Here is a 114,610-nt window from a genome sequence, read left to right on the forward strand (position 1 = left end):
GCCCGACTGCATCGTGACCACGTCCGCCAGGCCGAGGGCGAGGGCGAGCGAGGCGAGGAAGGTCTCGCCGCCGGAGAGCGACGCGGGCTGCCGGCGGGCGCCGGTGAAGGCGTCGAGCACCTCGATCCCGAGCCCGGAGGCCGCGCCGCGATACGCGAGCGAGTCGTCGTGCACGAGGGCGTAGCGGCCGCTGGTCATCGCGTTCAGCCGCAGGTTCGCGGCGGCGACGATCTCCTCGAGCCGGCCCGCCAGGGCGAAGGCCTCGAGGTCCATCCGGCGGGTGTTCTGCCCGCGGCCGTCGATCGTCTCGGCGAGGGCGCGCAGCTCCTCGTGCCGGCGCAGGCGCTCGGCGAGGCTGCCCAGGCGCTCCTCGGCGCGGCCGGCCAGCTCGGCGAGCCGGGCGGCGCGGTGCTCGAGCACCGAATGCCGCGAGCGGGCCTCGTCGCGGCGGGCGGAGGCGGCGCGCGCCTCCTCCTCCGCCGCGGCGAGATCGACGGGGGCCGTCGGCAGGCCGGCGAGCTCGGGGTCGGCCAGCACCGAGTCGACGGCGCTGCGGCGGCGCTCGTGCTCGGCGACGACGGCCTCGGCGCGGGCGCGCTCGCCCGAGGTGAGGGCGGCGGACTCGGCGTCGACGGTACTCGCGAAGCCGCGGTCGGCGATCACCTCAGAGAGCTGGATTTCGGCCGCCTCGGCCGCCTCGCGGCGGGTGGTCGCCGCGTCCTCGGCCTCGACGAGCACATCGGCCAGGCGGCGCTGCGCGGTGATCGCGGCGACACGCTCGGCGATGCTCGCGGCGCCGTCGCGGTGAGCGTCGATCCGCTCGCGCAGGAGGCGCAGCGCCTCGGCGGCGAGGGCCTCGTCGGAGCTGAGGCGCTGGTGCTCGGTGCGGGCGGTCTCGAGGGCGGCCGTCAGCTCGTCGCTCCGGACGCGGAGGGTGGACCGTTCGCGCCGCAGCTCCTCGAGCCGGGTCGCGGCGCTCCGAGACTCTGCGAGGTGCTGCTCGGCCTCGACGCGGACGGCCTGGAGCTCCTCGGCGGTCGTGGCGCCGGCCCGCTCCTCGAGGGCGGCCAGGGCGAGCGCTCCGGCGCTCTCGGCCTCGCGCGCCGCGTCCATCGCGGCGAGGGCGCGGTCGACGGCGGTGCGCGCCTTCTCGATCTCGCCGGTGCCGACGGGCGGCAGCTCGCCGTGCTCGGCGGGGCGCGGGTGCTCGCAGGATCCGCAGACGGGGCACGGGTCGCCGGGAGCGAGGGCGCCGGCCAGCTCGCCGGCGAAGCCCGCGAAGCGGCGGGCGACAAGCTCGGCGTGCTGGGCGGCGCGAACGCCGTGCGCCCGGGCTGCGTCGGCGTGGGCCGAGCGGAGGCGCTCCAGCGCGGTCGCGGCCGTCGCGCGCTCGGCGGCGGCGCAGATCCGGCGGTCGAGCGCGGCCAGCTCCTCGGAGCGGGCCGGCAGCGCCGACGCGTCCGGAGCGAGGGCGTCCTCCTCTGCGGAGAGCGCGTCGAGCAGGGCGGGCAGCGCCCGGAGCTCGCCGTCGAGGACGTCGAGCGCGGCCGCGGACCGCTCGCGCGCCCTCGCGGTGCGCTCGGCGGAGCGGACCGCCTCCGGCAGGGTGCGCTCGTCGGCCAGCGCCTCGGTGAGCGCGCCGAGAACGGCGGTCAGGCGCTCGCCGACACGGGCGGCGGCGGCCCGATCGGCGGGCTCGTCGAAGGCCGCGGTGAAGGCCTCCGCGGCGCCGTCGCGGGCACGGCCGGCAGCGGCGGCCTTCTCGGCGGCGGAGCGGGCGGTCTTCAGCAGCGGCAGCACGCCCTCGGCCCGGCGCGCCCGCTCGATCCGCTCGCGCTCCCGGACGACGAGCGACTCGGCGACCGCCAGCTCCTCAGTCTCGATCAGCGCGCTCCGGCGGCGGTCCTGCGCCCGCTTCACCAGCCGCGTCTCGTCCCGGGCGGTCTCGGCCGCTCGGCTCGCGGCGTCGGCCTCCGCCACGTCGTCGCGGGCGAGCGCGAGGGGAGCGTCGAGCCGGGTCACCAGGGAGCGGAACCAGGCCGTGTCGGGCGCCGCCGGTGCCGGCTCCTCGTCGCCTGCGAGGCGCACGGCCTCGTCGGCCAGCGCCGTCACGGCCGCGCGCTCCTCCTCGAGCGCCGCGCCGCTCTCCTGCCGCTGCTCGACGAGCCGCCGGCGCAGCAGGTCGTAGCGCTCCGTCGCGAAGAGGGTGCGGAGCAGCCGCTGCCGATCGTCGTTCTTCGCGAGCAGGAACTCGTGGAAGCGGTTCTGCGCCAGCAGGATGACCTGGAGGAACTGGTCCTTGGTCAGGCCGACGATCCGGCCGATGTCGGCACCCGTCTCCCGCGCGCTGGAGGACAGTCCCCGCCACTCGCCGTCGACGTGCTCGAGCAGCGCGACCTTCGCCGCCTGCCGGGTGGTGCCGCCGCCGCGCTTGGCCGGCCGCTCGTACTCGGGGGAGCGGCGGACCCGGTAGAGCCGCCCGGCCGCCTCGAAGTCGAGCTCGGCGAACGTCTCGTCCTCGGGGGCGCTGTGGTCGCTGCGCAGCCGCGAGGCCGTGCCGTCGAAGCGCGGCACGGAGCCGTAGAGCGCGAAGCTGATGGCGTCGAGGATCGTCGACTTCCCGGCGCCGGTGCGCCCGGCGATCAGGTAGATCCCCACGTCCTCCAGCCGGTCGAAGTCGATCTCCTGCTCCGCGCGGAAGGGGCCGAGACCGGCGAAGGAGAGGCGGCGGATCCTCACCGCAGCGCCTCGGCGTCGACCTGCGCCAGCGCGTCGAGGGCCAGCGCGCGCTCCGTCTCGCTCGCGCCGTGGCCGCCGCGCACGTGGGCGAGGAAGTCGTCGATCACCTCGACGTCGCTCCGGCCGCGGATCCGCTCGGCGTAGCGGCGCTCGTCGACCGCCGCGTGCGGGGGCCGGTGCTCGAGGGTCGCGCAGCCGGGGAAGCGGGACTGCAGCCGGGCCATCGCGTCGAGCGGGCGGACCTCGTCGGTCAGCACGGCCGAGACCCAGTCCGGCTCGTACTCCGCCAGGGACGGGTCGCTCAGCAGCTCGTCCAGCCGCCCTTCGACCACGCTGAGCCGGCGCGGCACGGGCAGCGCCGACCAGGTCACCTCGCCGAGCCCGTCGGCGCCGAGCTCGACCAGCCAGCCACCGCGCGGCTTCGCAGCCTCGCCGAACGAGTAGTGCAGGGGCGCGCCGGAGTACCGCACGTTCGGCAGCAGCTCCGCCCGCCCGTGGATGTGCCCCAGCGCCGCGTAGTCCGCCGCCGCGAAGTGGTCGACCGAGACGTAATCGAGCCCGCCGGCCGTGATGTCGCGCTCGACCGTGGCGGCGGGAGCGCCGACGGCGAAGCAGTGCGCCAGCACCACCCAGCGCCGCCCGGCCGCCTCGGCGTGCGCACGGATGCGCCGCATCGCGAAGGCGAGCACGTCCTCGTGCCGGCGCAGCGACTCCTCCGGGTGCCGGTGCCGGTAGAGCGCGGGCTCGAGGAACGGGATGCCGTAGACGCCGACCTCTCCGTGCGCGTCGCGGAGGACGACCGGCTCGGCGTACGCCTCGGGATCGGTGAGCACGTGCACGCCGGAGCCGCGCAGCAGCCCGGCCTGGAAGCCCAGGCGGGCCGGGGAGTCGTGGTTGCCGCTGGTCAGCACGACCTCGGCTCCGGCCGCGCGGATCGCCTCCAGGGTGCGGGTCAGCAGCGTGTAGTGCTCGGCCGCCGGCACCGCGGAGTCGAAGACGTCGCCCGCGACGAGGACGACGTCGACCGCCTCCGTCCGCACCGTCTCGACCAGCGCGTCGAGCACGACGCCGAGCGCGGCGACGCTCGAGTGGCCGTGGAAGGTGCGGCCGATGTGCCAGTCGGAGGTGTGCAGGAGCTTCACGACCGTCCTTTCGCGGGGTCTGCGGGTGTGCGGTGGCGCTCCCTGTCGTGCCCCTCCAGGCTACTGAGCGCCTCCGACACCGGACGCCGGCCGGGCCGCCGCCGCCGGACACCTGCCGTTCACCCGGGGGTGCAGAATGGGTCGTCGGTCGATCAGAGGAGGCCCCGCGTGAAGCTGCCCCGAGTCCCCTCGACCCTCCTCGGTCTCGGCTCGCGCACGCGCGCCGCCGCAGAGGACACCAGCCCGATCGAGCGGATCCGCCCCGCCGAGGAGCCCGCCCGCCGGAGCACCGTGGACAACGCGATCTACCAGGACGGCCGGCGCGTCGTCTCGCCCGGCAGCATCCCGGAGGCGCTCGCCGCGCTGCAGAAGCTCCCGGACGCGATGGCCTGGATCGGCCTCTACCGCCCCACCGAGGCCGAGCTGGCCGCCCTCGAGGACGAGTTCTCGATGCATCCGCTGGCCCTCGAGGACGCGATCAGCGCGCACCAGCGCCCGAAGCTCGAGCGCTACGGCAGCGACATGTTCGTGGTGCTGCGCGCCGCGAGCTACGCGGACCAGCGCGAGGAGGTCGACTTCGGCGAGCTGCACCTCTTCGTCGGCCCGAACTTCGTCGTCACGGTCCGCCACTCCGAGAAGCCCGACCTCTCGCTGGTCCGGCGCCGGATGGAGGCCGACCCCGAGCTGCTGCGCAAGGGCCCGGTGGCGGTCCTCTACGCGATCCTCGACGCGGTCGTCGACCAGTACGCCCCGGTCGTCGCCGGCCTCGAGAACGACATCGACGAGATCGAGGCCCAGGTCTTCGAGGGGGATCCCGCGGTGTCCCGTCGCATCTACGAGCTGTCCCAGGAGGTCCTCGACTTCCAGCGCGCGACCCGCCCGCTGACGGGGATGCTCGGCCGGCTCGTCACCGACTTCGAGGTCTTCCGCGAGGACGTCGAGCTGCGCCGCTACCTCCGCGACGTCGCCGACCACGTCGCCGTGGTCGACGAGCGCGTCGAGGGCTTCCGGACCACCCTGCGCGAGATCCTCGCGGTGAACGCGACGCTCGTCGCCCAGCGCCAGAACGAGGACATGAAGAAGCTCGCGGAGGCGGGCAACCAGCAGAACGACGAAGTCAAGCGGATCTCGGCCTGGGCCGCCATCTTCTTCGCGCCGACCATGATCTCCAGCGTCTACGGCATGAACTTCGACGCGATGCCCGAGCTGCACCTGGCCTGGGGCTACCCGGCGGCGCTGGCGGCGATGGTCGCCTCGAGCGTGGTCCTGCACCGGCTGTTCAAGCGCTGGGGCTGGCTCTGAGCCGCCGTCGGCGGCCCGGCGCCCTGTCAACACCCTGACGCGCCCGGTCCCCGCGCGTAGCGTCGGTCCGAGCCGCCGTCCGCGGCCCGAGCGCAGGGAGACCCGATGAAGCGAACCGACGTGCCGGCGACCGAGGCGACCTCGCTCTGGCGGCAGGACGCCGCGCCGATTGCGGGCGACGAGTTCGTCCCGGGTGCGCACTACGACGACGTGATCGTCGGCGCCGGCCTCTCGGGACTCGTCACGGCGCTCCTGCTCCAGCGCAGCGGCCGTCGCGTCCTCGTCCTCGAGGCCCGCGAGGTCGGCGCCGTCGCGACCGGCAGCAGCACCGCCAAGCTCAGCCTGCTGCAGGGCGCGCACCTGTCGAAGATCGCCGCGCGCAACACCCCCGCGGTCACGCAGGCCTACGTCGCCGCGAACCTCGCGGGCTTCACCTGGCTCGTCGACTACCTCCGCGAGGCCGGCGTGCCCGTGCAGCGCCGCACCGCCTACAGCTACGCGCAGACCCCCGACGGCGTCCCCGCGGTGCTGCGCGAGCACGAGACGGCCCGCCGCTTCGGCCTGGCCACCCGTCTCGTCGGCGCGCTGGACACGCCGTTCCCGAGCACCGCCGCCGTCGCGCTCGACGACCAGGCGGAGTTCGATCCGATGGCGGTGCTGACGGCGCTCGCCGCCGACTTCCGCGCGGCCGGGGGAGTCCTCGTCCAGGGCGTCCGTGCGCTCGGCATGCGCGCGTCCTCGCCCGTGCGTGTGCGGACCTGCGCCGGGGAGGTGACCGGCGAGCGGGCCTACCTGCTCACCGGCACGCCGATCCTGGACCGCGGGCTCTACTTCGCCAAGCAGGTCGCCCTGCGCTCCTACGCCGTCGCCTTCCGCGGGGCCGAGTCGATCCCGGACGGCATGTACCTCTCCGTCGACGGGCCCTCGCGCTCGATCCGCGACGTGGAGCGGGACGGGGAGCGGCTGCTGCTGATCGGCGGCAACGGCCACGGGGTCGGCCGGCGCGCGCGGACGCAGGAGAGCGTCGACGACCTGATCGCCTGGACCCGCCGCTCCTTCCCCGGCGCCGAGCCGATCGCGCAGTGGAGCGCCCAGGACTACGAGGCGTTCCACCGCGTCCCCTTCGTCGGCTGGCTGCCGCGCGGTCGGGGCCGGATCTTCTTCGCCTCCGGCTACGACAAGTGGGGGATGACCAACGCGGTGCAGGCGGCGCTGACGCTGGTCGGCGACTCCCGGGGAGAGACGCCGCCGTGGGCGAAGGTCCTGCACCGCCGGCCCACCCTGCCCCGGGTGATGGCGGAGGGCGCCGGAGCGCTCGCCGCGGTCGGCGCCTGGTACGCCCGCGGCTACTGGTCGGCCCTGCGCGCGCCGCGGTCGGTGGACGTGGTGCCGGCGGAGGGCGAGGGCCTGCTCGCGCGCGACGGCCTCCAGCCGGTCGCCGTCTCGACCGTCGGGGGCCGCCGCTGCGCGATGTCGGCGGTCTGCCCGCACCTGGGCGGCGTCGTCACCTGGAACGACGCCGAGCGCAGCTGGGACTGCCCCCTGCACGGCTCGCGCTTCGCCGCCGACGGGACGGTGCTGGAGGGCCCGGCGACCGGCCCGCTCGCGCGGCTGGACTGAGACCCCTTCCGGCGGGAGCGGCCCGGTAAGGTCGGCGCATGGGGGACCCACTGCACATCCGACGTCCGCTCGCGCCTCGAGTCGCGGCGGCCGCTCTCGGCTTGGCCGCCGGTGCCGCCGCGCTGACGGGCTGCACGCGCGGGGGAGGCGCCGAGGCGCAGACCCCGGCGCCGACCGTCACGGTGACGGTCGAGCCGACGGCGCGCGGCACCGTCCCGGGCGAGCAGGACACCAGCGCGTCCTACGCCTGCGGCCGGTACAGCTCGCTGCTCAGCCTCGGCTGGACGATGCAGTGGTACCACGACCGCGGCGACGTCTCCGACGAGGCGTACCAGGTGTTCCTCGAGCGGCAGGCCTTCCAGCTCCAGACGGTGCGGATGCAGAACCCGGAGCCGGACCAGACCGGCGTCTCCGCCGCGTCCTCCGGCATCCGGACCTACCTGCAGGACGCCCAGGCGGCCGCCGGCCGATGGACCTACGACCCGTCGTCACCGGAGTGGAGCACCCTGCAGTCCGACCTCGGGGTCGGCTGCGCCGCCGCAGGCTCGACCCTCGCCTCCTACGCCGAGCCCGAGATGGGCGGCTGAGCCGCCCTCGCAGCTCACCTGCTGGTCGAGCAGCCCGCGATGCGGGCCGCCCAAGCTGATCGAGTAGCTCGCGGAGCGGGCGTATCGCGATCCGCCATCGCCGGGAGTCCGGGTGATGGTCGGTCCCGATACGCCCCTGCGGGGCTACTCGACCAGCATGCCTTCCGGGCTACTCGTCCTCGGAGGGCTCGGCGACCTCGCGGCCGTCGGCGCCCGAGGCGTCGCCGGCCACGTGCAGGTCGGTGTCGCCGGGGATGCTGAAGTCGCTCAGCGGGTCGAGCGGCCCGTCCTCGCGGGTGTCGGAGTCGGGGGTGTCGCTGGTCTCGTCGCGTGCGGTCATACCTGCACCCTACGAGCGTCCGACGAGGCGCTGCACCGCGGTCACCGGGATCGACAGCCACTCGGGGCGGTTGCGCGCCTCGTAGATGGCCTCGTAGATCGCCTTGTCGAGCTCGAAGGCGTCCAGGACGGCGCGGTGCGCGGTGACCGCGTCGCCCGCCTCCTCGGTGTAGCCCTCGAGGAAGGCGCGGCGGCTCGCCAGCGCCCACGCGGCCCGGGAGCTGCCCGGAGACGCCTGCTCGTGCGCTCCGGCCGCGTAGTCGAAGGAGCGGAGCATCCCCGCCACGTCGCGCAGCGCGATGTCCGGCAGCAGGCGCTCGTGCATCGGCCGCAGCGGCTCGCCCTCGAAGTCGAGGAGCACCCAGCCGCGGCCGGGCACGGACAGCACCTGGCCGAGGTGGTAGTCGCCGTGGATCCGCTGCAGCCGCGGCCACGGGGCCTGCTCGGCCGCCTGGAAGACCGCGTCGATCGCGTCGGCGTCCTCGGCGATGACGGGCACCTCGGAGGAGGCGATCCGCAGCCGGCGCCGCATGGTCGCGATCATCCTCTGCACGACCTCGGGGGTCGCGTCCTCCGTCGGCATCACCTCGGCGAGGGTGGAGTGCACCTGCGCGGTCGCCAGGCCCAGTGCGCGGGCCGGACCGGTGAAGTCGCTGTCGCCGGCGACGGCCTCGAGTGCCACGCGCCAGGCGTCCTCGACGCCCGGCAGGAACTCCTGTGCGAAGGCGAGGTGGCCGAAGGCGCGCCCCGACGGCTCGCCGCGGTCGTCCCACTCGCCGGTGACGTTGCCGATCACGGGCGGCACGAGGGTGCTGCCCGCCGCGTTCAGTGCCGACTGCACGGTGACGTCCGGGTTCTCGCCGTGGTGCAGCGCGCGGAAGACCTTGACGATCACGGGGGTGCCGGCCGAGCCGTCCTCCGCGGTGGTCTGCACGATGATCGAGGTGTTCGACTGCTCGCCGCTGAGGATCCGCGACGAGGCGAACGCGCCGATGACGGCGCCGGGCTGGCGGTGGCCCTCGGCGCGCGCGCCGCCCAGGGCGCCCTCCGCGTCGGAGGAGCCGCCGTCGGCGATCAGCTCGAAGAGCGCCCGCGCGAAGAGCGGGTCGCGGGGACCGTCGTAGACGAAGCGGGAGCCGTCGCTCTCGATCAGCGCGTCCTCGAGGCCCGCGACGGGCGCCGAGCGCACCGTCACCGGCACCTGGTAGAGCACCGGGCTCGAGCCCGCGCGGTCGATGACGAGGTGCACGACGACATCGCCGTCACCGCGCTCCAGGCGCCACTCGCCCCGGATCTCCAGCTCGGGGCGGCGCCCCTTGCTCGCGTACCACCGCTGATCGGCGACCCAGGCCGCGGCCCGGTCGATCGACAGTCCTGCGCTCATCTCTGCACTTCCCCTCGGTCGGCACCCCGAACCTTACGCGGCGCGATCGACGCCCCGGTGGGGCTTGCGGCGCGCCCGCCCGATCCGGAGCGGGCGCTCACTCGCCGCGCGTCTGCTCCGTGTCCACCGCCAGCCCCAGCACGTCGAGGATCCAGGCGTACTCGAACGCCACCTCGCGCCAGCGCTCGTAGCGCCCGCTGACGCCGCCGTGCCCGGCCGTCATCTCGATCTTGAGCAGCGCCGGCGCCCCGACCTCGCGCAGCCGCGCCACCCACTTCGCGGGCTCGACGTAGAGCACGCGGGTGTCGTTGAGGCTGGTCGTCGCGAGGATCCGCGGGTACCGGACGTCCTCGCGGACGTTCTCGTAGGGCGAGTACGACTTCATGTAGGCGTAGACCTCGGGGTCGTGCAGCGGGTCGCCCCACTCGTCCCACTCGATCACGGTGAGCGGCAGCGACGGGTCGAGGATCGAGGTCAGCGCGTCGACGAACGGCACCTGCGCCAGGATCCCGGCGAAGGCCTCCGGCGCCAGGTTCGCGACCGCGCCCATCAGCAGGCCGCCGGCCGAGCCGCCCTGCGCGACGAGGCGCTCCGGCGTGGTGAAGCCCGCCTCGACGAGGTGGCGGGCGGAGTCGACGAAGTCGGTGAAGGTGGTGCGCTTGGCGAGGGTCTTGCCCTCCTCGTACCAGGAGCGGCCCATCTCGCCGCCCCCGCGCACGTGCGCGATGGCGAAGACGACCCCGCGGTCGAGCAGCGAGAGCCGTGCGATCGAGAAGCCGGGGTCGATGCTCGCCTCGTACGAGCCGTAGCCGTAGAGCAGCAGCGGCGCGGGCGCCTCGTCGGGTGCCGCCGCGTCGCGTCGCCAGACCAGCGACAGCGGGATGCGCGTGCCGTCCTGGGCGGTCGCCCACTCGCGGCGCTGCTCGTAGCGCTCGGGGTCGTAGTCGCCGAGGACCGGCTGCTGCTTGAGCACCGTCCGCTCACCGGTCGCGACGTCGAGGGTGAGCACCGTGGAGGGGGTGACGAACGAGGTGTAGGCGAGGCGCAGCGCGGGCTGCTCCCACTCCGGGTTGCCGGCGAGCCCCGCGTCGTAGAGCGGCTCGTCGAAGGCGATCTCCTCCAGGCGCGCATCGCCGTCGCCGTCGATCAGGAGGCCGAGGCGGGTCGCCCCCGCCTCGCGGTAGGAGACGACGACGTGCTTCGCGAAGGCGTCGACGCCCTCGATCCGGCGGCCGGGGGTGTGCGGGACGAGCACGCGGCGCTCGGCCGCCCGCTCCTCGGGGCTGAGCGAGAGGTCGGCCGGCTCCTCGACGATCTCGAAGTCGAGGGCGCCGTCGTTGTGCACGATCAGCAGGCGGTCGCGGCCGTCGACGACGGCGTGGTCGACCTCGTACTCGACGCCCTCGCGGCGCGGCCAGACCGAGCGGAACTCGCCGGTCGGCTCCTCCGCGTCGAGCAGCAGGCACTCGCTGGTGATCTTGCTGCCGATCTCGATCACGAGGAAGCGGCGGCTGCGGGTGAGCCCGACGCCGATCCAGTAGCGCTCGTCCGGCTCGGAGAAGACGACCTCGTCGGCCGCGGAGTCGGTGCCGACGGTGTGCCGCCAGATCGTGTCCGGCCGCCAGGACTCGTCGACCGTGGGGTAGAAGACGAAGCGGGCGTCGGCGCCGAAGGTGGCGCCGCCGCCGGTGCCCTCGACGACGTCGGGCAGGTCCTCGCCCGTGCTCAGGTCGCGGATGCGCAGGGTGTAGCGCTCGTCGCCCTCGACGTCGGTGCCGAAGAGCAGGAAGCGCCCGTCGCTGGACACGTCGAAGCTGCCGAGCGAGAAGAAGTCGTGCCCCTCGGCCTCGACGTTGCCGTCGAGGACGACCTGCTCGCCCTCGAGCGGCCCGCCCTCGGCGATGGAGGGCGGGGTCCAGTCGTCCGGACCCGCGATCGGCGCGCGGCAGTGCACGCCGTACTGGCGGCCCTCGTAGGAGCGGGAGAAGTACCACCAGGCGCCCTCGCGGACGGGCACCGACAGGTCGGTCTCCTTCGTCCGCGAGCGGATCTCCTCGAAGAGGCGCTCGCGGAGCGGGGCGAGGGGAGCGAGGAGGGCGTCGGTGTAGGCGTTCTCGGCGTCGAGGTGCGCGATCACCTCGGGCTCCTCCTTCTGCCGCAGCCACTCGTACTGATCGACCACGAGATCGCCGTGGTGACGGCGTTCGAGCGGGACACGGCGGGCGACGGGAGGGACGGGCGCGGTCATCCGCCCAGCCTAGGCCGACCGCGCGCCCCGCCGAGGGAGTGCCCCCGCGAGCGCCGCCCGCGTGCGCACAATGGAGCATGGCTGAGCGTGCGGACAGGACGAAGGCGGGCGCGCAGCGCCGAGTGCAGACCGAGGTGGAGCGCAAGTACGACGTCGGCGCCGACACCGCCCTGCCGGATCTGATCGGCGCGGGAGCCGTCGCCTCCGCGCGCGCCGAGGAGCCCGTCCGCCTCTGGGCCCAGTACTTCGACACCGCCGACCGGGCGCTGTCCCGCGGCCGGATCACGCTCCGCCGCCGCGAGGGCGGCGAGGACGAGGGCTGGCACGTCAAGCTGCCCGGCTCCTCGGGCCGCACCGAGATCCATGCGCCGCTCACCGCCTCGCGCACCGTGCCTGCCGAGGTCCGGGAGCCCGTGCTCGGCCACGTCGGCCGCTCGCGGCTCGAGCCGCTCGCCACCCTCGAGACCGTCCGAGCGATCACCCGCGTCGCGGACTCCGCCGGCCGTCGCCTCGCCGAGATCGCCGACGACCTCGTCATCGCGCACGACCAGCGCTCGGGCGTCGAGCGGCGCTGGCGGGAGTGGGAGGTCGAGCTCGTCGACGTCCACGGCCCCGAGGGCGAGGCGGTGCTCGACGCGATCGAGGAGCGGCTGCTGGCCGCGGGCGCCCGCCCCGCCGAGAGCGCGTCGAAGCTCGCCCGGGCCACCGGCGGTCCGATCGAGGACGGGCACTCCGCAGCCGAGGACGGCGGGGAGGCGGCGCTCGCCGCGATCCGCGAGCTCCTGGCCGGCCTGCGCGCCGTCGATCCGCGGGTGCGGCTGGAGGCCGACGACGCGCTGCACCGGATGCGCCTGCACACCCGCCGCCTCCGCAGCGTCCTGGCCGCCTCCCGGTCCGTGCTCGACCGCGAGGCCCTCGACCCGCTGCGCGACGAGCTGCGCTGGCTCGGCGGCGTGCTCGGCGCCGCCCGCGACGAGGAGGTGCTCGCCGCCCGGCTCCGCACCGCCGTCCAGGAGGCGGGGGAGGGACTGCCCGCGAAGGCCGTCGCCGGGACCACCCTCTTCGACGCGATCGAGCGCCGGCAGGCCGTGGCGCTGCAGCGGGTCGCGAAGACTCTGCGCGGCGCCCGCTACCTCGCCCTGCTCGACTCCCTCGACGCCCTGCTGGCGGATCCGCCGCGGACGGCGAAGGCCGCCGCGAGCGCGAAGAAGCTCGTCCGCCGCTCCCTCGCGAAGGAGCTCTCGCGGGTCGACGAGGCGCGGAGCGGCGAGGACGATCTCGAGGCCCGCCACGAGGTGCGCAAGGCCGCCAAGCGCCTGCGCTACGTCGTCGAGGCGTGGAGCGCCGTGGTCCCGGCCGCGGTCGGCTCGAAGCGGCGCAGGCTCGCGAAGGCGGCGGAGGCCGTCGCCGACGCGCTGGGAGAGGAGCGCGACGCCCTCGCCGCCCGCGACGTGCTCCGCGGCCACGCGCTCGTGGCGGCCCGCCGCGGCGAGCCGGCGTTCGCCCTCGGCGCCGCCTCCGCCCGCGAGGAGACGCGCGCTCGGGAGGCCGCGAAGGCCGGGGACGCGGCTCTGGAGCGGCTGCACTCCCTGTCAAGCTGAGCAGGACGGTCATCCGCACGAAACAGGCGGCGGATAATGTGAATCATGCCTTCTGTCCGTCCTCTGCCGTCTGCCCTCCTGCGTCCGCGCCATTTCGACCGTGACGACGTCGTCGTCCATGCCGGACTGTTCTCGCTGGTCAACTCGAGTACGACCCCGCAGGCGGCCTGGACCGAGGACCTGATCGCCCTCGGCGAGGTGCTCGACGAGGCCGAGTTCCCCTACCGCCTCATCCGGGGCACGAAGGGCGCTCCCTTCCTCGCGATCGACCGCTCGCTCGGCGCCGAGCTGGCGACGCTCCTGGCCCGCGCCTTCGCCACCGAGCCCTTCTACGTGAAGACGCTCGACAAGCGCGGCACCCCGCCCCTGCTCCTGGCCGAGGGCGCGATCGCCCCGTATCCGCGCGCCGCCGTCTTCTCGCTCTTCCGCCCCCGCGTCTCCTCGAGCGGCTCGCTCCGCTACGGCGCCCGCAGCGGTGTCCGCCTGGAGTTCTGGAAGGTCGGCGAGGAGGAGATCACCACTCCCGCCGAGAACGCGCTGATGCGCAGCAGCCTCCCCGTCGCCGAGGCGATCGACGCGCACGTCGAGGCCTACGGCCGCACCTGGCCGACCTTCGAGGGCATGTTCGAGCCGCTGGTCAGCGACATCCGCTTCGACGTGGACATCGTCTTCTCCTGGGTCGACGGGACGGACCTGGAGTTCCAGCGCGCCCGCGCCGCCCGGATGGCCAGCTACGTCGTGGGCGAGGGCGACGACGCCCCCGCGCGCTTCCGCCAGATCGACGAGCTGAAGTACGCGCTGCGCAGCGTCTACATGTACGCGCCGTGGGTCCGGCACATCTACATCGTCACCGACTCGCCGCGCCCGCGCTGGCTCGACGAGCACCCCGACGTCACCCTGGTCCGCAGCGAGGACCACTTCCGCGACCTCTCGGTGCTGCCCACGCACAACTCGCACGCGGTCGAGAGCCAGCTGCACCGCATCCCCGGCCTGGCCGAGCACTTCCTCTACTCGAACGACGACATGTTCTTCGGCCGCCCCGTCGACCCGTCGATCTTCTTCTCGCCCGGCGGCATCACCAAGTTCATCGAGGCGACCACCCGCATCGGGATGGGCGACTCCAACGCCTCCCGCAGCGGGTTCGAGAACGCGGCGCGTGTCAACCGCCGGCTGCTCCGCGAGCGCTTCGGCGCGATGACGACCCGCCACCTCGAGCACGCCGCCACGCCGCTCCGCAAGAGCGTGATGGCCGAGCTCGAGTCCGAGTTCGAGCCGGAGTTCACCGCGACGGCCGCGAGCCGCTTCCGCTCGGCGAGCGACGTCTCCGTCACCAACTCGCTCTACCACTACTACGCGCTGATGACCGGCCGCGCGGTGGTGCAGGAGAACGCCTCCGTGAAGTACGTCGACACGACGATGCACCAGGGCCTGAAGGACATGAAGAAGCTGCTGAAGAACCGCGCCGTCGACTTCTTCTGCCTGAACGACGGCAGCTTCCCCGAGATCTCCGCCGAGGTGCGCACCCGCGCGGTGATCGACTTCCTCGAGGAGTACTACCCGATCCCGGCGCCGTGGGAGACGGTCGACTGATCATGGGCTGGGCGATCGGCGGAGGAGTCCTCGGGCTGCTGCTCGGACTCGCCAGCGCGCTCGTCTTCCCCGGCATCGGGGTCGGCGCGGGTCTCGGCGTCGGGATCGCCCTCGGCGCGGCCCTCGCCTTCGCCGGTCGTCTGTTCGCCCTCGACCGCAACCGTTCCAAGCGCTGACGTCCGCTCTGCAGCACCTGCCGGTTCTGCAGGCTCCCGTCTGTTCTGCAGGCGATCCGCGGCTCCGGAGACTCGGACGGGATCGTCTCTCGGCGCGGATCGCCTGCAGATCGAATGCGGGCCGCTAGGCGCTGACGCCGACCGGCTCCGCGACGGGCGGGTAGAGCGCCTCGACCTGCTCGAGCGGAGCGGCCGTGGCCGGGGCGATCTCGACGCCGTGCGAGGCGAGGATCCGCTCGGTCTCGTTCGCCGAGACGTAGGACACCTCGGTCGAGGCGCCGATCGGCACCACCGAGTGCAGCACCGTGCCGTCGTAGACGTGGATGAGGTTGAAGGCCTGCGCCGAGTTGCGGGCGCGGGTGCCGCCGACGGGCACGTTGAGGTCCTGCGTATAGCAGGTGGCCGACGCGACCGAGACGGGGATGCCCGCGAACGTCGCCGTCGAGGAGTAGTGCAGGTGACCGGCGATGATGCTGCGGACGTCCGAGCCCTCGAGGACCTCCGCGAGCGCCGGCTGATCGCGGAGCTCGACGAGCACCGACAGGTCGAGCACGCTCGGCACCGGCGGGTGGTGCAGCGCCAGGATCGTGCCGTGCGGCGCCGGGCTGGAGAGCTCCTCGGCGAGCCAGTCGAGCTGGGCGTCCGAGATCTCGCCGTAGTGGGCACCGGGGACGGTCGAGTCCAGCGCGATGATGCGCAGTCCGTTCACATCGTGCACGCGGTCGATCGGCTGCGTGGTCGGCAGCTGGTCGAGCAGGCCGGAGCGGAACGCTCCGCGGTCGTCGTGATTGCCCATCACCCAGATCACCTCCGCACCCAGGCGGGCGGCGGCCGGCTCGACGACGGCGCGCAGCTTGGCGTACGCCTGCGGCTCGCCCTTGTCGGCCAGATCGCCGGTGATCACGACCGCCTCCGGGCGACCGCCCGAGGCCTCCAGCTCGTCGAACAGGCGGCGGAGCTGCGCCTCGCTGTCGACGTCGGAGCCGTACAGCCCGCCGTCTCCGGCGATGAAGTGGGTGTCGCTGAGGTGAAGGATGAAGTGGTTCGGCCGGGGGTACTCGGCCTGGCGGACAGTCATGATCCTCGGGTTCCACGATCGGTGGGGCCGGCTCGATCGAGTCGGCGTCGGTACGGGATGTCGCATGGTGCTGTACTGCGGTCCGCGGGCTGGGAACTGCTCCCGCGAGGCTCAGTCCATCATCGCGGGGTGAACGGACGGCCAACGAGGACCGGCGCGTCATCGAACGGTTTTCCCAGATTCGGCCCTGCCCGGCGCCTCGGTCCTCAGGAACGGCACACCCTGCGCGCACTCCCCGCACACCGAGCGCCCACGCCGCGCATCGGCACCGCAGAGGGATGCGTCAGAGCTCGAGCAGGAGCCGCGCGTAGAAGGCGATGGCGCGCTCGAACTGGTCGACCTCGATCGACTCGTCGGCGCCGTGGATGCCGAGCTGCTGCTGCGGGCTGATCTCGAAGGGGATGAAGCGGTAGACCCCGTCGCTGATCGCGTGGAAGTGCCGGGCGTCGCTGCCACCGGTCTGCACGTAGGGCGCGACGATCGCCTCGGGGAAGACCTCCTGCACGACGCCGCGGAGCACGTCGTAGGGGCCGCCGTCGCCCGGCTCGCCGGTGGGGGAGACGGGGGAGGGCTCGTGCGCGACGCGCACCTCGATCTCGACCTCGGGGTCGTCGATCACCGCGCGGATCCGCTCGACCACACCGGCGACGGTGCCGCCCGGGTTGATCCGCACGTTCGCGATCGCGCTGGCGGAGGACGCGAGGACGTTGGCCCCGGTGCTGCCGCGCAGCTGCGTGATCGCCACGGTGGTCCGCAGCATCGCCGCGGCGCGGTTGGAGTGCGAGGCGAGAGCGCCGATGACCGCGTCGGGGTGCTCGTGCGGGCTGGCGTACCAGACGGCGTGCGCGGCGTCGGCGCGGGGTGCGGCGGCGCGCACCAGCTCGGCGATCGGCTCCGGCAGCGTCGAGGGGAACGGGTTCTCGGTGAGGCGGTGGATCGCCCGCGCGAGGCGCTGGGTGGCGAGCATGCCCGGCAGGGGCGGCGGGGCGGAGGCGTGCCCGCCCGCGTCGCGGCAGGTCAGCTCGAGGTTCATGATGCCGCGCTCGGTGACGCCGATGACGGCGATCGGCGTGCTCACTCCGGGCACGATGCCGCGGCGGACGTTGCCGCCCTCGTCCAGCACGAAGCGGGGGCGCACCCCGCGCGCGCCGAGCAGGGCGACGATCGACGGCGCACCGTCGCCGGCCGTCTCCTCGTTGTGCGTCGAGACGAGGTAGACGTCCCTGCGGGGACGCTCGCCGCGCAGGACGGCCGCCTCGACGGCCTCGAGGAGCGCGACGAGGGAGCCCTTGTCGTCGAGCGCGCCGCGCCCCACGATCGCCGTGCGGCCGTCGGGGCGGAGGACGGTGTCGGCCGCGAACGGCGCGATCGACCAGTCGTCGGGGGTGACGCTGACCACGTCGTAGTGCGCCATCAGGACCGAGGGCTCGCCGTCCTCGGTGCCGCGCCAGCGCCAGACCAGGGAGTGACCGGCCACGGTCTCGCGCTCGAGGGCACTGTGCAGCGCGGGGTAGAACTGCTCGAGCAGCTCCTGGAAGACGCGGAAGCGGCTCCAGTCGGTGTCGGACTCGTCGGAGTGCGACACCGTGTCGACCCGCAGCAGGGCCTGGAAGCGCTCGAGCGCGGTCGTCGTCACCGGGCTAGCCTACGACGGCGGTCCCGACCCCCCGGACCCGGCGAGCGGAGGTGCGGCATGGGTGCGCAGCCCCCGATCCGCCCGCTGCCCGAGGTCTGCGTCGTCTACGTCCTCCGCGACTCGCCCCGCGGCGTCGAGGTGCTGCTGGGGCGGAAGCTCCGCGGCCTCGGCGAGGGCAGGATCGTGGCGCCCGGCGGCAAGCTCGAGCCGGGGGAGTCGCCCGCCGAGGCCGCCGTCCGCGAGCTCGCGGAGGAGGTCGGCCTGCGCACGGAGCCGACGGACCTCGAGCCCCGCGGCTCCCTCGACTACCTCTTCCCGCACCGGCCCGCCTGGAGTCAGCGCTCGCACGTCTTCGTCTGCCGCCGCTGGTCGGGCGACGTGGTCGCGTCGGGCGAGCTCGCCGCCGCCTTCGTCCCGCTCGACGAGGTCCCGCTCGACCGGATGTGGGACGACGCGCGCTTCTGGCTGCCCGCGGTGCTGCGCTCCGGCACCGAGGCATCGGGCACCTTCGAGTTCGGCGCCGACCTCGAGCACGTCGTCGCTCGGTCCTGATCCCGCCGTCCGGTCGCATCACCGCCGGATCCTCGACGCCTCCTCGGTCGGACGTCCTCGAGCTCACCGGCACGGCGCGACCTCGATCAGGCCGAGATCCTCGACTCCCGCATCCTCTGACGAGCGCGCACTCCGTGCGGCTAGACGTCGAGCACGTCGCCGGGCTCGAGGGCGTGGTACTCGCCGCCGCCCTCGCGGGTCGCCCAGCCGAGGCGGTCGTGGCCGAGCTTCTGACCGGCCTCCGAGAGCACCCGCTCGTGCGTCGCGAAGGCGTGCCGCGGTGCGAGCTCGAGGACGTAGTCGATCGACTCCGCGATCTTCATCCACGGGGCTCCCGAGGGGGCCGCCAGCACCTCGACGTCGGCACCGGTGGGCACGGTGAAGGAGTCGCCCGCGTAGTAGAAGCGGCCGTTCACCAGCACTCCGACGTTGTCGATCACGGGGATGGAGGAGTGGATCACCGCGTGCCGGGAGCCGAAGAAGCGCAGCTCGAACGGCCCGACCTCGACGACGTCGCCCTCGGCGACCGTCTCGACGTCGAAGCCCTCGGCCGCCGCGGCGACGCCGGCCGGGCCGAGGATGCGCAGTCCCGGGTTCGCGGCGCGCAGGCGCTCCAGCTGCTCGGGGGTCCAGTGGTCGGCGTGCTCGTGGGTGATCACGACCGCGACCGTGTCGGCCGTGCCCTCGACGGGCCGGGTGAAGGATCCGGGGTCGAGGACGAGCCGCGAGCCCGCCTCCTCGACGAGGACGGTGGCGTGCTCGAGCTTGGTCAGTCGCATGATCCGAGCCTCTCGCGGGGGCCGCCGCCGTGCAAGGCGGTCCCGGCGGCCGCGCCGTCCACCCGCTCGATTTGCACCGGTGCGGATCCGTGTGCAACACTCTTCGAGTTGCAAAAACGCGGCCCCATCGTTTAGCGGCCTAGGACGTCGCCCTCTCACGGCGGTAACGCGGGTTCAAATCCCGCTGGGGTCACCACGGCAACACGAGCAGAACCCCCGGTCATGGCCGGGGGTTCTTCTCGTTTAACGGCCCGCTCCCCGGGGAGGGACCGTCGGAACACACTCACCCGGAAGGTCGTCCCATGCAAGAGCTGCCCGTCTGGTTCGTGACCGGCTCGTTCGTCGTCCTGAGCCTCATCCTGGCCGCGGACCTGCTGCTGGTCTACAAGCGCCCGCACGTGCCGAGCCTGAAGGAGTCGGGCCTCTGGGTCGGCTTCTACGTCACGCTCGCGCTGATCTTCGCGCTGGTGATGCTGCTGCTGGGCGGGGGAGAGGTCGCCGGTCAGTTCGTCGCGGGCTGGCTGACCGAGTACAGCCTGTCGATCGACAATCTGTTCGTCTTCGTGATCATCATGGGCCGCTTCGCGGTGCCGCCGAAGTACCAGCAGGAAGTGCTGATGGTGGGCATCATCATCGCGCTGATCTTCCGCGGGGTGTTCATCCTCCTCGGCGCGCAGCTGATCGAGAGCTTCAGCTGGATCTTCTACCTCTTCGGCGCGTTCCTCGTCTACACCGCCTGGAACCAGGCGTTCGGCAAGGAGGACGAGAACGAGGGCACCGACAACCTCCTCATCCGCCTGCTGCGCAAGCGCGTGAAGATCTCGGACGAGTTCGACGGCTCGAAGATCCGCACGGTGAAGGACGGGAAGAAGTACTTCACGCCGATGCTGATCGTGTTCCTCGCGATCGGCTCGACGGACCTGCTGTTCGCGCTCGACTCGATCCCGGCGATCTTCGGCATCACGGAGAGCCCGTTCATCGTCTTCACCGCCAACATCTTCGCCCTGATGGGTCTGCGCCAGCTCTACTTCCTGCTCGGCGGACTGATCGACAAGCTCGAGTACCTCAAGTACGGCATCGCGTTCATCCTCGCCTTCATCGGTGTGAAGCTCGTGCTGCACGCCCTGCACGAGAACGACCTGCCCTTCCTCAACGGCGGCGAGCCGCTGCCGGTCTGGGACATCGACACGATCACCTCGCTGGCCGTCATCGTCGTCAGCATGACCGTCGCCACGGTCGCGAGCCTGATCAAGATGCGCCGCGAGCACTCCCACATCGAGCTGCACGACGGCCACCCGGAGGTCGTCGCCGACGCCGACGGGCAGGACCGCGCCGAGAAGAAGTGAGCCCGGTCCCGTGACTGCGACGACGACCACCACCAGCATCGATCTGCCGCAGGGCACCCTCCTCCTGACGGTGTCGAGCAGCACCGACGTGGGCGCCGTCCGGCGGGTGAACGAGGACGCGCTGCTCGTCGCGCCGCTCCTGGTGGCCGTCGCCGACGGCATGGGCGGGCACGCCCGCGGCGACCTGGCGAGCGCGACGGCCGTCGAGAGCCTGAGGGCGGGCACCGCCGAGGCGATCGGGCCCGTCTCGGACGTCTTCGCCGCCGTCGAGACCGCCAACGCCGCCGTCCGCGATCTCGACGTCGGCGGTGCGCTCTGCGGGACGACGCTCACCGGACTGACCCTCGTCCGTCCCGACGGCGACGGGCCCGCGTCCTGGGCCCTCTTCAACGTCGGCGACTCCCGCGTCTACCGCTGGGACGGCGCCGGGATCCAGCAGCTCACCGTCGACCACTCGGCGGTGCAGGAGCTGGTCTCGGCCGGCCTGCTCACCCGCGAGGCGGCGGAGTCGCACCCCGACCGGAACATCGTCACCCGCGCGCTCGGCGCCGACGACGAGGTCGAGACCGACGTCTGGACCCTCCCGATCGTGCCGCGGGCGAGCTACCTGCTCTGCTCCGACGGCCTCACCAAGGAGCTCTCCGACGCCCGCATCGCCGAGCTCTTCGCCCGCCGCGACGCGGGTGCGCTGCACGGCGTCGACCTCGCCGAGGCGCTCGTGCAGGCTGCGGTCGACGCGGGCGGACGCGACAACGTGACGGTCGTCGTCGTGGACGCCGTGCTCGTCCCCCGAGCCTGAGCCGCGACCGTTCCGCGGGTGCCGTGACCCTCGAACGTGTCACAGTGGCGTCGACAACCGACTGCAGAGCCCGGCTGTCGATTGGCATACTGGAGGGATGGACACCGTCGAGGCTCTCGATCGCGCGAAGACGCGCTTCGCAGAGGGGGACGTCCGAGGAGCCGTGTCGCTCCTCGAGCGCTGTGTCGATGCCGACCCCACGTGGCTCGATCCCCGGGTCCTCCTGTCCGAGCTCTACCGGCGCTCCGGTGACCTCATCGAGGCGGGTCGCTGGGGCTACCTGATCGAGAACTGCGCCGCCCCCGAGGAGCGGCGGGCGTTCGAGCGCGCCCTGGTGCGCGCCGACGAGGATCCGTTCGAGTTCGCGGAGCGCGCCCTGGTGCGCCCGCTCGAGCTCGCCGCCGAGTCGCCGCACGCCGCGATGATGCTCGCCGAGCTGCCGGCCCGGATCGACGAGGCCGAGCGCTTCGAGCAGGAGTCGCCCGACCCGCTCGACGGCGATTGGTTCGAGCACGAGGCGCTGCCGGTCAAGCGGCGCTCCGGCTTCGTCGGGATGGTCGGCGCCGCGGTCGCCGCGGTCTTCGTGGTCGGCGGCGTGGTGGTCGGCGCGGCGGCGCTGCTGGTGGTCCCCGCGGTGCTGATCGCCATGCTCGTCGCGCCCTGATCGCGTGTCCGGATCGCTCCGATCCGCTCGGGCCGCGCCTCCCGGCCGGGCGTCGACGCGGTGCTATCCTCGGTCAATGCTGTTCGGCCGGCTCCTCCTTCTCCGCCGCGACGAGACCTCGATCTGACAGGCCTCTCTCGTCGCGGTGTCTCTCGTGGGCTGACCACCATTCCTGAGGAAGAGAATCCCGCCATGAACGACAGTTCCCCCGATACCGCTGTGCGCCCGGCCGCGGAGCGCCCGCGCACCCTGGCCGAGAAGGTCTGGGACGACCACCTCGTCGCCAAGGGCGAGGACGGCACCCCCGACCTGATCTACATCGACCTGCACCTCGTGCACGAGGTGACCAGCCCGCAGGCCTTCGACGGCCTCCGCCAGGCCGGCCGCCCGGTCCGCCGCCCCGATCTCACGATCGCGACCGAGGACCACAACACGCCGACGGTCGGCATCGACAAGCCGATCGCCGACCTCACCAGCCGCACGCAGATCGAGACCCTGCGGCGCAATGCCGCCGAGTTCGGCGTCCGCCTGCACTCGCTCGGCGACATCGAGCAGGGCATCGTGCACGTCGTCGGCCCGCAGCTCGGACTGACCATGCCCGGCATCACCGTGGTCTGCGGCGACTCGCACACCTCGACGCACGGCGCCTTCGGCGCGATGGCGTTCGGCATCGGCACCAGCGAGGTCGAGCACGTGATGGCGACCCAGACCCTGCCGCTCAAGCCCTTCAAGACCATGGCGATCACGGTCGAGGGCGAGCTGCGCGAGGGCGTCACCGCGAAGGACATCATCCTCGCCGTCATCGCGAAGATCGGCACCGGCGGCGGTCAGGGCTACGTGCTCGAGTACCGCGGCTCGGCGATCCGCGCGCTCTCGATGGAGGGCCGGATGACGATCTGCAACATGTCGATCGAGGCCGGGGCCCGCGCCGGCATGGTCGCCCCGGACGAGACGACCTTCGCCTACCTCGAGGGCCGTCCGCACGCCCCCGAGGGCCGGGACTGGGCCGACGCGGTCGCCTACTGGCGGACGCTCCCGAGCGACGAGGGCGCCGTCTTCGACGCCGAGGTCGTCCTCGACGCCGACGCGCTCGAGCCCTTCGTCACCTGGGGCACCAACCCCGGCCAGGGCGTCTCGCTCTCGCAGGCCGTGCCCGACCCCGACGCCATCGAGGACCCGAACGAGCGCTCGAACGCCCGCCGCGCCCTGGAGTACATGGACCTCGAGGCCGGCACGCCGATGAAGGAGATCCCGGTCGACGCGGTCTTCATGGGCTCCTGCACCAACTCGCGCATCGAGGATCTCCGCGCCTTCGCGTCGATCATCGCGGGCCGCACCAAGGCGCCCGGCGTCCGGGTGATGGTCGTCCCCGGCTCCGCCCGCGTGCGCATCGAGGCCGAGGCCGAGGGCCTGGACAAGGTGATCACCGCGTTCGGCGCCGAATGGCGCTTCGCCGGCTGCTCGATGTGCCTCGGCATGAACCCGGACCAGCTCGCCCCGGGGGAGCGCTGCGCCTCCACCTCGAACCGCAACTTCGAGGGCCGGCAGGGCAAGGGCGGCCGCACGCACCTCGTCTCGCCGCTCGTCGCCGCTGCGACCGCCGTGCGCGGCACCCTCTCCAGTCCGTCGGACCTGGAGCCCGTCCGCGAGCTGGTGGAGGCCTGATCATGGAGAAGTTCGAGACCGTCACCGGCATCGCGGCGCCGCTGAAGCGCAGCAACGTCGACACCGACCAGATCATCCCGGCCGTCTTCCTCAAGCGGGTCACCAAGACCGGCTTCGAGGACGCTCTCTTCCACGGCTGGCGCCAGGACCCGGAGTTCGTGCTGAACCGGCCGGCCTTCCAAGGCGCGCAGATCCTCGTCGCGGGCCCCGACTTCGGCACCGGCTCCAGCCGCGAGCACGCCGTCTGGGCGCTGCGCGACTTCGGCTTCCGCGTCGTGCTCTCCTCGCGCTTCGGCGACATCTTCCGCGGCAACTCCGGCAAGCAGGGCCTGCTCGCCGCGGCCCTGGCCGAGAGCGACATCACGAGGCTGTGGGAGCTGATCGATGCGACGCCGGGAATAGAAGCGACCGTCGATCTGGTTGGTCGTACGGTCACCGCCGGTGGCGAGACCTTCCCCTTCGAGGTCGACGACTACACTCGTTGGCGCCTGATCGAAGGGCTGGACGACATCGGCCTGACCCTGCGCGACGAAGCGCTCATTTCCGAATTCGAGACCCGTCGCGCGAGCTGGCGGCCCAAGACATTGCCGGTGAAATAGCGTGAACACACTTCTTCAGGATGCCAAGGCGGCGGGAGCGCACGTGGGGATGACGACCGAGAGGCTCACGATCCACGGCGGTCGTCCGCTGAAGGGCCGGATCGAGCTCAAGGGGGCGAAGAACCTCGTCACCAAGGCGATGGTCGCCGCACTCCTCGGCGAGACCGCCTCGACGCTGCGCGACGTGCCCGACATCAGCGACGTCCGCGTCGTGAAGGGCCTGCTCGAGGTGCACGGCGTCAAGGTGAAGCAGGGCCCGGAGGTCGGCGAGCTGATCCTCGACCCGTCCGCCGTCGAGTCGGCGCACTTCGCCGACATCGACGCGCACGCCGGCTCCAGCCGCATCCCGATCCTCTTCTGCGGCCCGCTGCTGCACCGCCTCGGCGAGGCCTTCATCCCCGACCTCGGCGGCTGCCGCATCGGCGACCGCCCGATCGACTACCACCTCGAGGTGCTCCGCAACTTCGGCGCCATCGTCGAGAAGCTGCCCTCCGGCATCCGGATGTCGGCGCCCGAGGGCCTGCACGGCGCCAAGGTGTCGCTGCCCTACCCGAGCGTCGGCGCGACCGAGCAGGTGCTGCTCACCGCGGTCCGCGCCTCGGGCATCACCGAGCTGTCGGGCGCGGCGATCGAGCCGGAGATCATGGATCTCATCAACATCCTGCAGAAGATGGGCGCGATCATCTCGGTCGACACCGACCGCGTGATCCGCATCGAGGGCGTCGACCGCCTCGAGGGCTACACCCACCGCGCGCTCTTCGACCGCAACGAGGCCGCCTCGTGGGCCGCCGCGGCGCTCGCGACCGACGGCGACATCTTCGTCGGCGGCGCCCGCCAGCAGGAGATGACGACCTTCCTCAACGTCTTCCGCAAGGTCGGCGGCGCCTTCGAGATCGCCGAGGACGGCATCCGCTTCTACCACCCCGGTGGCGAGCTGAAGCCCGTCATCATCGAGACCGACGTGCACCCCGGCTTCATGACCGACTGGCAGCAGCCGCTCGTCGTGGCGCTGACCAAGGCCAAGGGCGTCTCGATCGTGCACGAGACCGTCTACGAGCAGCGCTTCGGCTTCGTCGACGCGCTGGTCGAGATGGGCGCGACCATCCAGATCCACCGCGAGTGCCTCGGCGGCCAGGCGTGCCGCTTCGGTCAGCGCAACTTCATGCACTCCGCGGTCATCTCCGGCCCGTCGAAGCTGCACGGCGCAGACATCGTCGTGCCGGACCTGCGCGGCGGGTTCTCGCACCTGATCGCGGCGCTCTCGGCCGAGGGCACCTCCCACGTCTCCAACGTCGGCATCATCAGCCGCGGCTACGAGAACTTCCTCACCAAGCTCGAGCTGCTCGGCGCGGACTTCTCGCTCGACGCGTAGTCCCGGAGCGCCTCCGGCACGCGACAACGGCTCCGGCTCGCAGAATCCCCCCGATCCTGCGAGCCGGAGCCGTTTCCGCGTGCCGGATCCCGTGCCGGGACTCCGTTGGGCGGTCCCGGTGGCGCCGAGGCGTCCCGCTGACCGCACCGCGGCGCCTCGCGGGCGCGGGCCACGCGGGATGCGAGGATGGGCGGGTGTCTGAACGAAGCCGTCCGTCCATCTTCTGGCTCCTCGCGGCGGCGGTGATCCCGACGCTGACCGCCTCCGTGGACCTCCGGGTCCGCGACATCGACAAGATCCCGAGCAAGGGCGCGTTCGTCTTCGCGCCGAACCACTACAGCGAGATCGACCCGTTCATCACGGGCTGGGTGCTGTGGCGGGCCGGTCGCGCGCCGCGCTTCCTCGCGAAGGCGTCGCTGTTCAAGATCCCCGTCGCCGGAGCGATCCTCCGCGCCTCCGGGCAGATCCCGGTCGAGCGGGCGGGCTCCGTGCGCGGCAGCGAGCCGCTCAAGGCGGCGAAGGAGCTGGTCGACCGGGGCGGCTCCGTCCTGATCTACCCGGAGGGCACGCTCACCCGCGACCCCGAGCTCTGGCCGATGCGCGGCAAGACCGGAGCGGTCCGGATGGCGCTGCAGTACGGGCTGCCCGTCGTGCCCGTCGCCCACTGGGGCACCCAGCAGCTGATGGGCCGCTACTCCAGGAAGATCACCCTCTTCCGCCGCAAGCGCGTCGACGTCCTCGTCGGCGATCCGGTCGACCTGTCGGCGTTCCGCGGGCGCAGCCTCGACTCCGCCACGCTCAACGAGGCGTCGACCGTCGTGATGGCCGCGATCACCCGCCTGCTCGAGGAGCTGCGCGGCGAGACCGCGCCCGAGAAGCGCTGGAACCCCGCCGAGCACAACCAGAAGGGCACGGGACGCTTTGAGCAGGAGCAGTAGGGCCGAGAAGGCGCCGATCCCCGTGCCGCGCCGCGTGGCCGTCCTCGGCGCGGGCAGCTGGGGGACGACGTTCGCCAAGATCCTGGCCGACGGCGGCTCGGAGGTCGTGATGTGGGCCCGGCGGGCCGAGCTCGCGCGGGAGATCACCGAGGCCAAGCGCAACAGCGACTACCTCCCCGGCATCAACCTGCCGCGCAACATCCGGGCGACACCGCGGATCGAGGAGGCGCTCGAGGGTGCCGACCACGTCTACCTCTCCATCCCGTCGCAGACCCTGCGCGGGAACCTCGAGGCGATCACGCCGTTCCTCACGGAGCGGACCGTCCTGGTCAGCCTGATGAAGGGCGTCGAGAAGGGCACCGGCCAGCGGATGAGCGAGGTGATCTCGCAGGTGCTGCCGATCGATCCGAGCCGCATCGCGGTCGCCTCCGGACCGAACCTCGCACTCGAGATCGCCAAGGAGCAGCCGACCGCGGCGGTCATCGCCTCGGAGAGCCTCGTCACCGCGCAGGAGGTCGCGCTCGCCGCGACCAACCGCTACTTCCGCTCCTACGTCAACACCGACGTGATCGGGACCGAGTTCGGCGGCGTGCTGAAGAACCTGATCGCCGTCGCGATCGGCATCGTCGACGGGGTCGGCTACGGCGAGAACACCAAGGCCTCGATCATCACCCGCGGCCTCGCCGAGATGACCGACTTCGCCGTCGCGTACGGCGGCCGCCCCGAGACGATGTCCGGGCTGGCCGGCCTCGGCGACCTGATCGCCACGTCCAGCTCGTCGCTCTCGCGCAACAACACGGCCGGGCGCCTGCTCGGTCAGGGCTACAGCTTCGGCGACGTCGTGAAGTCGATGCAGCAGACGGCGGAGGGGCTCTCCTCGGTCGCGCCGATCCTCGAGCTCGCCCGCGCCCGCGGCGTCGACATGCCCATCGTCGAGCAGGTGTCGCAGGTGCTCGCCGGTACGCTCGATCCGAAGGATATCGCGCCGCACCTGACCACGGATTCGGACGAGCCCCAGGGGGAGAGGAACCTCGATGACCAGCAAGCTCGCAGTGGCCGTACTGTTCGGGGGGCGTTCAAGCGAGCACTCGATCAGCTGCGCAACGGCGGCGGGGGTGCTGCGGGCGATCGATCGTGACCGCTTCGACGTGATCCCGGTCGGGATCACCGCGGACGGCGCGTTCGTGCTCGAGGAGGACCGGCCGGAGAAGTTCGCGCTCGACGCGAGCGCCCTGCCGCGGGTCGAGGACAACGGCTCCCGGGTGCGCTGGCCGGAGTCGGCGCTCTCGCGCGAGCTGACCGTCACCGCGGCCGACGGCTCCGTCCGCTCGCTGGGCGACGTCGACGTGGTGCTGCCGATCCTGCACGGCCCGTGGGGCGAGGACGGCACGGTGCAGGGGATGCTCGAGCTGGTCGGGCTGCCCTACGTCGGCTCCGGCGTGCTCGCCTCCGCACTCGGGATGGACAAGCACTTCACCAAGACCGTCTTCCGCGCCGCGGGCATCGCGGTCGCCCCCTGGTACACGGTGACCGAGGCGGAGTGGCGCGAGGACCCGAGCGACGCCGCGTCGGCGCTCGACGAGCTCGGCCTGCCCGCCTTCGTCAAGCCGGCCCGTGCCGGATCCAGCGTCGGCGTGAGCCGGGTCGACGAGCGCTCGCAGCTGGACGCCGCGCTCGAGGAGGCGTTCTCGCACGACTCCCGGGTGCTGATCGAGTCCGCGATCGTCGGCCGCGAGGTCGAGATCGGCGTGCTCGGCGGGCGCCGGGGCGAGTCTCCGCGGGCGTCCGTGGCCGGCGAGGTCGTCGTCAGCGGCGGCGGCTTCTACGACTTCGAGGCGAAGTACCTCGGGATGAAGGGCGTCGAGCTCGTCTGCCCGGCCGACCTCACCGAGGACGAGCTCGCCGAGATGCGCGCCCTCGCGGTCAGCGCGTTCACCGCCATCGGCGCCGAGGGCCTCGCCCGCGTCGACTTCTTCCTGACGGCCGAGGGCTTCGTCATCAACGAGATCAACACGATGCCCGGCTTCACGCCGATCTCGATGTTCCCGCGGATGTGGGGCGCGAGCGGCGTCGACTACCCCGACCTGATCAGCGAGCTGCTGGACCTGGCGCTCGAGCGCGTCCCGGCCGCGGTCCGATGACCGAGGCGGGCCTCGGGCTCCGGCTCGAGCCGGGCCCGCGGGCGCCGTTCGAGCAGATCCGGCAGGGGATCACCGCGCAGGTCGCCGCGGGGCTGCTCCTGGTCGGCACCCGGCTGCCCGCGGTGCGCGCGCTCGCCGAGGAGCTCGGCGTCGCTCCGGGGACCGTCGCGCGCGCCTACAAGGAGCTCGAGGCGGCGGGGATCGTCGAGACGCGCGGCAGGGCCGGCACCGTCGTGTCCGGCGGGGTCGACGCGGTCGAGCACGAGCTGCAGCTCGCGGCGGGCGTGTACGCCGCGCGGGTGCGAGCCCTCGGAGCGACGCCGGAGCGGGCGCTCCGGGTGGCGTCCGCGGCGCTCGGCACCGACGGCTGACGCGGGGTCAGCCCGTCGGCGTGCCCGCGGGGTCGAGGGTGTCCGTGTCGGACACGTTCGTGCAGGCGCGCTCCTGAGGGAGGTAGGAGACGGCGTTCGCGAGGTCGACGACCGCCGAGGTGCCGGAGGCGCGGTTCTGGTCCACGGTGATCTCGACGGCCGGGTCGCGGCCGTAGGTGGTCAGCGTGTAGACGTCGTCGGCAGCCTGCGACTCGTCGATGATCCAGTCGACGCCGCTGACCGAGACGCAGAGGTCGGTCGTGGGGCCGGGCGGCGTGACGCCGCAGTGCAGGATGACCGCGGCCGGGCTGCCCCAGGCGGCCGTGCCCTGCGCGTTCGTCTCGCGCTCGGGCAGCTCGGCGACGACGTCGGGCAGGCGCACCGAGACCTCGGCGCAGCCGGTGCTCGTCGCGTCCGCCGCGGGTTCGAGCGCCACGGCGGCCGAGCAGCCGCTCAGGAGCAGGACGGCGGAGGCCGCGGCCAGGGGAGCGCGGAGCAGGCGGGAGGACATCGACGGCAACGCTAGCGTGTGAACCATGGCACCGGATCCGAGCCCCACCCTGGCCGAGCTCAGCGAGGGCGAGGTCCTCGCGCGGATCCTGCCGAGGTTCGGTGGCGGCGCCGAGACGCTCGTCGGGCCGGGGGACGACTCCGCGGTGCTCCGGGCGCCGGACGGCCGCTTCGTCGTCACGACGGACATGATGGTGCACGGCCCCGACTTCCGGCTCGCCTGGTCCTCGCCGTTCGATCTCGGCTGGAAGGCCGCCGCGTCCAACCTCTCGGACGTCGCCGCGATGGGGGCGCGCCCGACCGCGCTGGTGGTCGCCCTCGCCGCGCCGCAGCACCTCGGCGTCGACGTGCTCGAGGGGATCGCCGACGGCCTCGCCGCGGGCTGCGCGGCGATGGCGCCCGGCTGCGGCGTCGTCGGCGGCGACCTGTCCGCCTCCGGGACGCTGACCCTGGCGATCACGGCGTTCGGCTCGCTCGACGGCCGGCCGCCGGTGCTCCGGAGCGGCGCGCGCCCGGGGGACGTCCTCGCGACCGCCGGGCCCCTCGGCGTCTCCGGCCTGGGCCTGCGGCTGCTCTTCGAGCGCGCGCGGACGGCCGGCGAGCCCGACGCGGCACTCGCCCGAGCGCTCCGCGCCGAGCACTCCGAGGTGCTCGACGCCCAGCTGCGGCCGACGCCGCCGATCGCGGCCGGCATCGCGGCGGGCGGCGTCGCGACGGCGATGATGGACGTCTCGGACGGCGTCGTCCTCGACGCGCGGAGGATGGCCCGGGCGAGTGGCGTCGTCCTCGATCTCGACGCGGACGCCGTCGACGCGCACGCCGCCCCGCTGACGGCCGTGGACGGCATCGATGCGGCGCTCGCCCGCGCGCTGGTGCTCGGCGGCGGGGAGGACCACGCGATGCTCGCCTGCTTCCCTCCCGGCGCGGCGCTGCCTCCGGGCTTCACCGCCCTGGGGACGGTGCGCGAGGGCGCGCCGGAGGTGCGGCTCGGCGGAGTCGCGCTTTCGGAGCGCGGCGGCTGGGACCCCTACCTGGGCTGGGACGGCGCCGCGGGCTGATCCGCGGCGGCGGGTGAGGGCGCTACTCGGCCGGGGCCGCCGCGGGTGACGCCCACCAGATCGTCGTCTCCCCGTAGTCCTTCCGCCGGTCGCGCTCGAGCCCCGCGGGCCAGCCCGGCTCCGGGCTCCGCGAGCTCCGCTCGACGACGACGACGGAGTGCTCGGCGAGCAGCGGCAGGACGCCGGCGAGATCGGCCGCCAGCTCGTCCTCGGGGAGGTCGTAGGGCGGATCGAGGAAGACCGTGTCCGCGTTGACGGCGGGGGAGCCGTCGAGGAACGAGCGCACGGAGGCGATCACGATCTCGATCCGCGGTTTCGGGCGCTTGTTCGCGGCGGCGGCGGCCGTGATCGCGCGAGCGTTCTCCCCGGCCGTCTTCGCGGCCTTCGCGTCGCGCTCCACCAGCAGCACGGAGGCGGCGCCGCGGCTGGCCGACTCGAGTCCGAGCGCACCGGAGCCCGCGTAGAGGTCGATGACCGTCGCGCCGTCGAGCGCGTCGCGCGCCTCCAGCGCCGAGAAGATCGCCTCGCGGACCCGGTCGCTCGTGGGCCGGGTGCCGGCGCGGGGGACCCGCAGGGTGAGCGATCCGGCGAAGCCGGCGATGATCCTGGTCACCGTTCCGAGCATAGGACTCGCGCCGAGGGCTGGGAGCCCCCCGGAAGCCTGAGCTGTTTTCCGGTTCGCACTGCGAGAATCACCAGTTATGACGTCCCTCGATGAGACCCGCTCCGCAGTCGGCACGGCATCGGACCGCGGTGCGGCTCCCGGGTCGGCGATGACCCGTGAGGAGTTCAGCGCCCACTGCACGGCGATCCTGAAGAACCTGTGCAGCGTGATCGACGGCAAGGACGCCGAGGTCTCGATGGCACTGACGGTCTTCCTGGCGGGCGGCCACCTGCTGATGGAGGACGTCCCCGGCACCGGCAAGACCGTGCTCGCGAAGTCGCTAGCGGCGTCCGTCGGCGGCACCGTCTCGCGGATCCAGTTCACCCCGGACCTCCTGCCCTCCGATGTCACCGGCGTCTCGGTCTTCAATCAGGCCACCCGCGACTTCGAGTTCAAGCCCGGCCCGGTCTTCGCGAACGTCGTCATCGGCGACGAGATCAACCGCGCCTCGCCCAAGACCCAGTCCGCGCTGCTGGAGTGCATGGAGGAGCGCCAGGTCTCGGTCGACGGCGTCACCCACATCCTGCCGCGGCCGTTCGCGGTCGTCGCGACGCAGAACCCCGTCGAGATGGAGGGCACCTACAGCCTCCCCGAGGCGCAGCGCGACCGCTTCATGGCGCGGCTCTCGCTCGGCTACCCCGACGAGCGCGCCGAGCTCGAGATGATCCGCACCCGCGACGCCGCGAGCCCGCTGGAGGAGCTGCGCCAGGTCGTCGGCCACGACCAGCTGGAGCGGATGATGGACTACGTCCAGTCGATCTACGTCGCCCCGCCGGTGCAGGAGTACGTGGTGGCGATCATGCAGGCGACCCGCATCGATCCCGAGCTGCGCCTGGGCGGCAGCCCGCGCGCGACCCTGCAGCTGATCGCCGCGGCCAAGGCGCTCGCCGCGATCAACGACCGCGACTTCGTCGTCCCGGACGACATCGACGTCCTCGCGGTGCCGGTGCTCGGCCACCGGCTCCTCCCCGCGACGCGGCTCCCCGGCCGCTCCGGCAGCGGCGCCTCGCACTCGGTGACCGAGATCGTCCAGCGCATCGTCGCCGCCACCCCCGTCCCGTTCAGCGGCCGTGCCGACTGACCCGCGCGATCCGAAGCGCGCGTCGGGGCGCCTCGGCGCGCTCCCGGCCGTCCGCGGTGTCGCCCTCACCGTGCGCGGCTGGGCGCTGGTCGTCCTCGGCGCGGTCGCGATCGTGGTCGCCCCGATCATCGCCTTCCGCGAGCTCCTCTTCGTCGGGATCGTCCTGCTCGGCCTGCCCGTCGCCGCCGTCCTCGCGCTGCTCGTCGTGACGCCCGTGCTGCAGGTGCAGCGCCGCTTCGCCCCGCAGGTCGTCGCGGTCGGCGACGTGGTCGACGTCGACGTCGTCCTCGACAACCGCGGCTCGGCGCTGCGGGCCGGCGCCCGGGCGGAGGACCGGCTCGACCGGGTCGAGCGCGGTCTCGTCACCGGACGCACCGTCGCGCGGGGCGCGTTCACCCTGCCCTCGATCGCGCTGCGGGGGAGCGGTGCGAGCCGTGTCCGCGCCCGCTACCGGCTGCCCGCCGGGCGGCGCGGCATCCACCGCATCGGGCCGCTGCGGCTCACCCGCGGCGACGCCTTCGGGCTGGCCGTCCGCGAGACCGTCGCCGGCGCGGCCCAGCCCTTCGTGGTGACCCCGCGGGCCGTCCCGCTGCAGAGCGACGTGCTCGACGCGCACGGCGCCGGCGGCTCGAGCCCGGTCGCGCACGCGACGGCCGGGGCGGGCACCGACGACGTCATCCCGCGCGACTACCGCCCCGGCGACGCGATGCGCCGCGTGCACTGGCGCGCCAGCGCCCGCTCGGGCGAGCTCAAGGTGCGCCAGGACGAGCAGAACACCGACCCGCACGCCTGGATCCTGCTGGAGACGCGCGCCGCGCGGATCCTCGACGAGCGCGGCGGCGACGACCGCCTGGAGTGGGCGGTCTCGATGACCGCCTCGCTCGCGGTGCACCTGCTCGAGCGCGGCTTCGAGACGCACCTGATCGAGACCGGCGCGCCCGACCAGCCCGCCCGCTCCGAGGACGAGCGCGAGGCCGCGCACGACGTGCTGCTGCGCCTGGCCGAGCTCGCCCCCGCCGACGAGTCGGTGGAGGCGGTCGGCCGGATCGCCGCCGAGATGCGCGACGCGGGCGGTAGCCGCCCGGTCTTCGCCGTCCTCTCCCGCCTGCACGAGGAGGACCTGGCCGCGCTGGCCTCCCTCGCCGCGCACGCGCGCCCGGCCGTCGCGTTCCTCGTCGGCGGCACCCCCGAGGAGGAGGCCGCGCTGGCCTCCCTCGGCTGGTACCCCGTGCCGGTGTCGCCGCGCACCGCCGTCGAGGAGGCGTGGGCCCAGGCCCTCGCGCTCCGGGTGGTCGCGTGAGCCGCCGCGGGCGCGACGCCCGCTCGGGCTCGGTCCTGCTCTCGGTCCTGCTCTGGCTCTCGCTCGTCACGGCCTCCTCGGGGATCGGCCGCCTGCTCGAGGGGATCGGCTGGCTCGTCCAGCTGGCCCTCGCGGTCGGGGTCGTCCTCGCCGTCCCGGCCGCGGCGCGCGCCCTCCGCGCGCACCCGGTGATCCCGCCGGTCCTCGGCACGCTCGCGGTCGTCGGCGTGCTCACCGCGATGTTCGTCCCCGGACGCGCGCTGCTCTTCCTCGTCCCGACCCCGGGCGCCGTCGCCGACGCGCAGACCCTCGCCCAGGCGGGCTTCACCTCCATCGCGGAGCAGGGCCTCCCCGCGGTCGCCGACAGCGGGATCGCCTTCCTCCTCGTCGGCGGCGTCGTCGTGCTCGCCTGGGCCGCCGATCTCTTCGCGTTCTCGGTGCGCCTGCCCGCGCTCGCCGGTCTCTTCCCCGCCACCCTCCTGGCGGTGCCCGCGATCATCGATCCGGCCGAGGTCTCCTGGCCGAGTCTGCTGCTCACGGCGCTCGTCTACCTCGGGATCCTCGCCGTGAGCGCGCGACCCGAGCGCCGCGGCCCGCGCAGCGCCTCGCTCGGCGCCACCGTGCCGTCGATCGCGATCGCGGGCGCCGTCGTGATCGTCGCCGGTCTCGTCGCCGGGTCCGCGGGCGGATTCGCGCGCGTCGCCACGCCGTCCGGCGTCTCCGGCACGCTCTTCAACGGCTCGATCGACCCGGTCGTCGCCCTCGGCGCCGACCTGCGCCGCCCGAACCCGGTGACCGTGCTGCGCTACTCGACCGATTCCGATCTGCCGGTCTACCTCCGCGTGCTCACCGTCTCGGACTTCGAGGGCGAGGACTGGGCGCCGAGCGACACCGAGGAGACCGCCGACATCGCAGCTCCGATCGCGCCCGCCGGCCTCGGCGAGGCCGTCCCGCGGGAGACGGAGGAGGTCGACGTCTCGGTCGAGACCCTGCGCAGCCGCTGGCTCCCGGTGCCGTACCCCGTCTCCGAGCTGAGCGGTGTCGGCGACGGCTGGCTGCAGGACGTGCAGGACGGCTCCATCCGCGGCGACGCGACCACCCGGGCGGGCGACGAGTACGAGGTGCAGGCGCTGCGGCTCGAGCCCGATCCGCAGCAGCTGCTCGACGCCCCGGTGCCCAGCGGCTTCGACCGCTACCTCTCGCTCCCGGAGGACGTGCCCGAGATCGTGCGCACGACGGCGAGCGACGTGACGGCGGACGCGGTCACCGCGTACGACCGGGCCCGCGCGCTGCAGAGGTTCTTCCGCTCGTCGGAGTTCCGCTACTCCGAGGACACCCCCGCCGAGGAGGGCTACGACGGCGACGGCGTCGGCGTGCTCGCCTCCTTCCTCGAGGTCCGCGAGGGCTACTGCGTGCACTTCGCCTCGGCGATGGCCGTGATGGCCCGCGAGCTCGGCATCCCCTCCCGGCTCGCGATCGGCTACCAGCCCGGCTCGGTCGTGCCGTCCCCGGGCACCGAGCTGACGAGCTACCGGGTGCAGTCGTCCGACCTGCACGCCTGGCCCGAGCTCTACTTCGAGGGCGTCGGCTGGCTGCCGTTCGAGCCGACCCCGAGCCGCGGGGCTCCGGCCTCGTACACGCTGCCGAGCGCGACGACCTCCGCCCCCTCGACGACCCCCGGTGCCGCCGCGAGCGCGGCGCCCGGCGCGGAGCCCGGCCGGACCGCGTCGCCGACGCCCAGCGCATCGACCGCGACCGCGACGCCCGGGCCCTCGGCGGCGGCACCGCGACCAGCGCGCCGGTCGTGACGCTGTGGTCGCTGCTGGTCCTGCTGCTGCTCGTGCCGTGGCTCCTGCGCGTCGTCCAGCGCGCCGTGCGCCGGCGCCGCGCGGCCGACGGCTCCCTCGAGCCCGCCTGGGCCGAGCTGCTGGCGAGCGCGCGCGACCTCGGGATCCCGGTCGAGGACGGCGAGTCGCCGCGAGCGCAGGAGGCGCTGATCGCCGGCGCCCTCGGCGACGACGAGGGCGCCCGCTCGGTGCTGCGCGGGCTCCGGGAGGGGGTGGAGCGCGTGCGCTACGCGCCGGTGCCCGCGGAGCAGGACGCCGGCTGGCGCGCCGCGTCGACGGTGGTCGCGGGACTGCGCGCCTCCGTCGGAACCGGCGCACGGCTGACCGCCGCCGTCGCGCCGCGATCGGTCCTCCCGGGCCTCGCGCGGACCCGGCGTCCGAGGTCCGACCTATGATCGTCGGGTGATCCCGGACCCCCTCGACGCCTCGCTCGCGCCGCTGATCGGCCCGCGGACCGCCAAGCCGATCGAGAAGGCGTTCGGCTACCGCACGGTCGGCGAGCTCCTCGGCCACTACCCGCGCCGCTACGCCAAGCGCGGCGAGCTGACCGACGTGTCGCGGCTGCCGGTGGGCGAGAACGTGACGATCGTCGCCGAGGTCCGCGAGGTGCGCTCGCGCGAGATGAAGAACCGCCGCGGCGGACTGCTCGAGGTGATCATCTCGGACGGCACGGGCACCCTCTCGCTGACGTTCTTCGGCCAGCCCTGGCGCGCCACGCAGCTGCACCGGGGCGTGCGCGGCATCTTCGCCGGGACCGTGTCGATGTTCCGCGAGACGAAGCAGCTCACCCACCCCGACTACCGGCTCTTCGACGACGAGGAGGTCACGGCGCACGGCCCGATCGCGAGATCAGCACTCACGAAGGACTGGACCGAGCGGCCGATCCCGATCTACCCCGCGACCAGCACGATCGCGAGCTGGCAGCTGCAGGCCGCGATCGAGGTGGTGCTCGACGACCTGAAGTACGTGCAGGACCCGATCCCCGCCGAGGTGCGCGCGAACCGGAAGCTGCTCGACCTCGGCGCCGCGCTCGAGCTGATCCACCGGCCGCAGCGCGAGGGCGAGGAGATCCCGGCGCGCGACACCCTGCGCTTCCACGAGGCGTTCCTGCTGCAGCTGGCCCTGCTCGAGCGGCGGGCGGCGGCCCGCTCGACGCCGGGGACCGCGCGGGTCGCCGCACCGGGCGGGCTGCTCGAGCGCTTCGACGCCGCGCTCCCGTTCACGCTGACCGACGATCAGAAGACGGTCGGCCGCGAGATCACCGCGGACCTCGCGGACGAGTCGCCGATGTCGCGGCTCGTGCAGGGCGAGGTCGGGTCGGGCAAGACCCTGGTCGCGCTCCGGGCCATGCTCGCGACGGCCGAGAGCGGCGGGCAGGCGGCGCTGCTCGCGCCGACCGAGGTGCTCGCCGGCCAGCACCTCCGCTCGATCGTCCGCACCCTCGGGCCCGAGCTGTCGGCGGAGCTCGTGCCGACCCTCCTCACCGGCGGTCTCGGCGCGGCCGCGCGGCGCGCGGCGCTGCTGCGGATCGTCTCCGGGACCGCGAAGATCGTCGTCGGCACCCACGCACTGCTCGGCGACAAGGTCTCGTTCTACGACCTCGGGCTCGTGGTGATCGACGAGCAGCACCGCTTCGGCGTCGACCAGCGCGACGCCCTGCGGCGGAAGGGCGCCCAGCCGCCGCACGTGCTCGTGCTCACCGCGACGCCCATCCCGCGCACCGTCGCGATGACGGTCTTCGGCGACCTCGACGTCTCCACCATCCGCGAGCTGCCGGCCGGCCGCCCCGGCATCAGCAGCCACGTCGTGTCCCTCGCCGACCATCCTGCCCTGATCGCCCGGGCCTGGGAGCGGGCCGACGAGGAGATCCGCAAGGGCCACCAGGTGTACCTCGTCTGCCCGGCGATCGAGCCGGGGGAGGCGGCGGAGGGTCCGCTCGCCGCGGAGGACGAGCCCACGGCGACCCCGCTGACGACGGTGTCGGAGACGATCGAGGGCGTCCGCAGGCACTCCCTCCTGGGGAAGCGCCGCTCGGCCGCCCTGCACGGACGGATGACGGCGGAGGAGAAGGACGCCGTCATGCAGTCCTTCGCGGCCGGCGAGATCGACGTCCTCGTCTCGACCACCGTCATCGAGGTCGGCGTCGACGTGCCGAACGCGTCGATGATGATCGTCCTCGACGCCGAGCGGTTCGGCGTCTCGCAGCTGCACCAGCTGCGCGGGCGGATCGGGCGCGGCGGCGTGCCCGGCGTCTGCCTCTTCGTCACCGCGGCCGAGGCGGGCACGACGCCGCGCGAGCGGGTCGAGACCGTCGCGGCGACGCTCGACGGCTTCGACCTGGCCGAGGCCGACCTGGAGCTGCGCCGGGAGGGCGACGTGCTGGGCGACTCGCAGTCCGGCGGGCGCTCCTCCCTGCGGCTGCTGCGCGTGGTGCAGGACTCCTGGCTCATCCTCGAGGCACGGGTGCTCGCCGAGCGGCTGCTCGAGACCGATCCGGTGCTCGCGACGCACGAGCGCCTCCGCGCCGCCCTCGAGCGGCGCGTGCAGGAGCGCGACCGCGAGTTCCTCGGCAAGAGCTGACCCGGAGGGCTCCTCCGCTCCGATCCGGCCCGCGGGCGCCCGATACGCTGAGGGCATGGCCCGCATCGCCGTCGTCCCCGGTTCGTTCGACCCCGTCACCCTCGGGCATCTCGACGTCATCGAGCGCGCCGCGCGCCTCGTCGACGAGCTGCACGTGGTCGTCGTGCACAACCCGGCCAAGACCGCCCTGCTGCCGATCGCGCAGCGCGTCGCCCTGATCGAGCAGTCGATCGCCGAGGCCGGCATCGAGGGGACGATCGTCGTCGCCTCCTGGAGCATGGGCCTGCTCGTCGACTACTGCACCGACGTCGGCGCGAGCATCCTCGTGAAGGGCATCCGCTCGCAGGTCGACGTCGCCTACGAGACGCCGATGGCGATCGTGAACCGCAACCTCGCCCACGTCGAGACCGTCTTCCTCCTGCCCGACCCCGCGCACGCCCACGTCTCGTCCTCGCTGGTCCGCCAGGTCTCCGCCCTCGGCGGCGACGTCTCGCCCTACGTGCCGCCGGCCGTCGCGGCGTACCTCGCCTCCTGACCGCGCGCTCGCACGTTCCCGCCTCCGCTGGCAAGCGCCCGGCGGGCGTGCGCTCGACGCTGTCCTGGCCTGGGAGAATGGCGGGATGAGTGCGATGCGCGTGGCGGCCTGGGTCCTCGAGGGGATCCCCGAGGTGGTCCCGGGAGACGACCTGCTCGAGCTGATCCTCGCGGCGATCGAGGCCGCTCCGGCAGCGGACCGCCCCGTCGACGGAGACGTCCTCGTGGTGACCAGCAAGATCGTCTCGAAGGCGGAGGGCCGGGTGGTCGCCGCGGACGACCGCGAGGACGCCATCACCGCCGAGACCGTCCGCGTCGTCGCCACCCGGGCGCACGCGCACGGCGTCACCAGGATCGTGGAGAACCGCCTCGGCATCGTCCAGGCCGCCGCCGGGGTGGACTCGAGCAACGTCGCGGAGGGCACCGTGCTGCTGCTGCCGGAGGACCCCGACGCGTCCGCCCGCGCGCTCTGCGCGGGACTGCGCGAGCGGCTCGGTGCCCGGGTCGGCGTCGTCGTCAGCGACACCCTGGGCCGCGCCTGGCGGGTCGGCCAGACCGACGCGGCGATCGGAGCGGCGGGGCTGCTCGTGATCGACGACCTGCGCGGCGCCGTCGACGCGCTCGGCCGGACGCTCGCGGTGACCATGCCCGCGGTGGCCGACGAGATCGCCGCGCTCGGCGACCTCGTGAAGGGCAAGGCGACCGGGCACCCCGTCGCCGTCGTCCGCGGTGTCGGCCGGCTCGTCACCGGGCTCGACGCGCCGGGCGCCCGCACGCTGACCCGCACCGGTCCTGACGACATGTTCCGCGTCGGCGCCGACGAGGCGCACGCCGAGGGCTATGCGGCAGGGCTCGCCGCTGCCGGGCGGGTCGCGTCGTGAGCGGCGCTTGGACGGCCGTCGTCGTGTACCGCGGCCGCGGCACCTCCAAGACCCGGCTCGAGCTCGTGGCGCGCTCCGCCCTCGCCGAGGCGTTCCTCCTCGACACCCTGGCGTCGGTCGGCGCTGCGGAGTCGGTGGGCGCCGTCGTCCTCGTCACCTCCGACATGTCGGCGGTCGAGCGGGCCGCGCTCGAGCACCCCGGCCTGCACGTCATCGGCGATCCGGGGCAGCTCAATCCCGCGGTCGCCGCGGGAATCGCGCAGGCCCAGGACCTCCGCCCCGGTGCACCCGTGATCGCGCTGACGGCCGATCTGCCCGCGCTCACCGCCGCCGACCTCGACGCCGCCCTCGCGGCCGTCGGCGACGAGCCCTCGATGGTCGGCGACCGGGCCGGCAGCGGCACGACCGCGCTGCTCCTGCCCGGCGGGACCGGACCCGAGCCGGCCTTCGGCCTCGACTCGCGGGAGAAGCACGTCGGCGCCGGCTACCGCGTGCTCGACCTGCCCGAGTCCTCGACGCTGCGGCTGGACGTCGACACGGTCGACGACCTGCGCCACGCCGAGGCGGTGGGCGTCGGCGCCTGGACCGCGCGCGAGCTCGACGCCGCCGCCTGACGGTCCTCGGCCGTCAGCCGGCGAGCAGTCCCTCCTCGAAGGCCGCGGTCAGCCCGTGGTCGATCGCCAGGGGCGCTCCGTCGACGGAGCGGATCGGCACCGCGCGCCTCGTGCTCGACACCAGCCAGGCCGCAGCGGCGCCCGACAGTGCCGGGACGGGCAGGTCCCGCCGCGAGGATCCGAGCCCTCGCCGCTCGCCGATCGCGAGCAGCCGCGACACCGTCGTGCCGTCGAGGATCCCCGAGCCGGCAGCGGGCGTCAGGAGCACCCCGTCCGCGAGCAGCACGAGACTCGAGGTCGCCCCCTCGAGGAGCAGGCCGTCGCTCGTGCGCCAGACCACGTCCTCGGCACCGCGGCGCCTCGCCTCGCGCAGCGCCGCGCGGGTGACGGCACCGGAGGTCGACTTGACGCCGCCGAGCAGCCAGGGCGCGTCCTCCAGCGCCCCGTGCGCGTAGCCGCGGTCGAGCACGACGACCGGGACGCCGTGCTCGCGCAGCGCGGAGGAGTCGGCGGTCGGCTCGGCCCGCACGGTCGCGCGGGCGCGCGACGAGTCGCGGTAGCCCGCGACCATCCGGATGCTGAGGTCCTCGACCGCGTCGTGCTCGTCCACCGCGAGGGCGATCGCCGCGGACCACGCCTCGGCCGACGGGATCCCGAGCCCGACGGCGGCGGCCGAGGCGGCCAGGCGCGCGAGGTGCTCCTCCCGCCCGTGCGCACGGCCCCGGATGACGGCCAGCGTCTCGAAGACGCCGTCGCCGCGCAGATACCCGGGCTCGTCGACGCGCACGAGACCGGCGTCGGGGTCGCGGAGGCGAGGAGTGCCGGAGTCGTCGATCTCGACGAGGACGGGGGAGGTCATCCCCCCATCCTGGCCCGCAGCGGGGCTCAGCGGGCGGTGAGACCGCGCGCGACGTCGTCCGCCGTGAGCAGCTCGCGCGGCGGTTCCGCGCGCGCTCCCGCCGCGGCCAGCACGTCCGCGGCGGCGAGCGCGTCGAGGTCGAGCCCGGTGGGCGCGGCCAGGCTCGACACCGCGACCTGGAAGGTCCGGTAGGCACCGAGCGGCGCGAGGCCCTCGCGGTCCTCGCCCTCGACGATGCGCTGCACCAGCGCGGTCTGGTCGAGCAGGTAGGCGCTGGCCGCGAGCGTCGTGCCGTCGGGGCTCCAGGCCGCGATCTTCCAGAACCGGAGCGGGACGCCGACCCCGCGGTAGACCGGGTCGCCCTCGGCGAGCACCGGGCCGGTGAAGACGTCGATCCGGGCGCGGTTCGCCTGGGCGTACTCGAGCACGAGGTCCTCGAGGCCGAGCCAGAGCTCCTTCGACTGGTTGAAGCCGCTCGCCTGCGGTGCCGCGTTCGTGTAGCAGAAGCTGTCCACGTTGCCGGCGCGGGCCTCGGCCGGCTCGCCCCAGACGGGGTCGCGGCGGCGCACGAGGTGGCCGCGGTCGAAGTCGTTCCGCGCGTACACCTCGGGGCCGGTCTGCTCGGCGGCGGGGACGCGCTCGTCCAGGTGCCAGTCGTCGCCGCGGCCCAGGTCGAGCAGTCGCGCGCCGTCGATGTTGACCGCGGTCGAGAGCGCGAGTCGCCGCTCCGGGTCGAGGAGCACCTCGAAGTGCGTGTACGGCAGCTGCCGCACCACGCGGTCTTCGGAGGGCCGCGGCGCCGCGAGCGGGACGCCGAGGAAGCCGGAGTCGAAGCCGCTCACTGGTCGACCTCCGCCGTCGGGGTGGCGGTGGGCGTCGCGGTCGCGGGCGCGGTCGGCGTCGCGGTCGCGGTCGGCTCCGCGGTGGGCTCGGCCGTGGCGGTCGGAGTCGCACTGGCCGTCGGAGCGGGCGCCTGCGTCTCGGGCGCGGGCACCAGGGCACCGTTGCTCACCAGCAGCGTGATGCTCGAGTAGCGGGCGATCGTCGTCCCGGCGCCGGGGTCGGTGCCGGCCACGGTGCCCGCGGGCGTCGCGGAGTCGACGGTGGCGCCCTCCTCGACGTCGAAGCCGAGGTCCTCGAGCACCTCGGTCGCGTCGTCGACCGACTGCCCGGCCACGTTCGGCACGGCGATCTGGCGGCCGTTCAGCAGCGCACTGCTCGGGTCGGCGAAGTCGTCTCCGCCGTACTTCTCGTCGGCGCGGGTCATCACGCGGTTCCAGATGTAGTGGCGCAGGTTGGAGGCGTAGGCGCGGGCATTCGTCTCCGCGCTCCGGACCAGGACGTTGCGCATCGATGCCTCGCCGATGATGTTGCCGACCCAGACCACGGTCGCGACGCGACTGGACGCGCCGTCCATCCAGGTGTGCACGGCGTCGTCGGTCGTGCCCGTCTTGCCGATGTGCTCGATGCCGTCCTCCGGATCCGAGGCGGCGGCGGTCCCGCTCGTGACGACGTCCTGGAGCGCATCGTTCGCGACGGCTGTGAGCTCGGGGGAGAGCGCCTGAGTGCAGGTCGAGACCGGTGCCTGGACGCCGACCCCGGCCGAGTCGGTGATCGCGTCGATCGCGATCGCGGTGCAGGCCGTGCCGTTGTTCGCGAAGCCGGCGAAGGCGGTCGCCATCGAGATCGGCGCGATCTGGTCAGCGGAGCCGAGGATCGCGGCCGGAGAGGGCGTGAGCGGGGCACCCGACGCGGTCTTCACGCCGAAGGACGCAGCCTGGTCGCGGATCGCGCAGAGGTCGAGCTGCTGCGCCATCGCGACGAAGACCGTGTTGATCGAGCGCATCGTGCCCTGGAGCACGCTGTAGGTGCCGTTCTCGTTCTCGTCGTTGCCGACGGCGAAGGTGCCGTTCCACTCGCCGCCCGGCTCGCAGGAGGAGGGGAACTCGGTGAAAGTGCGCTCGCGGCCGTTCACCGTCTCGAAGATGGTGTGGCCGTTGGCGATCCACTGCGCGAGGGTGAAGATCTTGTAGGTGGAGCCGACCTGGAATCCGGAGGAGCCGCCATACGCCGTGTCGGCGTTGAAGTTGATCGCGGAGAAGTTCTCGCCGTTGACCGAGCCGGCCGCGTCGTAGTCCTTGTTCTGCACCATCGCCAGGACCCGGCCGGTGCCGACCTCCATCGAGAGGGTCGAGCTGCCGATGTTGACGTCGTCGATCGGCGTCTTTGGCACCCACTCGTTCGTGGCCGCCGTCGCGACGTCCTGCAGGTCGCGGTCGAGCGTCGTGTAGATCTTGTAGCCGCCGCGCTGGAAGTTGGCGAACCGGGTGTTCTCGTCGTCGCCGAAGGCGGGGTCGTTCTGGATGACCCGGGTCACGTAGTCGCAGAAGAAGGCGGCGTTGCCGGCCTGCTGGCAGCCCGTCGGGGTCTGCGTGATCGCGGGGACGACCTCCTCGGCCACCGCGGCGTCGTGGTCGGCCTGCGAGATCTTCCCCTCCTTCAGCATCTGGTCCAGGACGTAGTCGCGCCGGACCTTGTTCTCCGGGATGTTCTCCGGCTCGTCGATGCGGAGGCCGTTCGGGTTGTTCACCGTCGCGATCAGGCTCGCGGCCTGGGCGAGCGAGAGCGTCGCAGCGGTGCTGGAGAAGTAGTACTCGGCCGCGGCCTGGATCCCGTACACCTGACCGCCGAAGCCGGCGATGTTGAGGTAGCCGAGCAGGATGTCGTCCTTGCTGTACTTCTTCTCGAGGTCGACCGCGAGCTTCATCTCCTTGAGCTTGCGCGCCGGAGTCGTGGCGGTCGCCTCGTCGTAGGCGGCCTGCGAGGCGGCGGCGTCGGTGTCGCTGAGCGCCTCGGCCTTCTGCACGAGGACGTTCTTCACGTACTGCTGGGTGATCGAGGATCCGCCCTGCAGATCGCCGCCGACCACGTTGCTCAGCACCGCGCGGATCGTGCCCTGCAGGTCGACGCCGCCGTGCTCGTAGAAGCGGGGGTCCTCGGTCGAGACGGCCGCGTCCTTGACGAACGGGCTGACCTGGTCGAAGGCGACCTCCTCGCGGTTCTGCGCGTAGAAGGAGGCGAGGAGACCGTCGGTCCCGTCGGCGTTCTTCGCGTAGATCTCGGTCTTCTGCGCCAGCTGGCCCAGCTCGAGGTACTCGGGCACGGTCTCGAAGAGGCCGATCGGGTTGTTGGCGGCGAGCCCGGTGACGGCGAGGGCCGGGGTGACGCCGACGGTGATCAGCAGCCCTCCGGCCAGGCTCGCTCCGACGACACCGAGGACGCGGGCGAGCACGCCGCTGCGGGCGGTTCCTTGCGCAGACATGGCTACGAGAGTAGGCGACGAGTCTGCATCCCCGGTGCCGCCGTGCGCCGCGTCGGCTCGGAGTACGGTGAGCGGATGAGCCGGCAGCAGCGATGAGCGCCCCCGCGGACCCCGCCACCACCCGCCCGCGCGCGGTCCTCGCGGTGGCGGTCCTCGCCTCCTTCGTGGCGTTCCTGGACGGCACCGTGGTCAACGTCGCGCTCCCCGCGATCACGCGGGAGCTCGGCGGCGGGCTCGCCGTGCAGCAGTGGGTGGTCGACGGCTACCTGATCACCCTCGGCGCGCTAATCCTGGTCGCGGGCTCGCTGGCCGACCGGATCGGGCGCGCCCGCAGCATGACGATCGGCCTGATCGGCTTCGGCGCCACCTCGCTGCTCTGCGCGCTCGCGCCGACGGCCGAGGTGCTGATCGTCGCGCGGATGCTCCAGGGCGCGGCCGGGGCGATCCTCGTGCCCAGCTCGCTCGCGCTGATCATCGCCACGGTCCACGGTGCCGCGCAGGCGAGGACCATCGGCGCCTGGACCGCGTGGACGGGCACCGCGACCATCGCGGGGCCGGTCATCGGCGGTCTGCTCGTGGACGCCGGCTCCTGGCGCTACGTCTTCGCACTGAACATCCTCCCGATCGCGGTGACGCTGCTGCTGCTGCACCGGCTCGGCCACGTCGACTCCGGCACCCGGGTGCCGATCGACGGGGTCGGCGCGGTGCTCGGCGTCATCGGCCTCGGCGGCCCCGTCTTCGCCCTGATCGAGCAGGAGCGGCTCGGCCTCGGCGACCCGCTGGTGCTCGTGGCCCTGATCGGCGGTCTTGCCGCCCTGGTCGCCTTCGTGCTCTGGGAGCGGCGGACGCCGAACCCGATGCTGCCGCTCTCGCTGTTCGCCTCGCGCAACTTCACGGTCGGCAACGTCTCGACGGCCTTCGTCTACGGGGCGCTGTCGTTCGGCTTCTTCGCGCTGGGCCTCTACCTGCAGCAGGGGCTCGGCTTCTCGGCGACCCTCGCCGGCCTCGCGACCCTGCCGCCGACGATCCTGCTCCTGCTGCTCTCGCAGGTCGCCGGCTCGCTCACGGCGCGATTCGGTCCGCGGCTGTTCATGGGCGTCGGGCCGCTCGTCGCCGGGGTCGGCTTCCTGCTGCTGGCCGGAGTCCGCCCGCCGGCCGACTACGCCACGCAGCTGCTGCCCGGCATCCTGCTCTTCGGGCTCGGCCTCGCGATCACCGTCGCCCCGCTGACCTCGACCATCCTCGGCGCGGTGGACAGCCGGCACAGCGGAGTCGGCTCCGCGATCAACAACGCGGTCTCGCGGATCGCCGGTCTGGTCGCGATCGCCGCCACCTCGCTGATCGTGGGCGACAGCCTCGACGCCGAGGGCTTCAGCCGCGCGGCGATCGCGACCGCCGTGCTGCTCTTCGCCGGCGGTCTGGTCTCGCTGCTCGGCATCCGCAACCCGGTGCGCGACGCGGAGCCGACCGCCGCGCGCTGACGGATCAGCCGTCGAGCTCGGCGACGTCGTAGCCGAAGATCGCGCCGTCGGCGTCCTCCTCCTCGATGCCGGCGTAGGCGAAGCCGAACGGGTTCTCTCCATCGACGATCGCGTTGTAGATCCCGTCGAAGGAGAAGCGGCCCGTCGCCGGGCAGGGTCGTGTGCCCCCTCCGAGGGCCGAGCGCGGCGTGAAAGTGTCCATCTGCCGTCGACTCGGCGCGCGGTGTCGAAAAAGGTTGTCGCTACATGGAATACTCGATACGTCGATGCGCTTGCATACATCGGACGGGGACGAGCTTCCCGCGCGATTCACACTCTCGAGGAGAAACCATGAGCGACACCACCACCATCCCCGGATACCGCGCCGGCACCTGGGTCATCGACCCCACGCACAGCGAGGTCGGCTTCAGCGTCCGCCACCTGATGATCAGCAAGGTCAAGGGCAAGTTCGAGCGCTTCACCGCCACCTTCACCACCGGGGAGAACCCGCTGGACTCCAAGGTCGAGGCCACCGCCGAGGTCGCCTCCATCAACACCAACGAGCCCAACCGCGACGGTCACCTCCGCACCGGCGACTTCTTCGAGGCTGAGAAGTACCCCTCGATCCACTTCGTGTCGACCGCGGTCCGCGCGAACGGCGACGACTTCCTCGTCGACGGCGAGCTCACCATCAAGGACGTCACCAAGCCCGTGACCTTCGAGGTCGAGTTCGGCGGCTTCGGCTCCGACCCCTACGGCAACTACAAGGCCGGTCTGACCGCCAAGGCGACGATCGACCGCACCGACTTCGGTCTCACCTACAACGCCGCCCTCGAGACCGGTGGCGTGCTCATCGGCGAGAAGGTCACCATCACGCTCGACCTCCAGGCCGCGCACCAGGCGTAGTCCGTCCCCGCACAACCGAGGCCGCCCCTCCCCACCCGGGGAGCGGGCGGCCTCGGTCGTTCGCGGTGCCCCCGTGGAAGTGCATGCTGATCGAGCAGCCCGCGGAGCGGGCGTATCGAGATCCACCCGTCGCCGGACGGCGGGTCTGCAGTTCCGCCCTGCTGGGGCAGGCGGGTCTCGACACACCCCGGCGGGGCTGCTCGACCAGCATGCAGCTACGCCCCCTGCGGCGCTGCTCGACCGGCACGGCTTCAGGCCGGGCTAGAGGATGCCGAGGTCCGTCAGCTGCTCGGAGATGCCGGCGCCGTCCGGGGCGTAGACCCACGGGGTGCCGCTGGTCTCGGAGAGGTCGGCGGCCTTCGAGCGCCCGCCCGCGAGAACCGCCTCGCCGTTCGAGAGCTGGCGGATCGCGATCGCTGCGACCTTCTCGGGATGCTCGTGCGCGAAGTCCGAGTAGATCTCCTCGTCGTGCTGACCGTCGTCGCCGACCAGCAGCCAGCGCACGTCGGGGAACTCGACGGCGAGGCGGCGGAGGTTCTCCTCCTTGTGCTGCTTGCCGCTGCGGAACCAGCGGTCGTGGGTGGGGCCCCAGTCGGTCAGGAGCAGCGCCCCCGCCGGGTAGAGGTGCCGCGAGAGGAACCGCGTCAGCGCCGGCGCCACGTTCCACGCGCCGGTCGAGAGGTAGATCACCGGCGAACCCGGGTTCTGCCGCGAGAAGCGATCGAGGAACACCGCCATCCCGGGCGTGGGCATCCGCGCGTGCTCGTCGAGCACGAACGTGTTCCAGGCGGCGACGAAGGGCCGGGGGAGCGCGGTGACCATGACCGTGTCGTCGACGTCGGACACGACGCCGATCTTGGCCTCCGGGCGGACGATGAAGACGGGGGCCTCGACCGGCGCGCCGCCGTCGACCGTGAGGGTGATGCGGTGCCAGCCCGGCTCGAGCGTGATCGGGATGTCCGCGTCGACGACGCCGCCCCGGTCCGCGACGATCCGGTGGCTCTGCCCGTCGACGGCGACCGACACGACCGCGCCGCTGATGTAGAGGCTGGTGAAGCTGCGCCAGCCGCGGACGCTCTCGACCGGCTGGACCTCCTCCGCGCCCGGCGGCGTGGGCCGGGTGTAGAGGACGCGCGCGAGCACCCGGAGCTGCTCGGTGGTGCCGTAGCCGGTGTAGGGGATGACCCGCGGCACGTAGCCCTTGCGCGTCACCCGGCGCATGCGCAGAGCGTGGATGCGGTCCTCGATGCGTGCGGCGCGGTGCAGGACCTCGGCCGCCCCGGCGCTCATCGGTTTGCTCTCAGGCGTCAGCGGCATCCGCCCAGTGTGCCAGACGCCTCCGGACACCGGTCGCCCCGACGCGATCGCGGACGGGCGCCCCGGCCGCCCGTCCGCCGCGGGTCAGTCCTCGACGGGCTCGATCAGCTCGGGACCGTTGCTGCTCACCGTGCCGACCGCGGAGCCGACGCGCTGCACCTCGAGCTCCTCGGCGAGCTCGGCCGCACCGTCGGAGGCCGCGCGCAGCAGCCCGCCGTCGCCCTCGGTGAGCGGGTCGAGCCAGTCCTCGATCAGCTCCGGCTGCAGCAGCACGGGCATCCGCTCGTGCACGTCCGCCACCGCCCCCGCGGAGGGGCGGGTCAGGATCGTCGCCGACAGCAGCCAGGGCGCGCCGGGCTCCGAGGAGCGCCACCACTCGTAGAGACCCGCGAAGAGCACCAGGGCGCCGCCGCCCGGGGAGACGAACACGGGCGCCTTCGCGCCGTCGGCGCCGACGCGCCACTCGTACCAGCCGGAGGCGGGGACGATCGCCCGGCGCGCCGCGAAGGACTCGCGGAAGGACGGCTTCTCGGCGACCGACTCGATCCGGGCGTTGAAGAGCGGCGCCCCGGACGGATCCGCGGCCGAGCGCGGCACCAGGCCCCAGCGGGCGCCCGCCAGGCGGCGTCGCGGCGGCTCGCCCTCCTCGACGCCCTTCATCGACTCGGCGACGACGGCGATCCGCTGCGTCGGCGCGATGTTCCAGGACGGCCCGGGCAGGTCCGGTCCGGGCTCGTCGATGTCGAACAGGGCGACCAGATCGGCACTGGTCTGAGAGAGGACGAAGCGTCCGCACATGGGTCCTCCTGGGTGGGCTGCGCGGCCACCCGACGTGGGGCGCAGAAAGCGAGAGACATTCGGTGATTCGACGCGAACGGCACGTCCCCGTGCGTACGATTGTAGAAACCGATACCGAAGGAGCTTCGCCGTGCCGCTTGGAAACCTCGTCGATCGACCTTTCGGAGAGTCGCCCCAGGTCCGCAACGAGCCCGTCCAGGTCCGCAGCGCGGCCCGGCTGGCCTCCCTCCTCGACGCCGCCGCGGCCGTGGTCGACGAGGTCGGCTTCGACCGGCTGACCACCGCGATGGTGGCCGAGCGCGCGGGCGCCGCGATCGGCACCGTCTACCGCTACTTCCCGGATCGCATCGCCGTGCTGCAGGCGCTGCGCGAGCGCGCGCTCGAGCGCTTCCGCAAGAAGGTCATCACCGACATCCGCGAGAAGCACCCCGACGACTGGTGGGGCGCGGTCGACTGCGCGATCGACGCGTTCTGCGACATGCACCGCACGGAGGCGGGATTCCGCTCGATCCGCTTCGTCGACACGATCCACGCCCCCGAGGTCGCGGGGGAGGCGTTCGAGGCCGGCTTCTTCGCCCGCCGCTTCGCCGAGATCCTCGCCTCGGAGTACGGCCTGCCCGGCGGAGCGCAGCTGTCGTTCCGGCTCGAGGTCACGGTCGAGGTCGCCGACGCGATGCTCACCCGCGCCTTCCTGATCGACCCCAACGGCGATCAGCGCTTCATCGACGAGAGCCGCGCGCTGCTGCGCAACTACCTCTCGATGCACTACGGGCCGATCGAGTCCTGACCGCGCGGCCGTCCGCGGCCTAGCTCTTTCCACGCTCCGGTGCAACACTGCGCCATCCGGGTTGGCACGCGTCTCCGAATGATGTTTTGCTGATCGCCAGGTTCTGACCGGGACCACGGGACAGGGAAGAGCAGGACCGTGATCGAATTCCGCGGAGTGAGCAAGCAGTATCCGGACGGCACCCGGGCGGTGGACGACTTCTCGCTCGTGCTGCCCTCGCGCCAGACCACCGTCTTCGTCGGCTCGTCCGGCTGCGGGAAGACCACGATCCTGCGGATGATCAACCGCATGATCGAGCCGACTGGCGGCACGATCGAGATCGACGGCGAGGACATCTCCACGCTCCCCGCCGTCTCGCTGCGCCGCCGCATCGGCTACGTCATGCAGAACTCCGGTCTCCTGCCGCACCGCCGGGTCATCGACAACATCGCCACGGTGCCGCGCCTGAACGGCGTGGCGAAGAAGCCCGCCCACGATCGCGCGCTCGAGCTGATGGACACCGTCGGGCTCGACCGCTCCCTCGCCACCCGCTATCCGAGCCAGCTCTCGGGCGGCCAGCAGCAGCGCGTCGGCGTCGCGCGCGGCCTCGCCGTCGACCCGAACATCCTGCTGATGGACGAGCCGTTCGGCGCCGTCGACCCGCTCGTGCGCGCCGACCTCCAGCGCGAGACGCTGCGCCTGCAGCGCGAGCTCGACAAGACGGTCGTCTTCGTCACCCACGACATCGACGAGGCCTTCCTGCTCGGCGACCAGGTCGTCATCCTCGAGAAGGGCGGCCGGATCGCGCAGAAGGGCTCGCCCGCCGAGATCCTCGCGAACCCGGCCAGCGAGTTCGTCGCCGGCTTCGTCGGCGCCGACCGCGGCAAGCGCTCGCTGTCGATCGAGGAGCGCGACGGCGCCCGGATCGTGGTCGACGGCGACGGGCGGCCCACCGGCGTCCTGCGCGCGCAGGACGGCGTCGGCGCGTGAACTGGGTCGTCAACAACACCGACCAGATCGTCGCGAACCTCCTGGCGCACCTCGCGCTCTCGGTCCCGCCGATCCTGCTCAGCTTCGTGATCTCGCTGCCCTTCGGCTGGATCGCCAATCGCTACCGCTGGAGCCGCGGCACCCTGCTCACCGGGCTCGGCGTGCTCTACGCGATCCCGTCGCTGGCGATGTTCATCCTGCTGCCCGCGCTGCTCGGCATCCCCCTGCGCTCGACCGCGAACGTCATCATCGGCCTCACCCTCTACGGCATCGCCCTGATGGTGCGCACCACCTCCGACGCGCTCTCCGCGGTGTCCGAGGACGTGACCCAGTCGGCGACGGCGATGGGCTACTCCGCCTGGGCGCGGTTCTGGAAGGTCGAGTTCCCGCTCGCCGGTCCCGTCCTGCTCTCGGGCCTCCGCGTGGTGACCGTGAGCACGGTCAGCCTGGTCACGGTCGGCGCGGTGCTCGGCATCCAGAGCCTCGGCCTGCTCTTCACCGACGGCTTCCAGCGCGGCATCCAGGGTGAGATCATCACGGGCATCGTGCTCACGATCGTGCTCGCCCTCGTGCTCGACGGCGTCCTCGTGCTGCTCGGACGCCTGCTGATGCCGTGGACGACCCTCGACCGGGCCCGCTCGCGCCGCAGGCCCGCGAGGAACGAGAAGGCGGTGACCGCGTGAACCTCATCGCTCAGGCCTTCGCCTGGATCGGCGACCCGACGCACTGGGAGGGCATCTACGGGATCCCCACGCGCGTCGCGCAGCACCTCGGCATCAGCCTCATCGTCCTCCTCATCGCCGCCGCGATCGCCATCCCGCTCGGCTACCTGATCGGGCACACCGGCAAGGGCAAGGGCATCGCCGTTCCGGTCGCCGGCGGCCTCCGCGCGCTGCCCACCCTGGGTGTGCTGGTCCTCGCGGCGATGAGCCTCGGCCTCGGCCTCGGTGCGCCGCTGATCGCGCTGGTGATCCTGGCGATCCCGTCGATCCTCGCGGGCGCCTACTCCGGTCTCGAGGCGGTCGACCGCCGCACCGTCGACGCGGCGCGGGCCGTGGGCATGACGGAGTGGCAGATCCTGGCGAAGGTCGAGATCCCGCTGGGCCTGCCGCTGCTGATCGGCGGACTGCGCGTCGCGGCCCTGCAGATCATCGCCACGGCGACGCTCGCCGACTACATCGGCGCCGGCGGTCTCGGCCGCTACATCTTCCAGGGCGTGAAGGCGGGCGACTACCCGCAGATGCTCGCGGGCTCGATCATCGTGATCGTCCTCACTCTGCTCAGCGAGGTGCTGTTCGCGATCCTGCAGAGGGTCGCCGTGCCCCGCGGGGTCGTGCTCGGCCTCGGCCGCGCCTCGACCGAGCGCACAGGTTTCCGCGCGTCGTCACTCCGACGCCGCGCGGTGGTGGGAATCCCCATCGACGAAGGGAAATAAGAGATGTTCACAGCAACCAAGAAGGGCCGTGTCGTTCTCAGCGCACTCGCGGTCGGCGCCGTGGTGGCGCTGGCAGGGTGCTCGTCCAGCGATCCGCTCGACGAAGGATCGGGAGCGACCGCCGGCGGCGACACCATCGTCATCGGCTCGCAGGACTACTACTCGAACGAGATCATCGCCGAGATCTACGCGCAGGCCCTCGAGGACGGGGGGATGACCGTGCAGCGCGACTTCCGCATCGGTCAGCGCGAGATCTACCTGCCCGAGATCGAGAGCGGCTCGATCGACGTCTTCCCCGAGTACGGCGGCAGCCTCCTGCAGGCGCTGGAGCCGGACACGACCGCGACCACGGCCGACGACGTCTACTCGGCGCTCACGGACGCCCTGCCCGACGGACTGCGCGCGCTCGACGCCGCGGACGCGAGCGACCAGAACTCGTACACCGTCACCCAGGCCTTCGCCGACCAGTGGAACCTGACCGACATCGCCTCGCTCACGAACGTCACCGACCCGATCGTGCTCGGGGGCAACTCCGAGCTGCAGACCCGTCCCTACGGGCCCGACGCCCTGCAGTCGAAGTACGGCATCACCACGACGTTCCAGGCGATCGAGGACAGCGGCGGATCGACGACCGTCGACGCGCTGGCCAGCAACCAGATCCAGATGGCGAACATCTACACCGCCGACCCGAACATCGAGTCGAACGACCTCCTGCCCCTCGCCGACCCCGACGGACTGTTCGTCGCGGACAACGTGGTGCCGATCGTCTCCGACAAGGTCGACGACGACGCCGCCGAGATCCTCAACGGCGTCAGCGCGAAGCTGACCGCCGAGGACCTCGTCGCGCTGAACTCCGAGAGCGTCAACGAGCAGAAGTCGGCCGCGGCGATCGCGACCGAGTGGCTCACCTCGGCCGACCTCATCGGCTGATCCCACCCGCTCACGCCCGGAGGCGCGTCACTCGTCGAGGTGACGCGCCTCTGCGCGTGAGAGGAGCTTCTTCACGCCGATCACGACCAGCACGAAGACGACGATCGCCCCGACGAAGAGGTAGCCCGCGTAGTGCAGGCTGTCCGACAGCTCGCGGTAGCCGCCCGCGGCGGCGGCCCCGACGCCGACGTAGGCGAACGACCAGAGGATGCACGCGGGCGTCGTCCAGGCCATGAACATGCGGTAGCTCATGCCGCTCATCCCGACCGTGAGGGGGATGAGCGAGTGCAGCACCGGCAGGAAGCGGGAGAGGAACACGGCGATGCCGCCGCGGCGCGCGAGGTAGCGCTCGGCCCGCAGCCAGTTCTTCTCGCCGAGCCGGCGGCCGAGCCGGGAGCCGCGGATCCGCGGCCCGAACCAGCGGCCCAGGTAGAAGCCGACCGATTCGCCGCAGAGCGCCCCGACGATCACGGCGACCGCCAGCGCGACGAACTGCGGGGGAGAGGTCACACCGGTCGCGCTCACGATCACGACGGTGTCGCCCGGGACGATCAGGCCGGCGAGGATCGTCGTCTCGAAGAAGACGGCGAGGCCGGCGAGCAGCGTCCGCCAGACGGGCGGCACGCTGACGACGAAGGCGAGGATGCCGGTCAGCGCGTCGTTCACGGCGTCGTGGTGTCCATCGGAGTCAGCGGACCCGCTTGAGCAGCGACCAGAACGTCTCGACGATCGATCCCATGTCGACCTGGTCGTCGAGCAGCCACTGCACCTGCAGACCGTCGGAGAGCGCGGTGATCATCTTGGCCGCCAGCTCCGGGTCGATGTCGGCGGCGATGAGCCCCTCGCTCTGGTCCTCGCGGACGCGGGCGGCGAAGACCTCGTTGACGGTCCGGTAGCGCTCGATGAAGAACTCGTGCGCGGGGTGCGACTCGTCGGTCGCGTCCGCGGAGAGCGTCGCGTAGAGGTGGACGAGACCGGGGACCTCGCTGTTGTGGCGGATCAGCCGGACGACCTCCTCGATCGCCTGATCGCCCTTCTGCTCGAGGTCGTAGACGGCGCGGTCGGTGTCGTCGCGCTTGCGGAGGACCTCGGCGAAGAGCTCCTCCTTCGAGTCGAAGTAGTGCAGCAGCCCCGCCTGCGTCAGACCGACCTCCTCCGAGATCTCGCGCAGCGAGGCCTTGCGGTACCCCTGGCGCGAGAACACCTCGAGAGCGGTCTGCAGGATCTCCTCGCGTTTCGCGACGCCCTTGGCGTAGCTCCCCTTGCTCGGCATTCCTCGATCGTAGGGGGCGCGGCCGAGCGGGAGCCGCGAGCGTCGCGGGGTGACCGCGCACGATCGTCCAGGACGGACCGGGGGGCGACACTCCAGCTGGGAAAAAGCTGGCAGTTGACCTACCCCGTTCTCAGGTGGCGCGCGACGTCCGATCGCTCGCCGTCGAGAGGTCGATCGCCGGACCTTTGACGGCGGCGGGCGCTGCTCGACCGGACGCTCGCGGCGAGATCGCTCGACGTCGAGACGCTCTGTCTCGACGTCGAGGAACCCCTGGCCCGGGAGTCGTCGCCGGGCTCCGAGGACGACCCCGGGAAGGGTGTCGTGGAGCCGCGCCGAGGGCCGCACATCCGCTCCAGTACTGGGATCGGAGGCCGTCGCGCCCCCGCCGCCGACCTAGGCTCGGACTCGTGAACGAACTCCTGGACCCGCTCCTCCTGTCGCGCTGGCAGTTCGGCCTGACGACGATCTACCACTTCCTCTTCGTGCCGCTCACCATCGGCATGGCGCTGACGGTGGCGATCTTCCAGACCTGCTGGGTGCGCACCTCCCGCGTGCACTACCTGCAGCTGACGAAGTTCTTCGGCAAGATCTTCCTGATCAACTTCGCGATGGGGGTCGTCACCGGCATCGTCCAGGAGTTCCAGTTCGGGATGAACTGGAGCGACTACTCCCGCTTCGTGGGCGACGTCTTCGGCGCCCCGCTCGCGTTCGAGGGCCTCCTCGCGTTCTTCCTCGAGGCGACGTTCATCGGCCTGTGGATCTTCGGCTGGGACAAGCTCCCGGAGAAGCTGCACCTCGCGACGATCTGGCTCACCACGCTCGGCACCACGCTCTCGGCCTACTTCATCATCGCGGCGAACGCCTTCATGCAGAACCCGGTCGGCTTCCGGATCAACGAGGCCAAGGGCCGCGCCGAGCTCACCGACATCTGGGCCCTGCTGACCAACAAGGTCGCCCTCGCCGCGTTCCCGCACACGATCTTCGCCTGCTTCATGGTCTCGGCCGCGGTGATCGTCAGCGTCGCCGCCTACCACCTCTCGCGGAACCAGCACCTCGAGACGATGCGCCCGGCGCTGAAGTTCGGCGCCTGGATGATGCTGATCAGCGGTGGCCTCACCCTCTTCACCGGCGACTCGCTCGGCCTCGCCATGGTCGACACCCAGCCGATGAAGATGGCGGCCGCGGAGGCGCTCTACCGCACGTCCACCGGCGTGGACGCCTCCTTCTCGGTCTTCACCTGGGGCACGCCCGACGGCTCGAGCGAGCTGTTCTCGATCCGCATCCCGTATCTGCTCTCCTTCCTCTCGACGCACACCTTCACCGGGACCGTCGAAGGCATCAACGACCTGCAGGCGCAGTACAGCGCGGTCTACGGCCCCGGCGACTACACGCCGATCATCTGGGTCACCTACTGGTCGTTCCGCTGGATGATGGCGCTCGGCGTCCTCGCCATCGGCGTCGCCGCCGCCGGCCTCTGGTTCACCCGCAAGGGCCGCGAGCCGAAGCAGTGGATGTGGAAGATCGCGATCTGGGCCGCCCCTCTCCCGCTGATGGCCATGATCGTCGGCTGGGTCTTCACCGAGATGGGCCGCCAGCCCTGGCTGGTCTTCGGCCTGCTGAAGACCGCGGACGGCGTCTCGCCCGGCGTCAGCGGCATCGAGGTGCTGATCTCGCTGCTCGCCTTCACCGCCCTCTACGGCACCCTCGCGGTCGTCGAGTTCCGGCTGATCAAGCGGGCGGCCCAGGCCGGTCCCGACGACGCCCCCGAGATCGACGAGGAGAGCGGTCGCCCGCAGCTCGTCGGCACCGTCTACTAGAGGAAGGCACGCGCACATGGACCTCGGATCGCTCGATCTGGCCACGCTCTGGTTCTGGATCGTCGCCGTCTTCTTCATCGGCTACTTCGTGCTCGACGGCTTCGACTTCGGCGTCGGGATGTCGCTGCCCTTCCTCGGCCGCGACGACACCGACCGCCGCGTCCTGATCAACACGATCGGGCCGGTCTGGGACCTCAACGAGACCTGGGTCATCGTCGCCGGAGCGGCGATGTTCGCCGCGTTCCCCGAGTGGTACGCGACGCTCTTCAGCGGGTTCTACCTGCCGCTGCTGCTGATCCTGCTGGCGCTGATCGCCCGCGGCGTCTCGTTCGAGTACCGCCACCAGCGCCCGGAGGCGGCGTGGAAGAAGCGGTTCGACACGATGATCGTGGTCGGCTCGGCGGTTCCCGCGTTCCTCTGGGGCGTCGCCTTCGCGAACATCGTGCAGGGTGTGCCGCTGGACGCGGACCACAACTACATCGGGACGGTCTTCGACCTGCTGAACCCGTACGCGCTGCTCGGCGGCGCGACCACGCTCCTGCTCTTCTTCACCCACGGCATCGTCTTCGTCTCCCTGAAGACCGACGGCGAGATCCGCGAGCGGGCGCGCCGGCTCGCGATGCGGGCGGGACTGGTGACCATCGCGGTCGCCGCGGTGTTCCTCGGCTGGACGAACCTGGCGCAGGGGAGCGGTCCCTCCTGGCTGCTCTCGATCGCCGCCGCGGCCGCACTGGTGCTCGCCTGGGTCGCGAACCTGCGCGGGCGGGAGGGGCGCGCCTTCGCCCTTCTGGCCGGCACGATCGCCCTCGCGGTGCTCGCGCTGTTCACCACGCTCTTCCCGGCGGTGATGCCCGCCTCGAACGAGATCGCGAACAGCCTGACCATCGAGAACGCCTCGAGCACGCCCTATACCCTGACGGTGATGAGCTGGACGGCGCTGGTCTTCGTGCCGCTCATCGTCGGCTACCAGGCCTGGACCTACTGGATCTTCCGCAAGCGCATCAGCCGGACCCACATCCCGGCGGACGCGCACTGACCGAACGCAGACGTGAAACCCCTCGATCCCCGACTGCTCCGCTACGCCCGCGCCGCGCGGCTGTTCCTCGTGCTCGGCGGGGCGCTCGCGCTCGCCCGCACGGCGACCGCCGTCGCGTTCGCGTGGCTGGTGGCGCAGCTGGTGGCGGGGGCGGTCGACGGCCGATCGGCCACCGAGCTCGCGCCCTCGCTCGCGGCGCTGCTCGGCGTGGTCGTGCTGCGCTCCGTGCTGGCCTGGGCCGTCGAGGTGAACGCGACACGGGGCGGCGCCGGTGCGAAGGCGCAGCTGCGGTCGGCAGTCCTCGCCGCGCTCGTCGCACTCGGGCCGTCCGGTCGCACGGCTGGATCGGGCGGGGTCGTCGCTCTGCTCGGCGGTGGGCTCGACGCGCTCGACGGCTACTTCGCCCGCTACCTGCCGCAGCTGATCGCGACCGCGATCACCACGCCGATCCTCGTGCTCGTCGTCTTCCTCGCCGATCCGCTCAGCGCGCTCTTCCTCGTCGTGACCCTCCCGCTGATCCCGGTGTTCATGGTCCTGATCGGCTGGGCGACCCAGGCGGTGCAGAAGAGGCAGTGGAGCCGCCTGCAGGCGCTCGCCTCCGGCTTCGTCGACACAGTCGGCGGGCTGGCCACGCTGAAGATCTTCGGGCGGGCGGAGAGGCAGGGCGCCCGCATCCGCGCGCTGACCGAGGACTACCGCGTGCACACGATGAAGGTGCTGCGGGTGACCTTCGTCAGCAGCTTCGTCCTCGAGCTGGCCGGATCGCTCTCGGTCGCGCTCGTCGCCGTCTCGATCGGACTGCGCCTGGTCGACGGCTCGCTCGGCCTCGCGATCGGGCTGTTCGTGCTGGTGCTGGCGCCGGACGTGTTCCTCCCGGTGCGGCAGGTCGGCGCCGAGTTCCACGCCGCGGCGGACGGGGTCCAGGTGGCGGACGAGGCGTTCACGATCATCGAATCCGCGGCGGCCGTGCCGACGCGGACCGCAGCGCCCGGCCGCTCGGGGGCGCTCGAGCTCCACGGCGTCGCGGTCGACGACGGAGCGGGTCGCGTCCTCGCGCCCGTCGACGCGACCCTGCTCGCCGGCTCGATCACCGCGCTGACCGGACCCAGCGGCTCCGGCAAGTCGACGCTGCTGGCCGCTCTGGCCGGCTTCGCCCCCGCGACCGGCTCGATCGCCCTCGGCGGTGAGACCATCGACGCGGCCACCGGTCGCGACTGGCTCGCCTGGTCCGGGCAGCGGCCCGACCTGCTCCCGGGGAGCGTCGGGTCCAACGTCGCGCTCGGCTCGCGCTCGCCCGACCCGGAGCGGATCCTGCGGGCACTCGCGATCGCGGGCACCGACCTCGACCCGGATCGGCGCATCGACGCCGACGGCACGGGGCTGTCCGGCGGGCAGGCGGCGCGGGTCGCCGTCGCGCGCGCCGTGCACCGCGTCCTCGAGCGCGGCTGCGCGGTGCTCGCCCTGGACGAGCCGACCGCCGCTCTCGACGAGGAGTCGGAGCGCCGGCTACTCGCCGGGCTCCGCGGGCTCGCGGACCAGGGCGTCGTCGTGCTCGTCGCGACCCACCGCCCCGCGACGATCGCGGCCGCCGACGCCGTGCTCGCGCTCGCTCCGGCCGAGGCGGTGCTCCGGTGAACCGCGCCGACGTGCTGCGGGCGGCGATGCCGGCTCCGCGGCGCTTCCTGCCCGGACTGTCCTTCGGTCTGCTCTCCTCGGCGTCCGTCGTGGCTCTGCTCGCCTGCTCGGCGTGGCTGATCGTGCGAGCGGCCGAGCAGCCGCCGATCCTCTTCCTCTCGATGGCCGTCGTCGGGGTGCGCGCGTTCGCGCTCTCGCGCGCCTTCTTCCGCTATCTCGAGCGCCTCTCCGGGCACGATGCCGCGTTCCGGGCGCTGGCGGAGCTGCGCGCCGGCGTCTACGAGCGGCTGGTGCCGGTCGCGCCCGACGGGCTCGGGCGGGTGCGCCGCGGCGATCTCGTCTCGCGGGTGGTCGCCGACGTCGATGCGCAGCAGGACGTGCCGCTGCGGATCGTGCAGCCGCTGCTCGTCTCGGCGGTCGTGTCCACCGTCGCGGTGGTGGGCGTCTGGCTGCTGCTGCCCGCGATGGGCGCCGTGCTGCTCGGCCTGCTCGTGCTCGCCTTCGCCGGGGGAGCCCTCGGCGCGGGACAGGTGTCGGCCCGCGCCGATCGCGAGCTCGCGCCGCTGCGCGGCGAGCTCGCGGAGCGATTGAATCTGCTGGTGACCCGGCTCGACGTGCTGATCGCCTTCGACGCGGCGGACGACGCGATCGCCGATGTCGCGGAGGCGGAGGCGGCGCTCACCCGAGCGGCCCGGCGGCGCGCGGCCTCGACCGGGCTCGCCGCCGCCGTCCTCGCGCTGTGCTCCGGCGGCGCGGTCTGGGGCGGTCTCGCCCTCGGGATCCCCGTGGTCGGCGAGCTCGGCGGCCCGGCTCTCGGGGTGCTCGCCCTGGTGCCGCTCGCCGTGTTCGAGGTCGCCGCCGCGGCCCCGCTGGCCGTGCAGAGCGCGCGCTCGGCGCTCTCGAGCGCGCAGCGGCTCGCGGACCTCGACGCGCAGGCCGCGTCGCCCGCGCTCGCGACCGATGCCGACGTCGATCCCTCCGCCGCTGTCCCGCTCGGCCGCGACATCGTCCTCCGCGACCTCTCCGTGGGCTGGCCCGGCGCCGCGACTCCCGCGCTCACCGGCGTCTCGCTCGATCTGCGCGCCGGCGAGCGGGTCCTCGTCACCGGCGGCAGCGGCTCCGGCAAGACGACCCTCGCGCACGCCCTCGTCCGCTTCCTCGACCACACCGGCTCGTACCGGATCGGCGGGGTCGAGGCGCGCACGCTCCCGCAGTCCGAGCTACGGCGCCTGGTCGGCCTCGTCGAGCAGCAGCCCTACCTCTTCGACGACACGATCCGGCAGAACCTGCTGTTCGCGCGACCCGAGGCCGACGACGCCGTGCTCCTGGGTGTCCTCGAGCGGGTGGGCCTCGCCTCGTGGACGGCGGCCCGCGGTGGCCTCGACGCGCGCGTCGGCGAGCGAGGCTCGCTGGTCTCGGGCGGTCAGGCCCAGCGCCTGGCGCTCGCGCGGGCCCTGCTCGCCGACTTCGACGTGCTGGTGCTCGACGAGCCGACCGCCTCGGTGGACGCCCCCGTCGCCGACGCGCTGCTCGCCGACCTGCTGCGCGCCGCGTCCGGCCGCACGGTCGTGCTGATCGCGCACCGCGTCCCCGGGTCCCTCGCCTTCGACCGGCGGATCACGGTCGCGGACGGCACCGCGGGCTGACGCGTGACACAGCGGATCCCCGGGCCGAGAAGACGGCCCGGGGATCCGGTTCAGTGCGCGTGCACGGGGGTCAGCGGCTCGACCAGCTCGCCCGTCCGCGCCCGTCGTACTGCACGAGGTTGCCGTCGTCCTGCATCACCAGGCGGAACGGCGGGACGGCGGGGCCGACGTTGACGAAGTAGCGCGGAAGGACGCTCCAGCTCACTCGGCCCGGGGCCGCGACCGCCATGTACCCGTCCTCGTCGATCGAGAAGAAGTCGCCCGACGTCGACGTTCCGGTGGACCAGACCGGACCGGAGCGCCCGTAGACGACGAGGTTGCCGTCGGCCTGCATCACGGCATTGTAGGCGCCGTTCCCCGAGCGGAGCGACTCGCCGGCCTCGAGCCCGGCCGGCGCGAACAGTGTGCTGCTCGGGAACGCGATCCGGCTGCTCCAGAGCAGGCGGTCGTCGATGCTCACGATCACGAGTCGGCCGGCGTTGTCGAGGTTCATCCGCACCCCGGAGCCGCTGGTGCCGGTGAACCACTTCACCGCGCCGTCCGCGCCGTAGATCACGGCGTTGCCGTCCTCCTGCAGCACGAAGCGGTTCCCGGCGCCGGACGTGCCCGTGTTCCAGGTGACTCCCTGCGGTCCGTAGCCGACGAAATTGCCGTCGCTCTGCATCACGGCGGTGAAGCGGCCGTCGCCGGAGGTCAGCCGCTGACCGGCGCGCAGCGTCTCGGTGGGGTAGAGCGAGTCGGTCGGCGGCGCCGCGATCGTCGTGCCGATGCTGCTCGCCCACGCGGGGGTGCCGTTCGCCCGGCTGACGACGAGGTTGCCGTCGTTCTGGATCCGGACGCTCGCGCCGTTCTCGTCACCCGTTCCGGTGAACCAGACGGGCCGGCCGTCCGCGGCGTAGATCACGAGATTGCCGTCGGCCTGCATCACCAGGCGATCCCCGCGACCCTGGGTGCCGGTGCTGAAGGTGGCACGGCCGCTCGCGTCGTAGGTGACGGCGTTGCCGTCGGTCTGCAGGACGAACCGGTAGCCGCCGCCGACCGAGACGATGCTCTCGCCGCGCGCGAGCTGCTCCCCGCTGACGAGGGCGTCGGTGAAGACGTTCGCGGCGGTCGCGACCACGGTCGAGACGGGCCCCGAGCCGGCCGCGAGGGCCGGGGTCGCTCCGAGCAGCAGGGCGGCTGCGGTCACGAGCACCACCGCCCCGGAGAGGAGTGTGCGGGCGGGGTGGAGAGGCGTCATCGCTGGTCCTTCGAGCGGATAGGTGGGCAGTTCTCCCGCTTGCTCCCATGCCGCTCGCCGCGCCACGCCGCCGGAACGCGGTCGTGATCGAGTGGTGACCCGGCCTTCTCAGTCCGCTGGCCGAACCCGTCTCTCGGCCTCGGCGAGCGACCCGCCCTCGGAGGCCCACCGGTCGAGCACACCGTCGACGCGGGCCCGCGCGGATCCGCTGCTGCTCGCGCGCAGAGGGAGGATCACGTCGCGGGCGAGCGATGCCGTCAGCTCCTCGACCCGCGCATCACGGACGAAGCCCTCGAGCCGCGTCAGGTCGGAGGCACGCAGCATCGCTGCTCGCGACTGCAGCAGGACGATCGCCGCGAGCCGCGTCTCGAAGACAGGCGGCTCCCACAGCTCCGAGGACAGCGCCGTGACGTCGTCGTGCTCGAGCCCGCGGAACTTCTTCAGCGCGTCCCGCACGGTGCCGCGGACCGCTCCGACCGAGGCCCCGGTGGAGTCGAGCCCCGCGCCGAGCCGCTCGCGCACGTCCTGCGCCCGCCAGACGTCGCCCTCGTACTCCAGCGCCGCGCGGATGAAGTCGCCGGCGTCGCTCACCCCTCCATCATGCGACGAGAGGGGGAGTGGCGGCGAACCGGGCGCCTCGGCGCGCCCCCTACGGGTCGCGCAGTCCGGAGACGCCGACGGCCCGGTGCGTGCGGGACATGCACGAACCGGGCCGTCGGCGCGGGCCCACCGGAGGGCGGGGACCCGATCAGGGCCGCGTCGAGGCGACCGCGCTCAGCGGCTCGACCACACCGCCTGGTTCCGTCCGTCGTACTCGACGAGGTTGCCGTCGTCCTGCATCACGAGGCGGAACGGGGCGACCGCGCTGGAGCGGGGGGTCACCGTCCAGGTGCCGATCCCGTCGCCGCGGACGACCGCCATGAAGCCGTCCTCGTAGAGGTTGAACGAGCTGCCGGCGCCCGAGGTGCCCGTCGACCAGATCGGGCCGGAGCGGCCGTAGACGACGAAGTTGCCGTCGCTCTGCATCACGGCCCGGTAGACGCCGTTGGCCGAGCGGAGGAGGCTGCCGGCGGCGAGCCCGTTCTCGGCGTAGAGGCTCGAGCCGGGCAGCTGCGCCTGGCTGGTCCAGAGCACGGCGTCGGCCTGGTCGACGATGATCAGCGATCCGCCGTTGTCGATGCCGAGGCGCAGATCGCTGCCGCGGGTACCGGAGGACCACTGGACCGAATCGTCCGGGCCGTAGATGACGGCGTTGCCGTCGGTCTGCAGCACGAGCCGGTTGCCGGCGCCGCGGGTGCCGGTGTTCCAGACGACGCCCTGGGGGCCGTAGCCGACGAAGTTGCCGTCGGTCTGCATCACCGCACGGAAGCGGCCGTCCGCCGAGGTGAGCTGGCGCCCGCCGCGGAGGGTCTCGCCGGTGAAGAGCGTGTCGGTCGCCGGAGCGGCGATCCTCCCGTTGACGCTGCTCGCCCACGCGGGGGAGCCGTTCTCGCGGGAGACGACGAGATTGCCGTCCTCCTGGATGATCAGGGAGGCGCCGGGCTCGTCGTTCGTGCCCGTGCTCCAGACGGGGCGGTCGTCTGCGGAGTAGATCACGACGTTGCCGTCGGTCTGCATCGCGAGGTGGTCGCCGCGGCCGGCGGTGCCGGTCGCGAAGACGACCCGGCCGTCGGGCGCGTAGGTGACGGCGTTGCCGTCGGTCTGCATCACGAACTCGTAGGCGGGGCCCGGGTCGTTCGAGTAGATGCTCTCCCCGCCGGCGAGCTCCTCGCCGCCGATCAGCGCGTTGTAGTAGATGCCGGCGGCGCGGGCCTGCGCATCGGCGTTCGGCTGGAGTGCGGGGGTCGACTCGGCGGCGGAGGCGGAGGAGAGCGTCTGCTGCACCGCCTCCTCGGCGAAAGCAGGCGTCGCGGTGAGGAGGAGTGCCCCGGTCGCGACGAGCGCGACGAGGCCGGAGCCGACGAATCGGGCGGGCCCGGTGGAGCGGGAGAACCCGTTCGAGCGGGAGGAAGAGGGAGGCGTCATCGCAGATCTTTCTCGAGAGGTCGGCATCGCCGAGCGGATCCTCGAATGCTCGCACGCGCCGGCGGCATCGGGCGTGCGCTCGGGACGCCGTGTCCCGGTGGCGCGTGCGTCGGCGCCGCCGAAGCGCTCGCTCGCCCGTGGCCCGGACCTCGGGCCTTCATGACGGCGGCCCGGTCCGTGCGGGAAGCGCACGACCGGGCCGTCAATGCAGAGCGGACCGCCTCGGCGGAGCCCGCTGGTGGATGCCGTCAGCGGCTGGACCAGACGACGTGGCCCTGTCCGTCGTACTCGACGAGCTTCCCGTCGTTCTGCAGCACGAAGCGGAACGGCCCGGTCGCGCCGGAGGCGGAGCGGTTCGCCCAGACCACGGTGTCACTCCAGTCGTAGATCGACGCGACGCCGTTCTCGGCGACGTACAGCCCGTTGGCGATGCCGTGAGTCCCGGTCTGCCAGATCAGACCCGTCGGGCCGTGGACGACGAGGTTCCCGTCGGACTGCATCACCGCCAGGTACAGACCGTCGTCCGAGCGCAGCACGTCACCGGTCGAGAGGTGGTTCGGGGCGTACAGGACCGACCCCGGCAGCTGGGACTGGCTGTCCCAGCCCAGGTCGCCCTCGTCGTCGACGATCGTGAGCACTCCGCTGTCGTCGAGTACGACGGCGAGGTTCTCGACGTTGGAGTCGGTCGACCACGCGGCGGTGCCGGACGACCACTCGACGGAGCCGTCGGTGCCGAGGACGACGGCGTCGCCGTCGTCCTGCAGGACGAGGCGGTTGCCGGTGCCGCGGGTGCCGGTGCTCCAGATCTTTCCGGCGGGTCCGTCGCCGACGAGATCGCCGTCGGTCTGCATGACCGCGTGGAAGAGCCCGTTCTCCGACGTGAGCTGGTCACCCGGTGCGAGGGTGCCGCCGGTGGGGAGGGTGTCGTGCGGCGGTGCGGCCGTCGTCCCGGCACCGTCCGACCGGGCGGGAGTGCCGTTCTGCGAAGCCGCTGCTCCGACGGCGCTCTGGGCGAGGGCGGGTGTCGTGCCGAGGAGCAGGGCTCCCGCCGCGACGAGCGCGACGAGGACGGAAGCGAGGGAGCGTGGTTGTGATGGGGACGTCATGGCAGTTCCTTCTCGTGGAGATGGGCACCGCCGTCGACGAGGCGGCATCGCCGAACGGTCTTCCTCCCACGAAAGCACTACCGCAGGATTTCCACATCTTGTGGCGCGGGGCGTGGGGTCACCGTCGCGCCGTCGCGCTTCTCCGCTCTGCAGGAGAGCAGGCGCAGGGTCGGACCCTTCGCGAGAACGCCGATGGCCCGGCTCGTGCAGGGCGTGCACGTGCCGGGCCATCGGACGGGATGTCAGCGCATCCGCGAGCGCATCGACCTCAGGGCGGTCAGCGGGTGGACCAGACGGCCCGGCCCTGCCCGTCGTACTCGACGAGGTTCCCGTCGGTCTGCATGACGAGACGGAACGGCCCGACCGCAGCGGAGGCGGGGCCGGACGACCAGGTGACCTTGCCGACCTCGGTCTCGATCGTCGCGACGCCGTCGGCTGCGAGGACGAGAGCGCTCTCGATGCCCGAGGTCCTCGTCTGCCAGATCGCGCCGGACGGGCCGTAGACGACGAAGTTCCCGTCGGCCTGCATCACCGCTCGGTAGGCGCTGTCGTCCGAGCGCAGCAGCCCCCCGATCTCGAGGACGCCGGGTGCGTACGCGACCGACCCCGGCAGAGCGGTCTGACTGTCCCATTCGAGAGCACCGTCGGGATCGACGATCTTCAGCACTCCGCTGTCGTCGAGGGCGACGGTGAGGTCCTCGCCACCGGTGCCGGACGCCCACCTGACCGAGTCGTCGGCGCCGTAGACGACGGCGTTCCCGTCGTCCTGGATGACGAAGCGGTTGCCGATGCCGCGGGTGCCGGTGCTCCAGATCGCTCCGGCGGGGCCGTAGCCGACGAGGTTGCCGTCGCGCTGCATGACCGCGCGGAACAGCCCGTTCTCGGAGGTGAGCTGGTGACCGTGGAGGAGCGTGCTGCCGGTGTCGAGCGAGTGGTGCGGCGGTTCGGCGATCCTCCCGGCGGCGGCGGACCAGGCGGGCGTGCCGTTCTGGCGGTAGAGGACGAGGTCGCCGTCCTCTCCGAGCACGAGGTGGGCGCCGGGCTCACCGTCCGTGCCGGAGCTCCAGAGGGGACGCCGATCCGCATCGACGACGACGATGTTCCCGTCTTCCTGCACGATCAAGGAGTTGCGATCTCCCGAGGTGCCGGTGCTGAAGAGGACCCTCCCGTCGTCCGAGCGGAGGACAGCGTCGCCGTCCGTCTGCATGGTGAGGACGAACGTGTCCTCCGGATCGGAGAACACACTGAAGTTCGGGCCGAGGGTCTCGCCGCTGAGGACGGCGTTGTAGTACTCGTACTGCCCTCTGCTGCCGCCGCTGGGCCACGGCTTGAGGGCGGGTGTGGTCGGGCTCCACTCGGTCGACGAGGACCACCCGGGTGCCCCGCTCGCCGCGAGGGCGGGCGTCCCGCCGAGGAGCAGGCCTCCGGTTGCGACGAGCGCGACGATCCCGGCGGCGAGGGGGCGTGGAGATGTTCTGAGTGACATGGCAGTTCTTTCTCGAGAGGACGGCACCGCCGCGATCGAGGCGGCGTCGCCGAGCGGTCTTCCACCCACACAAGCACTCACCCCCGGGTCCGATCGCGTTCCGGCGCGCAGTGCGGGGTCGTTGTCACGTCACCCGCGAGAACGCCGTCGAGCGCCCGGTTCGAGCGAGGCGAGCGCGAACCGGGCGGTCGCCGTGGAGCTCGGCCCGGTCGTGACCGAGGCGCGGACGTCTTCGCGCGCACGGCGACGGCCCGGCTCGTGCGGACTGCGCACGAGCCGGGCCATCGGAGGGAGACGTCACCGGATCGGCGCGCCCGACGACCTCGGAACGGTCAGCGGAGGGACCAGACCGGCCGATCCTCGCTGTCGTACTCGACGAGGTTGCCGTCGCTCTGCAGGACGAAGCGGTAGGGCGCGGTGCCGCCGGCGGCGGGCGTCGCCGTCCAGACGACGCTGCCGTCGCCCGCGACGATCCGGGCGGTGCCGTCCTCGGAGAACTCGAACGAGCTGTCGACACCCGACGTGCCCGTCCACCAGTCGGCGCCCGTCGGGCCGTAGACGACGAAGTTCCCGTCGGCCTGCATCACCGCGCGGTACCGGCCGTCGTCGGAGCGGAGGTGGTCGTCCACCGCGAGGGTGTTCGGCGCGTACATGCTCGACCCGGGCAGCCCGGACTGGCTGGTCCACAGCACGTCGTAGTCCTCGTCGCTGATGCTGAGCACGCCGTTGTCGTCGAGGAGGATGCTGCTCGCCGCGCCCTCGGTGTCGGCGGCCCACTTGATGCCGCCGTCCGCACCGACGATCACGGCGTAGCCGTCCTCCGACACGAGGAGCTCGTTCGCCTCGCCGCGCGTGCCGGTGTTCCAGACGACCCCGTCGGGCCCGTAGCCGACGAGGTTGCCGTCGCGCTGCATCACCGCGCGGAACAGTCCGTTCTCCGAGGTGAGCTGGTGGCCCCGCAGCAGCGGCTCGTCGACGTTCAGGGTGTCGAACGGCGGCTCGGGGAGCGTGCGGCCGACGCTGCTCGCCCACGCGGGCGTGTCGTCCTCGCGGTAGAGGACGAGGTTGGAGTCCCTCTGGACGACCAGGTGAGACCCCGGCTCGTTGTCGGTTCCGGTGCTCCACAGGGGGCGGTCGGCGGACGAGTAGATCACCACGTTGCCGTCCTCCTGCAGGACGAGGCGGTTGCCGCGGCCCGAGGTTCCGGTGCTGAAGAGCGGGTGACCGACCTCGTCGTAGACCACGGCGTTGCCGTCGTCCTGCATCCGGAAGGTGGATCCTCCTCCGGACCCGTCGGAGGCGATGTACTGGCCGGCGAGGAGCTGCTCGCCGGCGACCAGCTCGTCGGAGACCTCGCCGCGCACTGTCGCGGCGGCGGCGACGGAGGTCGTCGCGGAGGTGCTCGAGGAGACGGTGCTGTGAGCGCTCTGCGCGAGCGCCGGCGTGGCGGTGCAGAGCAGGGCGCCGGCGGCGGCGAGGGCGACGAGCCCTGAGGCGAGTGGTCGTGAGGTGTGGGATGTCATCGCAGTTCTTTCTCGAGAGGGGGGCACCGTCGGAGAGAGGGCGGCATCGCCGAGCGGACTGCCTCGATCCTGGCGCGCAGGAGTGCCGTGCTCCGCGGTCCGGCGCGTGATGCGGGGTCCCTGTCACGCGGTCCCTCCTCCCCGCCGAGAAACGGCCCGGCTCGTGCGAGGAGTGCACGAGCCGTCGGAGGGAGATCGGCGTCCCCGAGCAGGTGCCTCGAGGGCCGCGAGACGACGCCTCGGCCGTCCGTGGCACGCGACCGGCGTCAGCACGGCTCGGTGCCGCAGACGAGTCAGGGGAGGGGACGGCGGAGGGCGTCCAGGCGGCGGCGCCAGGCGTCCAGCCGGCCCGGCACCGCGGCGAGCGCCGGCCCGTCGACCCAGCTCGTCGCCAGACGCAGCCCGTGCAGCGCGTTCGCCGTCCACACCTCGCGGCCGTCGAGGTCGGCCGGCTCGGCCGGGGCCTCGATGACGTCGACGCTGAGCGCTCCCGCGAGCACGGAGACCGTTCGGGCGGTCACGCTCCGGACGCGGCGGCTGCTCGCGGGCGGAACGACCAGCGCGTCGCCGAGCCACCAGAGCACGGCGCTCGACGCGCCGTCGACGACCGTGCCGTCGGGACCGAGGATCACGGCCTCGTCCGCACCGGCCGCGAGAGCCCGCGAGCGCAGGAGCGCGAGACGCGCGATGTCCGGTCCCTTGCGCGCCGGAACGCGCCGAGGATCGACGGGGCTCGTCCAGAGCACGACGGTGCGGCCCTTCGGTGGCGCGGGGCGAAGACGCAGGCGCAGTCCCTCCGCGGTCAGCTCGACCCGGGGGAAGGAGTCGCCGGTGCGGGGGAGCGCCGCGACGGCGGCGTCGAAGAACGCCCCGGTGTCCTCCGGTCCAGCGGCGTCGGCGACCGCGGCGAGGAACCGCTCCCGGTGCAGCTCGAGACCGCGCACGCGGCCCGCCGACACCAGCCAGGAGTCGGCCGCGAGGAGGGCGCCGGCCGGAGCGTCGGCCGCGGGACCGAGCTCGCGCCCGTCCCACACCCGCACCAGCTCGCCGTCCACGACGGCCTACGCTAGCCCAGTGGCCGCTCTCCTCGAGGACCCCGCACTCCGCCGGGAGCTGCCGTGGGTCGATCCCGAGCGCGCTCACCTCGCTCTGTTCTCCCGCGCGCACGCCTCCTTCTGGCTCGACTCCGGCCGCGACGCCGTCGAGGGACTCTCCTTCCTCGGTGCCTCCGACGACGTGCTGATGATCGAGGCCGGAGCCGACGTCTCGACGGCGCTCGCCGCGGTCGGCACCGAGCGGACCGGTGACCGGGCACTCGGCCGGTACGGCTGGATCGCGTACGAGGCCGGCGCGCCCTTCGTCTCCCTCCCCGCCGCGTCCTCGGACGCGGAGGCGCCGCCCGCACTCGCGCTGATCCGCGGCGATCCGGTGCTCGAGTTCGATCACGCCCGGAGGACCCTCCACCTCGTGTCCTCCCCGCGGCAGGAGCGGGAGGCGCGGCGACTCGAGCAGGCGCTGACGGTGCTCGCCGCGACTCCCGCCCACAGCCGGGGCCCCGGCGACGCCGAGCCCGCCGGCCCCGCCGTCTGGCGGCACGGCCCCGAGGAGTACCGCGCCCTGATCGCGCGCTGCCAGGCCGCGATCCGCGCGGGTGACGCCTATCAGCTCTGCCTCACCAACGAGGTCCTGGTCGAGGGCGCCTTCGACCCCGTCGAGGCGTACCGCCGCCTCCGCCGCTCGAGCCCCAGCCATCACGGCGGACTGATCCGGATCGGCGGGCTCGCCCTCGTCAGCGCCTCGCCCGAGCAGTTCCTCGCCGTCACAGCGGAGGGCCGCGTCGCCACGCACCCGATCAAGGGGACCCGGCCGCGCAGCGCCGACCCCGCGGCCGATGCGGAGCTGCGGGCCGAGCTGCTCGCGAGCGTCAAGGAGCGCGCCGAGAACGTGATGATCGTCGACCTCGTGCGAAACGACCTCGCGCGGATCGCCGCTCCCTCCTCCGTGCGGGTGGATCGCCTCCTCGAGGTCGAGAGCTACCCCCACGTGCACCAGCTGGTCAGCGAGGTGTCGGCGCAGCGCGCGCCGGGCGTCGGCCTGGCCGACCTGCTCGCGGCGACCTTCCCCGCCGGATCGATGACGGGAGCCCCGAAGCGGCGCGCGATCGAGCTCCTGCGCGAATGGGAGGAGGGGCCCCGGGGGATCTACGCCGGCGCGTTCGGGCGGCTCGGCGGCGACGGCTCGCTGGATCTCGCGATGACCATCCGCACGCTCGTGCTCGACGGTGTCCGCGCCAGGATCGGCACCGGCGGAGGCATCACCACCCTGTCGATCCCGGACGAGGAGGTGGAGGAGACGCGCCTCAAGGCCCGCGCGCTGCTCGCCGTGCTCGGAGTCGACCTGCGCGTCGCGGACGAGTCCTCGCCCGGTCACTAGAGGCCAGTAGGGTGGTTGGTCGAACGCAGGCGCCTCGATCGCGCGCGTTTCCCCCTCCCTTCAGAAGTGAGACACACCTGTGGCAGAAGAGACCTCCCAGCAGACCGGCGCGACCGACGAGGAGCGCTACGACTTCCGCGCGCTCCAGGAGAAGTGGCTCCCGATCTGGGAGGAGACCCGGCCGTTCGCGACCGGCGACTCCACCGACAAGCGCCCGCGCAAGTACGTGCTCGACATGTTCCCCTACCCCTCCGGCGACCTGCACATGGGTCACGCGGAGGCGTACGCGCTGGGTGACGTCATCGCCCGCTACTGGCGCCAGCAGGGCTTCAACGTGCTGCACCCGATCGGCTGGGACAGCTTCGGCCTGCCCGCCGAGAACGCGGCGATCAAGCGCGGCCTGAACCCGGTCTCCTGGACCTACGACAACATCGAGCAGCAGAAGCGCTCGATGAAGCGCTACGCCGCGTCCTTCGACTGGGACCGCGTGCTGCACACCTCCGACCCCGAGTACTACAAGTGGAACCAGTGGCTGTTCCTCAAGATGTACGAGAAGGGCCTCGCCTACCGCAAGGACAGCTGGGTCAACTGGGACCCGGTGGACCAGACCGTCCTCGCGAACGAGCAGGTCCTCGCCGACGGCACCTCGGAGCGCTCCGGCGCCGTCGTGGTGAAGAAGAAGCTCACGCAGTGGTACTTCAAGATCACCGACTACGCCGACCGCCTGCTCGACGACCTGAACCAGCTCGAGGGCTCCTGGCCCTCGAAGGTCATCGCGATGCAGCGCAACTGGATCGGCCGCTCGATCGGCGCCGACGTCGAGTTCGAGATCGAGGGCCGCGACGAGCGGATCACGGTCTTCACGACGCGCCCCGACACCCTCTTCGGCGCGACCTTCATGGTCGTCGCGCCCGACAGCGACCTGGCCGCCGAGCTGGTCGAGGGTGCCGACCCGGAGCTGCAGACCGCCTTCCGCAGCTACCTCGAGAAGGTGCAGAAGTCGAGCGAGATCGAGCGCCTCACGGTCGATCGCCCCAAGACCGGCGTCTTCCTCGGCCGCTATGCGATCAACCCCGTCAACGGCGAGCGCCTGCCGATCTGGTCGGCCGACTACGTGCTGTCCGACTACGGGCACGGCGCGGTGATGGCCGTCCCCGCGCACGACCAGCGCGACCTGGACTTCGCCCGCGCCTTCGACCTGCCCGTGCGGGTCGTCGTCGACACGACCGCCTCGGTCACCGGCGCGATCCCGGTCATCCCGAAGGACCCGGAGGAGCTCGCCGCGCTCGAGAAGGAGTACTCGCTCGACCCGGCCACCACCGGCGAGGCGCTGACCGGCGACGGCCGCCTGATCAACTCCGGCCCGCTCGACGGCCTCTCCAAGCGCACCGCCATCGAGCGCGTGATCAAGCTGCTCGAGGAGCGCGGCCGCGGCCGCTCGGCGAAGAACTACCGCCTGCGCGACTGGCTGATCTCGCGCCAGCGCTACTGGGGCACGCCGATCCCGATCATCCACGGCGAGAACGGCGAGCTGATCCCCGTCCCCGAGGACCAGCTGCCCGTGCGCCTGCCCTCGACCGACGGCCTCGACCTGCAGCCGAAGGGCTCGTCGCCGCTCGGTGCTGCGGAGGACTGGGTGAACGTCGCGAACCCGAACGACGGCAGCCCCGCGCGCCGCGACCCGGACACGATGGACACCTTCGTCGACTCCTCCTGGTACTTCCTGCGCTTCCTCTCGCCGAAGGACGACACCCAGGCGTTCGACCCGAAGCTCGCCGAGAAGTGGGCGCCCGTCGACCAGTACGTGGGCGGTGTGACGCACGCGATCCTGCACCTGCTCTACGCGCGCTTCATCACCAAGGTCCTCTTCGACCTCGGCTACGTCTCCTTCACCGAGCCGTTCACTGCGCTGCTGAACCAGGGCATGGTGCAGATGGACGGCGCCGCGATGTCGAAGTCGAAGGGCAACATCGTCCGCCTGTCCGATCAGCTGGACGAGTTCGGCGTCGACGCCGTGCGCCTGACGATGGCGTTCGCCGGGCCGCCCGAGGACGACATCGACTGGGCCGACGTCTCGCCGTCGGGCAGCGCGAAGTTCCTCGCCCGCGCCTGGCGCCTGGCGAAGGACGTCACGACGAAGCCCGACGTGGAGTGGAAGAACGGCGACGCGGCGCTGCGCCGGCAGACGCACCGCTTCCTCGCCGAGTCGCCCTCGCTGATCGAGGCGTTCAAGTTCAACGTCGTCGTCGCGCGCCTGATGGAGCTGGTCAACGCCACCCGCAAGGTCATCGACTCCGGTGCCGGCGCGGGCGACCCCGCCGTTCGTGAGGCGACCGAGGTCGTCGCGATGGCGCTCAACCTGTTCGCGCCGTACACGGCCGAGGACATGTGGAACCGGCTCGGCTACGAGGGCTCGGTCGCGCACGCGCTCTGGCGCAAGGCCGACCCGACGCTCCTGGTCGAGGAGAAGGTCACCGCGATCCTCCAGGTCGACGGCAAGGTCCGCGACCGGATCGAGGTCTCGCCGAAGATCTCCTCGGACGAGCTCGAGCAGAAGGCGCGCGCGGCCACCGGTGTCGCGCGGGCGCTGCAGGGCCGCGAGGTCGTCACGGCCGTCGTCCGGGCGCCGCGCCTGGTGAACCTGGTGACGAAGCCGGCGTAGGTCGTCCCGAGCACCGGCCCACCTCGAAGGGGCCCCTCCACTGCGGAGGGGCCCCTTCGGCGTTCCCGCCCGACGCGCTGTCAGGCGGGCGGCACCGAGCCGTTGCGGATGTGCTGGTAGACGACCGAGGTGCGGACGTCCGCGACCTCGCGGCGCTCGGTGAGGCGGTCGATGACGAAGGCGTAGAGGTCGTCGTTGTCGCGGACGGCGACGTGGATGATGAAGTCCTCGTTGCCGGCGGTGACGAAGACGCCGAGGGTCTGCTCGAGGCCGCTGACCCAGTCGCGGAACGACTCGATGACCTCGCGGGACGGCGGCCGGATCCGGACGGCGATCAGCGCCTGGACGCCGCGTCCGATCGCGGCGAGGTCGACGTCGAGGGTGGCGCCTCGGATGACGCCGCGGGTGCGCAGCCGCCGCATGCGGTCGAGGGAGGTGGTGGGGGAGACGCCGACCGCGGTCGCGACGTCGCGATTGGACATCCGCGCATCCGACTGCAGGAGGCGGAGGATGGCGATGTCGAGCGCGTCGAGGACCACCGGATCTCGGTTCTGCTGGTCGTTCATACGGACATTATGCGGGACGCTCGCGCATTGCCTATCGTGAGCGCGGTCGGTCGGGAGGATCGACCAGGGAGGGACGACGATGAGCACTGCACCGGTCGGCTACGCCGAGGACGAGATCGACACCGCGGCGCCGACGCGATCGGCACGGCTGAAGTGGGTAGTCGTGGTCGACGAGACACTGCCGATCGGTCGCGCGGTGAACGCCGCCGTCTGTGTCGAGGCCGCTACCGGCGCGCAGGTGCCCGGACTGCTCGGTCCCGCTGCGCAGGACGCCTCGGGCTCCGAGCACCCGGGGCTGCCGTGGGCGGGCTGCACCGTGCTCGCGTCCGACGCGGCGACGCTGCGGACGATCCGGGCGAAGGCGGAGGCGCACGAGGGGACGTTCGTCGCCGACATGCCCGCCGCCGCGCAGGACACCCGGGTGTACGACGAGTACCGGGAGGTGCTCGGGGCGACCGGGCCCGAGCTCGTCGAGTACCTGGCGGTCGGTCTGATCGGGCCGAGGAACCGCGTGGACAAGATCGTCGGGCGGCTGCGACTGCTCTGAGCGGTCGGGGCGGGCGTCCTCCACAGGACGGGATCTCGAGCTTCGTCCTCTGATCCGCAGGAGTCGCTGATCGCCCGAACCGGGCCGCCCTAGCGTCGTCGGATGCAGCAGACGAGCCCGGCCGACGACCCCGCGGGGCTGCTGCGGCGTCCGCGCCGAGCGCGATCGCGCTGGCGGATCGGGGCCGGCGCGGCGATGGTGCTGGTGATCGCGGCAGCGGTCGTGGCAGTGCTCCTCGCGGGAACGCGGGCGAGCGGCCGGACGGAGGTGCTCGCGCCGGCCGGTGGTGCCGGTGCTGCGGCGGGTCCGTCGGGAGCGCCGGCGTCTGCGGGCGCGACCGGTTCGCCTGCGCCGAGCAGCAGTCCGGGCGAGGTCCTCTACGTGCACGTCGCCGGAGCGGTCGCGGCTCCCGGGCTCTACCTGCTCGATCCTGGTGCGCGGGTCGCGGATGCGCTTGCGGCGGCTGGTGGCTTCACGGAAGCAGCCGAGCGGGCAGCCGTGAACCTCGCACGGCGGCTCGTGGACGGTGAGCAGATCCTCGTCCCCGAGCGGGGTGTGGCGGCCCTGCCGGGAGGCACGGGTCCGGCCGCAGCTGCGGGCACCACCGGCGGAATCGTCAGCCTCAGCACGGCCACGGCCGCGCAGCTCGAGGAGCTGCCCGAGATCGGTCCCGCTACGGCGGCGAAGATCGTCGCCTATCGCGAGGAGCACGGGCCGTTCACCTCGGTGGACCAGCTGCTGGAGGTGCCGGGCGTCGGCGAGAAGACGCTCGAGGCGTTCCGCGAGCAGGTGGCGCCGTGATCCGCGCGCAGGACCTGCGGCTGCTCCCGCTCGCGCTCGCGGCGTGGGCGGCGGCCGCGGCGACCGGGCTGCTGCCGGTCACGGCCGTTCTCGGGGGCGGGGCGCTGCTCTGCACGGTGGCGTGGTCGGTGACCCTCGTCGTCGTCACGACGGTGCTCGCGTTCCGTCGTCGCCGCGCGGCCGTCGTCCTGGCCGGGATCGCGGTGGCACTCGGGGGAGCGGCGCTGGCCGTCACCTCCGTCGTGGTCGCAGCGCCCGAGCGGCATCCTCCGGAGCTGCGGGCGGCGGCGGAATCCCGAGCGGTGCAGGCGGTGCTCGTCCGCATCGAGACCTCCGCGCGGCCGCTCACCGCCGACGGAGTGTGGTTCGACGGCACCGCGCTGCAGCTGGAGGATCAGCCGATGTCCGCGCCGGTGCGGGTGTTCCTGGCCGAGCCCGGCGGCCGACTGCCGGTCGGCTCCGAGGTCGTGCTCCGAGTCCGGGCCGAGGAGCCGGGCTCAGTCGGCGAGAGCACGCTCCTGACCGCGAGCGCCGTGCTCGAGCGGCGCCCGCCCGTGGGAGTGGCGGCGGTCGCGGAGGTGCTGCGCGCGGGCTTCCTCGCCCGGACCGCGGTGCTCGGGGGAGACGTGGCCGGCCTGCTGCCCGGGCTCGCGACCGGGGACACCTCCGCCCTCCGGTCCGATCTGGAGGACGACATGCGGACCGCCTCGCTCACCCACCTCACTGCGGTCTCCGGAGCGAACTGCGCGGTCGTGGTCGCGGCCGGCTGGCTCGTCGCCGCGCTGCTCGGCGCCGGCCGTCGCCTCCGCACCCTCTCGGCGCTGGCGGTCCTCGCCGCGTTCGTCGTGCTGGTCACTCCGGAGCCGAGCGTCGTGCGGGCGGCGGTGATGGCGACCGTCGTGCTGCTCGCACGGCTGGGGCGGCGGTCCGGTGCGGCGGTCCCGGCGCTGCTGGCGAGCGTCGTCCTGCTGATGCTCGTCGATCCATCGATCGCGGGGCGGCTCGGCTTCGTGCTGTCCGTGCTGGCGACGGGCGGGCTGCTGCTCGCGGCGGAGCCGATCGCGGACCGGCTGGGCGACGTGCTGCCGCGTCCGCTCGCGCTGGTGGTCGCGGTCCCGCTGGCGGCGCAGCTGGCCTGCCAGCCCGCGGTCCTGCTGATCGACCCGTCGATCCCGGTCTACGGGGTGCTGGCGAATCTGCTCGCCGAGCCGGCGGCCCCGGTGGCCACCGGACTCGGGCTGATCGGCTGCCTCCTGGCGCCGTGGTGGCCGGGCGGTGCCGACGTCGCGATCCGTCTCGCGGCCGTGCCTGCCTGGTGGATCGCCTCGATCGCGCGCGCCGTCGCCACCTGGCCGTCGCCGCGGATCGCCTGGCTGCCCGGGCTCGGCGGGATGCTGGCGCTCACTCTCCTGACCGTGCTCGCCCTGCTGCTCGTCACCCGTTCGCGTCGCCTCGCGCGGGCGCGACAGGTCGCGGCGACCGTGCTCGCCGGGGCGCTTGTCGTCGGGGGAGCGTCGAGCGTGGCGACACCGCTGCTGCGCTCCGGAGCCGTCCCGTTCGACTGGCGGGTGGCGATGTGCGACATCGGGCAGGGCGACGCGGTGCTGATCCGCGGCGACGCGGGGGTGGTCCTCGTCGACACCGGGCCGCTGCCGGAGCGGCTCGACGCGTGCCTCGACCTGCTCGGCATCGACCGCCTCGCGCTGCTCCTGCTCACCCACTACGACCTCGACCACGTCGGCGGCCTGGCGGCCGTGGTCGGTCGCGTCGACGAGGCGCTCGTCGGCCCAGTGGCGGACGAGGGCGACACCCGGGATCGCGCGGCCCTCCTGTCCGGTGGCGCAGCGGTGCGGGAGGCGGCGCGCGGAGACACCGGCTCGGTCGGCTCGCTGCGCTGGCGGGTCGTCTGGCCGGAGCGGGGGACCACCCTGCGCGGCAACGAGGCGAGCGTGACCCTGCGGATCGACATCGCCGCGGACGCGACGGGCGGCCCGCTCTCGCTGGCCATGCTCGGCGACCTCGGTGCCGAGGAGCAGGGCCGACTCGCGCGCCTGGACCCGGGCCGCGTCGACGTCGTGAAGGTGGCGCACCACGGCTCCGCCGACCAGTCGCCGGCCCTCTACGACGCGCTCGGCGCCCGCATCGGCCTCGTCTCGGTCGGCGCAGACAACACGTACGGCCATCCGACGCCCTCGCTGCTCGCCCTGCTGGCCGAGCGCGGCACTCGCGCGCTGCGGACGGACCTGGAGGGGACGGTGCTGCTCTCATCCCGACCGGAGGGCGTCGTGGTCTGGTCAAGTGGAGCGGCCGCCCCTGTGGCTGCTCCGGACGAGCGCGGAGGTGGACTCGCGCCTGTGCTCAGCCGAGGGTCGCCCGTCGCCGGGGAGGGCGGTGCTGCCGGAACCCGATCTGCGGGCGTCTCACGACGGCGTCGACATCCTGTCGCCGCAAGTCGGTAGCGGATGTCTCCGACTGCTTGGATTCGGGATCGACGTGTCAGGACGAGGAGAAGGAGCCGGCGTGACTCGGAAGGAACGACCCGAACTCCGGAAGGACCAACCGGGTGTCTCGATCCCACTGGTCATGTTCGCCCACATGGCAGTCCTCCTGTTCCTGGCCGCGGTGCCGCACCAGCCACCGTGGTGGATCGTCGTCTCCGCGGTCGCGCTGCTCGGAACGGGGATCGGCGCCTTCTCCGATTCCCGCAGGTATCGACGGAAGTACCTGGAGAGGCAGCGACGGCGTGGTCCGTCCTGACGGCGCGACCTCTCCTCGCTTCTCCAGCGCGGGTCTCCGGACTCGTAGAATCGAGGGTCACGGAAGGACGACGGCATGGCAGGCAGAGCCCCGGCGCGCGGCAAGGCGGCCCCCTCGAAGGCGGCGATCCCGCAGCTCGCGTGGAACCAGACGCGACCCGCTCCGATCGTGCTGATCACCGGTCCCGAGCAGTTCCTCGCCGACCGGGCGCTGCGGTTCCTCCGCGAGTTCCTGCGCGCGGAGGACCCGAGTCTCGAGGTCAACGACATCGACGCCGGCGGCTACGCGCCGGGGGAGCTGCTCACGCTGGCGAGTCCCTCACTGTTCGACGAGCCTCGGCTGCTGCGGGTCTCCAACGTCGAGAAGTGCTCCGACGCGTTCCTCGTCGAGATGATCGAGTACCTCGCCCAGCCCGCGGACGGCGCGACCGTCGTGCTCCGGCACGGCGGCGGCAACCGCGGCAAGAAGCTGCTCGACGCGATCCGCTCGGGTACCGGCGGCGGCATCGAGATCGTCTGCGCGGAGCTCAAGCGGGAGAGCGACAAGGTCGACTTCGCGATCGCGGAGTTCCGCACCGCGGGGCGCACGGCGACCACCGGTGCGGTGCGGGCGCTGGTGTCGGCGTTCTCGGACGACCTGGACGAGCTCGCGTCGGCCTGCCAGCAGCTCGTCTCCGACGTCACGGGGGACATCACCGAGGCGACGGTCGCGAAGTATTACGGCGGGCGCGTCGAGACCACCGCGTTCACCGTCGCCGATGCCGCGATCGCCGGCCGGCACGGGGAGGCGCTTCTGGGCCTCCGGCACGCGCTCGCGTCGGGCGCGGATCCGGTGCCGATCGTCGCGGCGTTCGCGAGCAAGCTGCGCACGATGGCGAAGGTCGCCGGGTCCCGCGAGGGCTCGGGCCAGATCGCCTCACGGCTGGGACTCGCGCCGTGGCAGGTGGACCGCGCGCGCCGCGACCTGGCTGGCTGGACCGGCGACGGCCTGGGGACGGCGATCCTGACCGTCGCGGAGGCCGACGCGAACGTCAAGGGCGCGACCCGGGACCCGGTCTTCGCGCTGGAGCGCATGGTGTCGGTCATCTCGGCGCGCGGAGTCTGACGCTCGGTGCTACTCCCGCCGGGGGCGGTGGGTCTCGATATGCCCCAGCGGGGCTACTCGATCAGCATGTGTGTGCCCGGCCCGCCATGCGGGGCTCCTTTGACCAGCACGCATGTACTAGGTCCGCCGCGCAGAACCATGGTGATCGAGTAGCCCGCGGAGCGGGCGTATCGAGATCCGACCCGTCAGCACCTCGGTCTCAGGGGACGTAGGTCTGCCTGTTCTCCGGGTCGAAGTGGAAGACGGCTCCGCCGAAGAGCAGCTGCGCGCCGCCGAGCCCGATCACCGACGCGACGATCACCGCAGTCCCGGCGAAGACGAGCGCCGATCCCGGGTAGGCCCTGTGCGCGAGGACGAGGAGCACGATCAGCCCGACGACGTGCGCGACGGCGACCGGTATTCCTCCGACGGCCTCCCCGAAGCCCGCCATCGTCGTCCCCGCGGCGAGGGCTTTGCCCTGCTCCGACTGCGCCTCGGCCATCGCGAAGCCTAACCAGCACCAGGAGAAGAGCGCGGCGGGGACGCCGAGGCAGGCCATGGCCCAGAAGCCGATCCGCGCCCGGTGTCCGGAGGTCCGCGGTCGGGAGGGGGAGGCCGTGGCGTCGAGCGGTGCGGCCACCGTCAGCCCGCCTCGATCAGCCGGGTGAGTCGATCCGCGGCGCAGGAGATCGTCGAGACGGCGACGATCGTGAAGACGCAGGCGACGCCCCAGAACCAGGTGCGGCCGGCAGCGTGCGCGCGACGGCGGTCGAAGGCGAGCCACCAGGCTGCGACGACGGAGACGAGCGCGGCGATCACCGAGCCGAGGGCCATCCTGACCCAGTCCGCGGCTTGGGGCTCCGTCCAGGAGTTCGTGCCGACCACGATCGCGGTCGGCACGACGATCATGCCGAGCAGTCCGAGGAGGATCGCCCTGTCCTGGCTCAGCGGCTTCGCCGTCTCCGTGCTGGTCATGATCCCCCGATCGCGCGCCGGGCAGCTCTTCGCGGGAGCCGTCCGTCACGGTGACGCTACCGGACGTCCTTGCGGTGGTGGGTCTCGATACGCCCCTGCGGGGCTACTCGACCAGCGTGGGGTGTGCGGGCTCGCGTTGCGCGGCATCCGCGCGAGCTGGCGCCGGTCCTGCTGATGACGGTGGGTCTCGATACGCCCCTCCGGGGCTACTCGACCAGCATGTGGTCGCGCGGGCCCGCGCTGCGCGCCGGTGGTGCCGGAGCCGCGGCCTCGCAGGCTCACCGGCGATTCGCGTGCCAGCGAATCGTCGTAGCCGGAACGCGAGACGCTCCACTCGGCGCGACCATGTGCGGAAGCCGACCGCGCGACGGACGACGAGGAACGAGAAGTCCGTCGACGGCGAGCGGGAACGACGAAGGGCCCGGCCAGAGGCCGGACCCTTCGTCGTTGCGGCGAGACGCAGCCTTACAGCGCGGCGACCTGCTTCGCGATGGCCGACTTGCGGTTCGCGGCCTGGTTCTTGTGGATGACGCCCTTGCTCGAGGCCTTGTCGAGCTTCTTGGCGGCGAAGGCGAGCGCGGTGGCGGCCTTCTCGGTGTCGCCGGCGGCGATGGCGGAGTGCACCGCGCGGACGGCGGTCTTCAGCTCGCTCTTGACCGCCTTGTTGCGGTCGTTCGCCTTCTTGTTGGTGAGGTTGCGCTTGATCTGCGACTTGATGTTTGCCACGTCTATTACCTTCTTCTCGGATGTGTGTGCAGCCGGCTACTCGACGGAGTGCCCCTTCCGGTGGCGTGGAAACGCCATCCCGGTGCGACTGGAGGTCGCCGGCTTCTGAATCACTCCACACACGCCAATGGTGGAGCGCAAGCCAACAAGGAACTTTAGCGCACCCGCCGCCACCCTTCAACCGCGACGCGCCTCCGTCCGTGCCCCCTCCCGCGAGATGCCACTTGCGCACGCGACACGCCGCGCGAGGCGTGCGCAAGTGGCATCTCGCGGGAGGAACCCGCCAGTAGCCTGACCAGCGATGCCCCGACTCGCCGATCACATCCCCGCCGTTCCGCCCTCGGGCATCCGCCGGCTGTTCGAGATCGCCCTCCGTCTGGACGGCGTGACGCTGCTCGCGGTGGGGGAGCCCGACGTCGCCGTCGCGCCGCACATCATCGAGGCGGCCCGCGCCGCCTGGGCCGCGGACGACACCGGCTACGGCCCGAACGGCGGCCTGATGGAGCTGCGGCGTGCGATCGTCGCCAAGCTCGCCCGCGACAACGGGTTCCGCGCCGACGTCGAGCAGGTCTGGGTCACGGTCGGCGCCACGCAGGCGCTGTACCAGGCGATGACGCTGACGCTCGGCCCGGGCGACGAGGTGCTCCTACCCGACCCCGGCTACACCACCTTCACGATGAACGCGCGGATGATCGGTGCCGTCCCGGTGCCCTACACGCTGCGCGCCGAGAACGGCTTCTTCCCGGATCTCGACGAGCTCGAGCGGATCGTCACCGACCGCACCCGGGCGATCATCGTGAACAGCCCCTCGAACCCGCTCGGCATCGTGCTGCCGCGGCCGATGCTCGAGCGGCTGCTCGAGTTCGCTCGTCGCCACGACCTCTGGATCATCAGCGACGAGGTCTACGAGTGCTTCACCTACGGCCGCCCGCACGTGAGCCTCGCCGCGCTCGCACAGGAGGCCGGTCACGACGACGACCGCGTCTTCAGTGTCTTCTCGCTGTCGAAGACCTACGCGATGACCGGCGTCCGCGTCGGCTACCTCATCACTCCTCCCGGCCTGACCTCGACGATGGTCACCGTTCAGGAGGCGTCGATCAGCTGCGTCGCGACGCCCGACCAGCGCGCGGCCCTCGCGGCGCTGACCGGCCCGCAAGACGCGGTGGCCGCCGCCTCCGCGCACTACCTCGCCAATCTTCGACTCGCGACGGCGCTGCTCGACGAGCGCGGTATCCGCTTCCGCGAGCCGGAGGGCGCCTTCTACCTCTGGATCGACGTCTCGCACGCGAGCGACGGCGACGTCGCCTCCTGGGCCGAGTCCTTCCTCCTCGAGACGCTCGTCGCGGTCGCGCCGGGCAGCGCCTTCGGCCGCACCGGCGAGGGCTGGATCCGCGTCTGCCTCGCGGCCGACCCCGCCGACCTCGAGCACGGGCTCCGCGCACTGCCGGCTCCGATCGCGGCGGCGAGCGCATGAGCGCCGACGACGTCCTGGTCCGCCGGGTGCGCCCCGACGAGTACGCCGAGGTCTCCCGCCTGCGCGTCGCCGCCTACGCGCACGACTACGAGCTGGGGGAGGAGTACGCGGCGGACGTCGCCGACGTCGCCCGGCACGACCGCGAGGGCGAGGTCTGGGTCGCCGAGGAGGCCGGCGCGATCCTCGCGACCGTCACCACCGCGGCTCCCGGCGCCAACCTCTACTCCCTCGGCCGCCCGGGTGAGCTCGACTGGCGACTGCTCGCCGTCGCCCCGGAGGCGCGCGGCCGCGGTCTGGGCCGCCTGCTCACCGAGTTCGTGGTGATGCTCGCGGTCGAGCGCGGCGTCGACCGCATCGTGATGAACAGCGGCACGGACATGCTCGCCGCGCACGCCCTCTACGAGAGCATGGGGTTCGTCCGGCTCCCCGAGCGCGAGAACCCGCCCGGGATCGAGCCCACGCGCACCTACGGACTCGACCTCTAGGCACGATCGCCCGCAGAACATCAGCGGAGAGGCGCTTCTATCGCTGATCGGCGATGAGACCCCTCCACAGCTGATGCTCTGCACCGCATCCGGCCGGTCCCGGCCCCTCGCCCGCCGTCGCACCCCGGCCGTGGGACACTGGACGCACGATGTCTCCACGTGCACACCTCGGGCTCGAGCCCGCCGCGACCGATCCGGCGTCCATCCGCAACTTCTGCATCATCGCCCACATCGATCACGGCAAGTCCACCCTCGCCGATCGCATGCTCGGCATCACGGGCGTGGTCGAGGACCGCGCGATGCGCGCGCAGTACCTCGATCGGATGGACATCGAGCGCGAGCGCGGCATCACGATCAAGTCCCAGGCCGTCCGGATGCCGTGGGAGCGCGACGGGCAGACGTTCGCGCTCAACATGATCGACACCCCCGGCCACGTCGACTTCTCCTACGAGGTCAGCCGCTCGCTCGCCGCCTGCGAGGGCGCGATCCTCCTTGTCGACGCCGCGCAGGGCATCGAGGCGCAGACACTCGCCAACCTCTACCTCGCGCTCGAGAACGACCTGGCGATCATCCCGGTCCTCAACAAGATCGACCTGCCCGCGGCCGATCCGGAGAAGTACGCGGCCGAGCTCGCGAGCCTCATCGGCGGCGACCCGGCCGACGTCCTCCGCGTCTCCGGCAAGACCGGCGTCGGCGTCGAGGCGCTGCTCGACCGCGTCACCGAGCTGGTGCCCGCGCCGGTCGGCGACAAGAACGCCCCGGCCCGCGCGATGATCTTCGACTCGGTCTACGACTCCTACCGCGGCGTCGTCACCTACGTCCGGATGATCGACGGCCAGCTCTCGCCGCGCGAGAAGATCCAGATGATGTCGACGCGCGCGACGCACGAGATCCTCGAGATCGGCGTCTCCAGCCCCGAGCCCGTCTCCACCAAGGGCCTCGGCGTCGGCGAGGTCGGCTACCTGATCACCGGCGTGAAGGACGTGCGCCAGTCGAAGGTCGGCGACACCGTCACCACGGCGTCCAAGCCCGCCACCGAGGCGCTGCCCGGCTACACCGAGCCGCTGCCGATGGTGTTCTCCGGCCTCTACCCGATCGACGGCAGCGACTACCCGGATCTCCGCGAGGCGCTGGACAAGCTCAAGCTCTCCGACGCGGCGCTCGTCTACGAGCCCGAGACCTCGGTCGCGCTCGGCTTCGGCTTCCGCTGCGGCTTCCTGGGCCTCCTGCACCTCGAGATCGTCACCGAGCGGCTGGACCGAGAGTTCGGCCTCGACCTGATCACCACGGCGCCGTCCGTCATCTACGAGGTGACCACCGACGACAAGAGCACCGTCACGGTCACCAACCCGAGCGAGTTCCCGGTCGGCAAGATCGCCAGCGTGACCGAGCCGATTGTGCGCGCCGCGATCCTCGCGCCGAAGGACTACGTCGGCACGATCATGGAGCTCTGCCAGAGCCGCCGCGGCACGCTGATCGGCATGGAGTACCTCGGCGAGGACCGCGTCGAGATCCGCTACCACATGCCCCTCGGCGAGATCGTCTTCGACTTCTTCGACAACCTGAAGTCGAAGACGGCCGGCTACGCCTCGCTCGACTACGAGCCCGCCGGCGACCAGGAGGCCGACCTGGTGAAGGTCGACATCCTGCTGCAGGGCGAGCAGGTCGACGCGTTCAGCGCCATCGTCCACCGCGATAAGGCCTACGCCTACGGCGTGCTGATGACGGGGCGGCTGCGCAAGCTGATCCCGCGCCAGCAGTTCGAGGTGCCCATCCAGGCCGCGATCGGCGCCCGCATCATCGCGCGCGAGTCGATCAGCGCGATGCGGAAGGACGTCCTCGCCAAGTGCTATGGCGGTGACATCACCCGCAAGCGCAAACTGCTCGAGAAGCAGAAGGAGGGCAAGAAGCGCATGAAGATGGTCGGCCGCGTCGAGGTCCCGCAGGAGGCGTTCATCGCCGCCCTGAGTGGTGACGTCGAGACGAAGGACAAGAAGTGAGCGTCCGGCGCTCGAGCTTCGAGGGGCAGCCGCAGGTCACCTACGCGGCGGTCGGCGGCACGCTCGCGCCGGACCTGCTCGAGTACCCGCCGGACGGCTTCACCGCCGAGCGGTTCGAGGCGCGCCTGGGCTCGGGCGCCGAGCGCTTCGCGATCACGACCGCGTCGCTGATGACGTGGGGCGTGCAGCGCGGCAGCGGCATCGCCGTCACCGACATCACCGCCGGCAGCGGGGTGCAGTACACGGGTGTCAACTTCGACTCCGCCGGCACGCCGATCGACCTCGCCAGCCGCCCGACCGAGGAGCAGTTCTCGGCCGACGGCACGCCCTACATCACCGCCGGCGTCACCGCCGTGCTCAAGATCACCCTGCTCGGCCGGACGGTCGACGCTCCCGTGCGCGTCGTCTACGTCGTGGACGAGCCCGACCAGGTCGGCTTCGCCTACGGCACCCTCGAGGGCCACCCGGAGAGCGGCGAGGAGTCCTTCGTGGTCGAGAAGCGCGCCGACGACTCGGTCTGGCTCGTCATCCGCGTCTTCTCACGGCCCTCCACCGCCCTCTACCGCCTCGGCACCCCCGTCCTCCGCGCCGTGCAGAAGCGGCAGGTCAAGAAGTACCTGCGCGCGCTGCTGCCGGCGCGCGTCAGCTGACGTGGGCAGCGCCCTCCCGCTCGCCGACCCGGCTCCGCTCGACGGACTCCTGCCGGCCTCCGTCGCCGACGGAGTGCTGAACCGCGACCTCGGGCTGTACGTGCACGTCCCGTTCTGCCGGGTGCGCTGCGGCTACTGCGACTTCAACACCTACACGGCGACGGAGCTGCGCGGCGCGAAGCAGCAGGACTACGCGGACGAGGCGATCGTCGAGATGGCCCTCGGCGAGGGCGTGCTCGCGGCGGCGGGTCTGCCGCGGCGTCCGGCGGCGACGGTGTTCTTCGGCGGCGGCACTCCGACGCTGCTGCCGGCCCGCGACCTCGTGCGGATGCTCGACGGGCTCCGCCGGCACTTCGGCATCGCCGACGGTGCCGAGATCACCACGGAGGCGAATCCCGACTCGGTCGACGCCGCCTATCTCCGCGAGCTGGCCGAGGCCGGCTTCACCCGGGTCAGCTTCGGGATGCAGTCGGCCGTGCCGCACGTTCTCGCGACGCTCGAGCGCACCCACGACCCGGAGCGCGTGCCGCTCGTGGTCGAGTGGGCGCGCGAGGCGGGACTGCAGGTCAGCCTCGACCTGATCTACGGGACGCCGGGGGAGTCGCTGGCCGACTGGGAGCGCTCGCTCGACTCGGCGCTGGCGAACCGGCCCGACCACCTCTCGGCGTACGCGCTGATCGTGGAGGACGGGACGAAGCTCGCGCGGCAGATCCGCCGGGGCGAGGTGGCGACTCCGGACGACGACCTGACCGCGGACATGTACGAGCTGGCGGATGCTCGGCTCGCCGCGGCCGGCTACTCCTGGTACGAGGTCAGCAACTGGGCCCGCGACGACGCGCACCGGTCGCGGCACAACCTGTCCTACTGGCTCGGGCACGACTGGTGGGGCGTGGGGCCCGGCGCCCACAGCCACGTCGGCGGGGTGCGCTGGTGGAACGTGAAGCACCCGGCGGCCTACGCCGAGCGACTGCACTCCGGATCGTCGCCGGCTGCGGGGCGGGAGACCCTCGACGACGCGACCCGCCGGGTGGAGGACGTGCTGCTGCGCTCCCGGCTGGCCGACGGGCTGCCGATCGACGCGATCGACCCGGAGCGGCGCCGCGAGGTGGCGGGGCTCATTGCAGACGGACTCGTCGACGGACGGGCGGCCCTCGGCGGCCGCATCGTGCTGACCCTGCACGGCCGGCTGCTGGCCGACGCGGTCGTCCGCCGGCTGACGGACGGCTGAGCCGCCCCGCCCCGTGCTGATCGAGTAGCCCTCGGAGCGGGCGCATCGAGATCCACCGTCCGACGTGCGTGGGTCTCGATACGTCGCCTGCGGCGGCTCCTCGACCAGCATGGGCGCGGCCGCCGGCGGCGTCCTACTTGAAGAAGGGGATGCTCAGCGGGTACGTGTAGTACTCGCCGGTGCTGGCCCGCACGGACGCGATGATCGCGAAGACGATGACGAGGATCGGCACGACGAGGAAGACGATGAAGCCGACGAGCACGAAGCTCAGGATCGTCCCGGCCACGTAGGCGATCAGCGTGGTCAGGTGGAAGTTCAGCGCCGTCTTCGCGTGCGCCTCGAGGAAGGGCCCGCGGCCCTTGAAGACGAGGTAGACGATCAGCGACGGGATGAAGCTGAAGAAGATGCCCGTGACGTGGGTGACGATGGCCCAGGTCTTCTCGTCGGCCGGATTCAGCGGCGGCGCGGGCGTCGAGTAGGCGGGCGGCGGGGGCGGGGTGGCCGACATGGTGATCTCCGTCTCAGGCATCGGCGCGTCGGGCGACCCCGGGCGCTCGGCGTCCATCGTGGCAGAGAGGCGGCCGCTCCGGTGCGGATCCTGGGCGAGACCCGCCCTCCTCCGTTCTGCGCGGTTATGATTGGCACTCAATCTCGCGGAGTGCCAAGCTCCGCGCGGCGCCACGGCGCCGAGGTGGTCGTGCCGCGAGGCACCCGGAGTCCGGCGGGAGGTCGGTCGTATGGTGACGGAGCGCGGTCTCCAGGTCCTGCGCGTGATCGTGCAGGACTACGTCGCGAACCGCGAGCCGGTGGGCTCCAAGTCGATCGTCGAGCGCCATGCGTTCGGCGTCTCCGCGGCGACCATCCGCAACGAGATGGCGCAGCTGGAGGAGGAGGAGCTGATCGCGGCCCCGCACACCTCCTCCGGCCGCGTCCCCACCGACAAGGGCTACCGCCTCTTCGTCGACCAGCTGACCGATCTGCGCCCGCTGACCGCGGCCCAGCGGCAGGCGATCGAGACCTTCCTCGGCCAGAGCCCGGACCTCGACGAGGTGCTCGTACGGACGGTGCGGCTGCTCTCGCAGCTCACCAACAGCGTCGCGCTCGTGCAGTACCCCTCCTTCGGCGCGGCGCGCATCCGGCACGTCGAGCTGGTCGCCCTCGCCCCGCGCCGGCTGCTCTCGGTGCTGATCACCGACACCGGCCGCGTCGACCAGCGCGTGCTCGAGACGCCCGAGGACGTGGACGAGCTGCTGCTCGGCGAGATCCGGGCGAAGCTCAACACCGCCGTCCTCGGTCTGGGCCTCGCCGCCGCGGCGGAGACGCTGCAGAGCGCGACCGAGCAGTTCAGCCCCGAGCGCCGCGCCGTCGTCGACCCGGTCGTGCAGACCCTGCTCGAGCAGGTCGGCGCGAACCGGCAGGACCGCCTGGTGATGGCGGGTGCCGCGAACCTGGTGCGCACCGAGGAGGACTTCTCCGGCAGCATCTACCCGGTGCTCGAGGCGATCGAGGAGCAGGTGGAGCTGCTGCGCCTCTTCGCCGAGATGACGCCGGACCCGCGCGGCATCTCGGTCCGCATCGGCCGCGAGAACGCGCCGTTCGGCCTCCAGGAGACCTCCGTCCTCACCAGCGGCTACAACACGGCCGGCGGCCAGGTCTCGCGCCTGGGGGTCCTCGGACCGATCAGGATGGACTACTCCGGCAACATCGCGGCGGTCCGCGCCGTCGCCCGCTACCTCTCCCGCCTCCTCGGCGAGGAATGACCCTCTTCCAGACCCTCGCCGGAACCCCGGCTCCCGACAGGTCCGCCGCGCCCGGCGCACCGACCACGAACGAAGGACGAAGCCCCCTGTGGCCGATCACTACGAAGTCCTCGGCGTCGACCGCGACGCCTCCGCCGACGAGATCAAGAAGGCGTACCGCCGGCTCGCACGCGAGCTGCACCCCGACGTCAACCCGAGCGCGGACGCGTCCGAGCGCTTCAAGCTCGTCACGCACGCCTACGACGTCCTGAGCGACGCCCAGCAGCGCCAGCAGTACGACCGCGGCCCGCAGGACGGCTTCCCCGGCGGCGGCGGGCAGGGCTTCGGCGGCTTCGGCGACATCTTCGAGACCTTCTTCGGCCAGGGCGCGCAGGGCTCCTCGCGCGGCCCGCGGTCGCGCCGGGAGCGCGGCCAGGACGCGCTGCTGCGCGTCGAGGTCTCGCTCGACGAGGTCATCTTCGGCACGCACCGCGACCTCGAGGTCGACACGGCCGTGCTCTGCGAGACCTGCCAGGGCTCCTGCTGCCAGCCCGGCACCTCGCCGGTCACCTGCGACATCTGCCACGGCTCCGGCCAGATCCAGCGCACCGTCCGCTCGCTTCTCGGCAACGTGATGACGGCCAGCCCCTGCGGCACCTGCCGCGGCTACGGCACCGTCATCGCCACCCCGTGCTCCACCTGCCAGGGCCAGGGCCGCGTGCGCGCGCGCCGGACCATCCCCGTCGACGTCCCCGCGGGCGTGGACACGGGCCTCCGCCTGCAGATGCCCGGCAGCGGCGAGGTCGGCCCGGCCGGCGGCCCGAGCGGCGACCTCTACCTCGAGATCAAGGTCAAGCACCACGACATCTTCAGCCGCAACGGCGACGACCTGCTCTGCACCCTCGAGGTGCAGATGACGGACGCGATCCTCGGCTCGACGACGACCCTCGCGGCGCTCGACGGCGACATCGAGATCGAGGTCAAGCCGGGCACCCAGAGCACCGAGATCGTCACGATCAAGGGCCGCGGCGTCACCAAGCTGCGCGGCAACGGCCGCGGAGACCTCCGCGTCGGCATCCAGGTGGTCACGCCCACGAAGCTCGGGCACCGCGAGCGCGAGCTGGTGCAGGAGTTCGCCAAGCACTACAAGCCGCAGAAGCCGGCGCTGACGCACTTCCAGCAGGGGCTGTTCTCCAAGCTCCGCGACCGCTTCCTCGGCTGACCGGAGCCGGCGTGGCGCACCACTACATCGACGAGTCCCTCGACTCCGGGGACTTCGTCGCCGGGGAGCGGCTGGAGCTCTCGGGCGCGGAGGCGCGCCACCTCGCGACCGTCAGCCGGATCCGCGCCGGCGAGAGCGTCCGCATCGGGGACGGCCGCGGCCGGGTCGCGGTCGCCGTCGTCGAGAGCGCGGAGGCGTCGCGCGTCGTCCTCGGCGTCGTCTCGGTCGAGGAGGTGCCCGCGCCGAGCCCGCGGCTCGTGCTCGTGCAGGCGCTCGCGAAGGGCGACCGCGACGAGCTGGCGATCCAGGCCGCGACCGAGCTGGGCGTGGACGAGGTGGTGCCGTGGCAGGCTGCGCGCTCCGTCTCGCGCTGGTCGGGCGTCAAGGAGGAGAAGGGCCGCGAGCGCTGGCGCAGCATCGTCCGCGAGGCGAGCAAGCAGTCGCTCCGCGCCCGGGTGCCGGAGGTGTCGGCGGTCGTCGGCCTCCGCGCGCTCGTGGACCGTGCGGCGACGGCGCGCGTGCTCGTGCTCGAGCCGTCGGCGGGCGAGCGCCTCACCGCGATCGAGCCGGACGGGCGCGACCTCGTGCTGGTCGTCGGCCCCGAGGGCGGCATCGCCGCGGAGGAGCTCCGCGCGCTGGCCGATGCCGGGGCCGAGGCCGTCGCGCTCGGCGACTCCGTCCTGCGCACCTCGACCGCCGGCCCGGCCGCGATCGCCGTGCTGTCGGCCCGGCTCGGCCGCTGGTGACCCCCGCCGATCCGCGCGCCCTGGGCGAACGCGCCCCCGCCCGGGTCGCCCCGCCGTTTAAGATGGACGCATGACCGAGCCCACTGTCTTCACGCGCATCGTCCGCGGAGAGATCCCCGCCGACGTGGTGTTCGAGAACGAGCGGATCCTCGCGATCCAGGACATCGCGCCCAAGGCCCCCGTGCACCTGCTGATCTTCCCGAAGACCCAGGAGTACGCGAACGTCGCCGAGCTCGCCGCGGGCGACCCGGCACTGCTCGCCGAGATCGCCCGGGTCGCGCAGACGCTCGCCGACGCGCACAGCAACGGCCAGTTCCGGCTGGTCTTCAACTCCGGCGAAGAGGCCGGTCAGACCGTGTTCCACGTCCACGCCCACGTCCTGGGCGGCCACCTGACGGAAGGCTCCCTTGCCACCGGTTGATCACGCGGACGACGGCTCCGCGGGCCCGAACCCCACTCGACCCGGCTCCGCGGAGCCGATGCCCCTTCAAGACCCTGCGGACGGCACCACCGGCGGGACGCACCGCGTCATCGCCGTCGACGGAGTCGCCATGGTGCGTCTCCTCGGACCTCAGGACCGCCTCATCCGGGCGGTCGAATCGCGATTCCCCGATGTCCAGGTGCACGTGCGCGGCAACGAGGTGACCCTCGACGGCGAGGGCGTCCCCGTCGCCGCGGCGGCGCGCCTGGTGGAAGAACTGGTGCTCATGACGGCAGGCGGCCACGACCTCGACCCGGAGGGCGTGCGCGAGTCCGCGCGCATCCTCGAGAACGGCGGGCCGGTGCGTCCCGCGGACGCGTTCGGCCAGGCCATCCTCACGGCGCGCGGGAAGAGCATCCGCCCCAAGACCCTCGGGCAGCGCGAGTACGTCGACGCCGTCGATCAGAACACGATCGTCTTCGGCATCGGCCCCGCCGGCACCGGCAAGACCTACCTCGCGATGGCCAAGGCGGTGCAGGCCCTGCAGCGCAAGGAGGTCGAGCGGATCATCCTGACCCGCCCCGCGGTCGAGGCAGGGGAACGGCTCGGCTACCTGCCGGGCTCGCTCACCGACAAGATCGACCCGTACCTGCGCCCGCTCTACGACGCGCTGAACGAGATGATGGACCCGGAGATCGTCCCGAAGCTCCTCGCGGCGGGAACGATCGAGGTCGCCCCGCTGGCGTACATGCGCGGCCGCACGCTGAACACGTCGTTCGTCGTGCTGGACGAGGCGCAGAACACCACGCCGGAGCAGATGAAGATGTTCCTCACCCGCCTCGGCTTCGGCTCGAAGATGGTGATCACGGGCGACATCACCCAGGTCGACCTCCCCGCCGGCTCCAGCGGTCTCCGCCTGGTGACCCGGGTGCTCGACGACATCGACGACATCCACTTCGCGCGGCTGACCAGCGAGGACGTGGTCCGCCACAGCCTCGTCGGCCGGATCGTGGACGCCTACACCGAGTACGACCAGCAGAAGCAGGCGCAGAGCTTCGAGCGCGAGCAGGCCCGCGAGTTCGCGGCCCGCGCCGAGCGCCGGGCGGCCACCCGGTCGACCGGCGACGCGCAGCCCAAGCGGCCGCGCGCCTGAGCACGGCACTCCCCGTCTCCGCACCGCCCTCCCGCCGAGCACCCTCCCGACCGAAGGAACCCCGCACCCCGTGAGCATCGAGATCAACAACGAGTCGAGCATCCCCGTGGACGAGGCGACCCTGCTGCGCCTCGCGGGCTACGCGCTCGACTCGCTGCACGTGCACCCCGACGCCGAGCTCGCGATCGTGCTGGTCGACGAGGGCGCGATGGAGCAGCTGCACGTGCAGTGGATGGACGAGCCCGGCCCCACCGACGTGCTGAGCTTCCCGATGGACGAGCTGCGCCCCGGCACCGAGGACGAGCAGACCCCGGCCGGCCTGCTCGGCGACATCGTGCTGTGCCCGCAGGTGGCGCAGAACCAGGCCGAGGCGGCCGGCCACTCCGTGCTCGACGAGCTGCTGCTGCTGACCGCGCACGGGCTGCTGCACCTGCTCGGCTTCGACCACGCGGAGCCGGAGGAGGAGCGCGAGATGTTCGGCATCCAGCGCGACATCCTCGTCGGGTTCCACATCAGCGAGCGACGCCGCTAGGCCCGGCGTGCTCACCGTCCAGCTCCTCATCGCCGCCCTCGGCCTCGTCGCCCTCGGCGGCTGGCTCGCCGCCACCGACGCGGCGCTCGGCGTGCTCTCGCGCAGCGACGTCCTCGAGATGGCGCACCACTCGCGCAGCTCCCGCGCCCTGCGGGCCATCGCCGGCGACATGAGCGCGCACGTCAACGTCGTCAACTTCACCCGGATCGCGGCCGAGACCACGGCCGCCGTCTTCGTCACCACCGTGCTCGTCGTCGTGGTCGACGCGCTCTGGCTGGCGCTCCTGCTCGCGATCCTGATCATGGCGGCCGTCTCGTTCGTGCTGGTCGGCTCGAGCCCGCGCAGCGTCGGCCGCGCGCACGCCCGCGCCGTGCTCGGCTCCAGCGCCTCGCTCGTGCACGTGCTGCGGGTCGCGCTCGGTCCGGTCGCCCACGGCCTCGTCGCGCTGGGCAACCGGGTCACCCCGGGCACCGGCCGCTCGGCAGGCTTCTCCTCCGAGGAGCAGCTGCTGAGCATGGTCGACGAGGCGACCGAGCAGTCGGTCCTCGAGCAGGACGACCGCGAGCTCATCCACTCGATCTTCGAGTTCAACGACACGCTGGTGCGCGAGGTGATGGTGCCCCGGACCGACATGGTCACGATCGAGGCGGGTGCCTCGGTCGGCGCCGGCATGGGCCTGCTGCTCAGCCGCGGCATCTCCCGCCTGCCCGTCATCGGCGACGGCGTCGACGACGTGCTCGGCGTGCTCTACCTCCGCGACGTCGCCCGGCACACCTACGAGCGCCCGGACGACGACGACTCCGCGGCCGACCTCGCCCGCCCGGCGCTGTTCGTGCCGGAGTCGAAGAAGGCCGACGAGCTGCTGCGCCAGATGCAGCTCGAGTCCAACCATCTCGCCATGGTGGTCGACGAGTACGGCGGCATCGCCGGGCTGGTAACGCTCGAGGACCTGATCGAGGAGCTGGTCGGCGACATCTCGGACGAGTACGACCGCGAGGTCGACCTCTTCGAGGAGACCGAGCCGGGCGTCTACCGGGTCTCGGCCCGGCTGCCCGTCGACGAGCTGGGCGAGCTGTTCGAGCTCGACCTCGAGGACGACGACGTCGACTCGGTCGGCGGACTGCTCACCAAGGCCTACGGCCGCCTGCCCGAGCGCGGCGCGACCGCCCGGATCGACGGGGTGATCCTCGAGGCCGAGCAGGCGGATCCCCGCCGCGGCACCATCTCGACCGTCATCGTGCGGCGCGATCCCGACTACGATCCCTCAGGCGAGACCAGCACCGGACCGGTTCCGGTCGTCGCGGAGACAGACCACCAGGACGAGGACGCACGATGACCGACCAGAGCACCCCCAGCACTCCCTACCGGGCGGGCTTCGTGTCGTTCGTCGGCCGCCCGAACGTGGGCAAGTCGACCCTGACGAACGCGCTGGTCGGCGAGAAGATCGCCATCACCAGCTCGAAGCCGCAGACCACCCGCCGCGCCATCCGCGGCATCGTGCACCGCCCCGACGGCCAGCTGATCGTGGTGGACACCCCGGGCATCCACCGCCCGCGCACCCTGCTCGGCGAGCGGCTCAACTCCCTCGTCACCTCGACGCTCGGCGACGTCGACGTGATCGGGATGCTCTTCCCGGCCGACGAGCCGATCGGCCCCGGCGACCGCTTCATCAACGAGCAGCTTGAGTCGTTCCCGCGCGCCCGCAAGGTCGCGATCGTCTCCAAGGTCGACCTCTCCTCGAAGAAGTCCGTCGCGAAGCAGCTGCTCGCCGTCTCCGAGCTGCGCGAGTGGGACACGATCGTGCCGATCTCGGCGGTCACCGAGGAGCAGCTCGACGTCCTCGCCGCGGAGCTGCTGCGCCTCATGCCGGTCTCGCCGGCGCTGTACCCCGAGGAGGCCGTGACCGATGAGGACACGGGCTCGCGCATCGCGGAGTTCATCCGCGAGGCGGCGCTCGAGGGCGTCTCCGACGAGCTGCCGCACTCGCTCGCCGTGACGCTCGACGACATGGTCGAGCGTGAGGACGGCTCCTTCATCGACATCTACGCGAACGTCTTCGTCGAGCGCGACAGCCAGAAGGGCATCATCATCGGCAAGGGCGGCCAGCGCCTGCGCGAGGTGGGCGCGGTGTCGCGCGAGCAGATCGAGCGGCTGCTCGGCCGGCGCGTCTTCCTCTCCATCCGGGTGAAGGTCGCCAAGGAGTGGCAGCGCGACCCCAAGCTGCTCGGCCGCCTCGGCTTCTGAGCCCTTCGTGACCGGGGACGCCGCATCGGCAGGGGGATCGCCGTCACCCTCCGGGACGACGCCGCGCCGTGCTGCCGACGCGTAGCGTGGGGCGCATGCGCGCGCTGCTCGATCGTCCCGCGACGCTCCCGATCGCGGGAGCGCTGCTCGCGCTCCTCCACCTCGGGCTGAGCGCCGCGGGCCTCGTCGATCCGGGCCTGCTCAGCGGTGGTCTGCTCATCGCGCTCGGGCTGGCCGTCGCCGCGCTCCTGCCCGCCCTCGCGCCGTCCCTCGTCGCCGTCGGAGCGATCACCGGCGGCGGCGTCACGCTGCTCGGCGTGCCCGTCGACGCCGTCCTGGTGGGCCTCGTCGTCCTCTGGTCGTCGGCGCGCCGGCTCGGTCCGTGGACCCGAACGCTGACGCTGGTCGGCGCCCTCCTGCTCGCCGGCATCGGCGGCCTCGTCGCCGCGCTGAACGGTACCGCGCAGATCCTCGCGGACGAGGCGAGCGCCGACGAGGTCCTCCTCTTCCGTGCGCTCACCGCGCTCGTCGTCGCCGGCCTGCTCGCCGGCGCCGATGTGCTCGCCTGGCGCGGAGGGCTGCGCCGGCCGGTCGGCGGGGACGACAGGATCGACGCGCTCATGGTGCGCATCGCCGGTCCGCAGGACGACTTCGCCGTGGGCGCCGCCGGCTGGCAGGCGCTCCTGCTCCTGCTGATCTCGACCGTTCCCTTCGCCGCGCCCGATGGCTCGCTCCAGCCGGTCGTCGGCGGAGTCCTGGCCGTGGCGCTCGTCCTGCACCGCCGAGCGCCGGCGCTCGCCCTTGCGATCGCCTGGGCCGGCGCGATCCTCCAGATGGGGCTGCAGCTGGCCCCGGGCCCAGGCGACCTCGCGATCCTCGCCGTGCTCTTCGGCACCGGCGCCTCGGACCGGCGGCGGACCCGGGCCGCAGGAGCCGTGTCCGCGGTGCTCGGCGCGGTCGTCGCCGTCGTCTACCTGATCATCGTCTTCCGACTCGTGCAGTCCATCCCCTCGCCGATCCTGACCGGGGGAGCGGTGTTCGGCGGGATCCTCGCCACGCTCGGGCTCTCCTGGACGGTCGGCCTGCTCTCCCGCTCCGTCCGGCGGGCACGGGAGGGCCAGACCCTCCGCGCCGAGGCGGAGCGCGAGCGCGCGGCGGCGCAGCGCGAGCTCGACACGGTCGAGGAGCGCAACCGGATCGCGCGGGACATGCACGACGTCGTGGCGCACTCGCTCGCCGTCGTCATCGCGCAGGCGGACGGCGCCCGCTACCTCGGTGCGTCCAGCCCCGCGCAGACCGACGCCGCCCTGCTCACCATCTCCTCGGTCGCCCGCGACGCGCTCGGCGACGTGCGCGTCCTCCTCGCGCAGCTGCGGCACAGCCAGAGCGACGGACCGCAGCCCGAGGCGCGCGACCTGCCGGCGCTGCTCGAGAGCGTCGCCGGAGCCGGGACGCAGCTGCGCTCGGAGCTCGAGGTCGACCTCGAGACGGTGCCGCGCGGCATCGGCCTGGCGCTCTACCGCATCGTGCAGGAGGCGACGACGAACGCGCTCCGGCACGGCCGGCCCGGCTCCCCGCTCGACGTCGCCCTCCGCCGCGAGTCAGGCGACATCGTCCTGACGGTGCGCAACGCGCGCTGCGCCGATGCCGAGGCCGCCGCGCGCGTGCCGGGGGAGGGCCACGGCCTGGTCGGCATGCGCGAGCGCGCCGCACTCGTCGGCGGCGTGCTCCGCGCCGGCCCCGAGGGCGACGACTTCGTGGTCGACGCACGCCTGCCCGCCTCCTCGTCCCCCGCCCTGACCGTCGCCTCTGGAGGCCACCCCGCATGACCGACACCATCCGCCTCGTCCTCGTCGACGACCAGGCGCTCTTCCGCGCCGGCATCCGCATGCTGCTGAGCTCGCAGCCGGACCTCGAGGTGGTCGGCGAGGCGTCCGACGGCGCGGAGGGCGCGGAGATCGTCGGCCGGCTGGCTCCGGACGTGGTGCTGATGGACATCCGGATGCCGGGCGTCGACGGCATCGAGTCGACGCGGCGGATCCTCGCCGACGCCGCGGAGAAGGGCGTGGAGCCGCCGCGCATCCTGGTGCTCACCACGTTCGACCTGGACGAGGCCGCCGCCCGCGCGATCCGCGCCGGGGCGAGCGGGTTCCTGCTCAAGGACACCGAGCCGGGCTTCCTGCTCGCCTCGGTCCGCACCGTGCACGCCGGCACCGCGGTAGTCGCCGCCTCGGCGACCCGCGAGCTCTTCGAGCACTTCGGCGCACCGGGCAGCGGCCGGGAGACTCCGGCCGCGTTCGGCACGCTGACCGACCGCGAGCGCGAGATCTTCCACCTCGCCGCCCGTGGCCTCAGCAACACCGAGATCGCGCGAGCCGAGTTCCTCAGCGAGGCGACAGTGAAGACGCACATCAGCCGGACCCTCGGCAAGCTCGGGCTGCGCGACCGGGTGCAGCTGGTCGTCTACGCCTACGAGAACGGGCTCGTGGCCTGAGGGCGACGTCCGCGCCGCGGTGGTGCCGGTGGGTGCCGCGCCGCGGGGGCAGTGCTACCGTGGTCGCGTGCGCATCGGTCTGCTCCTTCTTAGCCGCCGCGACGAGATCTGATCCTCAGGCCCTCCTCGTCGCGGAGTCCGTCGTCGGCTGAATCAGACCCATCGTCACCACAGACCACCCGCGTGGTTCGATCCGCATCCGGATCCCCGCGAGACGAGAGACAGGCGCGTTCGCGCGCCGGGAGAGCACCCTCATGAAGAACACCCAGAAGCCGTCGTCGCTGCCGATCGGCAAGTACAAGCCGTTCCACGAGCAGATCGTCGTCGAGCTGCCCGACCGCACCTGGCCGGCGAAGCGCATCACCAATGCCCCGCGCTGGTGCGCCGTCGACCTGCGCGACGGCAACCAGGCGCTGATCGACCCGATGAGCCCCGAGCGCAAGCGGATCATGTTCGACCTCCTGGTCCGCATGGGCTACAAGGAGATCGAGGTCGGCTTCCCGAGCGCGAGCCAGACCGACTTCGACTTCGTCCGCAGCCTCATCGAGGAGGACGCGATCCCGGAGGACGTCACCATCCAGGTGCTGACCCAGGCGCGCGATCACCTGATCGAGCGCACCTACGAGTCGATCCGCGGGGCCCGCCAGGCGATCGTGCACCTCTACAACTCGACGAGCGTGCTGCAGCGCGAGGTCGTCTTCCGCAAGGACCGCCAGGGCATCATCGACATCGCCCTCGCCGGGGCGCGCAAGTGCCGCGAGATGGAGGCGTCGGTGCCCGGCACCGTCGTCTACTACGAGTACTCGCCCGAGAGCTACACCGGCACCGAGCTCGACTTCGCCCGCGAGATCTGCGACCGCGTGGTCGAGGTCTTCGAGCCGACCCCGGACCGCAAGGTCATCCTCAACCTGCCCGCCACGGTCGAGATGGCGACGCCGAACGTCTACGCGGACTCGATCGAGTGGATGTGCCGCAACCTGGCCCAGCGCGAGAACATCATCGTCTCGCTGCACCCGCACAACGACCGCGGCACCGCGGTCGCCGCGGCCGAGCTGGGCTACCTGGCCGGCGCGGACCGCATCGAGGGCTGCCTCTTCGGCAACGGCGAGCGCACCGGCAACGTCGACCTGGTCGCGCTGGGCGTGAACCTGTTCACCCAGGGCATCGACCCGCAGATCGACTTCAGCGACATGGACGGCATCAAGCGCACGGCCGAGTACTGCAACCAGCTGGCCGTGCCCGAGCGCAGCCCCTGGGCCGGCGACCTCGTCTTCACCGCGTTCAGCGGCTCGCACCAGGACGCCATCAAGAAGGGCTTCGAGGCGATGGAGGCCGAGGCGGAGCGCACCGGCGTCAGCCGCGACGAGTTGACCTGGGCGGTGCCCTACCTGCCGGTGGACCCGAAGGACCTCGGCCGCTCCTACGAGGCGGTCATCCGCGTCAACTCGCAGTCCGGCAAGGGCGGCGTCGCCTACCTGCTGAAGACCGACCACGCGCTGGACCTGCCGCGCCGCCTGCAGATCGAGTTCTCCGCCGTCGTGCAGGCCAAGACGGACGCCGAGGGCGGCGAGGTCACCAGCGAGCAGATCTGGACGATCTTCCAGGACGAGTACCTGCCCGCGCCCGCGCACCGCGCCGAGGACAAGTGGGGCCGCTTCGAGCTGACCCGCACGAGCACCTCGAGCGACCTGGGCGGCTCGATCGCGCTCGACGCCGTGCTGCGGGTCGGCGACGAGACGGTGACGGCGAGCGCGACCGGCAACGGCCCGATCAACGCCTTCGAGGCGGTGCTGGCGCAGCACGGCGTCGAGGTCCGCGTCTTCGACTACGTCGAGCACGCTCTCAGCGCCGGAGGCGACGCACTGGCCGCCTCCTACGTCGAGTGCTCGGTCAACGGCCGCACCCTCTGGGGCGTGGGCGTCGACGCCGACATCTCGACCGCCTCGCTCAAGGCGATCGTCTCGGCCGTCAACCGCGCCCTGCGCGAGGAGGCCCCGGACCGCGAACTGGCGACGGCCTCGGCCTGAGCCTCATCGGCTGATCGAGTAGCCCGCAGAGCGGGCGTATCGAGACCGACGTCCATGCGGCGGTCGGTCTCGATACGCCTTGTGCCGCGGCTACTCGACCAGCATGAGGACGCCGCGTGCCGCGGCTGCTCGACCAGCATGAGGACGCCGCGTGCCGCGGCTGCTCGACCAGCATGAGGACGCCGCGTTCCGCGGCTGCTCGTGAGGCCGTGGCGCAGTGCCGTCAAGCGCGGCCCTGCAGGATGAGGTTCCAGTAGACCCAGGGGAGCAGGTAGCGGTCGGCGAGGAAGGTGAGCCGGCGCTCCTTCGCGAGACCCTTCCAGAACGGGATGGTCGGCTTCGGGCGGTACCGGTCGTCGAACTCCGCGAAGACGACCGTCGAGCGCGAGACGACGAACGGGCAGACCGAGTAGCCGTTGTAGACCTGGGGGAGCGGCTTCCCCTTGCGCGCCGCGACGAGGTTCTTCGCCAGGGTCTTCGTCTGCTGCCGGAGCGCGCCGCCCGACTTGGAGTTCGTGGTCGCCGCGGCGTCGCCGAGCGCCCAGACCTCGGGGTGGCGCGGGTGGCGCAGCGTCAGAGGATCGACCTCGACGAAGCCGCCGACCTCCGCCTCCGCGGTCAGCCCGGTGTCCGCGAGCCAATCGGGTGCCGACTGCGGGGGCACCGCGTGCAGCACGTCGTAGGAGAGCGTCTCCCGCTGCTCGGTGCCGACCTGCCCCGCGTCGTGGTCGACGCCCAGCTGCGCGCCGCGGTGATCGTCCCCGGCGATGACCACGGTCCGCTGCTCGGCGTCGACGGAGACCAGCTCGCGGCTGTAGCGCACGTCGATGCCGTACTCCGCCACCTTGCGCTCGAGCTCCGCGTCGATGAGCGGCATGCCGAACATCGTGGGCGTCGGCACGACGAGCACGACGTGGATGTCGTCGAGCACGCCGATCTCGCGCCAGTAGTCGCACGCGAGGTACATCGGCTTCTGCGAGGCGCCCGAGCAGGTGCCGGGGCCGCTGGGCTGGGTGAAGACGACCGTGCCGGAGCGGACTCCGCGGAGCACGCTCGACGCCTTCCGCGCGTAGTCGAACTCGTAGTTCGAGACGCCGACCGGCGACGCCATCGCCTCTGCCAGCCCGGGCACCGCGTCCCAGTCCTTCTGGATGCCGGGGCAGACGACCAGATCGCCGTAGCCGACCTGCCGACCGGAGGCGAGGGTGACCGACTTCGCGGCGGGATCGATCGCCTCGACGCGATCGCGGATCCAGGTCACTCCCTTCGGCGTCACCGAGCCCTGCGGCCGGGTCGCCTTCGAGGCGGGAGCGGTGCCGCCCGCGACGTGGGAGAACATCGGCTGGTAGAGGTGCGTCTCGCGCGGCTCGATCACCGCGACGTCGTCGACCCCGTAGCGGCGCAGTCGCCCCGCGACCGAGAGCCCCGCGTTCCCCCCGCCGATGATCAGCACGTCGTGTCGGTCGGTCGTGGTGCCTGCGGCAGTCATGCTGCCCACCCTAGGTCGGACCCCCGACACGGGCCCGGGCTTCCGCGGACCGCTCCGACGTGCATCCGCTCTCAGCCGCGCTTGCGCCAGCCGAGGCGCGGCACCCGGCTCAGCGCCCGCTGCTCGGGCAGGCTCCAGCCGTAGCGCACCGCCAGCAGCCGGATGACCGCCGTGACGAGCACCGCGATCGGCGCCGCGTAGTCGATCACCATCCCGAACCGCAGCGCGACCACCAGCACCACCGTGCCGCCCGTCGCGGCGATCGCGTAGAGCGAGCCCACGTGCATCAGGGCGATCGGCCGGTTCAGCAGGATGTCGCGGATCACCGACCCGCCGACGGCCGAGACGGTCCCGACGAACACCGCGGGCACCTCCGGAACGCCGAGCGAGAGCGCCTTCGTCGTGCCGATCGCGCCGAAGAGGCCGATCGTCAGAGCGTCGAGCGCCGTGATCGTGCCGTCGACGCGGTTGAGCACGTGCTGCAGCAGCATCCCGAAGAGCGAGGCCGTCACCGCGACGATCAGGTAGGCGTTGGTGTGCAGCGCCACGAGCGGTGTCTGCAGCAGCAGGTCGCGCAGCACGCCGCCGCCGAGTCCCGTCGCCGTGCCGATGATCGTGACCCCGAGCAGGTCGATCCGCCGGTCGCGGAACTCGCCCGCGAACATCGCGCCCTGCAGGCAGCCGATCGCGATGGCGAGGAGGTCGGCCCAGGCGGGGATCTCGAAGAGGGAGGCTGCCACCGGGACATCGTTCCACGGCGCAGGCCGGGCGGGGGCGGCGGCACCGCCGGCTTGTCAGGGGTGGGGAGGATAATCGAGTCCATGCCCACCTACCGTGACGAAGCCGTCGTGCTGCGCACCCACAAGCTGGGCGAGGCCGACCGCATCGTGACGCTGCTCTCGCGAAGCCACGGCAAGATCCGCGCGGTCGCGAAGGGCGTGCGCAAGACGGGCTCCAAGTTCGGCTCGCGGCTCGAGCCGTTCATGGTGGCCGACCTCCAGCTCTACGAGGGCCGGAGCCTCGACATCGTCACCCAGGCCGAGTCGCTCGGCGCCTACGGCGCGATCATCGCCGCCGACTACGACAGCTACACCGCGGCGAGCGCGATGGTCGAGACGGCCGACCGGCTCACCGACGCGGACGCCTCGCTGCAGCAGTACCTGCTGCTCGTCGGCGCCCTGCGCTCGCTCTCGAAGCACGAGCACGAGCCGGTGCTCACCCTCGACTCCTACCTGCTGCGCGCCCTCTCGATCGCCGGCTGGGCGCCGAGCTTCGAGGACTGCGCCCGCTGCGGTGCGCCCGGCCCGCACGGCGCGGTCGTCGTCCAGCTCGGCGGGGTCGTCTGCGAGGACTGCACACCGCCCGGCGCCCCGCGGGTCGCCCCCGAGGTGGTCGTCCTCCTCGGCGCCCTGCTCACGGGAGACTGGGGGCACGCCGAGACGACGGAGCCCTCGACCCGCTCCCGAGCGAGCGGCGTGGTCGCCGCCTACACCCAGTGGCACCTCGAGCGCGGACTGAGATCTCTGGAGCACGTCACCCGATGAAGCCCTTCACCCACAAGGACGCCGTGGCGTTCCGCCCCCTCGACTGGACCGGCGTGCACCCGCCGGAGCTGCCGCGCAAGGCCGTCCCCGAGCACGTCGCGATCGTGATGGACGGCAACGGCCGCTGGGCCAACTCCCGTGGGCTGACGCGGGTGGAGGGCCACAAGCGCGGCGAGGCGTCGCTGCTCGACGTGGTCGCGGGAGCGATCCAGATCGGCGTGAAGCACCTCAGCGTCTACGCCTTCTCTACCGAGAACTGGAAGCGCTCGCCCGACGAGGTGCGCTTCCTGATGGGCTTCAACCGCGACGTGCTGCACCGCCGCCGCGACCAGCTCAACGAGTGGGGCGTCCGCGTGCGCTGGGCCGGCCGGAAGCCCCGGCTCTGGGCGTCGGTCGTCAACGAGCTGCAGTACGCCGAGAAGCTGACCGCGGGCAACGACGTCCTCACGCTGACGATGTGCGTCAACTACGGCGGCCGCACCGAGATCGCCGACGCGGTGCAGCGGATCGCGGCCGAGGTCGCGGCCGGCCGGCTGAAGCCGTCCGGCATCACCGAGAAGACGATCGGCAAGGCGCTCTATCTGCCGGACATGCCGGACGTCGACCTCTTCGTGCGCTCCTCCGGCGAGCAGCGCACCAGCAACTTCCTGCTCTGGCAGAGCGCCTACGCCGAGATGGTCTTCCTCGACCGGCTCTGGCCCGACTTCACCCGCGAGGACCTCTGGGGCGCGATCGAGCACTACGCCGGCCGCACCCGCCGCTTCGGCGGCGCGGTCGACGTGCCGGGGGCGTCGGCATGACCGGGGGTGGGACCGTCCGCGTCGGACTCGTCGGCTACGGGCTCGCGGGCCGCGTCTTCCACGCTCCGTTCCTGGAGGCGGAACCGGACGTCGCGCTGGTCGCGATCTCGACGAGCGACCCCGAGCGAGCGGCGGCGGCGGCGGACGCGCATCCCGGCGCGCGGATCGTCGCCGGGCTCGACGAGGTGCTCGCTGAGCGGCCCGACCTGGTCGTCCTCGCGACACCGCCCTCCGTGCACCGCGAGCAGGCCGAGCAGGTGCTCGCCGCCGGAGTCGCGGTGGTGATCGACAAGCCGTTCGCGCCGAGCACGGCGGACGTCGACGCGATCCTCGCCGCGTCCGAGGCGGGCGGGGCGCCCGTCTTCGTCTTCCAGAACCGCCGGTGGGACGCCGACTTCCTCACCCTGCGCAGGCTCCTGGCGGAGGGCGCGCTCGGCGACGTGATCCGCTTCGAGTCGACCTTCGAGCGCTGGAGCGCCCCGAAGACCGGCCGCTGGCAGACGGCGATCGGGCCGGAGCAGGGCGGCGGCATCCTCTTCGATCTCGGCAGCCACCTCGTCGACCAGGCTCTGGTGCTCTTCGGCCCGGCCGTCGTCACCGCCGCGGAGACCCGCGTCGTGCACGAGGGCGGTGCGAGCGAGGACGACGCCTTCGTCTCGCTGCTCCACGAGTCCGGCGTGCGCTCGCACCTGACGATGAGCCGGGTCGCCCGCGCCTGCGCACCTCGCTTCCGGGTGCTCGGGACGCGCGCCGCCTTCTCGGTCGACGGCCTCGACCCGCAGGAGGGCGCGCTGCGCAGCGGCGGTGCGACTCCGCTGGACGAGGACTTCGGCGTCGTCCCCGCCGGCGCGGAGGGAGCGCTCGTCGACGAGCACGGGAGCGCGGCCGTCCCGAGCGAGCGCGGGCACTACGCCGCCTTCCTCGCCGGAGTCGCCCGCACGCTGCTCGACGGGGCCCCGTCGCCGGTCGACGTCCGCGAGGCGAGAGCCGTGGTCGCGCTGATCGAGCAGGCGCACGCCCTCGCGGCACGGTGACGCACGACGCGCCCGGAGCCGCCGCGAGGTTGGCGATCCGGGCGCCGAGGGGGATCCTCGGAGGGTGAGCACCGCACCTCCGGCCCCCGCCGATCTCCGAGCGCTGTTCCCCGGCGCCCGCGGCTATCACAACGCCTGCACGCTGGGGCTGCCGCCGCGCGCGACCGCCGACGCGCTGCGCGCCGATCTCGACGAGTGGTCCGCCGGCGAGAACACCGCCGCGGGCTACGGCGCCGTCGCCGAGCGCGCGCGCGCCGCCTTCGCCGACATCGCCGGAGTGCCGGTCGACCGGGTCGCGATCGGCTCGCAGACCTCGGCGATGGCGGCCGTCCTCGCGGCCTCGCTCCCGGACGGCGCGCACGTCCTCTGCATCGACGGAGACTTCTCCTCGATCGTCTTCCCCTTCCTCGCCCAGGCTCACCGCGGCGTCGTGGTGCGCTCCGTGCCGCTGGAGGCGCTGGCGGACTCGATCGAGGACGCCGACGACCTCGTCGTCTTCTCGGCCGTGCAGTCGAGCAGCGGGGCGCTCGCCGATCTGGATGCGGTCGTCGAGGCCGCCGCCCGACACGGTGTGCGCACGGCCTGCGACCTGACCCAGGCGGCGGGCGTGCTGCCGGTCGACGCCTCCCGCTTCGACGCGACCCTCACCCACGCCTACAAGTGGCTCTGCTCGCCGCGCGGTGTCGCCTTCCTCACCGTCTCGCCGGAGTACGCGGCCGAGCTGCTGCCGGTGCAGGCCGGCTGGTACTCGGGGGAGGACGTCTGGTCCTCCTGCTACGGACCGGCGATGCACCTGGCCGAGAACGCCCGCCGCTTCGACGTCTCGCCCGCCTGGCAGGCGTTCGTCGGGGCGGAGGCGTCGCTCGAGCTGTTCCGCTCCCTCGATCTCTCCGCCGTCTGGGCGCGCGCCTCCGGGCTGGGGGATCAGCTCTGCGAGCGCCTCGACCGGCCGCCGCAGCACCGGGCGATCGTCTCCTGGCCGGACCAGGACGGCGCCGACCTGGCGCGCCTGCAGGCCGCAGGGCTGCGCGTCTCGGGCCGCGGCGGGCGCCTGCGGGTCGCCTTCCACCTCTGGAACGACGAGTCCGACGTCGACGAGCTCGTCCGGGTCCTCCGGGAATAGCTCCCGGCGGCGGCGGTTGTCCTCGGAGTGAGCGAAGCGCAGACCCCCATCACCGTCGACATCTGGTCCGACATCGCGTGCCCCTGGTGCTATATCGGCAAGCGGAAGTTCGAGCGGGGGCTGGCGGCGTTCCGCGCCGCGAACCCCGACGCGCCCGAGGTCGCGGTCGAGTACCGCAGCTTCGAGCTGTCGCCGGAGACGCCGGAGGACTACCGCGGCGGCACTGCCGAGTTCCTCGCGCAGCACAAGGGCGTCCCGCTCGAGCAGGCGCAGCAGATGCTCGACTCGGTGACCGCGATCGCGGCGGGCGTCGACCTCGACTACCACTTCGAGTCGGTCGTGCACGTGAAGACCGTCCGGGCGCACCAGGCGCTGCACCACGCGAAGGCGAACGGGCTGCAGCTCGAGCTCAAGGAGCGGCTGCTCCGGGCCTACTTCGTCGAGGGGCGCGACCTCGCGGACTCCGACGTCCTGGCCGCCCTCTCAGCGGAGGTCGGCCTCGACGCCGACGAGGTGCGGCGCGCGCTCGACGAGCAGCGGCACCTCGCCGACGTGCGGTCCGACATCGCGCAGGCCCGCGAGTACGGGATCAACGGCGTGCCGTTCTTCGTGCTCGACGGCCGCTTCGGGGTCTCGGGCGCGCAGGAGCCGACCGCGTTCACCGAGGTGCTCGAGCACGTGCTGTCGCAGCGGGCGGTCGTCTCGTGACCGATCGAGCGCCGGTCGCGCCGTTCGAGATGCTCGGCGCGGCGGACGTGCCGATCTGCGAGGACGGGGTCTGCGCGGTGCCGGCGCCTGCCGCTCCCGCGATCAGCGAGCGGGCTCCTCGACCGTGATGTCGGCGACGGTCGCTCCGTAGGCGGCGATCAGCGCGTCCGCCTCGACGAAGGCGCTCCGGCCGCTGGTGCCTGCGCCCATCGCGATCCGGCGGCCGACGATCCGCTCGTCTGCGACGACGGGCCAGGCGGTGGTGGAGCCGATCGGCGTGATGGTGCCGCGGCGGTAGCCCGTCGCCTCCAGGGCCACCGACTCGTCCGGCAGCCGCAGCTTGTTCACGCCGACCACCGCGCGCAGCAGCGGCCAGGAGATCTGCCGCCCGCCGGGCACCAGCGCGAAGACGAAGCCGCCGTCGTGGCGCTTCACCACCAGCGACTTCACGATCGAGCCGGGCTCGATGCCCAGCAGCGCGGCCGCCTCGGCCAGGCTCCCGGCCTCCGGGCGGTCGACGATCTCGACGTCGAGTCCACGCTCACGCGCGTCCGCCTCGAAACGCGTCGGTCCGTCCTGCACGGTGCCGTTCTCCACGGTGCCGTCCTCCACGGTGCCGTTCCCGTCCATCCGTCCCCACCTCTCCGCTCGTTCGCCTTCCCCAACACAGGATCTGGGAGAATCGATACCGATGTCCTCCACTCTCATGGCCGCCCCGCCCGCGCGCACCGCGCCGGCGCTCCGGATCGGCCCCCTCGAACTCGACGCCCCCGTCGTCCTCGCGCCCATGGCCGGGATCACCAACACGGCGTTCCGCCGACTCTGCCGCGAGTTCGGGAACGGCCTGTACGTGAGCGAGATGATCACGTCCCGCGCGCTCGTCGAGCGCACCCCGGAGTCGATGCGCCTCATCCGTCACCACCCGAGCGAGAAGGTCCGCTCGATCCAGCTCTACGGGGTCGACCCGAAGACGGTCGCCGAGGCGGTCACCATGCTCGTCGCGGAGGACCGCGCCGACCACATCGACCTCAACTTCGGCTGCCCCGTCGCCAAGGTCACCCGCAAGGGCGGGGGAGCGGCACTGCCGTGGAAGCTCCCGCTGTTCCGGCAGATCGTCGAGGGCGCGGTGAGGGCCGCGGGCGACGTCCCGCTGACCGTCAAGATGCGCAAGGGCATCGACTCCGACCACCTCACCTACCTCGAGGCCGGCCGGGCGGCGGAGGGCGCGGGAGTCGCCTCCATCGCGCTGCACGCGCGCACCGCCTCCGAGTTCTACAGCGGCCAGGCCGACTGGTCGGCGATCGCGATCCTCAAGCAGGCGATCTCGAGCGTGCCGGTGCTGGGCAACGGCGACATCTGGTCGGCCGAGGACGCGCTGCGGATGATGAGCGAGACGGGCTGCGACGGCGTCGTCGTCGGGCGCGGCTGCCTCGGCCGCCCGTGGCTCTTCGGCGACCTCGCCGCCGCGTTCGCCGGCTCGGACGAGCGCTTCACGCCCACCCTCGGCCAGGTCGCCACGGCCTTCCGCCGGCACGCCCAGCTGATTTGCGAGTTCTTCGAGAGCGAGGAGCGCGGCTGCCGCGACATCCGCAAGCACGTCGCCTGGTACTTCAAGGGCTACCCGGTCGGCGGCGACCTGCGCGCGCGGATGGCCTCCGTGGTCACCCTCGCCGAGCTCGACGAGCTGCTCGCCACCCTCGATCCCGACGTGCCGTACCCCGGCGAGGCGGCCGAGGGCCAGCGCGGCCGCGCCGGCTCGCCGAAGACGCCGTCGCTGCCCGACCGCTGGCTCGAGTCCCGCGAGCTGAACGCCGACCAGCGCGACGCCGTCTCGGCCGCCGAGATCCACCACAGCGGTGGATGATCGCGCGCTCTGGGGGTACTCGCTCGTCGACGTCGAGCGGTTCCTGCCGGAGGACCACAGCACCCGCCGCTCCGACTTCGCCCGCGATCGCGCCCGGCTCTTCCACTCCAGCTCGCTCCGCCGCCTCGCTGCGAAGACGCAGGTGCTCAGCCCGACCGCCGGTGTCGACTTCGCCCGCAACCGGCTGACCCACTCGCTCGAGGTCGCCCAGATCGGCCGCGAGCTCGCCACGAGCCTCGACCTCGACCCCGACGTCGTCGACACCGCCTGCCTCGCGCACGACATCGGCCACCCGCCCTTCGGCCACAACGGCGAGCGGGCCCTCAACACCTGGGCCGAGTCGATCGGCGGCTTCGAGGGCAACGCGCAGACCTTCCGGCTGCTCACCCGCCTCGAGCCGAAGGTCTTCGGCGGCGACGACCGCCCCTACGGCCTGAACCTCACGCGCTCGAGCCTCGACGCCAGCTGCAAGTACCCGTGGCCCGACACCCGCTCGGTCGCCGACCCGTCCGGCCGCGCCAAGTACGGCTTCTACGCCGACGACGAGCCCGCCTTCACCTGGATGCGCGAGGGCGCCCCCGAGGGAGTCCGCTGCATCGAGGCCGAGGTGATGGACCTCTCCGACGACATCGCCTACTCGGTCCACGACTTCGAGGACGCCGTGTTCTCCGGCTACATCGACGTCGCCGCGCTCGGCTCCCGCGTGGATCACGACGACCTCGTCGAGTCGATGCACTCCTGGGTCGGCGGCGAGATCGGCCACGACGAGCTCGTCGCCGCGTTCGACCGCCTCGACTCGCTCGACGTCTGGGTCGACTCCTGGGACGGCTCCCGCCGCGACCAGGCCCGGCTGAAGAACCTCACCAGCCAGCTCATCGGCCGCTTCGCCGCCTCCGCCACCGAGGCCACCCGGGACGCCTACTCCCACCCCGACCTCGTCCGCTTCGGCGGCCACGTCGTCGTCCCCCGCGAGCAGCAGGCCGAGATCGCCGTCCTTAAGGGCATCGTCGCCACCTTCGTGATGTCGCGGAACACCCGCCAGCCGATCTACGCCCAGCAGCGCGAGGTCCTCACCCGCCTCGCCGACACCCTCCTCGAGCGCGGCGCCGGCGCCCTCGACGCCGGCTTCGCCGAGGACTGGAACGCCGCCGGCACCGACGACGCCCGCCGCAGGGTCGTCGTCGACCAGGTCGCCAACCTCACCGACCAGAGCGCCCTGAGCTGGTTCGAGCGGCTGTGCCACTGACGTGAGCGGGTCGCGGCCCCGCTCACGTCGGACGCCGGTCCCTGCCCGGCGTCCGCGCGGTCGGCTCCTCGGGGTGGTGCGTTCCGCGGAGCGGGGCGCGAACGCCTAGCGCGATCCGCTGGCACGCGGATCACCCGTTCGGCTCCGCCGTGCCCGCGCGAAGGGCGGTCCTTGCTGGTCGCGTGCTTCGCACGACGAGGCCGCGAGTCTTCCTGCTTGCGGGTCGCGTGCTGCGCACGACGACATGAGCGGTCCCCTGGCCGTAGGCCGCCCTCGCATGCTGGTCGAGTAGGGCGCGGAGCGACCGTATCGAGACCGACGTGTGCGGAGGGGGGTCTCGACACGCCGCGGTCCGCGGCTACTCGACCGGCATGCACGGCGCCGCGGTCCGCGGCAGCTCGATCGGCGGGCGGGGCGGAAACGGCGCACTCGGCCGGGGGGCGGGTGGCGGCGGATACGATGGGGGGCATGCCTCGGATTCGACAGACGGATGTCGAGGAGGTCAAGGCCAGGGTCAACATCGCGGACGTCGTCGGCGAGTACGTCACCCTGAAGTCGGCGGGCGTCGGTTCGCTGAAGGGGCTCTGCCCGTTCCACGACGAGCGCAGCCCGAGCTTCCACGTGCGCCCCCAGGCCGGCTTCTACCACTGCTTCGGCTGCCAGGAATCGGGCGACGTCTACAGCTTCGTCATGAAGATGGACCACACCTCCTTCAGCGAGACCGTCGAGCGGCTCGCCGGCCGCATCGGCTTCCCGCTGCAGTACGAGGAGGGCGGCGGCCAGGCCCCCGAGACCGGCGGACGCGCCCGCCTCATCGCCGCGAACAACGCCGCCGAGGAGTTCTTCCGCGAGCAGCTCGCCACCCCCGGCGCCGACGTCGGGCGCCGCTTCCTCGGCGAGCGCGGCTTCGACCGCGCGGCCGCCGACCGCTTCGGCGTCGGCTTCGCCCCCGACGGCTGGGACGGTCTGACCACCGCCCTCAAGCGACGCGGCTTCTCCGAGGAGGAGCTCACCACGGCGGGCCTCGTCAGCAGCAGCAACCGCGGCGGGGTCTACGACCGCTTCCGCGGCCGGCTCGTCTGGCCGATCCGCGACGTGACGGGTCAGACCGTCGGCTTCGGCGCGCGCCGCCTCCTCGAGGAGGACAAGGGCCCGAAGTACCTGAACACCCCCGAGTCGCCCGTCTACCACAAGTCGCAGGTGCTCTACGGGCTGGACCTGGCCAAGCGCGACATCTCCCGCGGTCACCGGGTCGTCGTCGTCGAGGGCTACACCGACGTGATGGCCTGCCACCTCGCGGGCGTCACCACGGCGGTCGCGACCTGCGGCACCTCCTTCGGCGTCGACCACATCAAGGTCCTGCGCCGGGTGCTCGGCGACGACAGCGGGGTCGGCGAGGTCGTCTTCACCTTCGACCCGGACGCCGCCGGCCAGAAGGCGGCCATGCGCGCGTTCCAGGAGGAGCACCGCTTCGCCGCGCAGACCTTCGTCGCCGTCGCGCCCGAGGGCCTGGACCCCTGCGACCTGCGGCTCAACCGCGGCGACGACGCCGTCCGCCGCCTCATCGACGACAAGAAGCCGATGTTCGAGTTCGTCATCCGGCAGCTGCTGGCCCGCTACGACCTCGACACGGTCGAGGGCCGGATCGCCGCCCTGCGCGCCGCCGCCCCGGTCGTCGCCGAGATCCGCGACCCGGCGCTGCGCCCCGGCTACTCGCGCGAGCTGGCCCGGATGCTCGGCCTGGACATGTCCGAGGTCAACTCGGCCGTCCGCTCCGCCGGCTCGCGCGCGCGCAACGCGCCGGGCGGGCGCGAGGAGCGCCCGCAGGAGGACGCCCCGGAGGCGCCGGCCGGCGCCAGGATCGCCGACCTCCCGGTCGACGTCGTCACGCGGATCGAGCGCGAGGCGCTGATGGCCATGCTGCAGCTGCCCCAGGTGATGGGGGAGGCGCTGCTCGCCCGGGCCGCGCACGCCGCGGTCACCAACGAGACCCTCCGCGTCGTCCGCGACGCCGTCGTCGCCAACCTCGAGCGCGCGCAGGACCGCGACTGGGTCGAGCACGTGGCGGCCGACGTTCCGGGGCCGTTCGCCTCGCTCGTGCACCAGCTCGCCGTGGCGCCCATCCCGGCGGCCGACGAGGCGGGCCTCGCCCGCTACTCGAAGGACGTCGCGATCTCGCTGATCGAGCGCGACCTGCTGCGCGAGATCGCGGAGCTGCGCGGCGCCCTGCAGCGCGCCTCGACCGATCCGGTGCTGTCCCGCGCCGTGCAGGTCCGCCTGGTCGAGCTGGAGCGCGAGAAGCGGGCCCTGCGCACCGAGTGACGGCGCCGCGAGCCTCGCGTGCCCTCGATGAGGGACGTGTTGCAGTCGTGTGAAGAAACGGCCGGACGGCTCCCGCCGGTTCGGAGAGCGCTTCCGCATGTGTTACCACTGAGGAACAGCAATGCGGGCGCTCAGCGTCGTGGCCCCCGTGCGCCCAGAGAACACCGTGCGCCTGAAGGACAGTGCGCCGGATCGACACCGCTCCGCACGGACCCCGTGCGAGACGGACTCTGCGCCGCGGGACCGCGTTCCACGCCGAGGTCCGCATCCGATTTCTGACAGGAAGAGGCAGACGGAGATGACATCCGGATTCACTCGCGGTTCGCGAGCACTCGGCACGGCAGCAGGCTTCGCCGCGGTCGCGCTCGTGCTGGCGGGCTGCTCCGCCGGCGGCGGGGACTCGACCGGCGGCGCCGCCGGCGGCACGCTCACCATCGGCACCACCGACAAGATCACCACGCTCGACCCCGCCGGTTCGTACGACAACGGCTCCTTCGCCGTGATGAACCAGGTATTCCCGTTCCTGATGAACACCCCCTACGGCAGCCCGGACGTCGAGCCCGACATCGCCGAGTCGGCCGAGTTCACGGCGCCGACCGAGTACACGGTCACGCTCAAGGACGGCCTGAAGTGGGCCAACGGCCACGACCTGACCTCCTCGGACGTCAAGTTCTCCTTCGACCGCCAGGTCGCCATCGCGGCCGAGAACGGCCCGTCGTCGCTCCTCGCGAACCTCGACAGCGTCGCGGCGCCGGACGACACCACCGTCGTCTTCACGCTGAAGTCGGAGAACGACCAGACCTTCCCGCAGATCCTCTCGAGCCCCGCGGGCCCGATCGTGGACGAGGAGGTCTTCTCGGCCGACGAGCTGACCGCCGACGAGGACATCGTCTCGGGCGACGCCTTCGCCGGGCAGTACACGATCGCCAACTACGACGTGAACAACCTCATCCAGTACAAGGCCTACGACGACTACCAGGGCGTCCTCGGCGAGGCGAAGACCGGCACCGTCAACGTCAAGTACTACGCGGACAGCTCGAACCTCAAGCTGGACATCCAGGAGGGCAACATCGACGTCGCGTACCGGAGCCTCTCCGCGACCGACGTCGAGGACCTCCGCGGGAACGACGCCGTCAAGGTCGTCGACGGCCCCGGCGGCGAGATCCGCTACATCGTCTTCAACTTCGACACGCAGCCGTTCGGCGCGACGACCGCCGAGGCCGACGCGGCCAAGGCGCTCGCCGTCCGCCAGGCCGCGGCCGATCTGATCGACCGCCAGGAGATCGCCGACCAGGTCTACAAGGGCACCTACACCCCGCTGTACTCCTACGTCCCCCAGGGCCTCACCGGCGCGACCGAGTCCCTCAAGGGCCTCTACGGCGACGGCCAGGGCGGTGTCGACGCCGACAAGGCGGCCGCCACGCTCCAGGCCGCGGGCGTCACCACCCCGGTCACCCTCAACCTGCAGTACTCGAACGACCACTACGGTCCGTCCTCGGGCGACGAGTACGCGCTGATCAAGGACCAGCTCGAGTCGACCGGCCTGTTCACCGTCAACCTGCAGACGACCGAGTGGGTCCAGTACTCCAAGGACCGCTCGAGCGACGTCTACCCGGCGTACCAGCTCGGCTGGTTCCCGGACTACTCCGACGCCGACAACTACCTGTCGCCGTTCTTCATCAAGGAGAACTTCCTCGCGAACCACTTCGACGACGCCGACGTGCAGAGCCTGATCGCCGAGCAGGTCTCCACCACCGACGCCGATGCGCGCACCGCGCTGATCGAGGAGATCCAGGACAAGGTCGCGGCGCAGCTGTCGACCCTGCCCTACCTCCAGGGCTCGCAGGTCGCGATCGTCGGCAGCACCGTGAGCGGAGCCGAGGACACCCTCGACGCCTCGTTCAAGTTCCGCTACGCGGCGCTCAGCAAGGGCTGATCCACCCCTCCGGCCGGCGCCTCCCCACCCGGGAGGCGCCGGCCGTTCTCCACGAAAGGCATCACGTGACGACAGCCACGACGGCTGCGGCGACGGCGCCCACCCGGCGACCACGCGGCTCCGGAGGAGGACTCGGGCGCTATCTGCTCGTCCGCTTCCTGCTCATCATCCCGACCGTCTTCATCCTCGTGACGATGGTGTTCCTGCTCATGCGCTCGACGGGCGACCCGATCACCGCGGCGCTGGGCGGTCGGCTCACCGCCGACCAGCTGGCCGAGCGCGTGGCCGCCGCCGGCTACGACCGCCCGCTGATCGTGCAGTACCTCGAGTACCTCGGCAACCTGCTGCGCGGCGACTTCGGCACCACCCTGAGCGACAACCGCCCGGTCACCGAGGTGCTGGTCACCTACGGCGCCGCGACCGTCGAGCTCGCCTTCTACGCCCTGATCGTGGCGTTCCTCGTCGGCATCCCGCTGGGGATGCTCGCCGCCTACCACCGCGACCGCACGCCCGACGCGGTCCTGCGCATCTTCGCGATCCTCTGCTACGCGACCCCCGTCTTCTTCGCGGGGCTGCTGCTCAAGCTCGTCTTCTCGGTCTGGCTGAAGTGGTTCCCGGTCGCCGGTCGCGCGACGACGAACACCGAGCTCTCACTGCAGTTCCTCGAGAACAAGACCGGCATCTACCTGATCGACGCGATCCAGACCGGCGACCCCGCCGCCGTCGCCGACGTGCTCTCGCACGCCGTGCTGCCGGCCGTCGCGCTCGGCCTGCTGACCGCCGGCATCTTCCTCCGCCTCGTGCGCACCAACGTGATCGGCACCCTCGGCACCGACTACGTTGATGCCGCCCGCTCGCGCGGAGTGAGCGAGTTCCGCCTGGTCCGCACGCACGCGTACCGCCCGGCGCTCATCCCGATCATCACCGTCATCGGCCTGCAGATCGCCCTGCTGCTGGGCGGCGCGGTGCTCACCGAGACGACCTTCGAGTGGAAGGGCCTCGGCTTCCAGCTGGCCGAGTACCTCCAGGCGCGCGACTTCGTCGCCGTGCAGGGCATCGTCGCCCTGCTGGCCGTGATCGTGGCGCTGACCAACTTCATCGTCGACGTCATCGCGGCGCTCATCGACCCGCGAGTGAGGTACTGACCCATGAGCACCACCCCTCCGGCGCGCCCGCGCCGCCGCCTCATCGACCGGCTGCCGGTCGTCCACCAGCTCCGGCAGAGCGTGGGCCTGCAGCGCGGGATGCTCGTCACCGGTCTCGTGATCACCGGCGCGTTCCTCCTCGTCGCAGCCCTCGCCCCGCTGATCGCCCCCTACGGCTACTCGCAGCTGCGCACCGGCACCGAGTCGTTCGGCGCGCAGCAGCCGCCGAGTGCCGAGCACCTGCTCGGCACCACCGTCGGCGGCTACGACGTGCTCTCGCGCGTGATCTGGGGCGCGCAGACGGCGTTCCTCGTCATCGTGGTCGCCGTCGTGCTGTCGATCTTCCTCGGCGTCTTCCTCGGTCTCGTCTCCGGCTACCTCGGCGGCTGGCTCGACCGCGTACTCGTCGTGATCTGCGACGCGATCTACGCCTTCCCGACCCTGCTGCTCGCGATCGTGATGTCGATCGTGATCTCCGGCGGGCAGTCCAACCTCTGGTCGGGCATCTTCGCCGCCGCGGTCTCGATCACGGTCGTCTACATCCCGCAGTACTTCCGGGTGATCCGCGCCGAGACGGTGCGGATCAAGGGCGACGCCTTCGTCGAGTCGGCGAAGGTCATCGGAGCGTCGACCCCGCGGATCATGTTCAAGCACGTGCTGCGCAACGCCACCCGCACGCTGCCGCTGATCTTCACGCTCAACTCGTCCGAGGCGATCCTCACCCTCGCGGGACTGGGCTTCCTCGGCTTCGGCATCGAGCCGACCTCGGCCGCCGAGTGGGGCTACGACCTCAACAAGGCGCTGTCCGACGTGACCAGCGGCATCTGGTGGACCTCGGTCTTCCCGGGCCTGGCCATCGTCCTCGTCGTGCTCGGCATCACGCTGGTCGGCGAGAGCCTGAACGACCTCGCCGACCCGCGCCTGCGCGGTCGGCGCGCGGTGGCCGCCGGTTCCGGCGACGTCGCCGCGACGTCCGTCGTCCCGGGTGGCACCCTCCCCGCGGACGGCCTGGAGACGCCGGGACACGATCCCGTCGCCGGAGTGGAGAAGACCCGATGAGCGTCCAGCGACCCGCCGACGGCACCCGTTCCGCCGACTCGAGGCCGATCGTCGACATCCAGGACCTC

General features: G+C 72.5%; 105 protein-coding genes and 1 tRNA gene (2 of these 106 only partly in view). 73 read left to right on the top strand and 33 right to left on the bottom strand.

The annotated features are described in order from the left end of the window. Both GTU73_RS08145 and GTU73_RS08150 read right to left on the bottom strand, forming a co-directional pair. A protein-coding gene (locus GTU73_RS08145) for an SMC family ATPase (protein WP_160088487.1) crosses the window boundary here: on the bottom strand, positions 1-2,739 show its 5' portion. Its footprint begins 213 nt before the window's first position; the window shows 2,739 of its 2,952 coding nt (coding positions 1-2,739); it begins with the start codon at positions 2,737-2,739; the stop codon falls past the left edge of the window. Then, the gene (locus GTU73_RS08150) at positions 2,736-3,881 is read right to left on the bottom strand and encodes an exonuclease SbcCD subunit D (protein ID WP_160088489.1); all 1,146 of its coding nucleotides are present in this window, start codon (positions 3,879-3,881) and stop codon (positions 2,736-2,738) included. The genes GTU73_RS08145 and GTU73_RS08150 overlap by 4 nt, the downstream gene beginning before the upstream one ends. A 246-nt stretch (positions 3,882-4,127) precedes the next feature. Here GTU73_RS08150 and GTU73_RS08155 point away from each other — a divergent pair, with 246 nt between their 5' ends. From GTU73_RS08155 to GTU73_RS08165, 3 genes are all read left to right on the top strand, one after another. After that, the gene (locus GTU73_RS08155) at positions 4,128-5,183 is read left to right on the top strand and encodes a magnesium and cobalt transport protein CorA (RefSeq protein WP_244231837.1); all 1,056 of its coding nucleotides are present in this window, start codon (positions 4,128-4,130) and stop codon (positions 5,181-5,183) included. Between the two features lie 105 nt (positions 5,184-5,288). After that, positions 5,289-6,803, top strand: a complete 1,515-nt coding sequence (locus GTU73_RS08160; protein ID WP_244231817.1) for an FAD-dependent oxidoreductase — start codon at positions 5,289-5,291, stop codon at positions 6,801-6,803. Positions 6,804-6,841: 38 nt separating this feature from the next. Then, on the top strand, positions 6,842-7,390 hold the full coding sequence (locus GTU73_RS08165; protein ID WP_160088493.1) for a hypothetical protein: 549 nt from the start codon (positions 6,842-6,844) through the stop codon (positions 7,388-7,390). Between the two features lie 169 nt (positions 7,391-7,559). Here the strand turns inward: GTU73_RS08165 and GTU73_RS08170 are convergent, their stop codons facing one another. The 3 genes from GTU73_RS08170 to GTU73_RS08180 form a co-directional block, all read right to left on the bottom strand. Further along, a complete protein-coding gene (locus GTU73_RS08170; protein ID WP_160088495.1) occupies positions 7,560-7,730 on the bottom strand; it encodes a hypothetical protein in 171 nt (56 codons plus the stop codon). Positions 7,731-7,739: 9 nt separating this feature from the next. Next, entirely contained in the window at positions 7,740-9,113 is a 1,374-nt protein-coding gene (locus tag GTU73_RS08175; RefSeq protein WP_160088497.1) for a phosphotransferase, read from the bottom strand. A 97-nt stretch (positions 9,114-9,210) separates the two neighbouring features. After that, a complete protein-coding gene (locus GTU73_RS08180; RefSeq protein WP_160088499.1) occupies positions 9,211-11,361 on the bottom strand; it encodes a S9 family peptidase in 2,151 nt (716 codons plus the stop codon). 77 nt (positions 11,362-11,438) lie between these two features. Here GTU73_RS08180 and GTU73_RS08185 point away from each other — a divergent pair, with 77 nt between their 5' ends. The 3 genes from GTU73_RS08185 to GTU73_RS08195 are packed head-to-tail and all read left to right on the top strand — an operon-like array spanning position 11,439 to position 14,728. After that, a complete protein-coding gene (locus tag GTU73_RS08185) occupies positions 11,439-12,962 on the top strand; it encodes a CYTH and CHAD domain-containing protein (protein ID WP_160088501.1) in 1,524 nt (507 codons plus the stop codon). 45 nt (positions 12,963-13,007) lie between these two features. Next, the gene (locus GTU73_RS08190) at positions 13,008-14,552 is read left to right on the top strand and encodes a stealth family protein (protein ID WP_160088503.1); all 1,545 of its coding nucleotides are present in this window, start codon (positions 13,008-13,010) and stop codon (positions 14,550-14,552) included. Next, positions 14,534-14,728, top strand: a complete 195-nt coding sequence (locus GTU73_RS08195; RefSeq protein WP_160088505.1) for a hypothetical protein — start codon at positions 14,534-14,536, stop codon at positions 14,726-14,728. The genes GTU73_RS08190 and GTU73_RS08195 overlap by 19 nt, the downstream gene beginning before the upstream one ends. A 124-nt stretch (positions 14,729-14,852) precedes the next feature. Here GTU73_RS08195 and GTU73_RS08200 read toward each other — a convergent pair whose 3' ends face one another. Further along, positions 14,853-15,806, bottom strand: coding sequence for a phosphodiesterase (locus GTU73_RS08200; RefSeq protein WP_160088507.1), 954 nt, complete (start codon positions 15,804-15,806; stop codon positions 14,853-14,855). 283 nt (positions 15,807-16,089) lie between these two features. Then, complete coding sequence (locus GTU73_RS08205) at positions 16,090-17,442, bottom strand: M20/M25/M40 family metallo-hydrolase (RefSeq protein ID WP_160088509.1); 1,353 nt, start codon at positions 17,440-17,442, stop codon at positions 16,090-16,092. Positions 17,443-17,499: 57 nt separating this feature from the next. Here GTU73_RS08205 and GTU73_RS08210 point away from each other — a divergent pair, with 57 nt between their 5' ends. Then, complete coding sequence (locus GTU73_RS08210; protein WP_160088511.1) at positions 17,500-17,994, top strand: NUDIX domain-containing protein; 495 nt, start codon at positions 17,500-17,502, stop codon at positions 17,992-17,994. Between the two features lie 140 nt (positions 17,995-18,134). Here GTU73_RS08210 and GTU73_RS08215 read toward each other — a convergent pair whose 3' ends face one another. Then, positions 18,135-18,773: an MBL fold metallo-hydrolase gene (locus GTU73_RS08215; RefSeq protein ID WP_160088513.1), complete on the bottom strand. Its 639-nt coding sequence runs from the start codon at positions 18,771-18,773 to the stop codon at positions 18,135-18,137. A gap of 120 nt (positions 18,774-18,893) precedes the next feature. Here GTU73_RS08215 and GTU73_RS08220 point away from each other — a divergent pair. The 11 genes from GTU73_RS08220 (at position 18,894) to GTU73_RS08270 (ending at position 28,668) form a co-directional block, all read left to right on the top strand. Beyond that, a tRNA-Glu gene (locus GTU73_RS08220) sits at positions 18,894-18,969 on the top strand. Positions 18,970-19,075: 106 nt separating this feature from the next. Further along, positions 19,076-20,119, top strand: a complete 1,044-nt coding sequence (locus GTU73_RS08225) for a TerC family protein (RefSeq protein ID WP_123445561.1) — start codon at positions 19,076-19,078, stop codon at positions 20,117-20,119. A gap of 10 nt (positions 20,120-20,129) precedes the next feature. Then, entirely contained in the window at positions 20,130-20,918 is a 789-nt protein-coding gene (locus tag GTU73_RS08230; protein ID WP_160088515.1) for a protein phosphatase 2C domain-containing protein, read from the top strand. Positions 20,919-21,015: 97 nt separating this feature from the next. Continuing rightward, positions 21,016-21,582, top strand: a complete 567-nt coding sequence (locus GTU73_RS08235; protein WP_160088517.1) for a DUF6584 family protein — start codon at positions 21,016-21,018, stop codon at positions 21,580-21,582. Positions 21,583-21,774: 192 nt separating this feature from the next. After that, positions 21,775-23,247 carry a 3-isopropylmalate dehydratase large subunit gene (gene leuC, locus GTU73_RS08240; RefSeq protein WP_160088519.1) on the top strand — a complete coding sequence of 491 codons (1,473 nt, stop codon included), beginning with the start codon at positions 21,775-21,777 and terminating at the stop codon, positions 23,245-23,247. Between the two features lie 2 nt (positions 23,248-23,249). Beyond that, positions 23,250-23,846: a 3-isopropylmalate dehydratase small subunit gene (gene leuD, locus GTU73_RS08245; RefSeq protein ID WP_160088521.1), complete on the top strand. Its 597-nt coding sequence runs from the start codon at positions 23,250-23,252 to the stop codon at positions 23,844-23,846. A gap of 49 nt (positions 23,847-23,895) precedes the next feature. Continuing rightward, a complete protein-coding gene (murA, locus tag GTU73_RS08250; RefSeq protein WP_160088523.1) occupies positions 23,896-25,218 on the top strand; it encodes a UDP-N-acetylglucosamine 1-carboxyvinyltransferase in 1,323 nt (440 codons plus the stop codon). 194 nt (positions 25,219-25,412) lie between these two features. After that, on the top strand, positions 25,413-26,156 hold the full coding sequence (locus GTU73_RS08255) for a lysophospholipid acyltransferase family protein (protein WP_244231818.1): 744 nt from the start codon (positions 25,413-25,415) through the stop codon (positions 26,154-26,156). After that, positions 26,140-27,294, top strand: coding sequence for an NAD(P)H-dependent glycerol-3-phosphate dehydrogenase (locus GTU73_RS08260; RefSeq protein WP_160088525.1), 1,155 nt, complete (start codon positions 26,140-26,142; stop codon positions 27,292-27,294). The genes GTU73_RS08255 and GTU73_RS08260 overlap by 17 nt, the downstream gene beginning before the upstream one ends. Then, positions 27,191-28,297, top strand: coding sequence for a D-alanine--D-alanine ligase family protein (locus GTU73_RS08265; RefSeq protein WP_160088527.1), 1,107 nt, complete (start codon positions 27,191-27,193; stop codon positions 28,295-28,297). Before GTU73_RS08260 ends, GTU73_RS08265 begins: the two co-directional genes overlap by 104 nt. After that, complete coding sequence (locus GTU73_RS08270; protein WP_160088529.1) at positions 28,294-28,668, top strand: GntR family transcriptional regulator; 375 nt, start codon at positions 28,294-28,296, stop codon at positions 28,666-28,668. Before GTU73_RS08265 ends, GTU73_RS08270 begins: the two co-directional genes overlap by 4 nt. 7 nt (positions 28,669-28,675) lie before the next feature. Here the strand turns inward: GTU73_RS08270 and GTU73_RS08275 are convergent, their stop codons facing one another. Further along, positions 28,676-29,179: a DUF3515 domain-containing protein gene (locus GTU73_RS08275; protein WP_160088531.1), complete on the bottom strand. Its 504-nt coding sequence runs from the start codon at positions 29,177-29,179 to the stop codon at positions 28,676-28,678. A gap of 25 nt (positions 29,180-29,204) precedes the next feature. Between GTU73_RS08275 and thiL the strand changes: the two genes are divergently transcribed. Continuing rightward, positions 29,205-30,236: a thiamine-phosphate kinase gene (gene thiL / locus GTU73_RS08280; protein ID WP_160088533.1), complete on the top strand. Its 1,032-nt coding sequence runs from the start codon at positions 29,205-29,207 to the stop codon at positions 30,234-30,236. Positions 30,237-30,258: 22 nt separating this feature from the next. On the opposite strand, the gene GTU73_RS08285 is transcribed toward thiL, so the two are convergent. After that, positions 30,259-30,849: an RsmD family RNA methyltransferase gene (locus GTU73_RS08285; RefSeq protein ID WP_160088535.1), complete on the bottom strand. Its 591-nt coding sequence runs from the start codon at positions 30,847-30,849 to the stop codon at positions 30,259-30,261. Positions 30,850-31,009: 160 nt separating this feature from the next. On the opposite strand from GTU73_RS08285, the gene GTU73_RS08290 reads away from it, so the two are divergent. From GTU73_RS08290 to cofC, 8 genes are all read left to right on the top strand, one after another. Beyond that, a complete protein-coding gene (locus tag GTU73_RS08290; RefSeq protein WP_208543787.1) occupies positions 31,010-31,981 on the top strand; it encodes a MoxR family ATPase in 972 nt (323 codons plus the stop codon). Continuing rightward, positions 31,971-33,281, top strand: coding sequence for a DUF58 domain-containing protein (locus tag GTU73_RS08295; RefSeq protein ID WP_160088539.1), 1,311 nt, complete (start codon positions 31,971-31,973; stop codon positions 33,279-33,281). The genes GTU73_RS08290 and GTU73_RS08295 overlap by 11 nt, the downstream gene beginning before the upstream one ends. After that, complete coding sequence (locus GTU73_RS08300) at positions 33,278-35,089, top strand: DUF3488 and transglutaminase-like domain-containing protein (RefSeq protein WP_160088541.1); 1,812 nt, start codon at positions 33,278-33,280, stop codon at positions 35,087-35,089. Before GTU73_RS08295 ends, GTU73_RS08300 begins: the two co-directional genes overlap by 4 nt. Next, a complete protein-coding gene (locus tag GTU73_RS08305; RefSeq protein ID WP_160088543.1) occupies positions 35,086-35,523 on the top strand; it encodes a hypothetical protein in 438 nt (145 codons plus the stop codon). Before GTU73_RS08300 ends, GTU73_RS08305 begins: the two co-directional genes overlap by 4 nt. Positions 35,524-35,530: 7 nt before the next feature. Next, the gene (locus tag GTU73_RS08310) at positions 35,531-37,708 is read left to right on the top strand and encodes an ATP-dependent DNA helicase RecG (RefSeq protein ID WP_244231819.1); all 2,178 of its coding nucleotides are present in this window, start codon (positions 35,531-35,533) and stop codon (positions 37,706-37,708) included. A gap of 55 nt (positions 37,709-37,763) precedes the next feature. After that, positions 37,764-38,243 carry a pantetheine-phosphate adenylyltransferase gene (gene coaD / locus GTU73_RS08315; RefSeq protein ID WP_160088545.1) on the top strand — a complete coding sequence of 160 codons (480 nt, stop codon included), beginning with the start codon at positions 37,764-37,766 and terminating at the stop codon, positions 38,241-38,243. Between the two features lie 85 nt (positions 38,244-38,328). Further along, positions 38,329-39,123, top strand: a complete 795-nt coding sequence (gene cofE, locus GTU73_RS08320) for a coenzyme F420-0:L-glutamate ligase (RefSeq protein WP_208543751.1) — start codon at positions 38,329-38,331, stop codon at positions 39,121-39,123. After that, positions 39,120-39,737, top strand: a complete 618-nt coding sequence (gene cofC, locus GTU73_RS08325; protein ID WP_160088547.1) for a 2-phospho-L-lactate guanylyltransferase — start codon at positions 39,120-39,122, stop codon at positions 39,735-39,737. The genes cofE and cofC overlap by 4 nt, the downstream gene beginning before the upstream one ends. A gap of 13 nt (positions 39,738-39,750) precedes the next feature. Here cofC and GTU73_RS08330 read toward each other — a convergent pair whose 3' ends face one another. Genes GTU73_RS08330 through GTU73_RS08340 form a run of 3 tightly spaced genes read right to left on the bottom strand, consistent with a single transcriptional unit; the run spans position 39,751 to position 43,918 of the window. Then, a complete protein-coding gene (locus GTU73_RS08330; RefSeq protein ID WP_160088549.1) occupies positions 39,751-40,596 on the bottom strand; it encodes an aminotransferase class IV in 846 nt (281 codons plus the stop codon). 26 nt (positions 40,597-40,622) lie between these two features. Then, positions 40,623-41,438 carry a DNA/RNA non-specific endonuclease gene (locus tag GTU73_RS08335; protein ID WP_160088551.1) on the bottom strand — a complete coding sequence of 272 codons (816 nt, stop codon included), beginning with the start codon at positions 41,436-41,438 and terminating at the stop codon, positions 40,623-40,625. Beyond that, positions 41,435-43,918, bottom strand: coding sequence for a transglycosylase domain-containing protein (locus GTU73_RS08340; RefSeq protein ID WP_160088553.1), 2,484 nt, complete (start codon positions 43,916-43,918; stop codon positions 41,435-41,437). Before GTU73_RS08340 ends, GTU73_RS08335 begins: the two co-directional genes overlap by 4 nt. A gap of 92 nt (positions 43,919-44,010) precedes the next feature. Between GTU73_RS08340 and GTU73_RS08345 the strand changes: the two genes are divergently transcribed. After that, positions 44,011-45,399 carry a DHA2 family efflux MFS transporter permease subunit gene (locus GTU73_RS08345; protein ID WP_160088555.1) on the top strand — a complete coding sequence of 463 codons (1,389 nt, stop codon included), beginning with the start codon at positions 44,011-44,013 and terminating at the stop codon, positions 45,397-45,399. Positions 45,400-45,403: 4 nt separating this feature from the next. On the opposite strand, the gene GTU73_RS08350 is transcribed toward GTU73_RS08345, so the two are convergent. Continuing rightward, complete coding sequence (locus GTU73_RS08350) at positions 45,404-45,601, bottom strand: hypothetical protein (protein WP_160088557.1); 198 nt, start codon at positions 45,599-45,601, stop codon at positions 45,404-45,406. 128 nt (positions 45,602-45,729) lie between these two features. Here GTU73_RS08350 and GTU73_RS08355 point away from each other — a divergent pair, with 128 nt between their 5' ends. Next, a complete protein-coding gene (locus GTU73_RS08355; RefSeq protein ID WP_123445585.1) occupies positions 45,730-46,284 on the top strand; it encodes a YceI family protein in 555 nt (184 codons plus the stop codon). Positions 46,285-46,545: 261 nt separating this feature from the next. Here GTU73_RS08355 and GTU73_RS08360 read toward each other — a convergent pair whose 3' ends face one another. Then, on the bottom strand, positions 46,546-47,601 hold the full coding sequence (locus tag GTU73_RS08360; RefSeq protein ID WP_160088559.1) for a phosphatase domain-containing protein: 1,056 nt from the start codon (positions 47,599-47,601) through the stop codon (positions 46,546-46,548). Between the two features lie 84 nt (positions 47,602-47,685). Continuing rightward, entirely contained in the window at positions 47,686-48,399 is a 714-nt protein-coding gene (locus GTU73_RS08365; protein WP_160088561.1) for an SOS response-associated peptidase, read from the bottom strand. A 130-nt stretch (positions 48,400-48,529) separates the two neighbouring features. Between GTU73_RS08365 and GTU73_RS08370 the strand changes: the two genes are divergently transcribed. The 5 genes from GTU73_RS08370 (at position 48,530) to GTU73_RS08390 (ending at position 52,520) form a co-directional block, all read left to right on the top strand. Beyond that, the gene (locus GTU73_RS08370; RefSeq protein WP_244231820.1) at positions 48,530-49,186 is read left to right on the top strand and encodes a TetR family transcriptional regulator; all 657 of its coding nucleotides are present in this window, start codon (positions 48,530-48,532) and stop codon (positions 49,184-49,186) included. A gap of 138 nt (positions 49,187-49,324) precedes the next feature. Next, positions 49,325-50,155 (top strand): ATP-binding cassette domain-containing protein, encoded by an 831-nt coding sequence (locus GTU73_RS08375; protein ID WP_123732083.1) that lies wholly within the window; start codon positions 49,325-49,327, stop codon positions 50,153-50,155. Then, positions 50,152-50,838 (top strand): ABC transporter permease subunit, encoded by a 687-nt coding sequence (locus GTU73_RS08380; RefSeq protein ID WP_160088565.1) that lies wholly within the window; start codon positions 50,152-50,154, stop codon positions 50,836-50,838. Before GTU73_RS08375 ends, GTU73_RS08380 begins: the two co-directional genes overlap by 4 nt. Then, a complete protein-coding gene (locus tag GTU73_RS08385) occupies positions 50,835-51,590 on the top strand; it encodes an ABC transporter permease (RefSeq protein WP_160088567.1) in 756 nt (251 codons plus the stop codon). Before GTU73_RS08380 ends, GTU73_RS08385 begins: the two co-directional genes overlap by 4 nt. 3 nt (positions 51,591-51,593) lie before the next feature. Beyond that, positions 51,594-52,520, top strand: a complete 927-nt coding sequence (locus GTU73_RS08390; protein ID WP_160088569.1) for an ABC transporter substrate-binding protein — start codon at positions 51,594-51,596, stop codon at positions 52,518-52,520. A gap of 27 nt (positions 52,521-52,547) precedes the next feature. Here GTU73_RS08390 and GTU73_RS08395 read toward each other — a convergent pair whose 3' ends face one another. Together GTU73_RS08395 and GTU73_RS08400 are read right to left on the bottom strand one after the other, a co-directional pair. Beyond that, entirely contained in the window at positions 52,548-53,186 is a 639-nt protein-coding gene (locus tag GTU73_RS08395) for a DedA family protein (protein ID WP_160088571.1), read from the bottom strand. Between the two features lie 22 nt (positions 53,187-53,208). Beyond that, positions 53,209-53,793 (bottom strand): TetR/AcrR family transcriptional regulator, encoded by a 585-nt coding sequence (locus tag GTU73_RS08400; RefSeq protein ID WP_160088573.1) that lies wholly within the window; start codon positions 53,791-53,793, stop codon positions 53,209-53,211. Positions 53,794-54,200: 407 nt separating this feature from the next. Between GTU73_RS08400 and GTU73_RS08405 the strand changes: the two genes are divergently transcribed. From GTU73_RS08405 to cydC, 4 genes are read left to right on the top strand one after another with little or no spacing between them, the layout of a single operon-like run. After that, positions 54,201-55,610: a cytochrome ubiquinol oxidase subunit I gene (locus GTU73_RS08405; protein ID WP_160088575.1), complete on the top strand. Its 1,410-nt coding sequence runs from the start codon at positions 54,201-54,203 to the stop codon at positions 55,608-55,610. Between the two features lie 16 nt (positions 55,611-55,626). Further along, positions 55,627-56,646, top strand: a complete 1,020-nt coding sequence (gene cydB, locus GTU73_RS08410; RefSeq protein WP_160088577.1) for a cytochrome d ubiquinol oxidase subunit II — start codon at positions 55,627-55,629, stop codon at positions 56,644-56,646. Positions 56,647-56,658: 12 nt separating this feature from the next. Then, positions 56,659-58,281 carry a thiol reductant ABC exporter subunit CydD gene (gene cydD / locus GTU73_RS08415; RefSeq protein ID WP_160088579.1) on the top strand — a complete coding sequence of 541 codons (1,623 nt, stop codon included), beginning with the start codon at positions 56,659-56,661 and terminating at the stop codon, positions 58,279-58,281. Then, on the top strand, positions 58,278-59,927 hold the full coding sequence (cydC, locus tag GTU73_RS08420; protein ID WP_244231821.1) for a thiol reductant ABC exporter subunit CydC: 1,650 nt from the start codon (positions 58,278-58,280) through the stop codon (positions 59,925-59,927). Before cydD ends, cydC begins: the two co-directional genes overlap by 4 nt. A 70-nt stretch (positions 59,928-59,997) precedes the next feature. Here the strand turns inward: cydC and GTU73_RS08425 are convergent, their stop codons facing one another. The 7 genes from GTU73_RS08425 to GTU73_RS08455 all read right to left on the bottom strand — a co-directional run bounded on the left by GTU73_RS08425 (position 59,998) and on the right by GTU73_RS08455 (position 68,362). Beyond that, positions 59,998-61,167 carry a hypothetical protein gene (locus GTU73_RS08425; protein ID WP_160088581.1) on the bottom strand — a complete coding sequence of 390 codons (1,170 nt, stop codon included), beginning with the start codon at positions 61,165-61,167 and terminating at the stop codon, positions 59,998-60,000. Positions 61,168-61,275: 108 nt separating this feature from the next. After that, the gene (locus tag GTU73_RS08430) at positions 61,276-61,758 is read right to left on the bottom strand and encodes a DNA alkylation repair protein (protein ID WP_160088583.1); all 483 of its coding nucleotides are present in this window, start codon (positions 61,756-61,758) and stop codon (positions 61,276-61,278) included. 183 nt (positions 61,759-61,941) lie between these two features. Next, positions 61,942-63,192, bottom strand: a complete 1,251-nt coding sequence (locus GTU73_RS08435; protein WP_160088585.1) for a hypothetical protein — start codon at positions 63,190-63,192, stop codon at positions 61,942-61,944. Positions 63,193-63,440: 248 nt separating this feature from the next. Continuing rightward, positions 63,441-64,298 carry a hypothetical protein gene (locus GTU73_RS08440; protein ID WP_160088587.1) on the bottom strand — a complete coding sequence of 286 codons (858 nt, stop codon included), beginning with the start codon at positions 64,296-64,298 and terminating at the stop codon, positions 63,441-63,443. Positions 64,299-64,575: 277 nt separating this feature from the next. Beyond that, positions 64,576-65,784, bottom strand: a complete 1,209-nt coding sequence (locus GTU73_RS08445) for a hypothetical protein (RefSeq protein ID WP_160088589.1) — start codon at positions 65,782-65,784, stop codon at positions 64,576-64,578. Between the two features lie 332 nt (positions 65,785-66,116). Continuing rightward, on the bottom strand, positions 66,117-67,307 hold the full coding sequence (locus tag GTU73_RS08450) for a hypothetical protein (RefSeq protein ID WP_160088591.1): 1,191 nt from the start codon (positions 67,305-67,307) through the stop codon (positions 66,117-66,119). A gap of 293 nt (positions 67,308-67,600) precedes the next feature. Next, positions 67,601-68,362 (bottom strand): aminotransferase class IV, encoded by a 762-nt coding sequence (locus tag GTU73_RS08455; RefSeq protein ID WP_160088593.1) that lies wholly within the window; start codon positions 68,360-68,362, stop codon positions 67,601-67,603. Positions 68,363-68,381: 19 nt separating this feature from the next. On the opposite strand from GTU73_RS08455, the gene GTU73_RS08460 reads away from it, so the two are divergent. Both GTU73_RS08460 and leuS read left to right on the top strand, forming a co-directional pair. Continuing rightward, on the top strand, positions 68,382-69,740 hold the full coding sequence (locus GTU73_RS08460; protein ID WP_244231822.1) for an anthranilate synthase component I family protein: 1,359 nt from the start codon (positions 68,382-68,384) through the stop codon (positions 69,738-69,740). 79 nt (positions 69,741-69,819) lie between these two features. Then, positions 69,820-72,402, top strand: a complete 2,583-nt coding sequence (gene leuS / locus GTU73_RS08465; RefSeq protein ID WP_160088595.1) for a leucine--tRNA ligase — start codon at positions 69,820-69,822, stop codon at positions 72,400-72,402. An 80-nt stretch (positions 72,403-72,482) separates the two neighbouring features. Here leuS and GTU73_RS08470 read toward each other — a convergent pair whose 3' ends face one another. Beyond that, a complete protein-coding gene (locus GTU73_RS08470) occupies positions 72,483-72,968 on the bottom strand; it encodes an Lrp/AsnC family transcriptional regulator (RefSeq protein ID WP_160088597.1) in 486 nt (161 codons plus the stop codon). A gap of 79 nt (positions 72,969-73,047) precedes the next feature. Here GTU73_RS08470 and GTU73_RS08475 point away from each other — a divergent pair, with 79 nt between their 5' ends. The 5 genes from GTU73_RS08475 (at position 73,048) to holA (ending at position 78,177) form a co-directional block, all read left to right on the top strand. Beyond that, positions 73,048-73,515, top strand: a complete 468-nt coding sequence (locus tag GTU73_RS08475) for a DUF2000 domain-containing protein (protein WP_160088599.1) — start codon at positions 73,048-73,050, stop codon at positions 73,513-73,515. Between the two features lie 102 nt (positions 73,516-73,617). Then, positions 73,618-74,316: a ComEA family DNA-binding protein gene (locus tag GTU73_RS08480; protein ID WP_160088601.1), complete on the top strand. Its 699-nt coding sequence runs from the start codon at positions 73,618-73,620 to the stop codon at positions 74,314-74,316. Next, positions 74,313-76,775 carry a ComEC/Rec2 family competence protein gene (locus tag GTU73_RS08485; protein ID WP_160088603.1) on the top strand — a complete coding sequence of 821 codons (2,463 nt, stop codon included), beginning with the start codon at positions 74,313-74,315 and terminating at the stop codon, positions 76,773-76,775. Before GTU73_RS08480 ends, GTU73_RS08485 begins: the two co-directional genes overlap by 4 nt. Before the next feature lie 136 nt (positions 76,776-76,911). After that, a complete protein-coding gene (locus GTU73_RS08490) occupies positions 76,912-77,073 on the top strand; it encodes a hypothetical protein (protein WP_160088605.1) in 162 nt (53 codons plus the stop codon). 75 nt (positions 77,074-77,148) lie between these two features. After that, positions 77,149-78,177 (top strand): DNA polymerase III subunit delta, encoded by a 1,029-nt coding sequence (gene holA, locus GTU73_RS08495; protein WP_123735445.1) that lies wholly within the window; start codon positions 77,149-77,151, stop codon positions 78,175-78,177. Positions 78,178-78,376: 199 nt separating this feature from the next. Here holA and GTU73_RS08500 read toward each other — a convergent pair whose 3' ends face one another. The 3 genes from GTU73_RS08500 to rpsT all read right to left on the bottom strand — a co-directional run bounded on the left by GTU73_RS08500 (position 78,377) and on the right by rpsT (position 79,857). Further along, on the bottom strand, positions 78,377-78,796 hold the full coding sequence (locus GTU73_RS08500; RefSeq protein ID WP_244231823.1) for a hypothetical protein: 420 nt from the start codon (positions 78,794-78,796) through the stop codon (positions 78,377-78,379). Positions 78,797-78,798: 2 nt separating this feature from the next. Further along, positions 78,799-79,131, bottom strand: a complete 333-nt coding sequence (locus GTU73_RS08505) for a hypothetical protein (RefSeq protein ID WP_160088607.1) — start codon at positions 79,129-79,131, stop codon at positions 78,799-78,801. 465 nt (positions 79,132-79,596) lie between these two features. Continuing rightward, the gene (rpsT, locus tag GTU73_RS08510; protein WP_160088609.1) at positions 79,597-79,857 is read right to left on the bottom strand and encodes a 30S ribosomal protein S20; all 261 of its coding nucleotides are present in this window, start codon (positions 79,855-79,857) and stop codon (positions 79,597-79,599) included. Between the two features lie 301 nt (positions 79,858-80,158). On the opposite strand from rpsT, the gene GTU73_RS08515 reads away from it, so the two are divergent. The 5 genes from GTU73_RS08515 to hemW all read left to right on the top strand — a co-directional run bounded on the left by GTU73_RS08515 (position 80,159) and on the right by hemW (position 85,694). Further along, positions 80,159-81,331 (top strand): aminotransferase class I/II-fold pyridoxal phosphate-dependent enzyme, encoded by a 1,173-nt coding sequence (locus tag GTU73_RS08515; protein WP_160088611.1) that lies wholly within the window; start codon positions 80,159-80,161, stop codon positions 81,329-81,331. Beyond that, positions 81,328-81,816: a GNAT family N-acetyltransferase gene (locus tag GTU73_RS08520; RefSeq protein WP_160088613.1), complete on the top strand. Its 489-nt coding sequence runs from the start codon at positions 81,328-81,330 to the stop codon at positions 81,814-81,816. Before GTU73_RS08515 ends, GTU73_RS08520 begins: the two co-directional genes overlap by 4 nt. A gap of 149 nt (positions 81,817-81,965) precedes the next feature. Continuing rightward, complete coding sequence (gene lepA / locus GTU73_RS08525; RefSeq protein ID WP_123445615.1) at positions 81,966-83,816, top strand: translation elongation factor 4; 1,851 nt, start codon at positions 81,966-81,968, stop codon at positions 83,814-83,816. Then, positions 83,813-84,466 carry a DUF1990 domain-containing protein gene (locus GTU73_RS08530; protein ID WP_160088615.1) on the top strand — a complete coding sequence of 218 codons (654 nt, stop codon included), beginning with the start codon at positions 83,813-83,815 and terminating at the stop codon, positions 84,464-84,466. Before lepA ends, GTU73_RS08530 begins: the two co-directional genes overlap by 4 nt. A 1-nt stretch (position 84,467) precedes the next feature. After that, a complete protein-coding gene (hemW, locus tag GTU73_RS08535; RefSeq protein ID WP_160088617.1) occupies positions 84,468-85,694 on the top strand; it encodes a radical SAM family heme chaperone HemW in 1,227 nt (408 codons plus the stop codon). A 133-nt stretch (positions 85,695-85,827) separates the two neighbouring features. On the opposite strand, the gene GTU73_RS08540 is transcribed toward hemW, so the two are convergent. Further along, the gene (locus tag GTU73_RS08540; protein WP_160088619.1) at positions 85,828-86,202 is read right to left on the bottom strand and encodes a DUF4870 domain-containing protein; all 375 of its coding nucleotides are present in this window, start codon (positions 86,200-86,202) and stop codon (positions 85,828-85,830) included. A 229-nt stretch (positions 86,203-86,431) separates the two neighbouring features. On the opposite strand from GTU73_RS08540, the gene hrcA reads away from it, so the two are divergent. From hrcA to leuA, 11 genes are all read left to right on the top strand, one after another. Beyond that, positions 86,432-87,454, top strand: a complete 1,023-nt coding sequence (gene hrcA / locus GTU73_RS08545) for a heat-inducible transcriptional repressor HrcA (RefSeq protein WP_123445618.1) — start codon at positions 86,432-86,434, stop codon at positions 87,452-87,454. A gap of 88 nt (positions 87,455-87,542) precedes the next feature. Further along, positions 87,543-88,655 (top strand): molecular chaperone DnaJ, encoded by a 1,113-nt coding sequence (gene dnaJ / locus GTU73_RS08550; RefSeq protein WP_123445619.1) that lies wholly within the window; start codon positions 87,543-87,545, stop codon positions 88,653-88,655. 11 nt (positions 88,656-88,666) lie between these two features. Continuing rightward, positions 88,667-89,401 (top strand): 16S rRNA (uracil(1498)-N(3))-methyltransferase, encoded by a 735-nt coding sequence (locus GTU73_RS08555; RefSeq protein ID WP_160088621.1) that lies wholly within the window; start codon positions 88,667-88,669, stop codon positions 89,399-89,401. Between the two features lie 70 nt (positions 89,402-89,471). Beyond that, complete coding sequence (locus tag GTU73_RS08560) at positions 89,472-89,822, top strand: histidine triad nucleotide-binding protein (RefSeq protein WP_160088623.1); 351 nt, start codon at positions 89,472-89,474, stop codon at positions 89,820-89,822. Positions 89,823-89,880: 58 nt separating this feature from the next. After that, the gene (locus GTU73_RS08565) at positions 89,881-90,975 is read left to right on the top strand and encodes a PhoH family protein (protein WP_160088625.1); all 1,095 of its coding nucleotides are present in this window, start codon (positions 89,881-89,883) and stop codon (positions 90,973-90,975) included. Positions 90,976-91,045: 70 nt separating this feature from the next. After that, the gene (ybeY, locus tag GTU73_RS08570) at positions 91,046-91,507 is read left to right on the top strand and encodes an rRNA maturation RNase YbeY (protein ID WP_160088627.1); all 462 of its coding nucleotides are present in this window, start codon (positions 91,046-91,048) and stop codon (positions 91,505-91,507) included. A gap of 7 nt (positions 91,508-91,514) precedes the next feature. Continuing rightward, positions 91,515-92,843: a hemolysin family protein gene (locus GTU73_RS08575; protein ID WP_160088637.1), complete on the top strand. Its 1,329-nt coding sequence runs from the start codon at positions 91,515-91,517 to the stop codon at positions 92,841-92,843. Continuing rightward, complete coding sequence (era, locus tag GTU73_RS08580) at positions 92,840-93,751, top strand: GTPase Era (protein WP_160088639.1); 912 nt, start codon at positions 92,840-92,842, stop codon at positions 93,749-93,751. The genes GTU73_RS08575 and era overlap by 4 nt, the downstream gene beginning before the upstream one ends. Before the next feature lie 95 nt (positions 93,752-93,846). Beyond that, a complete protein-coding gene (locus tag GTU73_RS08585; protein ID WP_160088641.1) occupies positions 93,847-95,580 on the top strand; it encodes a histidine kinase in 1,734 nt (577 codons plus the stop codon). Further along, entirely contained in the window at positions 95,577-96,245 is a 669-nt protein-coding gene (locus GTU73_RS08590; RefSeq protein ID WP_160088643.1) for a response regulator transcription factor, read from the top strand. Before GTU73_RS08585 ends, GTU73_RS08590 begins: the two co-directional genes overlap by 4 nt. A 254-nt stretch (positions 96,246-96,499) precedes the next feature. Then, positions 96,500-98,272, top strand: a complete 1,773-nt coding sequence (gene leuA, locus GTU73_RS08595) for a 2-isopropylmalate synthase (RefSeq protein ID WP_160088645.1) — start codon at positions 96,500-96,502, stop codon at positions 98,270-98,272. 223 nt (positions 98,273-98,495) lie between these two features. On the opposite strand, the gene GTU73_RS08600 is transcribed toward leuA, so the two are convergent. Both GTU73_RS08600 and GTU73_RS08605 read right to left on the bottom strand, forming a co-directional pair. After that, complete coding sequence (locus GTU73_RS08600) at positions 98,496-99,761, bottom strand: FAD-dependent oxidoreductase (protein ID WP_160088647.1); 1,266 nt, start codon at positions 99,759-99,761, stop codon at positions 98,496-98,498. Between the two features lie 71 nt (positions 99,762-99,832). Further along, the gene (locus GTU73_RS08605; protein WP_244231824.1) at positions 99,833-100,501 is read right to left on the bottom strand and encodes a TRIC cation channel family protein; all 669 of its coding nucleotides are present in this window, start codon (positions 100,499-100,501) and stop codon (positions 99,833-99,835) included. An 81-nt stretch (positions 100,502-100,582) separates the two neighbouring features. Here GTU73_RS08605 and recO point away from each other — a divergent pair, with 81 nt between their 5' ends. The 5 genes from recO (at position 100,583) to GTU73_RS08630 (ending at position 104,970) form a co-directional block, all read left to right on the top strand. Then, a complete protein-coding gene (gene recO / locus GTU73_RS08610) occupies positions 100,583-101,305 on the top strand; it encodes a DNA repair protein RecO (RefSeq protein ID WP_160088649.1) in 723 nt (240 codons plus the stop codon). Further along, entirely contained in the window at positions 101,302-102,105 is an 804-nt protein-coding gene (locus GTU73_RS08615) for an isoprenyl transferase (protein WP_160088651.1), read from the top strand. Before recO ends, GTU73_RS08615 begins: the two co-directional genes overlap by 4 nt. Beyond that, a complete protein-coding gene (locus tag GTU73_RS08620; RefSeq protein ID WP_160088653.1) occupies positions 102,102-103,139 on the top strand; it encodes a Gfo/Idh/MocA family oxidoreductase in 1,038 nt (345 codons plus the stop codon). The genes GTU73_RS08615 and GTU73_RS08620 overlap by 4 nt, the downstream gene beginning before the upstream one ends. 64 nt (positions 103,140-103,203) lie before the next feature. Further along, positions 103,204-104,262, top strand: coding sequence for an aminotransferase class V-fold PLP-dependent enzyme (locus tag GTU73_RS08625; RefSeq protein ID WP_160088655.1), 1,059 nt, complete (start codon positions 103,204-103,206; stop codon positions 104,260-104,262). A gap of 27 nt (positions 104,263-104,289) precedes the next feature. Beyond that, positions 104,290-104,970, top strand: coding sequence for a DsbA family oxidoreductase (locus GTU73_RS08630; RefSeq protein ID WP_160088657.1), 681 nt, complete (start codon positions 104,290-104,292; stop codon positions 104,968-104,970). 102 nt (positions 104,971-105,072) lie between these two features. On the opposite strand, the gene GTU73_RS08635 is transcribed toward GTU73_RS08630, so the two are convergent. Next, positions 105,073-105,600, bottom strand: coding sequence for a YbaK/EbsC family protein (locus tag GTU73_RS08635; protein WP_160088659.1), 528 nt, complete (start codon positions 105,598-105,600; stop codon positions 105,073-105,075). 61 nt (positions 105,601-105,661) lie between these two features. On the opposite strand from GTU73_RS08635, the gene dusB reads away from it, so the two are divergent. The 7 genes from dusB to GTU73_RS08670 all read left to right on the top strand — a co-directional run. Beyond that, positions 105,662-106,834, top strand: a complete 1,173-nt coding sequence (gene dusB, locus GTU73_RS08640; RefSeq protein WP_208543752.1) for a tRNA dihydrouridine synthase DusB — start codon at positions 105,662-105,664, stop codon at positions 106,832-106,834. Beyond that, positions 106,827-108,080 (top strand): deoxyguanosinetriphosphate triphosphohydrolase, encoded by a 1,254-nt coding sequence (locus GTU73_RS08645; RefSeq protein WP_160088661.1) that lies wholly within the window; start codon positions 106,827-106,829, stop codon positions 108,078-108,080. Before dusB ends, GTU73_RS08645 begins: the two co-directional genes overlap by 8 nt. Positions 108,081-108,548: 468 nt before the next feature. After that, a complete protein-coding gene (dnaG, locus tag GTU73_RS08650; protein WP_160088663.1) occupies positions 108,549-110,402 on the top strand; it encodes a DNA primase in 1,854 nt (617 codons plus the stop codon). A gap of 298 nt (positions 110,403-110,700) precedes the next feature. Next, complete coding sequence (locus tag GTU73_RS08655; RefSeq protein ID WP_160088665.1) at positions 110,701-112,338, top strand: ABC transporter substrate-binding protein; 1,638 nt, start codon at positions 110,701-110,703, stop codon at positions 112,336-112,338. 65 nt (positions 112,339-112,403) lie between these two features. Then, positions 112,404-113,483: an ABC transporter permease gene (locus GTU73_RS08660; RefSeq protein ID WP_123445640.1), complete on the top strand. Its 1,080-nt coding sequence runs from the start codon at positions 112,404-112,406 to the stop codon at positions 113,481-113,483. 3 nt (positions 113,484-113,486) lie between these two features. Beyond that, positions 113,487-114,542, top strand: a complete 1,056-nt coding sequence (locus tag GTU73_RS08665) for an ABC transporter permease (protein ID WP_160088667.1) — start codon at positions 113,487-113,489, stop codon at positions 114,540-114,542. Beyond that, positions 114,539-114,610, top strand: partial view of an ABC transporter ATP-binding protein gene (locus GTU73_RS08670; RefSeq protein ID WP_160088669.1) — the start only. Its footprint extends 1,665 nt past the window's final position; only the first 72 of its 1,737 coding nucleotides appear in the window; the start codon lies at positions 114,539-114,541; its stop codon lies beyond the right edge, outside the window. Before GTU73_RS08665 ends, GTU73_RS08670 begins: the two co-directional genes overlap by 4 nt.

The organism is Rathayibacter sp. VKM Ac-2804, assembly GCF_009866655.1.
Taxonomy (GTDB): Bacteria; Actinomycetota; Actinomycetes; order Actinomycetales; family Microbacteriaceae; genus Rathayibacter.

Coding starts and splice junctions, on each gene's coding strand:
- GTU73_RS08160 (WP_244231817.1), top strand. CDS start 5,289: ATGAAGCGAACCGACGTGCCGGCGACCGAGGCGACCTCGCTCTGGCGG.
- GTU73_RS08165 (WP_160088493.1), top strand. CDS start 6,842: ATGGGGGACCCACTGCACATCCGACGTCCGCTCGCGCCTCGAGTCGCG.
- GTU73_RS08170 (WP_160088495.1), bottom strand. CDS start 7,730: ATGACCGCACGCGACGAGACCAGCGACACCCCCGACTCCGACACCCGC.
- GTU73_RS08175 (WP_160088497.1), bottom strand. CDS start 9,113: ATGAGCGCAGGACTGTCGATCGACCGGGCCGCGGCCTGGGTCGCCGAT.
- GTU73_RS08180 (WP_160088499.1), bottom strand. CDS start 11,361: ATGACCGCGCCCGTCCCTCCCGTCGCCCGCCGTGTCCCGCTCGAACGC.
- GTU73_RS08185 (WP_160088501.1), top strand. CDS start 11,439: ATGGCTGAGCGTGCGGACAGGACGAAGGCGGGCGCGCAGCGCCGAGTG.
- GTU73_RS08190 (WP_160088503.1), top strand. CDS start 13,008: ATGCCTTCTGTCCGTCCTCTGCCGTCTGCCCTCCTGCGTCCGCGCCAT.
- GTU73_RS08200 (WP_160088507.1), bottom strand. CDS start 15,806: ATGACTGTCCGCCAGGCCGAGTACCCCCGGCCGAACCACTTCATCCTT.
- GTU73_RS08210 (WP_160088511.1), top strand. CDS start 17,500: ATGGGTGCGCAGCCCCCGATCCGCCCGCTGCCCGAGGTCTGCGTCGTC.
- GTU73_RS08215 (WP_160088513.1), bottom strand. CDS start 18,773: ATGCGACTGACCAAGCTCGAGCACGCCACCGTCCTCGTCGAGGAGGCG.
- GTU73_RS08225 (WP_123445561.1), top strand. CDS start 19,076: ATGCAAGAGCTGCCCGTCTGGTTCGTGACCGGCTCGTTCGTCGTCCTG.
- GTU73_RS08235 (WP_160088517.1), top strand. CDS start 21,016: ATGGACACCGTCGAGGCTCTCGATCGCGCGAAGACGCGCTTCGCAGAG.
- leuC (WP_160088519.1), top strand. CDS start 21,775: ATGAACGACAGTTCCCCCGATACCGCTGTGCGCCCGGCCGCGGAGCGC.
- leuD (WP_160088521.1), top strand. CDS start 23,250: ATGGAGAAGTTCGAGACCGTCACCGGCATCGCGGCGCCGCTGAAGCGC.
- murA (WP_160088523.1), top strand. CDS start 23,896: ATGACGACCGAGAGGCTCACGATCCACGGCGGTCGTCCGCTGAAGGGC.
- GTU73_RS08265 (WP_160088527.1), top strand. CDS start 27,191: ATGACCAGCAAGCTCGCAGTGGCCGTACTGTTCGGGGGGCGTTCAAGC.
- GTU73_RS08270 (WP_160088529.1), top strand. CDS start 28,294: ATGACCGAGGCGGGCCTCGGGCTCCGGCTCGAGCCGGGCCCGCGGGCG.
- GTU73_RS08275 (WP_160088531.1), bottom strand. CDS start 29,179: ATGTCCTCCCGCCTGCTCCGCGCTCCCCTGGCCGCGGCCTCCGCCGTC.
- thiL (WP_160088533.1), top strand. CDS start 29,205: ATGGCACCGGATCCGAGCCCCACCCTGGCCGAGCTCAGCGAGGGCGAG.
- GTU73_RS08290 (WP_208543787.1), top strand. CDS start 31,010: ATGACCCGTGAGGAGTTCAGCGCCCACTGCACGGCGATCCTGAAGAAC.
- coaD (WP_160088545.1), top strand. CDS start 37,764: ATGGCCCGCATCGCCGTCGTCCCCGGTTCGTTCGACCCCGTCACCCTC.
- cofE (WP_208543751.1), top strand. CDS start 38,329: ATGAGTGCGATGCGCGTGGCGGCCTGGGTCCTCGAGGGGATCCCCGAG.
- GTU73_RS08330 (WP_160088549.1), bottom strand. CDS start 40,596: ATGACCTCCCCCGTCCTCGTCGAGATCGACGACTCCGGCACTCCTCGC.
- GTU73_RS08340 (WP_160088553.1), bottom strand. CDS start 43,918: ATGTCTGCGCAAGGAACCGCCCGCAGCGGCGTGCTCGCCCGCGTCCTC.
- GTU73_RS08345 (WP_160088555.1), top strand. CDS start 44,011: ATGAGCGCCCCCGCGGACCCCGCCACCACCCGCCCGCGCGCGGTCCTC.
- GTU73_RS08350 (WP_160088557.1), bottom strand. CDS start 45,601: ATGGACACTTTCACGCCGCGCTCGGCCCTCGGAGGGGGCACACGACCC.
- GTU73_RS08355 (WP_123445585.1), top strand. CDS start 45,730: ATGAGCGACACCACCACCATCCCCGGATACCGCGCCGGCACCTGGGTC.
- GTU73_RS08360 (WP_160088559.1), bottom strand. CDS start 47,601: ATGCCGCTGACGCCTGAGAGCAAACCGATGAGCGCCGGGGCGGCCGAG.
- GTU73_RS08365 (WP_160088561.1), bottom strand. CDS start 48,399: ATGTGCGGACGCTTCGTCCTCTCTCAGACCAGTGCCGATCTGGTCGCC.
- GTU73_RS08390 (WP_160088569.1), top strand. CDS start 51,594: ATGTTCACAGCAACCAAGAAGGGCCGTGTCGTTCTCAGCGCACTCGCG.
- GTU73_RS08400 (WP_160088573.1), bottom strand. CDS start 53,793: ATGCCGAGCAAGGGGAGCTACGCCAAGGGCGTCGCGAAACGCGAGGAG.
- cydB (WP_160088577.1), top strand. CDS start 55,627: ATGGACCTCGGATCGCTCGATCTGGCCACGCTCTGGTTCTGGATCGTC.
- GTU73_RS08425 (WP_160088581.1), bottom strand. CDS start 61,167: ATGACGCCTCTCCACCCCGCCCGCACACTCCTCTCCGGGGCGGTGGTG.
- GTU73_RS08435 (WP_160088585.1), bottom strand. CDS start 63,192: ATGACGCCTCCCTCTTCCTCCCGCTCGAACGGGTTCTCCCGCTCCACC.
- GTU73_RS08440 (WP_160088587.1), bottom strand. CDS start 64,298: ATGACGTCCCCATCACAACCACGCTCCCTCGCTTCCGTCCTCGTCGCG.
- GTU73_RS08445 (WP_160088589.1), bottom strand. CDS start 65,784: ATGTCACTCAGAACATCTCCACGCCCCCTCGCCGCCGGGATCGTCGCG.
- GTU73_RS08450 (WP_160088591.1), bottom strand. CDS start 67,307: ATGACATCCCACACCTCACGACCACTCGCCTCAGGGCTCGTCGCCCTC.
- GTU73_RS08470 (WP_160088597.1), bottom strand. CDS start 72,968: ATGAACGACCAGCAGAACCGAGATCCGGTGGTCCTCGACGCGCTCGAC.
- GTU73_RS08475 (WP_160088599.1), top strand. CDS start 73,048: ATGAGCACTGCACCGGTCGGCTACGCCGAGGACGAGATCGACACCGCG.
- GTU73_RS08480 (WP_160088601.1), top strand. CDS start 73,618: ATGCAGCAGACGAGCCCGGCCGACGACCCCGCGGGGCTGCTGCGGCGT.
- GTU73_RS08490 (WP_160088605.1), top strand. CDS start 76,912: ATGGCAGTCCTCCTGTTCCTGGCCGCGGTGCCGCACCAGCCACCGTGG.
- holA (WP_123735445.1), top strand. CDS start 77,149: ATGGCAGGCAGAGCCCCGGCGCGCGGCAAGGCGGCCCCCTCGAAGGCG.
- GTU73_RS08505 (WP_160088607.1), bottom strand. CDS start 79,131: ATGACCAGCACGGAGACGGCGAAGCCGCTGAGCCAGGACAGGGCGATC.
- GTU73_RS08515 (WP_160088611.1), top strand. CDS start 80,159: ATGCCCCGACTCGCCGATCACATCCCCGCCGTTCCGCCCTCGGGCATC.
- GTU73_RS08520 (WP_160088613.1), top strand. CDS start 81,328: ATGAGCGCCGACGACGTCCTGGTCCGCCGGGTGCGCCCCGACGAGTAC.
- lepA (WP_123445615.1), top strand. CDS start 81,966: ATGTCTCCACGTGCACACCTCGGGCTCGAGCCCGCCGCGACCGATCCG.
- GTU73_RS08540 (WP_160088619.1), bottom strand. CDS start 86,202: ATGTCGGCCACCCCGCCCCCGCCGCCCGCCTACTCGACGCCCGCGCCG.
- hrcA (WP_123445618.1), top strand. CDS start 86,432: ATGGTGACGGAGCGCGGTCTCCAGGTCCTGCGCGTGATCGTGCAGGAC.
- GTU73_RS08560 (WP_160088623.1), top strand. CDS start 89,472: ATGACCGAGCCCACTGTCTTCACGCGCATCGTCCGCGGAGAGATCCCC.
- GTU73_RS08565 (WP_160088625.1), top strand. CDS start 89,881: ATGCCCCTTCAAGACCCTGCGGACGGCACCACCGGCGGGACGCACCGC.
- era (WP_160088639.1), top strand. CDS start 92,840: ATGACCGACCAGAGCACCCCCAGCACTCCCTACCGGGCGGGCTTCGTG.
- GTU73_RS08585 (WP_160088641.1), top strand. CDS start 93,847: ATGCGCGCGCTGCTCGATCGTCCCGCGACGCTCCCGATCGCGGGAGCG.
- GTU73_RS08590 (WP_160088643.1), top strand. CDS start 95,577: ATGACCGACACCATCCGCCTCGTCCTCGTCGACGACCAGGCGCTCTTC.
- leuA (WP_160088645.1), top strand. CDS start 96,500: ATGAAGAACACCCAGAAGCCGTCGTCGCTGCCGATCGGCAAGTACAAG.
- GTU73_RS08600 (WP_160088647.1), bottom strand. CDS start 99,761: ATGACTGCCGCAGGCACCACGACCGACCGACACGACGTGCTGATCATC.
- recO (WP_160088649.1), top strand. CDS start 100,583: ATGCCCACCTACCGTGACGAAGCCGTCGTGCTGCGCACCCACAAGCTG.
- GTU73_RS08615 (WP_160088651.1), top strand. CDS start 101,302: ATGAAGCCCTTCACCCACAAGGACGCCGTGGCGTTCCGCCCCCTCGAC.
- GTU73_RS08620 (WP_160088653.1), top strand. CDS start 102,102: ATGACCGGGGGTGGGACCGTCCGCGTCGGACTCGTCGGCTACGGGCTC.
- GTU73_RS08635 (WP_160088659.1), bottom strand. CDS start 105,600: ATGGACGGGAACGGCACCGTGGAGGACGGCACCGTGGAGAACGGCACC.
- dusB (WP_208543752.1), top strand. CDS start 105,662: ATGTCCTCCACTCTCATGGCCGCCCCGCCCGCGCGCACCGCGCCGGCG.
- dnaG (WP_160088663.1), top strand. CDS start 108,549: ATGCCTCGGATTCGACAGACGGATGTCGAGGAGGTCAAGGCCAGGGTC.
- GTU73_RS08655 (WP_160088665.1), top strand. CDS start 110,701: ATGACATCCGGATTCACTCGCGGTTCGCGAGCACTCGGCACGGCAGCA.
- GTU73_RS08665 (WP_160088667.1), top strand. CDS start 113,487: ATGAGCACCACCCCTCCGGCGCGCCCGCGCCGCCGCCTCATCGACCGG.